This is a genomic window from Formosa undariae (assembly GCF_042427615.1).
Taxonomy (GTDB): domain Bacteria; phylum Bacteroidota; class Bacteroidia; order Flavobacteriales; family Flavobacteriaceae; genus Formosa; species Formosa undariae.
On record NZ_JBHMEZ010000003.1, the window covers coordinates 865,074 to 980,416 of the forward strand.

Consider the following 115,343-nt stretch of genomic DNA (forward strand, 5'->3'; position numbering starts at 1 on the left):
AGGTGAGAATAATGGAGAAGCATTCTCTTATGTGTTAACCTACAGCGGTCGTTTTAAAGAAAAGCAACAATATGGAGATATTGTAATTAAAGCTTTAGGAAATGGAGAATTTCTAAGATTAGACGATGTTGCTACCATCGAATTAGATGCACAATCTTATTCTTCGAACGCAATGAGTTTAGGAAAACCTGCCGTATTTATGGGGATTTTCCAAACTAAAGGATCGAATGCACAAGAAATTATTGAAAACATTAAAACCACTTTAGGGACAGTTGAAGCAGACTTACCAGACGGTTTAAAAATATTCGTGCCTTACGATACGAGTTTATTCTTAAACGCATCGATAGAAAAAGTAGTACACACCTTATTAGAAGCCTTTATATTGGTATTCTTAGTTGTATTCCTCTTTTTACAAGATTTCCGTTCTACTTTAATTCCAGCGATAGCGGTTCCGGTGTCTATTATTGGAACGTTCTTTTTCTTGAATGTTTTCGGATATTCTATAAACTTATTAACGCTATTTGCCCTAGTCCTCGCCATTGGTATTGTGGTAGATGATGCCATTGTGGTTGTGGAAGCCGTTCACGCCAAAATGGATGAAGGTGAAAAGAATCCGAAAAAAGCGACTTTAGTTGCCATGAATGAAATTTCTGGAGCGATTGTTTCAATTACTTTGGTAATGGCAGCGGTATTTATTCCCGTAACTTTTGTAACAGGACCAACAGGTGTATTCTACGAACAATTTGGTGTAACTCTAATTATTGCCATTTTAATTTCGGCAGTAAACGCTTTAACATTGAGTCCTGCATTATGTGCTTTATTATTGAAGACACACCATGAAGATGAAGAGTTAAAAAACAAAAGTAAATTACAACGTTTTTACACCTTATTTAACCGTGGATTTAATGCCACTGTCGAAAAATACGGACAGTCACTTGCCTTTTTATATAGAAAAAAATGGATTCCTGTTTTACTTTTAGTATTAGCAGTAGCTGGTATTTTCTGGGCAGCAAAAACAACACCAACAGGATTTGTACCTAATGAAGATAGAGGTATTATTTTCGCCAATATTGAATTACCTGCTGGTTCTTCATTAGACAGAACTAACGGTGTCGCTATAAGTCTTTATGAAAAAATTAAAGATGTAGAAGGTATTGCTGGTGTAAACATGATTAAAGGTAGAAGTATAATTAATGGTGCGGGATCAAATTATGGTTTTGGTATTATTAAACTTAACGACTGGAGTGAGCGTGAAGGAGAAACATTATCTTCAAATGCTATTACAGGTAAATTATTTGCAATTGCTGCCTCTATTCCTGAAGCTAATATTATTTTCTTCTCACCACCAAGTATTCGTGGATTTGGAAACTCAGCTGGTTTCGAAGTTAACTTATTAGATAAATTTGGAGGAGAGTTTGCTGATTTAGATAAGATGAATCAAGAGTTCTCTATGGCTTTAATGAAGCATCCAGAAATTAAATATGCGCAATCTTCATTTAATACACAGTATCCACAATACGAAATGGAAGTTAATGTGCCTTTAGCTAAAGAAAAAGGAGTTCCTATTAATAGTATCTTCTCTACATTACAAGGTTATATTGGAGGTGTTTATGCTTCAAACTTCTCTCGTTTTGGTAAGCAATATAGAGTATACATTCAGGCACTTCCAGAGGACAGAGCTTCAGAAAGTGATTTAAACAGCATGTTTGTTAGAACGGATTCTGGAGAAATGGCACCTATTACGCAGTTTGTAAATTTAAAACGTGTATATGGTCCACAATCAGTTACGAGGTTTAACCTATTTAATTCGACAACAATTACGGGAGCTACCAATGATGGGTTTAGTACTGGTGATGCCATTAGAATTATTGAAGAAGAAGCTGCAAAACTACCAAGTAACTATTCAATCGCATATTCAGGTTTAACACTTGAAGAAGTAAATGCAGGTAACCAAACCACATTTATTTTTATATTAAGTATACTATTTGTTTACTTCTTATTAAGTGCGCAATACGAAAGTTATTTATTACCATTCTCAGTTGTACTATCTATTCCTTTTGGAGTATTTGGAGCTTACATAAGCACAAAATCTTTAGGATTAGAAAACAATATTTATTTCCAAATTGCTTTAATCATGCTTATTGGATTACTAGCGAAAAACGCCATACTTATTGTGGAGTTTGCACTCCAACGACGGAAACGAGGTGAAAGTATTGTCGACTCGGCAATTCACGGAGCCAAAGCACGTTTACGTCCAATTTTAATGACATCTTTCGCATTTATCCTTGGATTAATGCCGTTAGTATTAGCTAAAGGAGTTGGTGCAGAAGGAAACAAAGCAATTGGAACAGGTGCTGCCGGAGGTATGCTTATTGGTACATTATTAGGTGTATTTATTATACCTATATTATTTATTTTATTCCAATGGTTACAAGAAAAAGTCTCTAGTAAACCTGCAGTAGTCGAACAAAACATAGAACATTAATCGTATGATATCAATTTTAAAACATAAAGTACTTAGTAAAATTGCGGTATTGCTTTTTGCCATGGTAACATTACAAAGTTGTTTTGTTGCTAAAGATTATGAGCAACCTCAATTTGAAGAAACTAAAGATTTATACAGAACAGATAATCTGCCAACAGATAGTATTTCTATGGCAGATGTGTCTTGGAGAGATTTATTTACAGACTCGTATTTAAATCAATATATCGAAGAAGGTTTAATAAACAATATCGATATTAGAATGGCCATTCAACAAATGGCTGCCGCTGAAGCTTATGCGAAACAAGGTAAAGCAGGATATCTGCCAACTATTGGAATTGGAGCGACAGCAACACACCAAGAATTAGCAAAGAACAGTCAGTTTGGAGCACTATTTGACGGCGCGATAGATCAGTATGAGTTAGCAGCAAACTTATCTTGGGAAGCAGACATTTGGGGAAAAATCAGAAGTGGGAAACGTGCATCAGATGCCAATTACCTACAGTCTGTAGCCGCACATAAAGCTGTAAAAACCATGTTAGTTTCTGGAATTGCATCTACGTACTACCAATTATTAGCTTTAGATGCACAACTTAAAGTGACTAACGAATCTATTGCGACTCGTAAAAAAAGTGTAGAAACCATCACGGTTTTAAAAGAAGCAGGACAAGTTAACCAAGTTGCGGTAGACCAAAGTATTGCACAATTCAATAATGCAAGTGCTTTAAAAATAGACATTGAAACGGCTATTTTTAGAACGGAGAACACATTGAATTTACTTTTAGGTAAAAGTGCAAATACCATTGCGAGAACAGAATTAGACAGTCAGACCCTAGACACAGATATGAAAGTTGGTGTACCATCTATCTTATTAAGAAACAGACCGGATGTAATGGCTGCCGAATTTGGATTAAGAAATGCATTCGAATTAACAAATGTGGCTAAAAGTCAGTTTTACCCATCTTTAACCCTAACAGCCTCTGGAGGTTTCCAGAGTTTAGATTTAAAAGATTGGATTAGTGCCAATTCTATTTTCGCGAATGTTATAGGCGGTTTAGCACAACCTATATTTAATAAACGAAGCATTAGAACGCAGCACGAGGTTGCTATTGCACAACAAGAACAAGCACTTTTAAATTTCGAAAAAACCTTGTTAACAGCAGGAAACGAAGTATCTAACAGTTTGTATCAATACGATGCAGAAAACAGAAAAATTGTTTTTAGAGAGAATGAAGTCAAGGCGCTTAGAAAAGCAGAGTCTAATTCTGAAGTCCTTTTAAATAACGGTTACGGAACATTTCTAGATTTATTAACAGCTAGAGCTACTGCTTTAAGTGCAGAACTTAATGTTGTAGATAGTAAATTACAACAATTATTAAGTGTCGTAGATTTATACGAAGCCTTAGGTGGTGGTTGGAAATAATCACAACATCTTATAATTTTATCATTAAAAGCCCTTTTCAGTTGCAAAAGGGCTTTTCTGCTTTTAAACTTCAACATAATTTTAGAAATAGTTTAAAAAACGTTGTATTTTCGACTTTATATTAAAAACCATCTCGTCAACATATAATACATGAGAAAAACAATTATTTTAACGGCCTTAGTTTTAGCTGTAATCGCGGCCATCATGGCAACACGTAGCACCTATTATTACGCTTACATTCCGGGATTATTAGCAATAGCCTTAGGTTTTTATGGTATGCAATTATCTAAAGACCATATACAACATAAAAAGACAGCTCAACTTGCCATTTTATTAGGAGGTCTTGCAATATGTCTTTCTTCTTACAACTTAATATTTTCATCTAACCCAGAAAGTATACCCTCTCAAGCAACCGAAAAGATAGAAGAATCAATTCCTGAAGAGGAAGAAGAGATGGAAGAAGATTTTAGTGACGAAGAACTAGATGCCGTAGAAAACGAAATTATGCCATCGATAAAAAAGATTGATTCGGTACCTCCTCCTGCAAATATTATTAAAAAATAAGATTTTTTATGACAATCAGACTTTACTATAAGAAAAACAAAGCAGTAGTTGCGACGGCATTATTCATGCTTATTTTTACGATTGTAGGGTGTTCTAACAACACTAAAAACCAAAACAGTTCTGAAGACACAGCACTATTAGATAGTACTTTAATTAGGGAATATGCAAATACCATTACTGCAGAAGACTTAAAACAGCATTTAGAAATCTATGCTTCAGACGAATTTGAAGGACGCGGAACAGGGACAAGCGGACAGAAAAAAGCAGCGGATTATTTGAAGCAGTTTTATATTAAAGAAAGCATTATATCTCCAATAGACGACACTATATATTTTCAAGATGTACCGGCCTCCTATTTACCAGAAAATACAGGAGAGTCAGAAAATGTGTTAGCCTTTATAAAAGGTTCGGAAAAACCAGAAGAGATAATTATTATTTCAGCCCATTTAGACCATGTCGGTATTATTAATGGTGAAATTTATAATGGAGCAGACGACGATGGTTCTGGAACGGTTGCATTGTTAGAAATTGCACAAGCCTTTAAACAAGCTGCATTAAAAGGCCACGGCCCTAAACGTAGTATTTTATTATTACATGTTACAGGTGAGGAATTAGGTTTATATGGTTCGCGCTACTATTCTGAAAACCCTATATTTCCTTTAGAAAATACAATCGCAAATTTAAATATTGATATGATTGGTCGCGTAGACGACACACATATAGATAATCCAGAGTATGTGTATTTAATAGGATCGGATCGTTTAAGCGACGACCTTCATAATACCTCAGAATACATTAACAACACCTTTTTTAATTTAGAATTAGACTATACGTTTAACGAACTAGACGATAAAAACAGGTATTACTACAGATCAGACCATTATAACTTTGCAAAGCATAATATTCCTGTAATTTTCTATTTTAATGGTACCCATGCAGATTATCATAAAGCCACAGATACGGTAGACAAAATAAACTTTCCTATGCTTCAAAAACGAACACAACTTGTGTTTGCGACCGCTTGGCAATTGGCAAACCAGTCTAACCGTCCAGCTTTAAATGAAGACATTGAAGACTAATACTTTAAAACAACACAATAGAGACTAAAACACATCGACTTAAGAAGTGCTTTAGTCTATTTTATAAAATGAGACCTTTAATTAATTAAATCAATATTTATGAAAAAACAATACCTAATAGCTAGTGCTGCATTAGTAATGTTAAGCTGTGGTAGTTCAGAAAAAACGACATCCACGTCTACTTCTACAACTGAAGCAGCATCAAAACAGACAAACGATGTCAATTTTTATGCAAAAACCATTACTGAAGCTGAATTAAAAACAGATTTGATGATTTATGCATCAGATGAATTTGAAGGACGTCTTACAGGACAACCTGGTCAAAAAAAGGCAGTAGAATTTTTAAAGCAACGTTATGTCGATTTAAATATTCCAGCAGCTAAAACAGATGGTGATTATTTTCAAGATGTTCCTTTAGAAATAGTAAAAACTCCTGAAGCGACATTAACAATACAAGATTCTAAATTCGAATTAGGGAATGATTATATTTCTGTTTTATCGAGTGATTCTGGCACTATAAACACCAATGAAGTGATCTTTGCGGGCTTCGGTATTGAAACCGACGCTTATTCCGATTATAAGTCTATTGATATCAAAGGAAAGGTCGTATTATTTAAATCTGGAGAACCTAAAAAGGCCGATGGTACTTATATTATTTCAGGAACTTCGGAAGCTAGTGAGTGGTCAAATTTCAGGAAAGAAATGACTTTAAAAAGAGATCTAGCTAGAGAAAAAGGAGCGAAAGCTGTTTTATTTTATACTCCAGAAGAATATAACAATGCAGCTAAACGTTTTGGAAATTCTAAAGGAAGAATAACACTACAAGATAAAAAAGAGACTTTATTTTTCTTTATTGTTGATACTAAACTGGCTAAAGCCTTACTACCAAATATTGAAAAAGCAGAAAAACAGGAAACTATAAAAACCACTTTCAAGTTAGATTACAAAAAAGTTAATGAAGAAATTCACTCTGAAAATGTTGCTGCATTTATAAAAGGAACAGACAAAGCAGATGAAGTTATTGTAGTTTCAGCACATTTAGATCATGAAGGTATTAAAAACGGAGAGATTTATAATGGCGCAGATGATGATGGTTCTGGAACAGTAGCACTCTTAGAAATCGCTGAAGCTTTTAAAATGGCTAAAAATAACGACCAAGGACCGAGACGTTCAATCTTGTTTTTACATGTTACAGGTGAAGAAAAAGGATTATTAGGTTCAAGATATTATTCTGACTACGACCCAATTATTCCTTTAGAAGAAACTATGGTCGATTTAAACATTGATATGATTGGTAGAACTGATCCGAAACGTAAAAGCGACAATAGAAACTATATCTATTTAATAGGAAGTGATAAACTTAGTACAGATTTACATAATATTTCTGAGGAGGTTAATAAAGCATGTTGTAACGTTGAACTTGACTACACCTTTAATGACGAAAATGACCCGAACCGTTTTTACTACAGATCAGATCATTACAACTTCGCAAAAAACAATATTCCTGTAATTTTTTATTTTAATGGAATCCACGCCGATTACCATAAACCAACAGATACACCTGACAAAATTGAATACGATTTGTTAGAGAACAGAACCCGTTTGGTTTTTTATACGGCTTGGGAATTAGCAAATCGCGAGGCTAAAATTGTAGCAGATAAAGTTGCAGAATAAAGCAAGAGATTATGCATTAAAAAATCCTTCAGTATCTATTGACGCTGAAGGATTTTTTAGGTTTTAGAAGTTTGGTGTTAAATCATATTGCTTAAATACAATCCTATGACACTCATCTCTGTTCTCGACAAACTTTGCTTGCTACTTTCGTCAGAATCTTACTATTCGTTCTCACTAATGCTCGAAGACCTTAGAAAAACATGGTGTTTTTCTTATTTCACATCAAAAACCAAATCAATTTCGGTTGGAGGCAAACATCTTGTATCATCGCACACCATAAATTCCACGGTTCCATTGACCTTAAATGGTACGGTCCCTTTAACTCGTATACGTTGCTTAAATTCTGATGTCCCATCAAAATACTTTATTTTCATTTCAAAAATAGGATCATCTATAACATGTCCAGCTCCTTCTTGAGTATTTCCTTTTTTCAGAAAATCTTTACTCCCCTTAAAAGCAAAAGTTGTTGGAATAGGTCCGCCATCAGGCACTGTTTGAGAGTATAAATGCCATCCTTGATCAATGCTAGCAGTTGCAACTAACTCATATTCGGTATCCGATATTTTATTTACAGATGTCGACCATTTTACAGGCTCCAGTATTTGTCCGTTTACAGATCCCATAATCATCAAGACAAGAAGTAATACTATTTTATTCATAATAAGCTGTTTTATTCGTTGTTATGTTTCTCCCAAATATATACGAATATCACGTTGAGTTATAAAACTAGAATTAAAGTTATACTTCTTTTAACATTTTCACAAAAAACTCTAGACTCTAAAAAGCATAAAAAAACCGTCTATAATAAAATAGACGGTTTTTAAAAATTATTTGATTTAACGTAAAACTAGTTTTTTAGTAAGTCGTATTCCTCTGCGTTCAATAGTTAATACATACACACCTTTAGGATAACGAGATACATCTAAAGTATTATACATGATGCTTGCATTCGATTGGATAACTTGATTGTACAATAATTTTCCTGACATATCAAAAATACGAATTGGAGTATCGGCTTCTAATCCTGAAATTTTCACGTTTAACACATCAGTCGCCGGGTTTGGATAAATACTGAATTCAAAATCTAAAGTTTCCTCTTCTATATCTAATGTATGAGCCTCGACAATGACTAATACCTCATCTTCGCTAGAACAACCTCGGGCATTAAATACCTCAACCGTATAAATTGTAGTGGCATCGGGATTAACGGAGATACTTCTTGTGGTCTCGCCTGAATTCCATAAATAACGCGCCCCTTCAGCTGCTGTTAACCTAATAGATTCACCTTGATAAATGGTCTCGTCTGAACCTGCATTCGCCGTTGGTAAAGGGTTTACAGTGACAGTGACTTCTGCACTTGCCGTAACATTTTCCTCTGAAACATCTACTGAATAAGTTGTCGTTGAATTCGGATTAACAACAATACTCGCTGTGGTTTCTCCGGTATTCCAAATAAAGCTTGAACCTCCCGTTGCGGTTAACGTAACAGTCTCACCTTCACAAATCGTTTGATTATTTCCAGCATTGGCAATGACCTCCACTTTGGTTGCATTCACAGTTACTTTTACCTCATCACTAGCTGAACAATTATTATCATTTAAGACCTCTACGGAATAGATTGTCGTCTGATTTGGACTGACTGAAATATCTTTAGTCGTTGCTCCAGTACTCCATTTATAACGTGTTCCGCCAGTTGCCGAAAGTGTAATGCTCTCACCCTGCTCGATGGTTTGGTCTGAGCCCGCATTCGCCTGAGGTAATGGATTGACAGTCAAAGTGACTTCAGCACTCGCTGTAACATTTTCCTCTGAAACATCTACTGTATAAGTCGTTGTTGAATTAGGATTTACACTAATACTTGCCGTCGTTTCTCCGGTATTCCAAATATAGCTTGAACCTCCTGTTGCGGTAAGTGTAATGCTCTCGCCTTCACATATCGTTTGATTGTTTCCGGCATTGGCAATAACCTCCACTTTAGTTGCATTCACAATCACTTTTACATCGTCACTAGCTGAACAATCACCAACGTTGAATACCTCTACGGAATAGATTGTCGTCTGATTCGGACTTACTACAATAGCTTTAGTCGTTGCTCCAGTACTCCATTTATAACGTGTTCCGCCAGTTGCCGAAAGTGTGATGCTTTCGCCCTGCTCTATCGTTTGGTCTGAACCTGCATTCGCCGTTGGTAACGGGTTTACAGTCACAGTGACTTCAGCACTCGCTGTAATATTTTCCTCTGAAACATCTACTGAATAAGTCGTCGTCGAATTCGGATTGACACTAACACTTGCTGTGGTTTCTCCGGTATTCCAAACATAGCTTGAACCTCCTGTTGCCGTTAACGTAACGCTCTCGCCTTCACAAATCGTTTCATTGTTTCCGGCATTGGCAATAACCTCCACTTTAGTTGCATTCACAGTCACTTTTACCTCATCACTAGCTGAACAATCGCCAACGTTAAAGACCTCTACGGAATAGATCGTCGTCTGATTCGGACTTACTAAAATAGCTTTAGTCGTTTCTCCATTACTCCATCTATAACGTGTTCCACTGGATGCCGAAAGTGTGATGCTTTCACCCTGCTCTACCGTTTGGTCTGAACCTGCATTCGCCGTTGGTAACGGGTTTACAGTCACAGTGACTTCAGCACTTGCCGTAACATTTTCCTTTGAAACCGTTACTGTATAAGTCGTTGTTGAATTAGGATTTACACTAATACTTGCCGTCGTTTCTCCGGTATTCCAAATATAGCTTGAACCTCCTGTTGCCGTTAACGTAACGCTCTCTCCTTCACAAATCGTTTGATTGTTTCCGGCATTGGCAATAACCTCCACTTTAGTTGCATTCACAGTCACTTTTACCTCATCACTTGCTGAACAATCGCCGTCGTTAAAGACCTCTACGGAATAGATTGTCGTCTGATTCGGACTTACTGAAATAGCTTTAGTCGTTGCTCCAGTACTCCATTTATAACGTGTTCCGCCAGTTGCCGAAAGTGTGATGCTTTCTCCCTGCTCTATCGTTTTATCTGAACCTGCATTCGCCTGAGGCATCGGATTTACAGTCACGGTGACTTCAGCACTCGCTGTAACATTTTCCTCTGAAACATCTACTGAATAAGTTGTCGTTGAATTCGGATTGACACTAATACTTGCCGTCGTTTCTCCGGTATTCCAAATATAGCTTGAACCTCCTGTTGCGGTTAACGTAACACTTTCGCCTTCACAAATTGTTTGATTATCTCCAGCATTGGCAATAACTTCTATTTGTGGACTGTTGACAGTCACTTTTACATCGTCTTGGGAGTCACAACCATTTAAAGTCACTGTTACTGAATATATAGTAGTTTGGTCTGGTGACACGGTAATTGTAGACGTAGTTTCCCCTGTACTCCATAAAAAGGATCCTTCTCCGGTTACTGACAACTTTGTGCTTTCTCCTTTATCTATGTTAACATCACTGCCGGCGTTTATCGTTTGCCTGGGAGACACGGTTACTGTGACTTCATCGGAATTAGAACATATTCCGTTTGTCGTAGTAACCGTGTACGTTGTTGTTTTATTTGGTGAAACTGTAATTGTATTTGTTTTTTCTCCGGTGCTCCATTCAAAATCACCTGAACCTATTGCTTTTAGTGTCACCGATTCTTCTTCGCATATGGTGACATCTTCACCGGCATCTATAGTGGGTAAATCTTGAACTATAATTTTAACTTCGTCTGTATCTGTATGTCCTGAACTGTCTGTTCCTGTAACCGTATACGTCGTTGTCTGATCAGGACTCACCGTAATACTTTGCGTTTTCTCTCCCGTACTCCATTCGTAGGTAGAAGCTCCAGAAGCTTTCAAAATAACTTCTTCGTCTTCACAAATGGTGTCATCTTCTCCGGCACTGACCTCAATACTTTCATCAGGCACTTGTCCGTCTCTATAATCTACAACATAGGCCTGTATAGGATAACTACCGGAATCCCAATCTGAAGCAAAAATGACTCTACTACCACTTGGAGATGGACAAGGCTGTGATTCGTTATCGTAGGTAACCAGGCCTTTACGTAAGTTACAAATTCGTTCTACCCGTGTTCCATCTAATTTCACGGCTAATAATTCTCCTAAATAGGGCGTCCAATTTGTAGACTCCGAAGTATCTGCAAACACCCATCCTTTTCTTTTTAAGGCTCTAGCGGACACATGCCCGGCATAACTCCCAGAAGTTAAAACGGTTACCTTTCCATCGGATAATCTTCTCTTTATCACGCGACCACCATCAGGCTTAGATTTTGAAACGCCAACAAGAACTTCATCTCCATTTTCATCAACAGCCACATCGCCATGGCTTGGTCTACCATATTCACTCCAAAAAGCACCTACTTGTTTTCCATTTAAATCGAAGATTTTGGTTCTATCATTTCCTTGTCCAAAATCTCCATTAACCACCATATAGTTTCCTAAAGAAGACACCATGATATAATCCACCTTTAAACTACTAAGATCTATATCGTTATGCTTAATACCGCGTTCTAAATCTAACACAAATCCAACCTCCTTATTATCAGAGTTTCTAGTCGCTAGTACTGCTACTTTTGAACCATCGTCAGTAAAATTACCGGTATACCCTCCAATGGTAGACTTTGTATAGCCACTATAAGATATTAACGTTTTTATTTGATTCGTTTTGTAATTCCATGTTTGAATCCCATCGTTCTGTAATAAAAACATTAAATCCGGATCTGTAGGGTGCCAACGCACCTCTTTACTAGATGGCACATTTGCCTCTCCTAATACCTCATAGGTCTGTCCATCTAAAAACAAGCTCGATCCCCAACCTCCGCTAGAAGATTTATGTTTACTTAAATATAAAATGGACTCATCTGCATTCCAAGGCTGCCTAACACTATAACCATGTCGAGCAATATTTCTCCAATTCTCATTCGTATTAGAAATTTTGGTACCTACATCTCCTGTTATACGTGTTATTTTAGTTTTAAAAACAGGATCGACTACAGACTTAAGATAATCTGGTTTATCTAATTTTGGTAAAGTGGAATACACTTCGGTTGAAGTATCTAGGTCGAAATTTTGACAAAAAGTTTGAAACGGAACAAAACATAGTACTACCAATAAAATTTTGGCTAAAATTTTTACAATCATTTTTTTAAAGATTTGGGCTTTATTTAATTTAAGTGATCTATTAAAAAAGCCGAGCAAAAAACACATTTAATCCGCTAAAGAACACAAACATAGCATTTTTCTTACAATTAATTGAATTGTGAAAAACATCACGAAAAACTAATTTATATACGCGGGGAATTATTGTTTGGATTTTACACATCCGAATTTTTATTTCTGTATATTTAATAACCAATCTTATAATATTATTTTTTTGCTACTCAAAAGATACTATTCCATAATAGAAAATTTCTTGTCATTATCGCTCTTTAAGGCCATAGATGCTATAATACCATTACTAATAATTCCTTATTTAATTAAGGTTGTAGGAGAAGAAAATTATGGAATTTATGCCTTTGCATATGCCTTGATTTTTTATTTTATGAATATTGTACAGTACGGTTTTACGCTGTCTGGTGTAAGAATAATCGCCTTAAACAGAGCGGATAATCTAAAATTAAATGAGTCTTATAACAATATTTTCACAACCCAATTGTACTTAACACTGTTTGTTTTAACTGTACTTACTGTTTTAATACTTACCATCGACACCTTTAGAGTGCATTATCAGATCTATTTATTCTTCCTTATTTTAATTATTGGAGAATTTTTAACACCGTTTTGGTTTTTCCTCGGTATAGAAAAAATGAGATTTATAACCATAATAAACCTACTCTCGAAATCCTCTTTTGCTGTCCTCACTTTTTTTCTAGTTAATAGTAAAAGTGATTATGTTTTTATTTCGTTATATCAATCTATTGGTTTCTTGGTATCTGGTCTATTTGCCCAATTTATAATTATATACAGCTTTAAAATTAAATTTAAAATTGCACCAATAAAGAATGTCATCGAGACATTAAAAGAAGGTTTTAGTTCGTTTCTTACACTTATTACACCAACCATTTATTCCAATACCTCTATTTTCCTTATCGGTATTTTTGGTGCTCCACAATACGTGAGTTATATGCAAATAGGGACAAAAGTTTCCGGAGCCTTTAGCGTTTTAAACACCATACTAACGAGTGTATTTTATCCCATTATAAATAGAAAAAAGTATTTATTTAAAAGAATAAGGTATATTTTTTTAAGTATCGGTCTTGCTTTAAGCTTTATAATGTATTTCTTTTCCGATATTCTTTTAAGACTATGGTTACCTGGTAACCCTGTAGAAATCATACAAACCGTTAAGCTTTTAAGCCCCACTCCGTTTTTAGCCTCTGTAATCTCGTGCTATGGCGTAAATTATCTTATGGTATTAAACAAGGACCAATTGTATATGAGAATTGTGCTCATTGGTTCGGTTACGGGTCTAATACTGGGATTGATTTTAATTCCAAAATATTATTATGTAGGTGGTGCCATTTGTATTGTGAGCGCAAGGGGAATTAAGGCACTTTTATCATTTTATTACAGCTATAAATTATCTAAAAGCAATAAGAATGAAATTTAGTTTTTACATTTGGATTTTTTATTTAATCATCCTGCCATTTTATGTAATGCCTTCAGGAACTCCCCAAATGGCAGACATTTTGGGTGTATTATTAATTGCCATACACATTAAAGAAATTGTAATATCGGCGACTAAGAATGACTTTTTTAGATATTTAATATACTTCACCTTTTACACCTTGTTTGTCGGTGTTTTTTGGTTCGCATACCTTGGAGATCCTGAACTTATTCAAAGCCCAATAAATTATCTGTATTGCTTTTTCTTTATGTCTTCGATATTTTCATATTTCAAAGATCCACAATTTATTAAACTCACCATTTATGGCGTTTTAATAAGTATAGCATTACAAATTGCATTGTGGCCATTTATACCGTATCAAGGTGCAAGAGTTCAGTTATTTTTTAATAACCCTAATCAATTAGCACTTTGGGCCCTGTGTCTTTTAATTTTTAGTAGTGCACTTAGTTTAATTCACAATAAAAAGTCAGTCATATTTCCAGTAATATATGTGCTGTCTTCTTTTGCTATTTTCCTTTCAGCTTCTAGATCGGCACTTGTAGGTTGTTTTGTGTTTTGGATTGTATTCTTTTTTAAATCTAAGAGAAACTTTATTTCTATCACTCTCATTTTTATTCTCTTAATAATGATCGTAGTTACTACCGAGGCCATTAATTTTGAAGACTCACCATTAATAAACTATGCCATTAATAGATTGTCTGGCGAAAACATATCATCAGACTCTAGCCTGGGTGGTAGAGGCTATGATAGAATACTTAATTTCCCACAATACTTAGTGCTAGGCGCTGGAGAAGGTGGTGTAGAATATCGTTTTGACTCTCCTATAGAATTACACAACACCTTTTTAACCATGCTGTTTAGTTATGGTTTGCTTGGATTCTTTTTCTTTCTAAAAAGTTTCTACGAAATAGCAAGAGGGGCCACAAAATACATTTTAATACTCTTACTTATTCTTTCTATGCATTTAAATGCGCATATGTCGTTTAGAGTTCCGCTTTTATGGATGACATTGGCATCGCTTTTTTATGCTAAAGAATATTTAAACTCGGATAAAACAGCTTAAATCAATCCGCTAAAAATCAAACTATTAATCCTTTAAAATCAGACTAAGAAGCAATTCCAATATTTCCTATTATCAGTATTTTTCAGAATAAACTAACGAACCAAAACCATGCAAAAAACTAACATTCTTATCGTCGCCTCCTTTTCGCCCTCTCTAATTCATTTTAGAGGCGATTTTATAAAAAGCCTAATCGCTTCTAATTTTCAGGTATTTACGGCAGCACCCGATTATCCAATACAGACCAGAGATCAATTAAATAATATGGGTGCTATTCCCTTATCATTTAAATTAGAACGCACTGGTGTAAATCCGCTGAATGATTTTAACTCAATATTAGAATTAAAATCATTAATGAAACAAAACGCAATAGATATTATTTTCCCCTATACCGTAAAGCCGGTTATATATAGTTCTATAGCTGCAAATCAACTTAATATACCTGTGATATCTTTAATAACGGGATTGGGTTTCACTTTTACGGGTCTAAGCACAAAAGCTATAATTCTGCAAAGAATTAATGAGTTCTTGTACAAAAACTCCATTAGAAAAAACAAACTGATCATCTTTCAAAACAAAGATGATTACAAGCTTTTTTTAGAGAGAAAAATTTTAAAACCTGAAAATAAAGTCGATTTTGTTAATGGTTCAGGTGTTAATCTTGATAAATATAAATTTAGAGAGAATACAAAATCTACAGCTGCTATAAAATTTTTATTTGTTGCCAGACTAATAAAAGAAAAAGGAGTCCATTTATTTATTGAAGCAGCAAAAGTTTTAAAAGCAAAATTTCCTAATTCTCAATTTCATATTATTGGAGAACCGGATCAATCGCCTTCTGCGATTAACATTTCAGAATTAAATAGCCTGCATAACGATGGAACAATAATTTATCATGGCAAACAAAATAATGTAGAAGAACACTTATATAACTCAGATGTTTTTGTATTACCAACGTATTATAGAGAAGGTATTCCTAGATCTATTTTGGAAGCATTATCGGTTGGATTGCCTATAATTACAACTGATTCTCCGGGATGTCGCGAAACTGTTGAATTAAATTATAACGGCATATTGGTAAAAACTCAAGATCAAGATTCTTTAACACACGCTATGCTCTATTTTTTAGAGCACCCTGAAAAAGTAGCGTCTTATGGAATACACAGTAGAGCGTATGCAAAATCTAAATTTGATGTAAATCTTGTAAACAACAAATTGATTACATTAATTAAGACTGTAATTAACAGTAAATAACCTCTAGTATTTACAAACCGAGGATTATTTACTGTATTGTAGCTAAAAGAAGAAGAAAATTATTTAATCACTGACGTATCTATAACTTTTTATTGTTAAAGTGCCACCATTTTTTTGATGCATTAGGATTCTTTCCGTAGCCATAACCGTAACCATATCCATAACTACGTTTTTGATCTACACTATTCAATAATATTGTCATATTTGGCAACCTTTTATCGTCATACAAAGATTGTGCTATCTCTAAATTTCGTTTATCTAAATAATTTGCTCTTACCACATATATAAATAAATCTGCAAACTTGCTAATTAACAACGTATCTGTAACCAATCCTACAGCGGCTGTATCGACAATAATATAGTCGTATTTATTATTTACAGAATCGAATAATTTATGTACCCTCTCGTTTAATAAAAGTTCTGCTGGATTAGGAGGAATGGTGCCTGAAGGTATTATACTTAGATTCGGATCGTCTTTAGACGTTACAACAACATCCTTTAATTCCAGATTAGTATTGCTTATAAAATCTGTTAATCCTTGACTATTATTAACATCTAAATACTTAGACGCTCTAGGCACCCTAATATCTGTTTCTACAAATAATACGTTTTTACCAGAATAAGCTAAGGATAGTGCTAAATTTATGGAAGTATGCGACTTACCCTCTTTACTTGTTGTAGAGGTTACAAAGATGATTTTAGATTTATGATTGAGATTTTGTAACATGAAATCTATATTAGTCCGTAAAATCCTAAAAGATTCTGCTTTGGGAGAATAATCTACTTTCTTAATAGTAATCTCTTTCCCTTTAGATTTTGGAATCTCGCCAATGACAGGAATAGACAAATATTCTGAAATATCGCTTTTACTATGAACCTTATTATCTAATAAATTTTTACCATAAATAGATGTAATTGGAATAATAAGGCCTAAAATTAAAGATGCGAGGTAAACAATAATTTTCTTAGGTTTAACAGGCTGTTTAGAACTATGTGCCCTGTCAATAATTTTCGCGTTTGGAGAAGACATACCCAGTGTAATTGCTGTTTCTTCACGTTTTTCAAGTAAATACAAATACAAAGACTCTTTAATCCCTTGCTGTCTTGTGATATCTCTAAATTTACGTTCTTTTGTTGGTGTTGAATAAATTTGAGCATCAATTCTAGAGTCCGTTTTTCTTAACGAACTCAGAGTAATCTCATTAGATGATTTTAGATTTAATAAACTCTGATCTAAATTTGTCTTGAGTGATTTAATTTGATTATCTAAGTTAACAACGGTTGGATTTTTTTCACTTGAATTTTTCAAAATCCGGTTTCTTTGAAGTACCAAATCGTTATGACTCTTAGTCACTTGAGCAATTCCAGGATCGTCAATCCCCACATTAGAAGGGAGTAAATCGCCATTACCATTATTAGCATTAAGATGTTCTTCCATGTAATCAATCAGTTGAAGCTGATTAGAAGTTGAAATCAATCTATTTTCATTGTCTCTTTCAGATTGTAAAAATATAGTAGACTGAGAAGCCAAATCAGACAATCTATTATCTTTTTTTAGGGTTTCTGCGGTTAAATCGACCTGCTGTAGCTCTTCACTAATAACATCCAAACGGTTATTAATAAAGTTAGAAGTCACCTTAATAATTTCTTCTTTATCATTTACCACATCCTCATTATATTTTTCCACCAATTTATTTAAGAAATTTTCAGACTTTTCTTTAATAGCGCCATCTAATTGCAACTTAATAATATTGGTGCCCTCTATATTTTCTACGGTTAATTTATCCTGAAAATCTTCAATAACGTCCTCCAACGGCTTAATTTCAACCATGATACAAGAGCCCTCATTAAAACCATATGTACCGAAATTAGGCGTTAAAATAACACCTCCAAAATTAGAACTTAATTTATCTCCAAAATTATGAGTTGTCGCGCTTGAAGATTCACCTATGGCCGTTATGGTTTTAGAATCATCTTTAGATATTGTAAATTTTGAATTCGAGAGTACGGTAACATAGAAGGTGGTGTCTACGGTGTTTATAACCGAATCGCTTGTAAAAAAAGTGAGATTAAGAGGAGGTTCTAGATAGCTCTCCTTGTCTTTAATTCTTCCTTGTACGGAATACTTGAAATTAAGTTTTAAATCTTTTACGACTTGCTCTATTAGCATCGTAGATTTAAGTATTTCCATTTCATCCCTAACCTTTTCCACATTAGCCGTAAGCATTCCCATATTTTGCATATTAGAAAGCTCAGGCAGTTTATTGGTTTGCTGATCGTTATTTATCTTGATTAAGGTTGAACTCTCATATTCATTTGTCGAGTACCTTAAATAGACAAAAGCAAACATTATGCACATCAAAATTGAGATTAGAAAAAACTTCCAATTCGATCTATATTTACTAAAGATATTTATAAACTCTTCCTTTGGAGTGTAGGTTTTATTTCTCATAATTAATTACTATTATTAATAATTAATGCTGTTATGGTTGCTAATGTTGCAATCGCTGAAATTAACACTACATTGTTCTGGTTGTATCTAGAAGATCTTACTTTAGATTTATTTGGCTCGACATAAATCACATCGTTTTGAGTCAGGTAGAAATACGCGGAATTCATAACATTTATAGATGTTAAATCGAATTTATGATATCTATTTTCACCATCTACTTCTCGTATCAAGAATACATTATCGCGTTTACCGTAGATCGTCAAATCCCCTGCCAATCCTAGAGCCTCTGTTAACGAAATTTTTTCGTCTTGCACCGTATATGTCCCGGGGTTTTTAACTTCCCCAATAACCGTTACCGTAAAATTCGCCAATCGAATATTTACGATAGGATCTTTTAGATATTCACTCAGTTTTTCTTTCAAAAACCGATTAGCATCACTTCTAGATAAACCTCCTAATTTTAAAGTCCCTAAAACAGGAAATTCAATTTGCCCATCTTTATCAATAAGATACGTTTGCATTTTTAAATTTCCCTGAGCACTAATTACCGAAGTCGCATTATAAGATACTGCTGGCAAATTAAAGGGTTTAGCCGCTTCCGGATCTAGTCCAGAAACATCAATAGTTAAAAGATCGTCTGGCTTAAACTTAAGTTCGAAATCGGCAATTTTTGAACTTCCATTAGCCATTTCATCTTGAAAATAGACTATACTCTCTCGAGAGCCACCGCAAGACGCTAGAGCTAATGAACAAATTAAAATTAAAAATTTAAGTCGGTTTTGGTTAAAATATCTCATAGTAGTTAGTGTTTAGCATCTAAAACTTCAAACTGGGAATTGTTTGAAATATACTCTGGTACGATGCTTTTTATTATCGAAACGGTTTCTAAGGTTTTACAATTGGCATTATTCTCTTTTAAAATTAAAATTTGATTTAAAATGGTATCGACATCAATTTTCCTAGCTTTAGCTATCATTATTTTTTCATGATAGGTTGGCTTGGTGTTTTCTCCATTGGCTAATAATTCTTCGTAAATTTTTTCTCCGGGTCGCAGTCCTGTTATTTTTATATCGATATCCTTTGGATAGCTTAGCCCAGACAGCGTAATCATGTTTAACGCTAAATCGAATATTTTAACAGAAGTCCCCATATCGAAAACATAAATCTCACCGCCACTTCCCATAGCCGCTGCTTCCAGAACCAAAGAACAAGCTTCGGGAATCGTCATAAAAAATCGCGTAATATCTTTGTGGGTTACCGTTAACGGCCCTCCTTTTTCAATTTGTTTTTTAAACAATGGAATCACAGATCCATTAGATCCCAATACATTACCAAACCTTGTGGTTATAAATTTTGTAACACCTTTTTTATGCAAACAACTAATATATAATTCGGCAATACGCTTAGTCGCTCCCATAACATTAGTTGGGTTAACCGCTTTATCTGTAGAAATCATGACGAACTTAGTAACGCCATATTTAACAGATAAATTAGAAATATTCATAGTCCCACCAACATTCACACTCACTGCTTCGTAGGGGTTGTTTTCCATAAGAGGCACATGCTTATAGGCTGCCGCATGAAACACGAAATCCGGTTTATATTTTGCGAATAATTGATCCATTCTAATCACCGTCCGCACGTCTGCGATAATGACTTCAAAATTATCAACTTCATTTTGAATAAACTCTTGTTGGAGCTCGTATAACGGGGACTCTGCAATATCTACTAAGACTAATTTCTTATAGTTAAAATGCGATAATTTCCTGGCAATTTCACTTCCTATAGATCCCGCAGCACCAGACACTAGAATCACTTTATCCTTGTACTCGTCTATCAAAATGGGATTCACAATATTAATAGGGGCTCTTCCTAATAAATCTACGATGTTTACATCTTTAATTTGACTTACCTGTAAATCCCCATCAATCCATTGTTGCACCGGTGGTACTATTTTAACCTTTATAGATTTTGAAAGAAAATCTTTAGTAATTTCTAAAAGACGTTCAGAACTTATACTTTGAATTGAGATAATAATCTCATCTAAATTATGTTCCTTAATAAATTCGGTGGTAATATTCTGCAGACTGTAAACCTCTAATCGGTTTATTTTCTTTCCGATTTTTTCAGGATTATCGTCTATGTACCCAACGACTTCAATATTACTTTTCGAATCGTTAGTTATCGCATCATGCGCTACAATTCCAGAAATACCAGCACCATACAACAAAATCTTATGCTTTCGTTTTCTATATATTAATTGTTCCGATTTTATACTTTGATATATGGAACGAATCAAAAACTTTACTCCTATAAGAAAAAATATATTCAGTAATAAGTGGATATATATAATCGATCCCGGTATATTAAAGACAGTATCAAACTCGTAGTTTCTACTTAAATACGTAGAAATTATTAAAATTGTGGCTAGAATATTTATACCAACAACAATATTAATCACGTCTCTTACTCCCGTGAATCTCACAACGCCTCTGTGCGAATTAACCACGATAAAACTAAACGTTGCAGCAAGTAGAACAAAAGGCACTTGCTTTAAAAACGTGACGATATCAAAAGATATTTCAAAATTATATCTAATCACATACGCCAGAAAAAAGGTAACCGTAATCAAACATAAATCGAAAGATAATACAAGCCATTTTGAGGCATATCTATCCGCGAGTTTGTTTAGTAAATTATTTATTTTATCCAAAATAATTGATAATTAATGAAACGATTCTATTTAGGTCTTCTTCAGTTAAATTAGATCCACTTGGCAAACACAAACCGCGATCAAATAAATCATCAGAAACACCATTTAAATACTTAGGAGCATCTTTAAACACGGGTTGCTGATGCATGGGTTTCCATAAAGGCCGCGATTCTATATTATCTTCTTCCAAGTGCATTCTTAAACCTTCTTGAGTTGTATTATCTTTTAACAACATACAAGTAAGCCAACGATTAGAGTAAAAACCTTCAGGTTCTTCTAAAAATTGTATGCCATCAATATGTTGTAATTGGTCCTTATAAAACTGAAAATTTGCACGTCTTTTCTGAACATGATCTTCTAAAATCATCATTTGTCCACGTCCAATTCCAGCAACAATATTCGACATTCTGTAGTTGTATCCGATCTGGGAATGTACATATGCTACGGCGTTATCTTTAGCTTGAGTCGCTAGAAACACAGCTTTATCCCTATTTTCTTTTGATGCGCAGACCAGAGCACCTCCACCCGATGTTGTAATAATTTTATTACCGTTAAATGAAAGTATAGCATAATCGCCAAACGTTCCACATTTCTGATTGTTATAAGTGCTTCCCAAAGATTCTGCACTATCTTCTACTATAGGAATATTGTATGTTTTTGAAATCGCTTGAATTTCTGCTACTTTATACGGCATACCGTATAAATGAACAGCAATGATGGCTTTTGGTTTTTTTCCTTTACTCATCCGGTCTTTAATGGCCGTTTCTAGAAGAATAGGACACATATTCCAAGTGTCTCGTTCACTATCTACAAAAACGGGTGTTGCACCTTGATAAACAATTGGATTTGCTGAAGCAGAAAATGTTTTAGACTGACAGATCACCTCATCTCCAGCTCCTATTTTTAATAAAATTAAAGCTAAATGCAAAGCCGCTGTACCCGCACTTACGGCTGCGACTTCTTTATTTTGATTTAGATAGCTTTTTAAGTCATCTTCAAAACCAACAACATTAGGACCTAAAGGAGCGATCCAATTGGTAGAAAAGGCTTCATTAATAAAACCAATTTCGTGTCCACTCATATGTGGTGATGATAACCATATTTTTGAATTCATAAGTAAAATTGTTACAAAAAAATAAAAACAAATTTTATGTCTATGTTGAAGATTGTCACATAAAAACAAAACCTAAAGCAAATTATTTATTATTACCTTGTAATATTAATATGTTATTTAAATATCAGTAAATTTATTAAGAATAATTCAATAAAAACGATGAATAGCAGATATTTACGTTAATTACTGAATTAAAGTTATAGGATTAATTATTTCTAAAAATGTTTAGAATATCATAACTTTTAACCTTAAAATTATAAAGTAAATATAATTTTTAAACGATAGTAAGGAATAGTATAATTGGTTGCTTTTTCAGACATTCGTGTCAAATTAATTTTCCATGTATTTAAGACTATTAGTCAGCACTATAAATAAAAAAAATCGAATTGTTCCGTCTTTAAAATAGCCTGAATTGACGAAATCGTGGGTCAGTATAGTTTTCGTCAGTTTCATATTGGCATACCAATATGAAACTAATACTTAAAATAAGATAAATTTAAGATCTTTAAACCAAATGTATCTGCAAACCACAATTAACTGATATACACACATTTATTTATTTTTTTATTATAGTGCATTCAAACATAAATATGTAAAAATTATTAAATTTGAATGTTCCCGAACGTTTCAGTTTAATAGTCAGTTATTACGCGAAAAGAATGTTTGTTTTAACCTTATTTATTATCATCTTACTCAAAATTTAAAAATCTTTATAAAACAAAGCATCATTTACAACTAGACGTTTTTTGTTAAAAATGCTAAACTAATATTATATATGTACAACACAGTATTTAAAAGGATTATCGATTTTACAGCTGCTTTAATAGGTTTTATACTCTTATTTCCAATATTTTTATTGGTCACTTTAATTTTACTGGTAACCAATGGTCAGCCTTTCTTTTTTCAAAGAAGACCGGGAAAAAACGAAAAAGTTTTTAAAATTATGAAGTTTAAATCCATGTCCGATAAAAAGGATGCGCACGGTAAACTTTTACCAGATTCCGAACGCGTAACGGCTTTAGGTACATTTATTAGAAAAACCTCTTTAGACGAAATTCCACAATTATTAAATGTAATTAAAGGAGATATGAGCTTAATTGGGCCACGACCTTTACTCGTAAGATATTTACCATATTACACAAATGAAGAGAAGTTAAGACATACGGTTCGTCCTGGAATCACAGGACTGGCACAGGTTTCAGGAAGAAACTCTATAAGCTGGGACGACAAATTAGCTATAGATGTAGAATACGTAAAAAATATAAGTTTCCTATTAGATATAAAAATCTTATTAAAAACTGTTGGAAAAGTGATTAGCGTGTCTGATATAGAATTAAGTCCTGATGTATTAGATTTAGGTGCAGATAGGGAGGAAAAACGCAATAAAAAATTAACGAATCAGGACAAATTACAGTCATAGTATAATAGTATACATTTAGCCTTTACACTTTTGGAATAGCCATAACCTTTTCTTTAAATCTATAGAAAATAGTCGTATCATCTTGTATACTTCTATCGACAATCATTCCAGCCTGAATCACATTATTATTACCAATTTCTACACCAGGTAATACCATAGAGCGTAAGGCAAAATAATTATAATTTCCAACTTTCGCCGCACCTGCAATACCTGCTACAGATAAAAAGTTGCAGTCCCCAACAACACAATCATGACTAATAAAACTATAAGCCATTAAAAGATTATAGCTCCCCAGTTTGCTGTATTTTTCTAAAATACAAAATGGAAATACAATATTACCTTCGCCTATATCTAAGTCTTTTGGCATAACAACACTGTGATGGATCAGACTCCCAATATTAGCCTTTTTAGCCTTTAGTGCTTCAATCATTTGGGCTTTAAACTTCAAGCTCATTACAGCAATTAAAACCTCCTCGTCTGCTTTAGGAATATAGTCGTCTATATCACACAATACAGGTGCCTCGAAGGTGTATTTATTATAATTATCTTCTAAATGGTCTGCATAATCAATATAGCCTCGAATATTAATTTGTTCTTCTTTTTCTAATTGAGAATTAATGTCTTCTATTAAAAAAGTCACCTCCGAAGCACATCCCCCTGTACCTAAAATAATTACATTTCTCATAGCTTATTTTTATTATATTTTAAATCGATAGTTGTAGTCAAGTCTTCTGTACGGTTTCAAAATCTACATTCTACTTTGAATAAGATCTTTTAATCCCTGCACGGTATCTGCGCCTTCAATTTCATCTGACGAAAATTGTACATCAAAATCGGAATCGCAATATGCGATAATAGACAAAATGGTTAAAGAGTCCCAAACGTCAAAAGACTCTAAACTATCTGTAAGCTCTACTGATTCTACTTCTAAAAGGTCTGCGATTGATTCTAAATAGTTTTCCATAAGTTTAATTTTTATAATCTATTATTTTACAAAAGTTTAAATTCCCAACATCCATTAAAAGTGAAGACCAACTTAGCCCAGCTCCAAAACCACCTAAACATAATTTAAAAGATTCCGTTTCTAATGTTTTCCCCAAATTGTACGTAATATTGGTCGGAATGGTAACACTGTTAGCATTTCCAAAATTTTCTACAATGTTGTTCGGTAATTTCTCATAGGAAACGTTCATTTTATCAGCTAGTTTTTTCAGCATAAATTTATTCGGCTGGTGAAACATAAAATAGTCTACGTCATCTTTAGAAATTTTTGCTTTGTCTAATAAATTATCAACCATTACAGGCACTTCGGTCTGAACGAAATTGAACACATCGTCACCTTTCATAACCAAATGATCCAGCGCTCTAGAATTCCCACTACTATCTTCTTCTAATTTTGCAGTTTCAGGATTAGAGGGTAATTTAAAACCTCCTGCAGGTATATATAAGGATTCAACACCCTTTCCTTCTGTTTTTATCGATCCGTAAATAGTTGATGTATTCGAATCTTTCTCTACTATAGTTATCGCGGCACCATCGCCTTGTATCGGTCGGCTTCCCCGATCGTGTTTAGACACTTTCTTACTAAATGTATCAGCATTAAGAACAACAACTTTATTAATCTCCTCTTGCTCTAACAACATAAAAGCTTGCATTAAACCAATAGGATATCCTGAACATGCTAGACTAGTATCTAAGCAAACAACATCTTGTTTTAAGTCTAATTTACCATGAATAACATGACTTGTAGAAGGAATAATATAGTCGTGCGATTGAGAGACAAGTACGATGCCATCTATATCTTTTTTATCTAAAAGGTTGTTTTCAAACAAATAATTTAAGCCAAAAACACATAAGTCAGAGATCGTAGTCCCTTCAGAAACTATGCGCCTTTTATTATATCCCATGATTAACTTAAGTTTCATGGACTGCCCTTTTGAAAATGCATAATTATCTATTTCATCTTCAAATTTTACTTCATTTTCAGGCAACACAGTAAGTATTCCTGTAATCTTTTTATTATGATATTTTAAATTCATGCGGTGGTTAGTTTGTTTGTTAGTATCGTACTATCTAATGTGCATATTAATATAAAATATTTTACGTAATAAGCTGATTTTTATAGTTTAAAGTAATTAAAAATTGGTTGAATTGTTATTCCGGATTTAAATTCATGACCTTCAATATAGAAAATCAAATCAGTGGTCCTCCAAAGGTGCTCCATCGTACCATTCTATCCATTAAAAATATGCCATCCCAAGGCGATTCAAAATTTAACATTCTACCCAATTCAGGACAACGCATTACACCTTTTCCAACAGCTTTTTCGGCGAAATGCAATGCTTTTTCGCCGCTAGCGGCTAATCCAATAGTTTGTATCGTATCGTCTATATGTTCTAAAGTATCTTCGATATGCGCTACAGGATGCACCATAATTACTCTAGAATAAATCGGAGCGTTTAAATTCTTGTCTTCAGAAAAAACAACCGTCCATGTCGTGTCTTCGCTACTCCACACTTGGCCTTTAAAATCGTACAATCCCCTTACAGAATGTATAGCCGATATTTGCTCTACAGAGACTTCTCCTTTTGGAATTTGCAGACTTGTTTTCTTAAAGCCATCTGCTAGTAAGGCACAAAATTCTTCAGGAGAAACGCTGCCACCGGTTTCTATATATAGATTATGTGGAGAAGCACAACCTGTTTGATCGAATACACTCGAATCTACAGCCACTTTCCGTGCTAATTTTCGTGCTTTTCTTTCCGTTAGTAAAACGTCTCTAGATATTGCCGAAAAAGAAATTTTTGGTCCGAATATAATATCTTCTGTTTCAAACAGAGAAGGATATTTCGCTACTGTTTCTACAGCTTCTTTTCCGCCCCATGCAATTCTCACGTGTGCCGATTTAGACATGAACTCACCCATGTTTTTGTCTGTATGAGAAAAATACACAACTGCAATGGTCTGTAGCAAATCATCTCCAGTAATGGTATAATTCCCTCTAGTAGTAAAACTTAAACCTTCAAAACACTTTAATAAATGAGCAAAAACACCTTCATCTTTCGAAGAAATTTTTAAAAGATTTACATTTTTAGTCAGTATCGATTGTAATAGCGCAAACATGCCTAAAACTTGAACATTTCCTGCCAACCAATGGCACACTAAACCGCGCTGATTCGCTTTTAAGAATTGTTTTCTAGACGAATTTAAGGGCAAAAATCCATCAATATATTGTCGATTACCTCTAAGGCCAATGGTTGCTATTCGGTTAAGATGTATGGGTTTAGCCCAATTAGCCAAAAAGCCTAAACCCTTCTCTTTTAGGGATAATAAATCGCCCTCACCTTGCATCCATAGTTTTGAAGCTTCACCAATTAATCCTATTAAAGCATCAATTGGCTGCATGCTAAGCCATTCCTTTTTACTGTTTAATTCGGAAATAATTTCTTTTAGTTGAAGTTCCGATGACTGAGAACGATCAATTTGTTTTCCGTTCCAGTAATGAATTTCTAATTTAGATTTTTCTACTGAATGCGTAGCTTCATCGGCAACAGAAAACTTTAATTTGCTGCCAAGAATATCTCCACATCCTCTAATTTCAGCCTTCTTTAAACGTCCTAAAATTTTAAATCTAGTGCCGTGTCTACCTTGCGGACAAGGTTCTGGGTTTATAACGCCTACATCGTCTGTTAAAACAACATTTCCAGGATAAGAATGTGGTATAGGCGATAAAAACTCTAAAACACCTTCTTCGCCATCCGGCATCCGTTCTCGCGTTACCGGATCCCGAACAATAAGGTTAGAATATAGTGGCGTATGTTTCCAACCACATTCACAATCAGGGTAGTTTAATCCCATTTGTTCCGTAAATCCATAAATATCTATAACATGCTCTGCCTTTACGGAAAACAATGTGGCCATAGATTGATTAAACTGAATCTTACTTATCTTTTCGTGTTCTAACTTTTTCCATCCTCCAATATGAATAATTTTAGATCCTTTGGGCAGACTAAAAGCAATCCCTTTGTCTAATAACGGTTTTACAACTTGGGCGTATAGCATATACGTGAACCCAAAGACTACAATCGGGATATCAGGATCTAATTGCCCTATAAATGCGTTTGTTTTCTCAATGTCTATGGCTACGCTTTCGTCGGCTTGCATCTCTAGAGCATAATGCACTTGGTTCGCAAAATTTAAATAGCCTCCAATAGCGGCATATCGTGCACCCAAAAATTTTATATTTTCAGGCTTCGGAATCACATCAACAACAATAAAAGATGTACGCTCGGCCCCTATAAAGTCCTTAATAACCTTAATCATAACCTTAGATTGTCGTTTTGCAGTAATCTTATCTAAAACTACAGTACTGGGAACTCCTGAAGTTGCCGAAGATTGCAATGCGAGTTTAACATCGCTATCTGGTATGGATTTTAAATGCGCACCTAAATCTTTAAAAACACTGACTGAAATAGGTGGGATTTCACTTAACTCACCTTGAAACCCGTAGGGATTAAAGCCTTTATTCAGACAAAAATTCTTGTATTGCGCGTTATTATCGAAATGAAATTTTAATTCTTCTAATAAGGCTTCAAAAAATAACGGATCCTTTTCATCTGCATCTAATGTGTACGGGTTTAAACTAATTAGTTCATCTGTTTTTGTTATCGTAGCTTTTCTCATGCTGTAGCGGTTTTAAAGATATCTACTAAAAAATCCTTGTTCATACGTACAGGATTACCTTGTCCTCCTTTATCACTTAATGCATTCTCAAAAAAAGCATCGTTAGAAAGTATGTGATCTTTATTTTCTTTTAAAATAAGACGCTCTTTAGAGAGGTCGAAGGTTTCTATAAAATGCTCTACAAACGTTAATAACTCCTCCCCGTTTTGATACCCAGAATGCTGTGCCAATTGGTTAAACCGTGCTTCTACTTTAGAATCTTGAATGTTTTTCTTTATCACAGCGGGTAAAAAAATAGCTATGGCGCTAGAATGGGACAATCCATACGCCGACATCTGATGTGCCAATGCGTGGGTAGCACCAACAATACAATGGTTCTGTACTAAACCTGCAAATAGCGATGCCAATTGCAGTTTATTTAATTGGTCTTGCTGAATGCCCACCGCCACAACTTGGAAGTATTTGGATATCATTTGAATGGCTTTTTCTGCATAACAGTCCACCAACATATTATCAATTAAAGACAAATAACCTTCAATGGCATGAGATAAAGCATCGACCATCGAGGATAGTAATATTTTTTTTGGAGCATCCTTTATTAAGGAAGCTTCTAAAACAATTATTTCAGGAATAAACTGGTGACTTACAACAAATTCTTTGGTTTTAAGTGTTTCGTTATACATAACCGAGGCAGACGATATTTCTGCACCACTACCAATGGTAGTAGGCACAGCAACAAAAGTTGTTTTCCAATTTAACATCGAAAAACTGGTTTCATTCACATCAAAAAAAGGGAATTCGAAATACGTTCTTACCATTTTGGCACCGTCTATAACACTACCTCCTCCAATAGCAACTATTAAATCGGGGCTAAAAGCTTCCACTTTCGCCACAGTGGGATTTAAAGTCTCTAAAGTAGGTTCCCCGTCCCACGTTTTAAGAATAAATGTAATGGCAAAAGCAGAAAATGCTTGAGTTACTTTTTGTTTGTAGGCGTCGCTTAAACTAGATCCATGTATAACAACAACTCTAGAGCACGCATAGGTTTTTAATCCCATAATTGCATTAGGACCAAATAAAATAGTTGGCTGTCTTAATAAAAACTTGGAATACATTCCTTGTGGTTCCCACATAATTATTTTAATTTTTGTCGTTGAATTTTACCAGATTTAGTCTTCGGAATTTCTGCTATCCACTCATATATTACAGGCACTTTATACGCATCTAGTTTTGTTTTTAAGTACATATTAATGTCATTAAAATCATTTCTAGAATTATTTTTTACGATACACACTTTTACAATTTCCCCCAAAATGCCTTCAGGATCGGCAACTCCGATGCAAGCAGATTCTAATAAAGGATCGAATTCTTCTATTTTAGATTCGACTTCTACAGGCGACAGTTTTTTACCGCCTACATTTATAATTTCTTTAAAACGCCCTTTTAAAGTAATATAACCTTGCTGATCGCGGTGTCCAATATCTCCTGTTCTAAAATAATCATTAAAGAAAAACGCTGCTTTCGGTTGATTGATATAGCCTATAGTAACGTGATCACCCTTAATACAAATTTCTCCTTCAACCCCATCTGCTTGTGTATGGCCAAACTCATCTGCTATTATAATGTCCACATTCGGACTTGCAATGCCTATGGTTTCTAAGTACGTCGCATCCGAATGAAACTCTATAAAGGTCGATCTGGAAGCTTCCGTTAATCCATAATGCATACAAATTCTGGTGGTCGGAAAAAGTTTCATTAGCTCCAACTTATCGCTTAAGGACATAGGCGCACTTCCTAATTCTATATAATGTAATTGTTTCGCGAAATCGGCTAACCGAGTGCCACTCATTTTTTTTAGGTATTGCCAACTGGCAGGCACCATTCCAAACCCTGAAATCTTATGGTCTTCAAATGTTCTAAACAGCCGTTTTATATTCACCATACTCCCCAATAACACAAGCGTTCCTCCCGAAGACAGCGTACATTTAATACGGCCTAAGCCAAAAGAATGACTTATAGGTAAGGCTAATAGCTCCACATCCTGTTCATTATTTTTAATAAACGTATTTATGTGTTTTGCACTCGATGCAATATTACCATGAGATAGCATCACACCTTTAGGAATACCTGTTGTTCCCGTAGTAAATAGTATATCTGCAACAGCATCACGATCCGGAAAGTTTATAGCAGAATCCACATGCTCGACTGTTACATCATTAAATATTTCGAAACCATAACAGCGCGGTTCATGATCAAGCTCAAGCCCTAAAATGAGCTTAGGCGAGATGCGATCTGTAATAAATTTAAGGTGTTCCGTCTGTATTTGTTCATCTAGAGGAAGCACTTTGGCTCCTATAAGATGTATCGCAAAATAGGCGTAAATAAAATGCACATTTTTATTAGCCGCTAACAACACAGAATCGTTTTTCTTTAAAGCGAATTGTGCTTCTAAAAAAGATTTAGTATGACAGATATGTTCCCAAAGCAGATTATAAGAAACGGTATTTTTATTATGAATTAATGCCGTTTTATCGGGTGTTTTTAAGGCCCAATTATATATTTTTTCTTCAAGTGAAACAAATCGCGTCATAGTCAAAGAGATTAAAGATCTACACGTTCTTCAACAGCATCAATCATATCTCCAACATCTTCTAAATCCATAATAACTTCAGGATCAAATTTAATATCAAACTCCTTTTCTAATGCCGAAATTATAATAATCTGCCCCATAGAATCCCACTTAGGAAAATCGCCTATTGCCGTATCTTCTTCTATTTTCGAAACCTCTATTTCAATGGCGTCGGCTATAATTTCTTTAACCTTATCTGCTGTATTCATATTTAAAATATTGATTTAATTTATTTAGTTTGCGTCTCGATCTGGATTGTATTTGTCTCAAACTAAGTTAATTCAATTTAAATCTCAAAATGTCATATTACTAATATTTTTGTTAAAAAGCTTAAAACATCGATAATAAACTACCGATAAATAAAGAATTGCTAAAAATAAAAACCTTACTATGTTTTAAGGTGTTATTTTGGCACATCCATCTGCCTTTAAATTCTAATTATTCGAAATAATGGGTAATAAGGCTTTCGAAATCTGTAAGGCCGCCCGTTCATGTCCGTAACAGGTCCAATGATTATCATTTTTAAAAGACCAACGCTCATCATTATCCGAGTTTAGAACGATAGTATGAAAACCGATCGCTTTACATTTTTCAATAATATTGGTATTGGAGTTTGGGTGAAATACAAGCGTGATTTTACTTACGTTATAATTTAATTTTACACGATCTAACAGATCAGATACTAAAGCGATGTTTTCAGCGTCATCTCCACCCCTTTCCTCAAGAACAGTTGCCTTTTCTGTTTTAAATAGAGTAGTAACTATATATTTTTTATTATATAAATAGTACATAAATTTCCAGTTATATAATAATTTCTTTAGACCTGGAGATTTCATTTTCCCAAATACCAGAGCATCATTTTTCAGGCTGTATTGTGTAATATCATCTTCCGGTGCAACCTCAACCAAACTCTCATAGAAGTCATTATCTTTTACATATATTAAATGAGTTATCGGCTTGTATTTAATCAATTGCTTAGAGATCTCCATAGATTCAATAAAAGACACCCCGGATCTGCCTGCTTCTAAAAAATTAAAGCGCTCTAAGTTTTGTTTTAAATATTCCGATTGGTGACAGTTTTCAGGATTCATAAAATTTTCAATAAAAGAATCTCCTATTATCGTAATTAGGTTATTAAAATCTTTAGGTAAAACGCCAGGCCATCCCAGCTCATTTACATGCCAGGCATGTGTTCCGCCTCTCCAAAACCCCTTCTGGTTAGGAATGTATTTCTGAATGCCATACTGATCTATTTGCCGTTGCGGGATATCGTTAACAGCTTGTTTTAATCGCACTAATACTTCACCAATTATTAAAAATATAACCAAAAAAGTAAGTATGTTTTTAATGTGTTTCATGGTTTTAAAATTGGAAATAGATAAAAGATTGATTTACAGAATCGTCGTAATACAGCAACATGGTCACAATTACAACAGCGTATATGGTGTATCTAACATATTTAGATTTAAAATTAAACGGGTCTCTTTCCGTTTTACGGATACAGTATTCATAAAGCACAAATAGGATAACAAGCACGTAGAAATCCATCATTCTATAACCTAAGGGATGCACATACGGCTGATAGCTAAAATTTGAAAAAATACGCCCTATAAAATGAAAGGAGTCTGTTATGGTTTCAGATCTAAAGAAAATACGTGAGAACGTTACTATAGCAAAGGTTAATACCATTTGTCCGATCTCGGTGAATGTTGGTAGCATCGTATTTTGAGCTACGACATTATCTTTATATATCGCATTTCTCCCCATAAGATAAACGGGTATAAATGCAAGGGCATGAAAGGCACCCCAAAACACAAAAGTCCAGTTTGCACCATGCCAAAGTCCGCTTACTAAAAAGATGATAGTAATATTCCGTACCGACCTCAGTTTACCTCCTCTCGAACCTCCTAAAGGAATGTATAAATAATGCCTAAACCACGTAGACAGGGAAATGTGCCAACGTTGCCAATACTCGGCCACATTCCTCGCAAATTGCGGAAATTTGAAATTAGACATCAATTCAATTCCAAATAATTTCGCAGTTCCAATCGCAATATCAGAATACCCACTAAAATCACCATACACTTGAAAGCTGAATAATGTGACTCCCAGAATCAGCGTAGAAGCAGGGTAATTAGAATAATTAACAAAAATATCGTCTACTATCGGACTCAGAGAATCGGCAATGGCAATTTTCTTGAATAAGCCCCATAGAATAAGTTTTAAACCAGCAACCATTTGGTTTTTATTAAAAACCCGAGGTTCTAATATTTGTGAAAGTAAATTAGAGGCTCTTTCAATAGGACCAGCCACCAATTGCGGAAAAAAACTAACAAAAGCAGCAAAGGACAAATAATCTCTGGTAGGTTTCAACTTTTTATAATACACATCAAATGAATACGACATGGTTTGAAACGTATAGAACGAAATACCTACTGGCAGAATAACTCTTAACGTCCAGGAGTTTTTCATTTCATAGCCAAACATAGTAAACATATCTATCCAGGAGTCTGTAAAGAAATTATAGTATTTAAAGAAGCCTAAAAGGCTTAAATTAAACCCGACACTTAACCACAACCATAATTTCCTTTTCTTTACATCGGATGAAGAATCTATGTGTAAAGCAATAAAATAATCGACAGTTGTACTTAATAAAATTAACGAAAGAAACCGCCAATCCCACCAACCATAAAACGTATAACTGGCAATTAATAAAAGTATATTTTGAGCTTTTGTGTGTCTTTTAAACACAAACCAATACAGCGTGAATACGATACCCAAAAAAACGAAATACGTCAAAGAATTAAAGATCAAAATGGTTCGGTTTTAATAGTTAGTTGGTGGTGGTTGTTTGTCGGCACACGCTTATGTATTTTTAAGGATGCCTATATAAATATGTCTTAACTTATCGTAGAATTCAAATATTTTCTTTGAATTGTAATTAAACTCTTTAATCTGCAGGTATTTTTTAGATTCGCAACGTAAATCATATCAATTAGTTGCATAATATGCGACCCTAATTCATAAATACGCTTATTAAAGCCATGCGAAGGAAGGTTGCCCATGTTACCTTGAAACACTGCCCGCAAATAGGTTGCATTTAAGGTGTATTCTAAGTCAGAATGTGGTTTAGCTTTCCCATAACGGAGAAACAGAAAAGAAGGCCTTTTAAAGAACCCTGAGATTAATGTAAATCGATAAGGGTAGGACTATGCCTGAAGACCGCTAAATAAAAACGTTCTTTCAGGATGTTCGAGCATTAGTGAGAAAGAATAGTAGGATTCTGACGAAGCTAGCAAACGAAGTTTGTCGAGAACTAAACGTTCTTTCATGGTGTTCGAGCATTAGTGAGAAAGAATAGTAAGATTCTGACGAAGCTAGCAAACGAAGTTTGTCGAGAACTAAACGTTCTTTCATGGTGTTCGAGCGGAGTCGAGAACTAAAACATATTTTGACTACCCCAATCACACCTCAATAAAACATCAACCACAACTATTAAACTTTAGAATTCCAATAGAATAAGTATGCTTCTCGACTTCGCTCGAAGACCGGTAAATGAAAACGTTCTTTCAGGATGTTCGAGCATTAGTGAGAAAGAATAGTAGGATTCTGACGAAACTAGCAAACGAAGTTTGTCGAGAACTAAACGTTCTTTCATGGTGTTCGAGCGTTAGTGAGAAAGAATAGTAAGATTCTGACGAAGCTAGCAAACGAAGTTTGTCGAGAACTAAAACATATTTTGACTACCCCAATCACACCTCAATAAAACATCAACCACAACTATTAAACTTTAGAATTCCAATAGAATAAGTATGCTTCTCGACTCCGCTCGAAGACCGCTAAATAAAAACATACTTCTCAAGGTGTTCGAGCATTAGTGAGAAAGAATAGTAAGATTCTAACGAAGCTAGCAAACGAAGTTTGTCGAGAACTAAAACATATTTTGACTACACCAATCACACCTCAATAAAACATCAACCACAACTATTAAACTTTAGAATTTCAATAGAATAAGTATGCTTCTCGACTCCGCTCGAAGACCGATAAATGAAAACGTTCTTTCAGGATGTTCGAGCATTAGTGAGAAAGAATAGTAAGATTCTGACGAAGCTAGCAAACGAAGTTTGTCGAGAACTAAAACATATTTTGAATACCCCAATCACACCTCAATAAAACATAAACCACAACTATTAAACTTTAGAATTTCAATAGAATAAGTATGCTTCTCGACTCCGCTCGAAGACCGATAAATAAATACTTTCCTTCCAGAGCATTCAAGCAAAGTCGAGCACTAAAACATAAATCATACTTAAGAGCAAACTACTGCCCTCTGAAGAATATAACGGTACTAATAGTTTTTACGATCACATTTAAATCGAGAAAGAAACTACGGCGTTTAATATAAAACAGGTCGTATTGCAGTTTCATGAGGCTATCTTCAACCGAATCGCCATAACGCACTTTTACCTGTGCCCATCCCGTAATGCCGGGTTTAATCATATGTCGCGCTTCATAAAAGGGAATCACGGCCGCCAATTCTTTCACAAACTTAGGTCGTTCTGGCCTTGGGCCAATAAGACTCATATCGCCTTTCAAAATATTTAAACACTGTGGTATTTCATCCAAACGCGAACGCCTTAAAAATCTTCCAAACGTCGTGACTCTAGCATCATTTTTAGAGGCCCAAACTGCACCATGCTTTTCAGCATCGACAACCATCGTTCTAAATTTTATAATAGAAAACAATTTACCATGTTCGCCCACACGTTGCTGACTATAGAATAACGGACCACGATTACCTATAAGATTGCCTAAAAGCACAAATGGCAAAACCAAAACACCTGTAAAACACCCTATAAACGCAAAAACCATATCTAAAATCCAACGCTGAAACAAGTACAACTTATTCTGGTTATTTCTGTTAAACGGAAAATACCTATAAAAATCTTTCCCCAAATAATGCACAGGAATACGATAGGTCATCTCTTCGAAAGCCTGAGCATATTCCTTTATCGCAAATCCTTGATGCAGGAGATCCATTAAATCTTGGTATAAATCGGTCGTAATCAGCTCAGAGTTATAGGTTGCGACTATAACTTCTGTCACATTATTTTCTTCTATAATGTTTTTTAAATCCGCAGCTTTGTAAGCCTTTACAAGTTTTGGCAACACGGTATTATCAGGTTCGCAGTTAATAAATCCTACTATTTTATAATTCGGATCTACATCTCTAAAAGACGACACAATTTCATCTATATGCGTAGGCTCCCCAATTAACAGTACATTTTTATAAAAACGCGGACTCGAAATTAAGGTAATGTATATGGCACGCCAAACCAATAATCCTCCAAGAATACCTAAAAAGAAGAAGAATATTTGTATCCTTTTATCAGGAAGAAATGGTGTAAATAAAGGCGTTAACAAATAAAAAGCAACCACAACCATAGCCGTCATAAAAACATTGGGCAAGGTGGACTGAAACGTACTCGATTTTTGCAAATCGTAAATCTCGAAAACGGTGCCAAAAAGACTAATGTATAAAACTAAGACAACAACCCAAGACCAGTTTTCATTAGAAATTGTAAAGTAATCAAAATGAAAATAGGTACTTAAAGCAAATAAAACGGCTAAAACAAAACCGATATCAACAACGCGCAATAAGATCTTCCGTTCAGAAATATTGAATGAGATTTGGTTTTTGGACATGGTTGTTTAGGGATTTCGGTGTAAATATATAGCAATACCACTTAAAACCCCCACTTAAGCCATCATCAATCGATATAATGTTGAAAGTTTAGGCCAAATGTTAATAAGTATGGATGTAGTTATGATCTCTATTAAGAATACAAAACATAGAATTTAAATGCCGCATGAACCTCATAGGTTCTATACAAAAAAACATACGCTCTAGCTTATGTTAGAGCGTATGTTATAGATTAATCCATATTAAAATAGCGCTATAAGGCCACTTTGTATTTAAAGAAGATAGGCACGGCATAAGTTACTTTTACAGGTTTACCGCGTTGCATGCCTGGTTTCATTCTAGGCAATAGACCAATAATACGCTCTGCTTCTCCTTCTAATATTTTATCCGGACCTCTAGAACGTATGCCTACAATGTACCCGTTTTCATCAATAATAAACAAGACAGATACACGTCCTTCTATTTCTAAATTTAAAGCTTCTTCTGGATATCGAAAGTGTGTTTTAATATGTGCATTCATTTTCGTCTGAAAACAAGCTAAAGAAGCGGCTTTAGATAAGCCTTCACAACCTGGAAATACAGGTATATTTTCTATAACGGCAAATGGTACTTCTGCAACTTCTTCAACCTCTTCTACTAAAACATCTTCAACCGCAATAACAGCCTCTGCAGGTGCAATACGATCTTCTTGAGAAGACTCTGTACTTTCTATAACAGTCTCTTCAATCTCTTCAAAAGATTCCACAACTTGTATCGATTCAGAAACCACAACAGGTGGCGGCGGTGGCAAAGGAATATTAATTGTAGTTATAGGAATGTCTTCTTGAAAATCAGGAGCCAAATCAAGAAGTTCTATGTCATTCGATGCTGTTTCAAAGCTTCTAAATTCTAGGGCCTTCCAAGAAAAGAATAACATAATGTTTAACCCAATAGCAAAATATATACTGCTATTTCTCCCAATGTCTAGTTTTGGATTTTTTTTAGCTTTCATGACGATATATTTTATAGTTAACCTTTAATTTAACTCCTATTAAGGTAAAAAATATACTCAAAAAAAACTATGACAACAGTCATATTTCAAACCACAAAAACAAACTTAAAACACTAATAATCAAGAATTAAAAACAACACCATTTCAACGCCAAAACAATTAAGACAGTATGTCCATCCACTGCAATTTCACAACCTCCCAATCGAATTTTTCAACTTTTTTTCGTGCATTAGAAACCATCAACTTGGTACCTTCAGTATCCTGGGCAACTTTCAAAATAGCCTCTACAAAGGCCTCACAATCATTGGGAGATACGAGAACACCATCTACACCATTATCTATTAAAAAAGGCATCCCTCCTACGTTTGTAGACACGATAGGTAACCCCAAAGCCATGGCTTCAATAACGCTAACAGGCATATTATCGAAATTGGTCGTATTTATAAATACATTATAATCTTTGGCAAGATGCGTCCATTCGGGTTTAGTCAGCTTTCCGGTTAAGGTTATTGGCACACCAAGCGTCTTGGCATAGGCTTTCACTACGTCCATAGACCCATCGGTATCAGGGCCTACCATGCACAGTTCAGCGTGTTGCCCAGCGTCCAAAAGTTGTTTTAAAATATCAACCGCAAGTTTGGGATTATAAATGGTAGAAAAAGAACGCACCCAAAGTAATTTAATGGTATCAATGGGTCTCTCTTTAAACGAATATTGCGCTATTTGAAGACTATTAGGAATATAGACCACATGGGTATAACCATACGTTTTAAAAACCGATTCTAAATACTGCGATGGGGAGACCAATACTTTAGCCGATTTAAATAAGGCGGTACTCAGTTTAGGAGATGCCTCTAAGCGCCTTGGCAAATTCCCTCCATGTAAAATGGGGACATAAGGTAAGTGCATCAAGCGACAAACTTGACTCACCACGACCGCATAATAAAAGTTCTGAGTGCTATAGGTGTCTATTAAAGCATAATCCATACGGGATCCAAAGCGTATCGTAGCCTGAATCATATCAAAAAGACGACGCACTTTATGTAAATAGGCAGACTTACACAGTACCTTAAAACCTGTACGTTCCAAAGCAGCCGATAAGCCCTTCATATAAGACACATTGGTTTTACTACTGCTTAAGTTGTTTCCTAAGTATAGGACGTTTTTTTTCATGTACGATGTTTAATAATGATAAACCATAAATAAAACCTGGTGCTGCAATACGCATCGCCGAGTGGTTAATGGTAGCAAACCAAAAAATCAAAAAAGAATAAAACAAGAGATTGCCTTTGTGTGTTGTTCGGTACACTAAGGGTTTAAAAATTAAAATACATAAAATAAGAACTCCAAAAATACCATGTTCAGAAAACAAACGACTCACCTCATTATGCGAGGCTATAATTTTCCCCTCTTCTTCCAAACGCACTTGTTTCATCCCATTGGCACCGACCCCTAAAAACGGATGATCTAAAAAGCCTTGAAATTCCCGAACAAATAAACTGACACGTCCAGTCGAGATATCTTCTTTTTTTTCACCTCCAGCATTTTTATTGGTATAACGATTTTCTATCATGCCTTCCGTCTGAGTTGCAGCTATAGACCACGTAATCATGACCCCAACAAACAATAAAGCTAAAGCTCCAATAATTTGTTGCCGTTGTTTAAATCGTGAATGCGCATAAAACACCACTAGAAATCCCATCAACATTATAATAGCTGTTATCACACCACCTCGACTAAAAGTCACTAAAGCTCTAAAGGAAACTAAAGCGAGTAATATTAAATTAAATACTTTTAAAAAGAAGGACGGCGATTTTAAAAAGAAACGTACGGTAAGCGCGACCATCCCTAACCCTAATAAAGAAGCCACCTGATTAGGGCCATAGCCACCAGAGGCTGCAAAATTAGACCCCGTACCTTTTAGAACATCCTTAATACTAGGATTGTATAAAAACAAATACAACATCATCGCTATTATAGGAAAGCTCATGCAGGCTAAGACTTGGAGTAATTGCTCTTGGGTTAAACGTTTATCATAACAAAATAAAGCAGATGCCCCCAAGCACACAGGGCCACTAAGCACAAAGGCTATAGAGGTTCTAAAATTTAAATCGTACCCCAAAGTCATGGATGCAACTAATACCGAAGGCAATAATAATATAAGATAAAAAAAGTAAGGATAGCCTTTACCAGAGACGCCATTAAAAAACATTCCCATAAGTACGAGTAAAATAATATAGTACTTAGAAAACTCGTAAAACAAACCACCTCCTGTCATTCTAAAAAAGGATTCGGCTGCTGCTATATACGCACAGCCAAACAGCACCCACATGGTTTTAGCAGAGTTAGGTACAAAAATCACTTTCCCTATAAAAAACAGGGCCGTTATTGTAAAATATAGATTCGAAAACTTAGGAATAAAGTACACCCCTGCACCAATAAAAAGATGCATAACCACAAGGGCAACATACAAATCATTGGTAAATCGATAGCGTTTTTCTCTTGTTAATTTCAATGTATTAGGTCGTTCTAACTAGCTGTTTATATATTATTAAGATTTGATTTAAGGCATTTCTTTTTGAAAAATATTGATTTACATGATTCTTAAGATTTTCTCCTGAAACGTCTCTTTCCTTTTTATTTATTATAAAATATTTTAATGCATCACTTAGGGCCTGTCGATCTCCTGAAGGGATTAATACACCCATACTTTTATTTATTATCACTTTAGGACAATCTCCCACATCTGTCGATATAACCGCTAAACTTGCCAAACCATATTCTAATAAAGCCAAAGGCAAACCTTCGTACTCTGAAGCTAGAACACCTATATCTACATGCTCTAATATTTGAGTAATATCGGGCCTAGCCCCATATAAAAACACTTTTTCGTTTATATTATTTGCAATTAAATATTCGATTATATCTTTACTATATCTATCATTATAAATATTACCGACAAAATGTAAAGTCCATTCTGGATATTCAAACGCTATCATTTTGAATGCTTCCAATAATAAAGAATGATTTTTAGGATACCTTAGATTAGCTAAACATATTATTCTTTTTCCCTCCACTCCTTTTAATACTGTTATTTCAGAACTGTTAGTCTTATTAGGGAAATTTGGAATAACATTTATTTGTTTAGTTACTATATTATTATCCAACCAATTTTCTATTTCAGTATTAACACATAACACGCTAGAAAATAAAATCGAACATAATTTTAAAACTACAGTATTAATTCCTCTTATATTTTTTCTGTTTCCATTATGGTCATGCCAAATTAACTTAACCTTAGGACACTTCATTTTCACTAAAGTCGCAATAAAAAAAGAAGACGCATGGGCATGAATTATAGTAATCTCTTCCCGTTTCACAAACGAAACCAACCGCTTTACAGCAGACAAATCGAAAGTTTTAGTCCGTTTTAAAAACAGATAGCCCACATCGGGATCTATACTTGCTTTTAAGAGTCCTTCCCCACGTGTCGCACATAAATAAGAGCGCTCAACTTCAAGCACCAAGGCGTTGGCCAAGGTCACAGCCATACGCTCTGCACCTCCAGCCTCTAATGTATCTATAAGTTGTAAAACCTTCAAATATGTGTGTTTTTTAACAGAGACCGAAATTACTAAAATATTTGGATATATGAAGACGAAACAAAACGTCATTACGAGGAGACACGACAAAGCAATCCACACGTCATTACGAAGGAGGCACGACGAAGTAATCCATACGTCATTACGAGGAGGCACGACGAAGTAATCTGTTACATAGGAACTCCTATTCATGAGATTGCTTCACTGCGTTCGCAATGACGAGGTAACAACGCAATGACGAGGTAAACAACAAAACAACGAAGTAAACAACGCAATGACCTTCAAAAAAATTCATTATATTCAAGTATGAAAACGTCATACGTCTATTTTATGACCAATAAAAACAACACCGTAATTTACGTAGGGGTAACATCTGATTTAAAAAGACGTGTGTTCCAACATAAATCAAAGACCTATAAAGGCTTTACTAGTAAATACAATTGTGATAAATTAGTCTATTATGAAACTTTTCAGGATATCAAATTGGCTATCTCAAGAGAAAAACAAATTAAAGCGGGGAACAGAAAGCGAAAAATCACTTTAATTACGACATTAAATCCAGACTGGACAGATTTATCAGAAGGGTGGCTTTTTGATGTATGAGGATTCAAAACGTCATTACGAGAAGGAACGACGAAGTAATCCACACGTCATTACGAAGGAGGCACGACGAAGTAATCTGTTGAATTGGAACTTCTGTTCATGAGATTGCTTCACTGCGTTCGCAATGACGTACAAAATACGCAATGACGAAGTAAACAACGCAACGACGAATCAAAACGTCATTACGAGGAGGCACGACGAAGTAACCTGTTGAATTGGAACTCCAATCATGAGATTGCTTCACTGCGTTCGCAATGACGAGGTAAACAACGCAACGACGAATCAAAACGTCATTACGAGAAGGCACGACGAAGTAATCTGTTGAATTAGAACTTGAATTATGAGATTGCCACACTTCATTGCATTTCGTTCGCAATGACGTTTAAAAATATGCAATAACGACCCCACACGTCATTACGAGAAGGCACGACGAAGTAACCTGTTGAATTGGAACTCCAATCATGAGATTGCTTCACTTCATTGCATTTCGCTCGCAATGACGTTTAAAAATATGCAATAACGACCCCACACGTCATTACGAGAAGGCACGACGAAGTAATCTGTTACATCGGAACTCCTATCATGAGATTGCTTCACTGCGTTCGCAATGACGAGGTAAACAACGCAACGACGATTCCAAACGTCATTACGAAGGAGGCACGACTGAAGTAACCTGTTGAATTGAAACTCCTATTCATGAGATTGCTTCACTGCGTTCGCAATGACGAGGTAAACAACGAAACCATTACACGACTACCCCACTATTCCACCAAACCACTACCCCAAAACCCCAGCAATATCCAATTCCAACCGATCAAAAGTATACTGTTGTGACCAATCCAAGGCCTTATGAGCCATAACATCCAGGTCTGAAGAGTTAAATACGCTTATAAAATGAGACACCGCGGCTTCAAGTTCAGGTTCCACAATAATACCACGGTTACCTTCACCAACCATCCATGCCACGCAGGATACAGAAGTAGTCACAGGAATACACCCGTAAAACATTCCTTCAGCAACGGCTTTTGGCCAACCTTCACTTTTAGATAATAAAATATTAAAATGAGCTATTAACAAAGCCAATCGAACCACAGATTTATCTTGATTCCCATGCAACGTGATACAATACTCCAATTGTTGTGCTGTAATATAAGCTTCTAATTCTCCTCTTAAAGGCCCATCTCCAAACAATTCCAAGCGCGCAGGAATACCACGTACATTTAATTGTTCGATAAACTGTATGGTTAATAACGGTCGTTTTCCTGGAACTAACATCCCGGCAAATACAAATACCAACGGTGCCGTGTAATCTTTCGGACTAAAAGGCACTTTTTCGGCATCAGTATAAGTTGCGGAAATAAACGGATGTATATTTTTAGTTTCACCCGGCCATTCGCCATACACCAACACTTTCATATTACGGGTTAAAAATGTATTCCTAAGAATAGCTTGTTGCAAGCGATATCCAATAGGCTGATTACTATTAGGATCCCAATTTCCGGCATATTTAGTTGATTTTTGTTTTGAAGGAAAAAACACCTGAACAAAACAGGCAACTAAACTCACATTCGCAGGACAGCGTAAATGGATATGATCTGCCCAAAACATGGCCCGAAACATTTGAAAAAGAACGAGTGGCATTTTAAAGACACTTAATATTATATTAGAAAGTGTATTAAATGCAAAAAACGGAATATAATAACGCTCTATATTAGATGTTGAAAATGCTTTTAATAGTACATCTGACGGGTAAGAAAAGGGAGCGATAATACGTTGTTCTTCCGTATACTTAAACCATAAATCCATTTCATTTACATAAGGCGCATACGAATAAAACTTACCTTCTTTTAAGATTGTTGGTGCTAGAGATACTATTAATAATTTTTTAGTTTTATTTTTCATATATACAAATCAGAGGAATTTTTACTAATTTCAATTGCCGGAACACCAGAAACTGTGGTATGAGATTCTACATTTTTGGTCACCAAAGAATTTGCTCCTATTACAGAATTGTTACCTACAAAAATATGACCAGCAACAACAGCATTAGCACCAATATAAACATGATCACCTATAATGGGTACGCCCCGGTATTCTAACACACCACTAACGCCTATAGTGACGCCCTGAGAAATATTACAATTATCACCAATAATGGCGTTCGCATTAATAATAATACCACCAAAATGACCTATGTAAAAGCTTTTCCCAATTTGTGCAGAATATGGAATAGATATCCCAGTTATTATTTCAATGAATTTTTGAGCAATCACACAAAACAATAATAACAATCGTTTAATAAGCTTTGGGATTTTACTAGAGTATATCGCATGCGAAATTCTATACACAAACAAGGCCCAAAGTCCTTGTTGCGTTAAACATAATACAAGTGCATTTTTACCACTATATGTTTTATATTTTTTTAAATCTGTTTTAAAATTATTTAACATGACACACTAATTTGAATGACACAACGTCGTATAAAATTCAATATTCTCGTTAACAATCACATCTACATTAAAACGTTTTAAAACATCTTCTCGTGCTACTTTCCCTAACGTTTTAGCTTCTGCCTCATGATTAAATACCCAGGCTATTTTTTCAGCAATATCTTTTGGATTAAAAGGGTTCGCAAGCAAACCTGTTTCCATATGTCTTACAGCTTCAGGGCCTGGCCCTGTAGTACTGCCTACAAATATTTTTCCCGAAGCTAATACTTCTAGCCACGCCAAAGGCATAGCTTCCATGTGACTCGGATAACAACAAACAGCAGCCTCCGATATATATTTGGGCATTTCATTGTTTGGCAATACTCCTAAAAATGTAATGTATTTACTAAGCTTATCTGTAATTGCTGCTTCCAAAATTGGACGATATGGAGTTCTAGTTCCAGGAACCATTGCATCACGTCCAGCGATATACAAATGCACTTTAGGGAAGTGTGGTATCAAGAATTCTAATGCCTGTACCAATTGACGAACACCTTTTTTTTCCACCAAACTACCTGCAAAAAATATAGAATATGGATTTACGTCAAACTCATAATTATGTTCGAACTTAAAAACATCTATTGGATTGTATATTACAGTTATGGGTATATCTCCCAAATTAACAAGTGTTCTTGTAGTATCTTTTACATAATTTGACACTGCTAAAACAGCATCTGCTTTTCCAAATGAGCGTTTTTCTTCAAATACATGCTTCCATTGCTTAGAACGCTCTTCTGCTTTTGCAAAAAAATGATGCCCACCATGCATTCTTATGATGTATTTTACACCTTTTATTTTAGACAAAAAAGCCAATCCTAACTCTGGGGTTTCCACAATATCAATAGGCTGCTGTTTATGCCTAAGTGCTATGGCATTACTTATAGCTTTCGAATTAAAATACCATTGCAATCCTTTTACTGATTTTGGAACTAAACGCCAAACATATATACCATCTATTAAACCTCTCTCTTCTTTTGACTCTTGGTTTTTTCCAATTACACTTACCTGTACACCACGCGTTACCAAAGCTTTACCTAAGGTGGCGACAAACGTACCAACTCCTCCATGAGAAAAGCCTGGTTTTGGAAATTCATTGGTTATAAAACAAATATGCATTATACTATCGCTTTTGCTATTAATACTGAATTTTCTTTCACAGGGTGTAAGACAATTTTTTCAACCCAAGCTTTACGTTGACCACCTATTTCATTTGGATGCGCTATCGCTTTTAAAACCTGATCTCCAATACTCTCTTTATTTAAAATCCATCCTACAGCATCTAAATCTGCCATACTTCTAAAGTGTTGATATTGATAAATACGTTCCACATTCCAGTTAACATCACTTACTGGATTATAATTTAAGTATAAACACGGTTTACCACACATAGTAAAATCGTGAGCCATCGTAGATCCTAAATTTATAACCACATCACAATGCGATGCTAAATTAACTTGCATGGCCACATCTTCATATTTCGACACATAACCTGTCCACCCGCCTTCAGGGATATGCCATAACGGATCTATAGCAAACACAAAATCAGTATTGATGTCTAAAACACTATCATAGCGACTAGAAAAATCAACTGGACATCTCCTAAATATTAATTGAATAGTTTCTTTATAAGGCTGTAATGCCTCTACAACATCTTTAAAATACAGGGCATCATAAGGCGATGTTTTAACATCATCACCACTAAAACACACCCAACGCTTATTTATATCTAAACCATGTTGTTTGGCAAACGCAGCTCTATCCTGTCTTCGAGTGTTATCTAAATAAAATTCAAATTGTGGTGTCCCTACTAACTTTACCTGTGCTGCCGGTATTTCCGGGTAATAGTCGGCCATTTCTGTTTTCATCCAATCACCCCAAACCAAATAAGTGTCTGCACTCACGCACAATCGTGCCTTAGGCAAATTATCCCACGAAAATATAGCAGTCACTACTTTTATACGTAGTGCTTTTGCAGCTAAGCAGATAGGCATTAAACTCGCCACACGCTGATGTGTTATAAATATAGAAAGGGGTTGTAAAATCTCTAAATCAGCCTTATAACGTTCTATTAGTGCTTTAGACCAATGTTGTTTACTTTTTTCCTCATAGCTTAACAGACGATCATAATCTTTAGCTAAGAAACGTCCCAATTGCACGGCAGCTAGGTACAATACTTTTAGTTTTATGTTTTTTTGGGGAAGACTCCAATTGCTTAATATAGATGGATTATTCTTTAATTTACTATTTCTAAGGAGACGCGCGTAGGTTGTAGCTTCTCTATAAAGTCGAGTTAAAGGCGGTTCGGCAATCAAAGGCATATACTTATATTCCAAAGTAATGCCATGTAAATCTGACACTTCTTTAAACATCGCTTCTGGCAATGGCGACCATATAACAATACGTGCATTCCCCTCCTTTAAGTATCTAATAACATTTGAGTAGAGATAGTTTTTAATACCTACACCATCGGGAACTAAAAATAGAATTGTTCTTTTCGTATTCATATATCTCGAAATTGCTTTTGATGGTTTAAATGCCACAATTCCGTTTGATTTAAAGTTTTCAAAAACAAGTCCGCACTTTGGCCTGTCCCAAAACTAGGTGTACTATTCTTACAGGTTTTCGTTGCTATGGTTAGCAAAGCCTCACTAATAGTCACGGTTTCGTAGTTTACATTTACAATATCGGTATGGGACACCCTATTATTTTGTCGAGAGCCAATATTTATAACAGGAACGCCATAATAAGGGGCTTCTCGCACACCAGCACTACTGTTTCCTATAATAAAATCGGCATGTTTTAATAAGGTTAAAAAATATTCGAAACGCAAAGAAGGAAAGACTCTAAACCTCGAGTTTCCTTTTAATCGCTCATAGGCTTGTAAAATAGCCTTGCTTCCTAAATCATTATTAGGAAAAATCACGACGTAATTATGAGTGTCTTTGAGTAAGGCATCTACAAATGCATGCGCGTAGCGTTCCATATCTTCAAACTCTGTTGTTACAGGATGAAACATAACAATAGCGTACTGATTAAAAGGAATTTCATAATAGGACTTTACCGTTTCTAAGTCAGGTAAGTTTTTAGAAAACATAACATCTACATCGGGGGAACCGATTTCAAAAATAGCATCCTCTAATTCACCCATTTGCATCAAGCGTCTTTTAGCTTCCGCATTAGATACAAAATGCACATGACTCATTTTACTGGTGGCATGACGAATCAATTCATCTATAGTTCCAGACACTTCACCACCTTCAATATGAGCCACCAAAATATTATTTAAACTTCCCACTATAGCCCCTGCTAAGGCTTCTACACGATCGCCATGGATAACAATTAAATCAGGGTTACATATTTTAACGTATTCAGACAAACCGGTTATAGTCTTCGCTAAGGTGAGATCCATAGTCGTTTCATCTGTGTGATTTTCAAAGGTGTAAACATTAGAAAATCCACAACGTTCAATCTCCACTAAAGTATACCCATAAGTATGTTGCAGATGCATACCAGTTACAAACACATAAGGCGTGAATGCAGCGGCTTGTTCTACGACTTCTATAAGGGATTTAATTTTTCCGAAATCGGCGCGCGTGCCTGTTAGAAACAGGATATTTTTCATATTTGGATGGACTCTAGATGGATAATGACATATGATTCGTAAATCAAGGGGTCAAGATACTAATTTTAATGTATTTCTCTAGGTCTAAATAAGTTTACATAATTGTTTTTTATCTAAAAACATAAGTCTGACTTTTTGTTGCTTTTGGAGTAGAACACACCCCTAGCCACTCTCGAGAGGGGAATACTCAAGCCCAAGCTTCCCAGAAAATTTGAACTTTTAATTTATAATACTACATTTTGTAATTCACTCCTAATCACTTATAAAACCGCAATCAAAACTCCCCTACTGAGAAGGGAATACTCAGTCCCAAAATTCTCAATAAGTTTACACTTTTAATTACAACACTTAATTATGAAATTCACTCCTAATTAATTAAAATATCGCAATGCACTCCCCTCTTGAGAGGGGCAAGGGGTGTGTCATGCTACGTACAATATTCAACTAAAAAGCCCCTTGAAATATTTATTACAATTACACATCTAAACTCTCATCAAAACCACAATGCAACTCCCCTCTTGAGAGGGGAATACTCAAGCCCAAGCTTCCCGGAAAATTTGAACTTTTAATTTATAATACTACATTTTGTAATTCACTCCTAATCACTTATAAAACCGCAATCAAAACTCCCCTACTGAGAAGGGAATATTCAGTCCCAAAATTCTCAATAAGTTTACACTTTTAATTACAACACTTAATTATGAAATTCACTCCTAATTAATTAAAATATCGCAATGCAACTCCCCTCTTGAGAGGGGAATACTCAAGCCCAAGCTTCCCAGAAAATTTAAACTTTTAATTTATAATACTACATTTTGTAATTCACTCCGAATCACTTAAAATATCGCAATGCACTCCCCTCTCGAGAGGGGCCAGGGGTGTGTTACGCTTCACTCAATCTCAGCTACACCCTTTTTCATAATCTTCAATATAATCAGCAATAGCACAAAGCACACTCTCCATTTGTGTCTTAACTTCTGCATCTGAAAATCTTAATACTTGAATACCCAATTGATTCAGTCGCCTTTCTTTGATTTCATCTTTACTTAAGACCTCTGGCAATTCATGGGTGTAGCCATCAACCTCAATCCCTAGCATCAATTCGTAACAAAAAAAGTCCAGTATAAATTGATCTATTGGCTTTTGTCTATGAAAATCGTAACCATGCATTTGTTTACCTTTGAGTTTTAACCACAAGTATATTTCTGCTTTGGTGGAGTTATTTCTTAGCTCTCTAGCATAGGCTTTTAACTTTGGGTCGTAAGGGATTATCTTTCGCTTTTTCATAGCGCATTTAGGTTTAACCTAAATTTACAATTTTATAAGGACATACTTAGGGTTACCTACTCTTATAAACTACACACCCCTAGCCCCTCTCTAGAGGGGAATACTCAAGCCCTAAATTTATAGGTCTATTTAATAAACTGAAAAAATTATATTGAAGAATACACTAAAAACACCAATCACAATCACCCCAATAAACATCAATATAAAACGCAATGCAACTCCCCTCTTGAGAGGGGTCGGGGTGTGTCATTCGAAATCTCATTCCATATAGCATTGTGATACAAATCTATATTTACAGTTTATTAGAACATGTTTTAGGGGTTACTTACTCTTATAAATAACACACCCCTAGCCACTCTCAAGAGGGGAATACTCAAGCCCTAAATTTATAGGTCTATTTAATAAACTGAAAAAAATTATATTGAAGAATACACTAAAAACACCAATCACAATCACCCCAATAAACATTAATATAAACCGCAATGCAACTCCCCTCTTGAGAGGGGAATACTCAATCCTAAACTTCTCGGGAAATTTAAACTTTTAATTTATAATACAACATTTTGTAATTCACTCCTAATTAATTATAAAAACGCAATGCAACTCCCCTCTAGAGAGGGGTCAGGGGTGTGTCCCTCTACATATGTGCCCCACTACGGGTATGCCACACTAAACACCAATCTACTCTACATCTTCCAACCTCAACTGCACATCATCAGGCAAATCTACATTAGCGCTTTTCCCCAACAGATCATTAAAATGTTCTGCTAAAATCTCCCCCGTTCCAGGGCGTTTTACCCAAATATTGTCTTTAGTAAACACCTCTCCTTTTTTAATCGGAGCTATAGTACAAACAGTTGCAAAAGCGAAATCTATAGTCACTTGCTCTTCCTTAGCCGGTGCTTTCGTTCCACCTCGCATAAGTGCCATTTCAGCACTGTTCACAATAAGATCTTTACACGCCTGTTCATCCATACTACACACGATATCCGGGCCAGTACGTTGCATATGATCTGTAAAATGACGTTCTAAAATACTTGCTCCTAAAGCTACCGCTCCCAAACAAGCATTGTTATTTAAAGTATGATCACTTAATCCAAAGACTTTATTAGGAAAAGCATCGTGTAATTCTTGCATCGCTCCAAAACGCACCAAATGTATTGGCGTTGGGTATAAGTTAGTGGTATGCAATAAAGCAACAGGTACTTTATATTTATCAAAAATAGCGACTGCTTTTTTCACACTCTCTATCGTATTCATACCTGTACTTAAAATAACAGGCTTACCAAACTGCGCAATATGTTCGAGTAAGGGATAGTTATTGCATTCTCCAGATCCAATTTTATAGGCAGGAATATCAAAGTTTTTTAAACGTTCTGCTGCCGCTCTTGAAAATGGGGTAGAAATAAAGATCATACCCTTATTTTCAACATAGGTTTTTAAAGCCAATTCATCTGCTTCATTTAAAGCACATCGCTCCATTATATGATATATCGATATATCTGCATTCCCTGGTATGACTTTTTTAGCGGCACCACTCATTTCGTCTGCAACAATATGCGTTTGGTGTTTAATCATTTCTGCACCAGCACGTGCCGCTGCATCGACCATCTCTTTAGCAACTACCAAAGAACCCTCGTGGTTAATACCAATTTCTGCAATAACTAGTGGCGGATAATCTAACCCTATTTTACGGCCAGAAATTTCTATGTATGGAGATTTAATTTTCATCTTAAGTAATTATATTTATTTATTTCATCTTCTGTGACAAATCCTAGATCTATCAAAATCTGATTATTATATTTAAAATCGTCGTAGACATTCTGAATATTACCAACTTTATCAATAGAAAAAAAGTCTATATTACATTTTAAATAAAATCGTTTTACAAATGCAAATTTAAGTTTATTCTCCAATGATCTAAGTCCTTTGAAATATCCATACCCTGAATTTTTTGCTTTGGTAAATGAATACTTATTTATACAAGCTAGAGTATATAATTGATCTGCATTATATCCCATGACATTTCTAGCTTCACTATCAATATTTCTAGAATGAAGAGGTATTCCTATAATAGCATAAATTTTTTCATAAAAAAGTATAGGATTAATCTTTAATTCTTCAAAAAATAAAAAATGGATTTGTTCTTTTGGAAAATAAGCCAATAAAGTCTTCGCTATGTTACTATACATGCACAGGCTAATATAGTCCATACCTAAATTAGAATTATATAACCAATTTTGAAAAGATTCTACACCTTCATAATTGTTTTTAATATGATATTTAAACATAGAATTAAGTGCACTGCGTTGCTCTCTAATGGTAACAACAACCTGAGCATTCTTATTTGTTCTATATAATCGTTCTACAACCTGAATAAATTTAACTTTATTAAAACCACCACTAATAATTGTTTCGTTACTTTCGATAACAATTTTATCTGTAGAAGTGTTTAATGCACTGCCTTTAAACCACCAATCTTTTGTTGTAAATACGCTAGACCTAGACACAAATAGCCTATCATCATTATTTAAGATATTTTGCAGAGTAGTCGTCCCTGATTTTGGAATACCGATATGAAATACTTGTGGTTTAGTCATGGAGTTTCAAATAATAGTCTGCTAAATCAAAATCTTCTTGGGTATCAATATCCACTTTAGCAAAAGGATGTTCTACAATAAAAGGCAAGGCATCTTCTGTCATAATAACTCCTTTAAGTAAAGCATCAGCAGAGCTAATATATAACAAGCCATTCTCGTAATATAAAGGTTCAAGATCTTGACTGCGTTGACCAGGCGTATAATTAAAAGGCACGAATTTACCATTTGCAATCTTACCTAATTTATCATAATTACGACTCACTGTAAATATACTAGCACTATTCTTAGATTTAAATTGAGCAAACACATCTTTAAATAGTGTTTTGGGGCGTAATGGATTTGTAGGTTGCAGTAAAACCACAGTTTTAATTGCATCATCATTTAATTCCTTTAGTGCATGTTGTAAGCTACTTATAGTAGGCTCTAAATCACCAGATAAAGCTTTAGGTCTATCAATCACTAAAGCACCATATTCTAAAGCGATTTGTTTTATGTTTTCATCATCTGTACTTACATACACTGCGTCTATTTGAGACTGTAACAATGCATATTGTATACTATGCGCTAACAATGGCATACCTCCTAAAGGTAAAATATTTTTAAAAGGTAAACGTTTAGATCCTCCTCGGGCAGGTATAATGGCTATAGTTTTAGACTCTTTTTTTATCATTTATACACTTTGAAATTAAAATAAACCCACTTGTCTTATACAACTATAAGATAGACTCTTTTGCTTCTGTTATAAAACTATTGATTTTATTAGACCAATCATTTATATCGTAAAGATTATTTAAAATGTTATTGTCGTTTTTTAATTCTAAAAGAAGTGTTTTATCATTAATTACATGTTCTATTGCTTGTAGCCACTCTTCTTCAAAGTTTGGGTTTTCAATCAATTTTCCTAATTTACCAAATTGTAAAACCTCAGGGATTCCTCCTTGCTTAGAAGCAATCACATAACACCCGCACTTTATGGCTTCTGCTAATACTATTCCAAAGCCTTCCTTCCATAACGATGGAAACAGGTAGACATCAGACATTTGATAATACTTAGGCAATTCATGATTTGGCACTCTACCTACATTTATAACGCCTTCTAATTCAATTTCACGATTAACCCCTACAACAAACAATACTATTTTATCTGAATATTTAGAATATAGTTTTTTCCAAACATCTAATATAAAATCTAATCCTTTTTTAGGTCTATCCTGAGAACACCAAATAAAAACCATTTTTCCATGTATTTTAAATTGAGTTCTTAAATCTACTTTTATTGTATTATCTACTATTTTAAATTTATCACTATCAGTACCATTATAAAGAACTCTAGCTTTTGGAGTAAAATCGCTATAATAACCTAAGAACGCTTTATAAGACAACCCTGTTAAAAAAAATATCTCATTTAAAGCATATATAAAGTTTTGACCTTTAACAGAACTGTAGATTGGATTAAATCCTTGGTAATAATATTGTATATAGAAATTTTTTCTTTCAAAATTATCACTTAAAAAAGAATGAATAGGTAACACTACACCTGAATTATCAACAATATGAATAATGTATTTTTTATCTTTATTTATTACCGCTTTCAAGGCTTCTATATAATTAGAATATAAACTACGATTATCTACCTTATTTTTTATTCTATCTATTAAGCTGATGTCTCTTAAGTACACATAATCTGAATTCGCTTTTTTATTCGGTTTAGGACAAATTATATAATCGAAGGGATTGTGTTTCTTTAATAAGTAATTATACATAGTAGTCCAACTTGCAATTTTATCGAAAGGCATTGGAAATTGACATATAAATATGGTTTGAACTTGATTAGTCATTTTTTCTATAATTGAATTGTGGAAAATGAAAAAACTTATATCCTTTATTAAAAAACAACATTATTCCACTTCCGAAACATATTTTTGCAAAATACTCTAATCCTAACTTAGAACCTTTTAAATACTTTATTAAAGCTGGGAAATATTTAAAATAAAAATACAACTGTTTGTTTAATGAAACATTATTCATAGTGAACATAGTATAAAAATGCACACTTTGCCTATAAAAAATATATCGTAAAAGTTTTATTTTGTCACACTTTATATCAGATTCATAAATTAAATTAAACGCATTATTGAAATACATAAAATTCGACAATTGTAAATCGAAGCTTTTTGAAAAATTTTTTGAAATACTGTTATCTTCACCTTCTCTACTTAAAAATAAATGCTTTTTAACTACAAATGAAAAATTAGGATTTGCAAATAAAATTCTAAAATGAAAATCTCGTTCTTGAGAGCGCAATAAAACCTCATCAAACTTAAGATTATTCTTTATTAAAAAAGACTTTCTCCATAAGGGACCTGCTGTATCAAAAAACAAACCATTAAACATATAATCTTCTATGTAATTTACAGAATTTGTTATTAACGGTTTTGCCTCGTTAATAATATTATTCGGAGAATTTTTAAATATTTGTGAATAACATGCACTAAAATCTAAAGAATCATTTTCTATAAGTAAATTTAATTTCGAACTTAAAAAATCTGGCAACATTAAATCATCACTATCAAACCAATTCACATATTCACCCTTACTTAACTCAAATCCATAATTGCGTGCGGCATTACCACCCGGCAAACGATCTTGAGGCCTATGGAGGTATTTAAAACGAGAATCTTTAGCTATGTATTCGGACATGAGCTGGTCAGTGCCATCTGTACTGCCATCATCTATCACTATACATTCCCAATATGTATAAGTTTGTGCCTGTACAGAATCTAAAGTTTCACCTATTAAACTCGCTCGATTAAAAGTGGGAATAATAATTGATATTAGATTTTGGTTTTCCATATCTATCAAAAAACTTAATATTTAATTATTGTATAACGTAACACTATGTCCTTCCGCTTGAAGATAAAACTTTTCCATCCCTTCTGTTAAAATTTTATTAGTTATTGCACTCTCACTTAAATAATCTTTATAATAATTTATAACATTATTTTGCATATTTTCAATGTCATTAATAGTCATTTGATCAATTTGTTTCGATATATTACTAAGCTCCTCAAAGTCTTTAAAAATAAGACAATTAACCCCATCTTTAAGTGATATAGGAAACATATGAGCATAAACATCTTGTAGTATTGGTATAGCTCTGCAATACATGGCTTCAATAATATTATGACATAACGGCATAAGTGTTCCAGGTAGTGCTAAAAAAAAAGAATTATTAGTTAACTCTATAAATAACTCTTCTTGAGTAAAATTAAAATTATGCCTTTCATAAATCATATAATATGATTTTTCTTTATCTAAATCTAATCTTTCAAATTGATTCTTAGATTTTACATTAATGCTATTTTTAAATGTTTTTATATAATCTAAAACTTCAAATCTAGAAATAATCCCTTCAAAAACCTGTCTTTTATTATACACTCCTCCTATAGTTGTACCTGCAAAAAATATATTTTTGTTATTTTGAATTATATTTTTTATTGTTATTCCTTTTGAATATATTGAAGGATGCATAGGCATAGGGATGATACTATCTCTAAGACTATCATTATTTAAAGCATTAAAATAATCTGGACTTAAATTTATAGTTTTAACTATATTCATATTTTTTACTGTCACGAACAGAAGACCTCTATCAAAAATCATTTTTTGATACTTATCATAAGATAAATGTGCTAACTGAGAGAAATTTAAAAGTAAAATAGGTTTATAGCCATTTGAGCTAATCATATGAACAAATGGAAACAGATATCTATTAAACTTATTTTCTTCAATATTTATTAGTATAACTTTATCAGAAGATGATACCCTCACACCATATTTAAGTTTTAGATATATACCTTTAATACTTTTTTTTATGTTTATCATATATATAATTTAAGATACATAACTTACTATATGTGGGAATAATAATTGATATTAATTGGTTTGCTTTCATTAAACGTTTTAATTTTTATATATTATAATAAGCATCAACCATTTTTGATACATCAAAATTATTATTTGCCCATGCATTTGCTTCTAAACTCATTCTACTATACCGCTCCGGGTTTTGAACACATTCAATAATTGCAGAAGATAATTCTTTAATATTCTTTTCCTCTACAAGTATACTAGTTTTAGCACTAACAGCGTAAGGAACACCTCCACTTTTAAAACCTACAATAGGTAATCCCATAGCCTGAGCTTCTGCAGTAACTAAGCCTTGCGCTTCCGCTCTACCTTCACTATCTGTTATAGATAACATTAGAAAAACATGACTCAATTCCAATTCTTTTATTATAAATTCCTGAGAACAAGCTCCTAATAATTCAACATGATTATGTAATTCTAATTCATTAACTAAACCCCGTAAATATTCAAATAAATTTCCAGTCCCTATAATGCTATAATGTATATTAACTCCTTTATCTATTAATATTTTAACCGCTCTTAAACCATATTCGTGTCCTTTTAATTCTATTAATCTACCTATACTAACTAATCGAATAGATGTTTTATCAGGTAAAATTTTAGGTAAAATTTTCGGAGCGTATAATTTTAAATTTATACCCACAGGAACAATCTTAATTTTATTAGATGAGCACCCTAAACCGATTACTTTTTCTTTTAAATATGGTGTATTTACTGTTATTAAATTTACAGTTTCAAAAATAACATCGTACCGCTTCTTAATATTAGAATATTTTTTTTCTTCTCTTAAAAAAGCATCAATACCATGGAACGTTACAATTATTTTGGATTTTATAAAACCTATTTTTTTTAAAAGAGGAACTAAATCTCCTGAAAAGGCAAAATGAATATGAAATAGATTTGCCTTTCGATAGGGCTTGTAATAGTTTAATTTAAAAATAAATTCTAAACTAATTCTTTGTAAAGCTATACAACATTTAATAAAATAGAAAAAAATTAAAGGATTTAGAAGGAGAATTATAGCTTTAAAGTATCTCTGAAAAGATTTTTTGGGCTCTCGAAATTCTAATACTTTTTCGTCTAAATTATAGCGCTTATACAATTCAGATTGAGACGAATTTTTGCTACTCTTTTTCTTTTGAACTAATATTATAACTTTTTTACCTTGATCTAAAACCTGTAAAATATTTGAAACAACAAATGTTTCCGAAACATTCGGAAAAACTGTTACCATATAAATTATTGTATCATTCAATGCCTCTATTCTTGCTATTTACCTAAATTTAATAATAACACTCTAAATTTATTTAACTTTTTAAGTGCTTTATTTTTTATTAGACTTTGATATATTTTAAAATGTCTAGATTTTGCAAGTTTATCATAATCAACTAAACGCGATGCGTCTTCTATAAACAACGGAAAATGTTCTTGTAAACTTTGTGCTCTTTCCTTTAATAGACTATCTCTAAATTCAGGATTAGCTGAAATACCTGTTGTATCATATGCAGTTATCGTACAATTAATATGCTTATAAGATGCATTATACTTGCATATGGCCTTAACAAAAAAATCCCAGTCCGATACAATTTTAAAATCTTCACGGTAGGAACCTAAAGATTTAAATAATTCCCTTTTTATAAATGAGGCTGGGTGTGGCAAATGCCCTTTATAATAAAAATGATTAAAGGTCAAATTATTAGGATATTCTTTAATTACGGATCTATTATTGTAAACCATTAATAAATTGCCATAAACTATGTCTTTATTTAAACCAAGATTAACAACCTCATTAATACTATATTTTTCTATTAAGGTATCTCCACTATTTAAAAACAACACATAGTCTCCTTTTACTTGAGCAATCCCTTTATTCATGGCATTGTATATTCCTGCATCTTTTTCACTAATCCAGTATGATAGTTTAGGGCCATGTTGTTCTATATAAGTAGCACTTCCGTCGGTAGATCCACCATCAATAACTACATATTCTATCCCATTATAGGTTTGCTTAAGAACACTCTGCATAGTATTTTTTAAACCTGCTAGATTATTGTAATTAATGGTAATTATTGATAATGTTTTCATTAATTTTCTATAATATTTTTTATTTTTCTAAACTATCAATAAACCCCTGAATATCATCAAAATATTTATTTATTAAAACTAAATCACTATCATTCCAATCCCACCATTTAATTTTTAAAAGAGACTCAATTGTTTTATCATTAAATCTATAATCAATAATTTTTATAGGAACCCCCACAGCAATAGCATATGCAGGAATATCTTTAGACACTACTGCTCCTGCACCAATTACTGCACCGTCACCAATATTGACGCCATCAAGAACAGAAACGTTTGCTCCTATAAAAACATCATTACCTATTACGATATTTTCATGTTCATTAAACAAGTTATGAGAGGCAATTGAATATCCATTTTGTTTTTTTGTACTATAAAAATAAGGACTAGTAGTTAATCTATTTGTGGGATGCTTTCCCCAACCAGAAATAAAATTTGGACCAATGGAACAAAATTTACCGATAGAAGAGTAAAATATATTTGAATTTGAAGCAATGTAGGTTCCCTTACCTATATTAGAATTCACAATATTATACGGGCCATAAAATTTAGTCTTATCTTCTTTTATTGATCTTTTGAATTTATTTTCTATCCAATCAAATGCAATAGTTTTTTTTGTTAATCTCTTAATCTTCAAAAACAAACGAAACACTAATTTGTCTAAATATGCCTTCATACACTCTATACTTGATAAATTTATTATTTATTTATGGCAGCATTACAAAAAGAATTAACCAACAATTATTAAATGTGTTAAATTTAGTATTTAAACTTTCATGATAGAGTTTAACTAACATCTACTGAGTTTGCTTTAATTAAAATAAATCTAAAATCAGTAATAGATTGCTAAAATTTAATTTTTAATTTAAAACATCATTAATAATAAACTGATTGAAAATTTATAAGTTTATTAAATAGGTTGCTTTTGAAATACATCAAAGTCCGAGAACGGATCATAATTAATAATTTCAATATTTAATTTTTCTGCCTCTTTCTTTAGCACCTCATATTGTTGATACAATTCATACTCTCTATATAAACGTTCTTTAGGAAACGGTTGTTTTTGTTTTTCATAACTAATTTCTATACCAGATTTATGAAGATAATATTCTAAAGACGGTTTGTCATGATCATAAAAATGAGTATAAGGTTTTATACATTGCCAATCGTGATTTACTCCTAAAAAACCTATTGTGTCGATTCTACAATATATTGCTAATTGTAATGATACTATGGTAACACTCCAAGGAGACATAATGCGCTTTGTAAAATCTACAGGTAAATTACCATTGTAAGCATAATGATATAATTTACGATTTTTAAAAATCTCTTGTGCTATAAATAAATCTCGACGTTCTACCATAACAGCTGTTTTTTTTGGTAAAATATCATCACAACGCTGCCACCAATTTCGCAATACTTTTTCTGTAATTGGAAGATGTGACGCTGCAAATATATGGATATTAGGAGCAATAGTTTCTATATCTGGATGCTCATAAAAATTCCCCATAGTTATAACAAAATCATCTTGAAACGTAGTAAGATCTAATTTTTTTATAGATGGCCCTGACCCTAGAATTACAGCTCGTTTATAATGGCCATAAGATTGTCTTAATTTAATATTTTCAGGATTTCGGTAATCCTTTTTAAACAATCTTTTGATACGTTGTTTTACTTTATATAGAAAAAACTTAATATTCATATTCTTATTCTACAAATGTTGCCTCTAAAATGGCTACGTTATTGGATCTATTTACTTTACCACTTCCCCATAGATCAACAGGAAATACGGTAAAAACGAAGACGTGATGTAATAGATCTATTTGGCTTGCTCCCATTTTCCCATTTTGAACCACTATATCTAGACTATATTCCCCTCCACGCAATAATAGCCTAGGAAAATCAAGGTCAACATATCCTTGCTGTAATATAGTTAAAAACTGTATTTGCATCTCATCGGAATAAAAGTCAGCAACATGAACCTCTGTTAAACTTCTAATAACTACACCAAAAACTAAATTTTCTTGTCCGATTTCGGTGATTAAATCAAAAAACAAGCGGAACTTTGCTTTTGCTCCTGATAAAACTTCTGATACAGATATCCCTCTGCTATCTAACAATTCTACTTTTGAGAATTTAATTTCGCCTGTCCCTTTTCTATCTTTACGTTCTAATAAATTACTTTGCAAACCTTCTTTCTGATTAGAAAGATAAAAATCTACAGCCTCATCCGTAGCCCCTTCAAAAACAGACGTTCCATTTTCAAGTACAATAGCACGTGTACACAAATTCTTTACAGCGGCCATATTATGGCTTACAAACAACACCGTACGACCATCCCCTTTACTAATATCTTGCATTTTACCAATGGCTTTCTTCTGAAATTCGGCATCGCCTACAGCCAACACCTCATCGATCACTAAAATATCAGGCTCTAAAAAAGCCGCTACAGCAAAGGCTAAACGCACACGCATCCCACTACTGTAACGTTTTACAGGAGTATCCACATAGCGTTCACACCCGCTAAATTCTATAATCTCAGATTCTTTGGCTTTAATTTCGGCCTTGGTCATTCCTAGAATAGCACCATTTAAATAGATATTTTCACGCCCTGTTAATTCGGGATGAAACCCTGTTCCAACTTCTAATAAACTAGCAATACGACCTCGGGTTTTAATTTCACCTGTGGTCGGACTAGTTACACGAGATAATATTTTTAAGAGTGTAGATTTCCCTGCTCCGTTCTTTCCTATTATACCAAGGACTTCACCTTGTTGCACGTCGAAATTAATATCTTTTAAAGCCCAAGCATAATCGCTTTTCCCTTTAGTACTGCGGTTATTTTCTTCCCCTATTTTTAAATACGGATCTTCTTTACCGCGTACATTATGCCACCAACGGTTTAAGTCGTGACTAATAGTCCCCGTACCTATGACCCCTAAACGGTATTGTTTACTTATATTTTCGGCTTTTAGAATTATCATTAGTTGGTAATCTTTAGTTGGTATTTTTTAGTACCGTCATTACGAACGGATGTGAAGCAATCTGCTGTTGGTTCGTTTTTAATCTTTAGTATTGGGTCAAATATAATAATTTATAATACCCATTAACTAGTTTATTAATCACTAATCCACTACCCCAACATACCCGTTTTAATTTTTATTTTAATAGATACACTATCATATCTAATTGTTTTTATTAATTCTTTATTATTAAATAGTTCAATTTCTCCTCCATAACTCCACTACTAACCCACGACACCACCAAACCACTATTCCACTTCACTACTAAACTACTACACTACTATCCCACTAAACCACTACACCACTACCCCACTACCCAACTAAACCACTATTCCACTAAACTACTACCCCATCAAACCACTAAACCATCATCGCCAACCCTTCTTCCAAAGTAATTAATTCTCGTGCTAACACTTTTTTCATTTTAGTAATATCTGGACAACGGCGTTTCATATCGCCTTCCAATAAAGCGGGGAGATGAATAATTTCGGATTCGGAATTTGCAAAGGCACGAATGCGTTGCGCCAATTCGAGTATGGTAATTTCTTTATCGTTACCCACATTCAGCACATCATTAACATACAAATCATGTTTGTATGCATTGACGCAGGTATCTATATTATCTTGTATATAACAGAACGAACGGGTCTGCAACCCATCGCCATATAGCGTTATAGGTTTATTATGTTTTGCAGCGTGTAAAAACTGAGGCACCACAAAATCATCACTTTGGTGCGGACCATACGTATTGAAAAACCTGAATACAGTATAGTCTAATCCATATTGTTGCTGATACGCCTTAAAAAAGGATTCCCCCACATTTTTAACAATAGCATAAGGCAATCTAGAATTTAAAGGCGTGGTATTTTCATTTTGAGGCACTTCAAAAGGTTCTCCATACACCTCGGACGAACTGGAATAAAACACCCGCTTAACCCCGGAGTTTTTAGACAAGCATAAAATATGTTTAATCCCCTCTATATCATGAAGCACCGCTATCGGATTTTCAAGAGTTCGTTTTACACCGACTACAGCTGCCAAATGAAACACATAATTAATATCGAATCGCCCAAATACAGGTAACATATCCTTGTAATTGTTGACATCTGCATTTATAAAATGAATATTTGCCAATTGAGGTATATGCTCTATTTTCCCTGTCAGCAAATTATCGACGATTACAATCTGAGTATCGGGCTCTTGAGCTAAAGTATACGCCAAGCTACTACCGATATTCCCTGCACCTCCTGTAATTAATATTGTTATCATTTTCTTGTTACTTTATTCGTTGCAAGCTTTAAATATGGAATGGTATTCCACGACACTACTCCTCCCAATTCCATGATCCCACTAAACCATTAATCCACTAAACCACTAAACCACTACACTACTATTCCACCAAACTACTAAACCACTATTCCACTAAACCATTAATCCACTATCCTAAGAAACCACTACACTACTAACCTACTAAACCACTACACCAAGAAACCACTATTCCACTACCCTAAGAAGCCACTAACCTACTATTCCAACCTACGCTTCACATAATTCTTATATCCCACCAATAATTTTTTAACACTTTCAATTTGAAGCTCTAATAATTCAGCCGCTTCTTTTTCTATAAATTCTAATTGTATAGCGATTAGCACCTGTGTTTCTAATTCACTAGCCGATCCCATAGCAATTCCTATAAACCGATGTAACTCTTTGAATCCATTTCTGCCGCTCCCCTCTGCGATATTAGACGGAATAGAAACGGCACACCGTCGCATTTGAGAGGTCAAACCATATACTTCAGACTTAGGAAAATGGTTCGTAACCTGGTAAATCTGTGTAACCAGCACCATAGATTCTTTCCAAACATCTAAGTCTTTATGATTCATATTTTAATTATTAAAAATTAACAACACCACTAACCTACTACACTACTAAACCACTATTCCACTCCTCCTAGAAACCACTACTCCAAAAAACCACTACACCACTAACCGACTACACTACTATAAAAAAACCACTTCACCACCAAACCACTAACCTACTATTCCACTATCCTAAGAAACCACCACACTACTAAACCACTATTCCACTCCTCCAAAAAACCACTAAACTACTATTCCACTATCCTAAGAAACCACTAAACCACCACACTACTAAACCACTACACCAAGAAACCAAGAAACCACTCCTCCACTCCTCCAAAAAACCAAAATCAAACCGTATCAATAAACTTCTTCTCGGTACTATTAAATACAATCAGACCGAATAAAAATACCAATACGCTGACTGCACCGATATAAATGATTTGCATGGTTGAAATCGTTCCAACACCTAACATAATATGTCTGAAGGCTTCGATAACAATAGTCATCGGATTATAAGCAACAAGCCAAGATATACTAGGCAGTTTTTCTTCGAAATAGGACAACGGATACATTACCGCCGAACCATACATTAATAATTGCACACCAAAACCGACTAAAAAGGTTAAATCACGATATTTTGTGGTCATGGATGAAATAATCATTCCAAATCCTAATCCCAATAGTCCCATAATAAGAACGAGAACGGGTAATAGCACCAAACTCATCTCTGGTCTAGTTGCATAAGCCTTATCGGTAAAACCAATAAAGTATACATAGAAACCAATAAACACTAACATTTGGATACCGAATTTCACCAAATTAGACAGCACGATCGACATTGGGATAATCACTCTAGGAAAATACACTTTCCCGAAAATGGCCTGGTTTTTAGTAAAGGTATCACTGGTACCGGTTAGACAAGCTGAAAAATAATTCCAAGCAGTAATTCCGGCTAAGTTGAATAAAAATGCAGGCACACCAGCCTTTACAGGAATGGCTGCCAAATTATTAAAGATGACTGTAAATATTATAGACGTAAATAACGGTTGAATAAAATACCATAACGGTCCTAAAATAGTTTGCTTATAAACCGTAACGATATCACGTTTGACAAACAAAAATAATAAGTCCTTATACCTCCAAATTTCCTTAAAATTAAGATCTATTAGTTTTCGCTTAGGAGATATGGTATATAACCAAGGTAATTCGGGTTGGTTTGAAGAATTCAATAGCACTTGTTTTAGACGTGCTAATATAGCAAAATTGTTTTTAGTTCATAGTTGGTGACTCGTAGTTTTTAGTGGATGTTAAAGTTCGATTACTTTATAACATCATGATGAAGTCATATAATATTAAAATGACACGGATATTCATTTAAAAATAGAACAACGAAGTCTATAATCAAAAACAACTACTCGACTATCCTACTACCCCATCACAACACTACTAAATTACTATCCCACTACACTACTAAACCACTAATCCACTAAACTACCAAACCATCACTCCCCACGTCATTCCGAGGCACGAAGGAATCTCACAATTTAAGTTACAATCAAAAAACACCACGGCATTCCATAGAACAACTAACCCAATATACCACTACCAAACAACCAAACCACTACACTACTATTCCACTATCCCACCAAACAACTACACTACTACCCCACTACTCTACCACCCACTAAACCCCAAGAATACCGAAAATAACATCCACTTAACACCTTAACACCAATTAATGCTGTATTTTTGGACCTTCAAAAAAAGAAACTATATGGAATTATCTCAAGTAAAACTCGTAGTAACTGATATGGATGGCACCCTACTAAACTCTAAAGGAGAGGTGAGTGCTAATTTCTATGATTTATTTCGTGAACTACAAGCTAATAATATTCACTTTATTGCCGCTAGTGGCCGCCAGTATTTTAGTATGGTTGAAAAACTTGAACCCATTAAAGATGAGATAACCATTATTGCAGAAAACGGCGGACTCACAAAACGAGGGAATAAAGAGTTAGCAAAAACGATATTGTCTAAAGATAAAATCGACGCTATACTGCCACTACTAAGAACCATCGAGAAGACATTTATTGTGCTTTGTGGCAAAAACAAGGCCTATATAGAAACTGATGACATTCATTTCCCGAAATTGTTAAGTGAATACTACAGCGAGTTTAATACCGTAACCGATCTTACTGAAGTGACCGATGATGAGTTTTTAAAACTAGCCATTTATCACACAGAAGATTCTGAAGCTTTTATCTATCCCAAAGTGAAACACTTAGAAGATGAATTTAAAATAAAGGTCTCTGGTCAGAATTGGTTAGATATTTCTCATCACGATGCCAACAAAGGATTCGCTTTAAAACAAGTGCAAGAGGAATTTGGAATTACCGAAGATGAAACTATGGTTTTTGGAGACTATAACAATGACTTGGAAATGCTTGACTGTGCCTATTTTAGTTACGCGATGAAAAATGCACACCCTAATGTAAAAGCTGTAGCCCGTTTTGAAACTAAAAGTAATGATGAACTGGGTGTTGAAACCGTACTACAAGAATTAATTGCCGCGAAGAAACAGCGCTAAGAAGCATTCTACAACACCACAACTACCTGCCAAGTTCCAATGTCATTCCGAGGCACGAAGGAATCTCAATCGAATAACAAACGCACTCGAATGCGATACCGAATCAAGTTCGGCATGACGTACTCTAAAAAAGGAACTCAAAAGATGACGAGAAATTAGTCTATTACACCTTAGAACAAAATACCAACGACCGCCGTCATTCTGAACTAGTTTCAGAATCCCACAGCTAATTCACATCTCACTATTATGCACTACAAAAACTAATTGTAATATCATTCCGAACGCAAGAGGAATCTCTCTTTATTTATAACAACCAATCTCATTAAGCTCCAAAAGCCGTAACCACCAACTGCCTTGCTCCTCCATAATCGCGATGTTCACAGAGGTAAATCCCCTGCCAAGTCCCTAAATTTAACCGGCCGTTGGTAATTGGAATTTGAACACTCGATCCCATTAAAGACGACTTAATATGAGCAGGCATATCGTCGGCACCTTCATAAGTATGTATATAATACGGCTGGTTTTCAGGAACCATGGTATTTATATGACTCTCAAAATCGACACGCACTGAAGGATCTGCATTTTCATTTATGGTTAAACTGGCAGAAGTGTGTTTTATAAATACTTGTAGCATCCCCACTTTTATATGGTTTAGTTCCGGAAACTCTTTTATAATGGTTTCCGTAATAATATGAAAGCCGCGCTTATACGGTTTTAAACTGATTTCCTTTTGATACACCATCCACAAAACTTTTAATTAAAAAATCAATGTATTTAAGCCTCATTTATACCACTTGCTTTTTAAAAAACAAATACTCTCTATAGACCATATATTGAAATATAATGTAAAACAATGAATTGAAAATCCATATGTCTATAAAAGGATCTTCATATAAAACCATATCTAGTTGTCCTGATAAAAAGATTGAGATACTACAACATAAATATAGAATTAACCCAATGGAAAAGTTGAAATACTTATGCTCAACCTCCAAGTTTTTAAAAATATAAAGCAACGCATAACACACTAAAATAAACGAAGTCGATACAATTTCATAAATATTAAAACCCCAAAACAATTGTGGATTCGCATAATACCCCCATGCTAAAACAAGTACTTCTATACAAAACACAATAACAATAAGGCATTTAATCCGCTGTTCTTTAAATAGTTTATAATACAAACAACTCATAAACACAAACTGAAATACAAAATAAAAATGGGATATAAATAAATTTGAATACGGATACAAAATCCCTATAACATGGCAGCTAATTTCTATAATGCATAGTGCCACTAAATAGGTTAAAAATGTATTAGTTACTCTTGCACGTACAGCACTATCCTTTAAAAATAAAACAGTGTTTAGCACCAAAAAGGATAATCCCAAAAAGCTAACTGCGTAGACTAATACTAAATTCATACACTAAAAAATTAAGTTTTTTGTTTCTTCTTTTTTGCTGCAGGGAACAACACATTATTTAAAATAAGTCGATAGCCCGGAGACGTTGGATGAAGTTCCAATTCTGTTTTAGGATCACCAACTTTATGCGTATAATCCTCAGGATCATGGCCGCCATAGAATGTAAAAAAGCCCTTTCCTTTTATCCCATGAATATATTTCGCTTCCCCATTACTTGTGTTTTCACCAAGTACCAATACATTCGATTTAATTTCATCTCGCGTAAACGATGTGGTTTGCCCCATAAATCCTTTAACCAATGCCGTATGATTCTGACATAACATAGTCGGTACAGGATCCCATTTTGCTGAGAAATCCATCAGACTAAAATAATCGGCATCTTTAACAATACGGCGTTTTGGCGTCATATCTATAGATGAAAACTCATACACCCTAGGGTTTCGTTCTAACGTATAATTGGTAAATGCAAAGGTTTTAGAGAAATCTATCTGACTCTGATAATCCGGATCACTACCATCTCCATCGAACATGGCTTCACAAATATCTACCCCTTCCGCAGATAAAGCAATATCGAAAGAATCTGTTGCGCTACACATGGCAAACATAAAACCGCCACCCACAACATAATCTCTTATTTTTAAAGCGACAGCCAATTTCTCTTCAGACACTTTAGTATACCCCAAACGCGAAGCTAAATCCTCTGCTTCTTTTTTATCTTCAATGTACCACGATGCCGTTTTAAAGCTGTTATAAAACTTCCCAAACTGCCCAGTAAAATCTTCGTGATGTAAATGCAACCAATCGTATAAAATGAGGTTATCGTTTAAAACATCTTCATCGTAAATGGTAGTATACGGAATCTCGGCATAGGTAAGTACCATAGTTACTGCATCGTCCCAAGGCAATTTTCCTTTTGGCGTATACACGGCTATTTTAGGTGCTTTTTCTAAAACGACAGCTTCCATATTCTGACTCGGACTATCGATTAGTTCTAAAATTTGTTCAGCTTTTTCATTCGATACAACGTCGAAAGACACGCCTCGAATCTGACATTCCTTTTGAATGGCCTCGGTATCTGGTAATAAAAAAGAACCTCCACGATAGTTTAAAAGCCACTTTACTTTTAATTGCCTATCTAACGACCAATAGGTCATTCCATACGCTTTTAAATGATTTTTTTGTCCGTCGACATCCATAGGAATTAAGATATACGAGGCAAACATCTGCGCTGAAAAGAGTATAAATAAAAAGAAAAATAGAATGCGTTTCAAAATAGTTGCGAGGTAAATAGTGAAGTTGAAAGATACTTAATTTTTAATATGGTTTAAAGCAGTTTAGTAAAAGATTCTTCGCTCCGTTGCTCTTCGCTCTGAATGACAGAAATAAAAAACTGTAAAAATGCCATGTCTTTCCATGGTGTTCGAGCGGAGTCGAGAACAGATAAATATAAGGTCCTCCGGTATTAAAGCTTTTAATAACACCATAGCCAATACAATAAAATTATAGATCAATCCAATGACATGAAGAATCTTTTAAAACTTAAATGTTATTTATAGATTCTTCCCTTCGCACCTTCACTCTGAATGACAAAACAAAAAACCCTAAAAATCACTTTAAAAGTAACTTTTAGGGTTATAAAATATGTATTTCAAATCGTTTAGAACGGTACGTCGTTATCGTCGTCTTCATTCATAGCACTTCCAAAAGCATCGGTTGGCGTTGGGAAACTATTCCCAGAAGCAAAACCTGATTCCTCTCCTGGATTAGTGTTCATTTTACTATGGAATTCGTAAGGCGAATCAAAATCGTCTAAGTTATCGAACTTACCTAAGTTACCGATAAACTTCAGACGGATATTTTCTAAACCACCATTCCTGTGTTTCGCGATAATAAACTCGGCTTGTCCTTCGGTTGGAGAACGCTCATCATCATCCCATTCTTCAATCTTATAATATTCCGGACGATAGATAAACGATACAATATCGGCATCCTGCTCGATCGCTCCAGATTCACGAAGATCGGATAATAACGGACGTTTAGAACCTCCACGCGTTTCAACGGCACGCGATAACTGAGATAGTGCAATTACAGGCACCATTAATTCTTTGGCTAATGCTTTCAAGTTTCGAGAAATCATCGAGATCTCTTGTTCACGGTTTCCACCATGACTTGGTCCCCCTGTCATTAACTGCAAGTAGTCAATCATGATTAATTTAATCCCGTGTTGTGACGATAAACGTCTGGCTTTTGCACGTAAATCGAAAATAGAAAGCGAGGGTGTATCATCGATAAAAAGTGGTGCTTTTTCAAGTCCTTTTACTTTTACGTTTAATTGTTCCCACTCGTGTTTTTCTAATTTTCCTGTTCTTAATTTTTCTGAAGACAATCCGGTTTCAGAAGAAATTAAACGCATAATTAACTGTACAGATGCCATCTCTAAAGAGAAAAAGGCCACTGGTATATTTTGGTCTACAGCAATGTTACGTGCCATAGATAAAGTTAATGCCGTTTTCCCCATCCCTGGACGAGCCGCTACAATAATTAAATCGGAAGGTTGCCATCCCGAGGTTAATTTATCTAGCTTATCGAATCCAGTAGGAATACCACTTAACCCTTCTTTATTTGATATTTCTTCAATTTTTTTCTTGGCTTGAATTACCAAATCTTGAGCGGTTTCACTCGATTTTTTGATGTTCCCTTGGGTAACCTCGTATAATTTGGTTTCGGCAGCATCTAATAAATCGAAAACATCTTTTGTTTCATCATAAGCATCTTCAATGATTTCAGAAGAAATTTTGATTAAACTACGCTGAATAAACTTCTGTAAAATAATACGGGCATGAAACTCGATATGTGCCGAAGATGATACTTTTTGAGTCAATGAAATCAGGTAAAAATCACCTCCTGCCGCATCCAGCTTCGCATTTTTCTTTAATTGCGTAGAAACGGTTAATAAGTCAATCGGTTCACTATTTTCAAACAGCTGAAATATAGCGTCAAAAATGTGTCTATGTGAATCTTTATAGAAAGCATCGGAGCTCAGGATATCGATAACCTCATCCACACCTTTCTTATCAATCATCATCGCACCCAACACAACTTCTTCTAAATCAGTAGCTTGTGGCGGAATTTTACCCCGTTCTAAATTGATTAAAGTGCTTTTGTCGACCTTATAGCCTTGTAATTGATTCGGTTGTTTCATAACTGCGAAAGTAACTAAAATGATGCTATTATAATATGATTTTTGACTGTTGATGTTAACCTTTCTTCAACATTCTAATTGTTAACAACTTACAAAAATTGTTAATAACCATAAAAAAACCTGAAGTTTTTCAACTTCAGGTTTTTTAATTGAGGGTATCAAAGGTTTAGTCTTTAAACACACCCATATTTTCATATTTAGCCATACGTTTCTTCACTAAATCTTTTGGTGATAAGTTTTTAAGTTCATCATAAGATTTCTCGATAACGTCTTTTACAATAGCAAATGTTTCTTTACGATCTGTATGTGCACCTCCTAAAGGTTCTTTTACGATTTGATCTACCAACTTCTGTTTTTTCATATCGGAAGCGGTTAATTTTAAAGCTGCGGCAGCTTGTTCTTTATATTCCCAGCTGCGCCATAAAATAGATGAACAAGATTCTGGAGAAATCACAGAATACCAAGTGTTTTCCAACATCAATACACGATCTCCTACACCAATACCTAAAGCACCACCTGAAGCACCTTCACCAATAATAACTGTAATGATTGGCACTTTTAAACGTGTCATTTCAAAGATATTTCTAGCAATGGCTTCTCCTTGTCCGCGCTCTTCCGCTTCTAAACCAGGATAAGCTCCCGGAGTGTCGATTAAAGTTACGACAGGAATTCCAAATTTCTCGGCAGATTTCATTAAACGCAACGCTTTACGATATCCTTCGGGATTAGACATTCCGAAGTTTCTCAACTGTCTCGTTTTGGTGTTATACCCTTTTTGTTGACCAATAAACATATAACTCTGATCGCCAATTTTACCCAAACCACCAATCATGGCTTTATCGTCTTTTACATTTCTATCGCCATGAAGCTCTAAAAAAGTATCCCCGCAAAGTGCATGAATATAGTCTAAGGTATACGGTCTATTTGGGTGTCTAGACAACATAACACGTTGCCATGGACTTAAATTTTTATATATATCGATCTTAGTCTCTATAAGCTTCTTCTCGATTTGCTTGCAAGTCTCAGTTACATCAACATCACTTTCCTTGCCTATAATTTGGCATTTATCTAATTGCTCTTCAAGCTCTTTTATAGGAAGTTCGAATTCTAAATACTCCATACCAATTAAGGATTTCTAATTTTGTTAGCTTACAAATATAAAAACTTTAGCGTTCAAAATAGGTTAAGACTGTTTTCTTTTTAAAGCATTCCAATTTTTTATGATACCATTAAGCAATACAGCTCCTAAAATTATAGCAGCACCATAGTAAAAATTGGTTGACATTTTTTCTGTTTCTGGGAACAATATTATAGCCAAAATAATACCGTAAACCGGTTCTAAATTAAAGGTTAGCATAACGGTATATGGACTTATATATTCCATAACTTTTACTGAAGCGATAAATGCGTAAGCTGTACATACTGAAGCTAAAATAAACAGATACCACCAGTCTGAAACCTTTAAAATAAAAAATTCCTGATCAAAACCGGAGCCAAAAAGAAGTATAAATAGTGTGATGAATATGACCCCGCTAATAAATTCGTAAATAGAAATTACCGAGGGTCTAAATTCCTTGACATACTTGCCATTTAGAACAGCAAATAAAGCCGCTAAAAAAGCTGAAAGTATTCCCAATAAAATGCCTTCAATATATTTAAGTTCACTTTGAGTGATTAAAATCACACCAAAAACGACCAGAGAACCAAAAATCATTTCATATTTAATAATTTTTCGTTTATGGATAATGGGTTCTAAAATAGAAGCAAAAAATGCTCCTGAAGACACCATAGACAATAAAATAGAGATATTAGATACTTTTATAGCCGCAAAGAAAGTAATCCAGTGCAAAGCAATTATAATTCCAGCAACCGATAAGCGCGCAATGGCCTTTGGAGGTATTTTAATAGATATACCTTTAAAATATATGTAGCCATACATCAATACCGTAGCCATAAGCATACGAAACCATACCAATGCAATGGCATCTATGGTAATTAATTCTCCTAATATAGCTGTAAATCCCGCAATAAACACCAACAGGTGCACATGCAGATAATTGAGTAGTTTAGCGTCTCGCATTATATAAAAGATAGGCGGCTAGCACCCCAAAAATAATATTAGGAAACCATACGGCGATTAGTGGTGAGAAATCGGACTGCTCGGCCATAACCCCAAATATTTTATCGAAAAAGACGAAGACCATAGCAATACTAACACCAAAAGCAAGATTTACTCCCATACCTCCACGGCGCTTTTGCGATGATACAGCAACGGCTATAATCGTTAAAATATATACGGAAACAGGCAAACTCCATTTTCTAAATTTCACCAATTCGTAACGTCCAATACTTGAAGACCCACGCTTTTTTTCCTTTTTAATAAATTCGTTTAAATCGCTATACGTTAATGTTTCTGCGATATACTCTAAAGGAGTAAGATCGACCAAATCAAAACTAAAAATGGTGTCTTTTCTTCGAGACGATTCAAAAACATCATCATCTTCACCCACAATACGCTTCACATAATTTACCATGCGATACACGGAGTCTTTTTCGATCCAACGAATGTTTTTAGCACTCAATTTATAGACCATTTTATTATCGACTATATGCTCTAAAGAGAAGTTTTGTCCCATTTTATTCTTGGCATCAAAACTACTTACATAAATAAAATCGTGATCGTTAATCTGTCTATACACACTTCCTGTTTCGACAGCTTTCTTATTGTTTTTAAAGTACTTATAATCGAAATCATTAAAGCCTTTACTGGCTTGAGGTGCTAAATACATCCCCAAAATCAAGGCCAAAATAGCGACTACTGTAGCACCAATCATATACGGTCTTAGAAACCTAGAGAATGATACTCCAGAACTTAGAAAGGCAATAACTTCGGTATTATTAGCTAATTTAGATGTAAACCAAATCACCGAAAGGAATAAAAATAACGGGAATAAAAGGTGCGCAAAATAGATGGTGAAATCTAAATAGAATAAAGCGACCTCACCAAAAGGCACTTCTCTTTCTAAAATTTTACCAATTTTTTCTGCTAAATTCACGGTAATCCCTATAGGAATAAAGAGCAACAACATCATTAAAAATGTGAGCAAATACCGCTTTAATATGTACCAGTCTAATATCTTCAAGCCTATAGCCTATTATCCATTTGTTTAACCATCATATCTTTCCAAACTCTAAAGTCTCCGGCTAAGATATGTTTTCTCGCTTCACGAACCAACCATAAATAGAATCCTAAGTTATGAATGGTCGCAATTTGCTTTCCTAATAATTCATTTACCGAAAATAAATGTTTTAAATAGGCTTTAGAGTATTCTGTATCTACAAAAGTGATAGCCATCTCGTCTATTGGAGAAAAATCGTCTTCCCACTTTTTGTTTTTAATATTGATAGAGCCGTAAGCGGTAAACAACATTCCGTTTCTTGCATTTCGTGTTGGCATCACGCAATCGAACATATCTACACCTAATGCTATATTTTCTAGAATATTAATAGGTGTACCTACACCCATTAAATAACGTGGCTTATCCCATGGCAATATATCGGTTACCACTTCTGTCATCGCATACATTTCTTCTGCGGGTTCTCCTACCGATAATCCACCAATAGCATTTCCTTCTGCGCCTACACCTGCAATATATTCTGCCGATTGCTTACGTAAATCCTTATATGTACTTCCTTGTACAATAGGAAAAAACGTTTGTGCGTAATCGTAAGTTAACGGTGTTTTATCTAAATGTGTTAAACAACGTTCCAACCAACGGTGCGTCATATGCATAGAACGTTTTGCATAGTTATAGTCGCACGGATATGGTGTACATTCGTCGAATGCCATAATAATATCTGCACCTATAGTACGTTGAATTTCCATCACATTTTCTGGAGTAAACACATGGTAACTTCCATCGATATGCGATTTAAACTTCACACCTTCTTCTTTAATCTTTCTATTTGAAGACAAAGAATACACTTGGTATCCTCCAGAATCGGTTAAAATATTACGATCCCAATTAATAAATTTATGCAAACCACCTGCTTTTTCAAGGATTTTAGTTTTCGGGCGTAAGTATAAATGATAGGTATTCCCAAGTATAATATCGGGATTTATATCGTTTTTAAGTTCGCGCTGATGCACCCCTTTTACAGAACCTACGGTCCCTACGGGCATAAAAATTGGCGTTTCTATTTTACCATGATCTGTAGTTATTACTCCAGCTCTGGCGTTGCTTTGTGTGTCTTTGGCTTTTAAATCGAATATCATGTACAAAAATTCATCAGGGCGCAAAGATAATTAACTCATCGTGATATATTGGTATTAAAAAAAATATAAAAAGACAAGAACGTAAACCTTTACGTAAATTACTAAAACATTAATTTGTTAAACAGACATAAAGGGTTATTTTTGAGCCTTTAAAAATTAAGTTATAAAAAATGGCTAACACAAAAGAATTACAAGATTTAACCACTCAGGTTCGTAGAGATATTCTACGCATGGTACACAAAGTAAACTCTGGACACCCAGGAGGTTCTTTAGGATGCGCAGAATTTTTAGTAGCCCTATACAATGAAATCATGGACCGTAAAGACGGTTTTGACATGGACGGTCTTAACGAAGACTTATTTTTCTTATCAAACGGACATATTTCACCTGTATTCTACAGTGTACTTGCTCACGCAGGTTATTTCCCTGTAGAAGAATTAAACACGTTTAGACTAATTGATTCTAGATTACAAGGGCACCCAACGACTCACGAAGGTTTACCTGGTGTGCGTATTGCTTCTGGTTCTTTAGGTCAAGGGATGTCTGTTGCTCTTGGTGCAGCTCAAGCCAAAAAATTAAACGGAGACAAGTCTTTAGTTTATACATTACATGGTGATGGTGAATTACAAGAAGGTCAAAACTGGGAAGCTATTATGTATGCTTCTGCTAAGAAAGTAGATAATTTAATTTGTACAATCGATTTAAACGGACAACAAATTGACGGTTCTACAGATACGGTTTTACCAATGGGAAGCATCGAAGCAAAATTCGTAGCTTTTGATTGGGAGGTGATCACTATTGAAAAAGGAAACGATATAGACGCGATATTAAAAGGTATGGCTGAAGCTAAAGCATTAACAGGAAAAGGAAAACCTGTTTGTGTTTTATTAAAAACAGTTATGGGTAACGGTGTAGATTTTATGATGTACACGCACGCTTGGCATGGTAAAGCACCTAGCGACGAGCAATTAGAAAATGCATTAGCTCAAAACCCAGCTACTTTAGGCGACTATTAACTTTCACAATTAAAAAGACAATGAAAACATACACATACACAGAAAAAAAAGATACAAGAAGCGGATTTGGAGCAGGTTTAGCCGAACTTGGTAGAACAAACCCTAATGTTGTAGCTTTATGTGCAGATTTAATTGGTTCATTAAAAATGGACGAATTCATTAAAGAAAATCCAGAACGTTTTTTTCAAATTGGAATTGCTGAAGCAAACATGATGGGAATTGCTGCGGGTTTAACTATTGGTGGTAAAATTCCATTTACAGGAACATTTGCTAACTTTTCTACAGGTCGTGTTTACGATCAGATTCGTCAATCTATTGCGTATTCAGATAAGAATGTAAAAATTTGTGCATCTCACGCCGGCTTAACTTTAGGAGAAGATGGTGCAACTCACCAAATTCTTGAAGATATTGGGTTAATGAAAATGTTACCTGGTATGACGGTTATTAATACTTGTGATTATAACCAAACAAAAGCAGCAACTATTGCGATCGCAGAATATGAAGGTCCTGTTTACTTACGTTTCGGACGTCCTTCTGTGCCAATATTTACACCTGCAGATCAGAAATTCGAAATCGGAAAAGCTGTTCAATTAACCGAAGGTGCAGATGTAACTATTGTTGCTACTGGACATTTAGTTTGGGAGGCTTTAGAAGCTTCTAAAGCATTATACGAAAAAGGTATTACTGCCGAAGTTATAAACATTCACACGATTAAACCTTTAGATGCAAAAGCCATTATAGATTCTGTTACTAAAACGGGATGTATTGTAACTGCAGAAGAGCACAATATTCTTGGCGGACTAGGAGAAAGCGTTGCACGTGTATTAGCGACTAATAAACCAGCACCTCAAGAATTTGTAGGTACAAAAGATACTTTTGGAGAATCAGGAACACCTGCTCAACTAATGGACAAATATGGTTTAAATGCAGAAGCTATTATTAAGGCTTGCGAAACCGTGATAAAAAGAAAATAATTTTAGTAGTTTCGCGTTTAATGTAATCATTATTAAAAACGAAATTATGAAAAAATTGATCTTAATACTTTTTGTGCTTGTGGGTACGATTCAATTCACTACGGCACAATCAGGTTCAGGTTACGGTATTAAAGGAGGGCTAAACTACGGCTCGAATGGAGACCTGATTTCTAACACAGGAGATATTATAGCACACCCAGATAAAAACCTTGGTTTTAATCTGGGTGTTTTTGCGAAATTTGGTAGCTGGATTTATTTTAAACCTGAACTTCTATATACCAATACAAGCAGCGAATACAGTAATGTAAACAGCGGTGATTCTAAATTTAAAATTCAAAAAATAGATTTACCAGCAAATGTAGGTATCCGCCTAATCGGTCCCTTAAGTATATTTGCGGGCCCGTCTTTTCAATATACCTTGTCGTCTAAATTAAATGGACAAAAAGCAGATGATATTTACGACGATATTACTACGGGTTATAATATAGGTTTAGCATTTAGTCTTAGGCGTTTTGCAATTGATCTTAGATACGAAGGTGCTTTTAGCGCTAACCAGAACAATTTCCTTAATAATAACGGTGTAATACTTGTTGTAGACTCCAGACCGGAACAATTGATTCTAAATTTATCTATTAGAATATAATTTAGCACACTAATTTTATGTGTATTTGTAGCAATTACATAGTTTAACACGTCTTATATTGTTAAATTATCAATTAACTACGAGTTAACGATTAAGCTGTAATAAGGGATAATAATTTTATTAGTTTCGTGTTTCTATTTAAAACGAATTCTATGAAAAAATTAATGGCAATACTTTGTGTTGTCTTTGCAACTATTCAGTTTACTTCTGCACAGACAGGTTCAGGTTTTGGTGTAAAAGGTGGTTTAAATTATAGTTCAAGTGGGAATTATACGTCTTCTATAGGCGAAAATATAGAACACTCAGATAAAAACGTAGGTTTCAACATAGGTGTTTTTGGTAAATTTGGTACTAAAATTTATCTTAAACATGAAGTCGTTTATTCTCAGACAAACCAATCTTATAATCAAGACGATTTTAAAATTAAAAAAGTAGATTCTCCTGTTTTATTAGGTGTTAAATTAATTGGACCATTAAGCATATTCGCAGGCCCCTCTTTTCATTATATACTAAATGCAAAGCTAAATGATATAGAAGCGGATGGACGTAATAGTAGAGATATCACAGTAGGTCTTAATGTTGGTTTTGCTTTTAACATTAATAGAATTGGTATCGATTTAAGATATTCTCAAGGTTTAGATCCTTATGAATTGGAATTTAGAACAAGCAATGGTTCGAATATTGTTACTATAGATTCTAAACCAGAACAACTTATTCTAAATATCTCTTACAAGCTTTAATCGCAACTTATAAGTCATAAAAAAATCCGCTTTACGATAATCGTAGAGCGGATTTTTTATTACTATTATGCTTTAAAAACTAGTCCTGATTAGAAGTCGTTTCTGTTATATCTAGATAATTAGGTATTCCATTAGCACCGATATCATTTGTTGGATCTCCATCGCCATCTAAATCTTCCCAAATAGTAGGTACGCCATCGCCATCATCATCTATATCTATAACATCAGGAATCTCATCCCCATCGGTATCATCATCAGAAATATCTCCATTATTATTTATATCCTCTAAATAAGAATATACACCATCGTTATCATGATCTAAATAAATAACCCCTGGCGTTCTCAGTGTAAAAACAAGACAAGAATATGCAGGAATTTTTGAAAGTGTTACACTATAATATCCCAATCCAGAAGGCATAATAATAGCGCCTATTCCGTGTTTGTGGTAAGTTATAGTTCCATCCGTGTTTTCAGAATTATCAATAGACGTTTTAAATTCTATTACACCTTCTTTAAAACCATCTACCACACCTAATTCAGATCCAATTGTAGACATGTTTAGACCTACAGGAGTCACTGTACTATCGAATGTGGTACCGTCTAATAACTTACCCGTATATTGTACAAAAGCTTTATCTGTGTAATGAATAACATCACCTTCACCTTCACGAACCATTAAATAATACATCGTATATATTAAATCTTCTTCTACCGCGTCTGCAACTTCTTTAGCTATTAATTCCGGTCTCTGACTTAAAGGAATTTTATCGCTATTTACACCAGCAATAGTATCAATAACTACCTGGAAACTATCATTAGCTTCACTATACGGGTTATCGAAATCAAATTCATCATAATTATAGAAGTGCGTATCTAAGTAAGCATCTAGCGCCGCTTTATTTTCTTCATACACTTCTGTTCTATCTCTAGCTGGTACAACAACGACTTCATCATCATCGTCATCATTTTTACATGTGAAAACCAATGCTGCTAATAAAATAGTTAAAGTGACTGTTCTTAATTTCATTATTGCTTATTTTTGGGGCGCAAGATACGATTTTAAATAGAATTTTGCACAATTAGTTAAATGATGATTTTCACAAGAAAAGTATGCGAATAGATAAATATTTATGGTGCGTAAGGTATTACAAAACAAGGAATATCGCGACAACAGCATGTAAAAAAGGACATATAAAAGTTAATGGAGCTGTAGTAAAACCAAGTCGAGACGTATATCCTCAAGATAAAATTGAAGTCCGTAAGGACCAAGTAAATTACAGTCTGAAGGTTAACGACTTGCCTCCAAATCGAGTTGGTGCGAAGTTAGTCGACTTATATCGCGTAGACACCACGCCAAAAGAAGCATTTGAAGCACAGGAGCTTTTAAAATACGCTAAAGATTATTATCGAAAAAAAGGGACTGGACGTCCTACTAAAAAAGACCGTAGAGATATAGACGATTATCAGGACGATCAAGATGTAGAACCTAAAGAAGAAAATTAATTCGGCTTTACATTTAACTCCTATTTTTAATTCTTAAAATGATAACGGGATAAAAAAACTCTCTTTATCTTTGATTAAATTTCAAACCACACATGGAAACGACTAAAAACATTATTTTAACTCACGATGAAATCAATCATAAAATTAAGCGTATCGCTTATCAGATTTATGAAAGCAACGTCTATGAAGAGGAAGTGATTTTAGCAGGTATTGATAGTAACGGTTATATATTAGCTAAAAAACTGAAAGCGGTTTTAAGTAAAATATCTCCTATAAAACCAGTACTTTGTAAAGTAAGCATCGACAAGAAAAACCCTAGAAACGACATTAAAACATCTCTAGCAGTAGAAGACTACAAAGATAAATCTATTGTATTAATCGATGATGTTTTAAACTCGGGTACCGCTTTAATTTATGGTGTGCGTTTCTTTTTAGATGTGCCATTAAAGCAATTTAAAACGGCTGTTTTAGTAAATAGAAACCATAAAAAATACCCTGTAAAAGCCGATTTTAAAGGTATCTCTTTATCTACATCTTTAAATAACCATGTAACGGTAGATTTTGATAGCAAACAGTACGAAGCGTATTTAGACTAGACTAAATGCGTCATTACCTCATCTAAAATAACGAATTGAGTTTTCTTATCTACACTAATAGAAATATCGGCTTGATTATAATAAAAAGCGCGTTCAAATAAGTGTTTCCCTATAAATTCAACTAATTCTTCGTCTGTATTAAAACGATCTAATAAAGGACGTTTAGCACGTTCGTGTTTTAAACGTCCAACTAATTCATTAATTCCTGCTTTAAAGTAAATGGAAGTTGCGGTTTGATCTTCTTTTATTAACTCCATATTATTTGCATAACAGGGTGTACCTCCGCCTAAGGCTAAAACAACATCCTTCTGTTGTTCCAAAATGTCTTTTAAATATTCGTGTTCTTTTTTTCGGAAATAGATTTCGCCTTTAATTTTAAAAAGTTCAGAAATAGATAATTCTTCTTTTTCTTCAATATAATTGTCTAAATCTATAAATGGGTAATTCAATGTTCTGGCCAACTTTTTACCTAAAGTTGATTTACCAGAGCCCATATATCCTATTAAAATTAAATTCATTTGAGGTGCTTTTTATTGATACTTAAAAACATACGTAATCGAACAACAAAAAAACGAAAAAAAAATTAGAAACAGGCTTGGTTTTCTAAATAAAGGTGATATATTTGCACCCGCAATACGCAAACAAAAACAATGACCTGGTAGCTCAGTTGGTAGAGCATCTCCCTTTTAAGGAGAGGGTCCTGGGTTCGAGCCCCAGCCCGGTCACAACAAAAAAGGTTAAACATATTCGTTTAACCTTTTTTCATTTTTAGACCTCATCTTATAATGCGCACGTGGCGGAATTGGTAGACGCGTTGGCTTGAGGGGCCAGTGTCCGTTAAGGACGTGGAAGTTCGAATCTTCTCGTGCGCACTTTTAAATTCTACGATCTTTATTTTATTTTCAAAATTATTTTATTTTTTTTCACAAAAAAAATACACCTTATAACTTATTCATTTTCAGAAGATTTGACCTAAAATTAGCACCATTTTTCATTGTTATAAGATTAAAATTGACATTAATTTTAGTATTTTATTTAAAATAAGTTGGTGTTTTAATAAAAGATAGTATCTTTGCACCCGCAATACGCAAACAAAAACAATGACCTGGTAGCTCAGTTGGTAGAGCATCTCCCTTTTAAGGAGAGGGTCCTGGGTTCGAGCCCCAGCCCGGTCACAACAAAAAAGGTTAAACATTACGTTTAACCTTTTTTTATGCGCTATAATTAAATAACTTCTATTTTATTGAGTCAAGTCCTAAAGTTGTGAGATTTCAGAATTATGTAAATTTGTAGTTAATGTAAAAAGAAAGGATTCTACATCTTTCTATTCTCGACTCCGCTCGAACACCCTAGAAAACATATGTTGTTTTTAAGAAACCTACTCCAACAACAACTTATCGATAGTTTCTCTTACCGTATCACTATTCCAATTAGACGCTCCGGTTTTATCGATCACTATACTTCCATCTTTACCTATTAATAAAGTTCTAGGTATTGAAGATGTATTTAACGCTTCTGGTACTGCTGAAACGGGCTGATGAACAGGAAGGTTAAACCCTCGCTTTTTTAAAAAGGCCGCTATAACAGCTTTGTCTTCATTCGAGACAAACAAAAATTGAATCTTGCCTTTATAATCGTCGTGCAATTTCACTAAACTTGGCATTTCTGCAATACATGGCGGACACCACGTGGCCCAAAAGTTAATGAGTACAACTTTCCCTTCGGCTGACTTAAAATCGTACGATACGCCATTTAAATCGGTTAAGTTCCATTGATAAGTATCTAACCGTTCTTGATCCGATTTATCTTCTACAGCAGGGCTAAACAACGCTAATCCTTTTTGAAGGAAGACTTGTATAGGCTGTCTGGTCTGAGGAATTAATAACAACAAGATAAATACAGCAAAAAGGACATTCGAAATTTTATTATTTTTTGATTTTGACATGCTATCTGATAAATTGATTAAAAAAAGAAACGCATCATCTGATAGAGATGATGCGTTTCAAATTTAATAACAAAATTCTAGATATGTTAAGAATTTAGGTTACTATTATATGTACTAGTTAGCTGTGATTGTAACTTTAAGAACTGAATTTACCGCAGGGTACGCGTAACCATCGTTCACATTACTTAAAAGCATAACATCGTTAGTTTCATCTATTCCAGTATCACCATCTAATTGATTTGTTACTGTATTTGGTCCAATCGCAGGCTCTTCGTTTACCTCTGTTCCAGCATCCCATAAATAGATGTTACTAGTTATATCTCCACTAACAGCAACTCCATTTGAATTAAAAAGCGCAATACCTGCATCGGATGTACCAAAAAACACATCGTTAGTTGCTGCTAACATATTTACAAAAGATAAGTGATCGCCTACTTGAGCATCGAAAGTAAACGAATAAGAGCTTCCTGGTAAAATCGGACCTGGACTACTACTTCCTACCGGTGTATTAAAAATTGCACCTTGCGAAACACCTTCTAAACTTAAAACACTAGCACCTAATGCAGCTGTATTTCCATCTTCAGCAATACCTTCAACACCATTACCATAATCTACAGCGCCTTCCGTAAACAAAGGATTAGTACCGTTATCATGTACTGCCCAAACTCCTGGAGAAGCCGGATAAGTCACGCCTGTGTTTTCGGCTGTATACGCTAGTAAGTTTGTTACATCACCATCTTCAGAAATATTTTCAATCCCTTGTCCGAAATCTGATTCTCCTTCAGTAAATAAAGGATTCGTTCCGCCGTGAACCACATAAACACCTGGAGAAAGCGGTGCAACTCTATCTCCTAAACTAGTAGATAATGTTGCATCTGCTAAGTCTTCAATAGTAATTAAAAACTGCGTTCCCGTCATGTAAGTAACAGATACATTAATAATTTCGTTAACTTCTGGAAAATCGAAAGCCTCTCCGTTTGTAACATTACTCATTAATAGTACGTTTCCATTTTCATCAACTCCCGTATTTGGACCTGACTGATTTGTAACTGTGTTTGGTCCTACAGCAGGCTCTTCATTTACTTCTGTTCCAGCATCCCAAAGAAACACTTGGTCTGTAACATCTCCTGAAATAGGATTTCCATTATCCTCGTACAATGCAATACCGTCATTTCCTGGTCCAAAAAAAGCATCGTTAGTTGCTGCTAGCATGGTTACAAAAGATAATTTTTGACTTCTACCAGCATCTACTAGAAACTCATATTTTTTTCCTGGTGTTGCAGGTCCTGGGCTAGAATCTCCTGTTGGAGTATTGAAAACTCCGGATTTTAAAAACGCCTGAACTGGCACAATATTTTCGATAGTTACTGTAAATGTACTATCCGGTGTAATGTTTTCATTTGAATTGTCGTCATCACTCGAACATGACATTCCTACTAAACCTAAAAAGGCTACTCCTAATACTAATCGCTTCATAATTTATATTTTAATAACTGTTATTAATAATTTATGAAGCAAATTTATAGGATAAGCAGAACTTGTTTTGTTAGCTATCTAACACAAACGAAAAAAAATTAAAAATTTATGCGACATTATTTAGAATCCGAATCTCTTTCCGATAGAAATCTAAATAATTCTCTTCTTTTAATTCATTTAAAATAATATTTAAAGTGGGCCGAGAAGTCCCAATTAATGAAGCAATTTCACTTTGAGTGTAGTAATGATTAATAATGGTATCTCCTGTAAATGGGCACTTGGCTCCTGAATCTTCACATAATTCGGACAAAAACTCTTTTAACCGTGTTTTCGAATCTTTAAATAATAAAAGCTGTAAACGTCTTTCTAGTTTTTTAAATTTTAAACCAATAAACTTATACACTTTGAAACTGAAGGATTGATTATTCCGCATTAAATCATACATGGTATCTACGCCAATGGGGCAAATAGATGTTGAATTATCTAAAGATTGTGCAAATTCGTCCCGTTTTGTTTCACCTAAAATAGCCTTTTCACCAAAAAGCTCTCCCCTAGATAGAATGGCTTTTACCACTTCTACCCCATCCTCATTATAGTACCCGATTTTGACTTTCCCTTTTTCGATTAAAAATATTTTATTAGAAGAATCGTCTTCAAAATAGATGTAATCTTTCTTTTTATACCCAGAGAATATATGTTCTTTCTTATACGCTTTAAACTTATGCGGACATAACATTCTAAATAAATTTACGTCTTCAAAAAACCAAAGTGAGCTCATAGTGTCGGGAATAAAATGGATATAAGAACTAGTCGTTATCGCCTAAATATCCTTACTTACAAACACCAAAACAAAAAAACTCCTAAGTTACCTTAGGAGTTTTTATACATTTAAACTTAACTTAATTAAGCAGAAGCATTTTCTTTTTTAATTAAATTTAAAGCCGATCCTTCCTTGTACCATGCAATCTGTGCCGCATTATAAGTATGATCTGTTTTAATAACATCTTTCGTTCCGTCTTTATGAACAAACTCGATAGCTAATTGCTTATCTGGAGCAAATTCGTTTAAATCTAAGAAATTGATTACATCGTCTTCTTGAATTAAATCATAATCTGCTTCATTAGCAAATGTCAGTCCTAACATCCCCTGTTTTTTAAGATTTGTTTCGTGAATACGAGCAAAAGACTTAACTAAAACCGCAGCGACACCTAAGTGGCGAGGTTCCATAGCAGCATGTTCACGAGACGATCCTTCACCATAGTTATGATCTCCTACTACAATAGATTTAATACCTGCCGCCTTATAGGCACGAGCCGTATCTGGAACACCTTCGTAATCCCCTGATAATTGATTTTTAACAAAGTTTGTTTTCTTATTGTATGCGTTAACAGCACCAATTAAACAGTTGTTAGAAATATTATCTAAATGTCCGCGGTAACGCAACCAAGGTCCCGCCATAGAGATATGATCTGTTGTACATTTTCCAAAGGCTTTTATTAATAATTTAGCATCGGTTATTGCATCTCCTATTGGTGTAAAAGGTTCTAATAATTGTAAACGTTCTGAGTCTGGAGATACAGATACAACCACACCGCTACCATCTTCATCTGGTGCTAAATATCCATTATCCAAAACTTCGAAACCTTTCGGTGGTAATTCCCATCCTGTTGGCTCGTCGAACATTACTTCTTCTCCGTCTTCGCTAATTAATTTATCTGTTAACGGATTAAAATCTAATCGCCCTGCAATGGCAATCGCAGCAACCATTTCTGGAGATGCTACAAACGCATGTGTATTTGGATTACCGTCTGCACGTTTTGCAAAGTTTCTATTAAACGAATGGATAATACTATTTTTAGGTGCGTTTTTAGGGTCACTATATCTTGCCCACTGACCGATACATGGCCCACAAGCATTCGTGAATATTTTTGCGCCTAATTTCTCGAAAATTTCAAGAATACCATCACGCTCTGTAGTATATCTCACTTTTTCTGAACCTGGATTAATTCCAAATTCTGCTTTTGTTTTTAGGTTTTTATCTAACGCTTGTTGCGCAATAGACGATGCACGAGATAAATCTTCGTAAGAGGAATTTGTACACGATCCGATTAGTCCCCATTCTACTTTTAAAGGCCAATCGTTAGCTTTTGCTTTTTTAGTCATTTCGGTACCTACAGTAGTAGATAAATCTGGTGTAAATGGTCCGTTTAATAATGGGCCTAATTCTGATAAGTTAATTTCTATAACTTCATCGAAATATTGCTCAGGATTTGCGTAAACTTCAGGGTCGGCAGTTAGATATTCTTTAACATCATTAGCCGCATCTGCAACATCCTCACGCTCTGTTGCACGTAAATAACGTTCCATAGATTCGTCGTAACCAAAGGTTGATGTTGTGGCACCTATTTCGGCACCCATATTACAAATTGTACCTTTCCCAGTACATGACATAGACGTTGCTCCTTCACCAAAATATTCAACAATAGCACCTGTTCCTCCTTTTACAGTAAGAATTTCTGCTACTTTTAAAATCACATCTTTAGGCGCTGTCCAACCAGAAAGTTTTCCGGTTAACTTAACACCAATTAATTTAGGAAATTTTAATTCCCATGCCATACCTGCCATAACATCTACAGCATCGGCACCACCTACTCCGATGGCTACCATTCCTAATCCACCCGCATTTACGGTGTGAGAATCGGTACCAATCATCATTCCACCTGGGAATGCATAATTTTCTAAAACAACTTGATGAATAATACCTGCTCCTGGTTTCCAGAATCCGATACCATATTTATTAGACACAGATTCTAAAAATTTAAATACCTCGCTACTTACATCGTTAGCATGTTTTAAATCTGTTGAAGCGCCTTCTTTAGCTTGAATTAAGTGATCGCAATGTACCGTTGTTGGCACTGCTACATTATCTTTTCCTGCTTGCATAAATTGCAATAGCGCCATTTGTGCAGTTGCATCTTGACAAGCGATACGATCTGGTGCGAAATCTACGTAATCTTTCCCCCTAACAAATGCTTTATTAGAAACCCCGTCCCATAGGTGAGAATACAAAATCTTTTCAGAAAGTGTTAATGGTGTTCCTACTATCTCTCTTGCTTTATCTACACGTTCAGAAATCTGACTGTAAACGCTCTTAATCATATCAATATCGAATGCCATATTTTTTTATTGTTTTATTAGACTATATTAATTTCTAAGATACAAAATGTAAAATGACTATAAAAAAGTTTCCTTTATATAGAATGATTATAGGAAACATTTAATCCATTAGAGCTAAAAACCGGTCTGTTTTGTCTTGTTGAATGAAAAACTAATATCATTCAACAATTGAATCACTATCAGGACAGTGTTTTTTAAATTGAAAATCCCCTTTGAGTTGCGCACAAAAAAAAGCCTGAATCTAAGATTCAGGCTTTTTATATATGTTAGCTTTATGCTATAAATTATACAGACAATAACTTACTTGAAGGCTTAAACTTCGTTAAGTTAATACCTTCTACAGCTTGTTGATATTCTTCTAAACTAGGTGTTCTACCTAATATCGTAGATAATACTACAACTGGAGTTGAAGATAATAAAGATTCTCCTTTTTTCTCTCCAGAATCCTTAACAACACGACCTTGGAATAAACGTGTAGATGTTGCCATTACCGTATCTCCTGGTTCTGCCTTTTCTTGGTTACCCATACAAAGGTTACACCCTGGACGCTCTAAATATAACATGTTTTCGTATCCTGTACGTGCAACTGCTTTTGGATCGTTATCGTCAAATTCGAAACCTGAATATTTTTGTAATACTTCCCAGTCTCCTTCTGCTTTTAACTCATCAACAATATTGTAAGTTGGAGGCGCAACTACAAGAGGTGCTTTAAACTCTACTTTTCCTTGTTGTCTCTCAATGTTTTTTAACATTTGAGCTAATATTTTCATATCACCTTTATGTACCATACAAGATCCTACGAAGCCTAAATCTACTTTTTTAGTTCCGCCGTAGAAAGATAATGGTCTAATTACATCATGCGTATAACGTTTAGAAACATCATCATTATTTACATCTGGATCTGCAATCATTGGTTCAACGATTAGATCTAAATCTATAACAACTTCTGCTTCATACTTCGCATTAGCATCTGGTCTTAACGCTGGTTTAATTCCTGTTTTAAGCTCTGTAATTCTAGTTTCAGCTTTATCAACAAGACCTTTAAGTACTTGTTTCGTGTTGTCCATTCCCTTATCAATCATGATTTGGATACGACCTTTTGCTATTTCTAAAGATTCAATTAATGTATCATCTTCAGAAATACAGATAGACGCCTTAGCTTTCATCTCTGCAGTCCAATCTGTAAATGTAAAGGCTTGATCGGCAGTTAATGTCCCAATATGAACCTCGATGATTCTACCTTGGAATACGTTTTCTCCACCAAATTGCTTTAACATTTGTTGTTGTGTTGCATGAACCACATCACGGAAATCCATATACGATTTCATTTCACCTTTAAAGGTTACTTTTACAGACTGTGGAATTGGCATTGAAGCCTCACCTGTAGCCAATGCTAATGCAACGGTACCTGAATCTGCTCCGAAAGCCACACCTTTAGACATACGTGTGTGAGAATCTCCACCAATAATGATGTCCCAATCTCCTACTGTAATATCGTTAAGTACTTTATGAATAACATCCGTCATTGGGAAATATTTCCCTTTAGGATCACGACCTGTAATTAAACCAAAGTCGTTCATAAAGCTCATTAATCTAGGAATGTTAGCTTTAGATTTATTATCCCAAACAGATGCTGTATGACACCCTGATTGGTATGCTCCATCTACAATTGGAGAAATCACTGTTGCAGCCATCATCTCTAATTCTTGAGACGTCATTAAACCTGTAGTATCTTGAGATCCTACAATGTTAACTTCTACACGCACATCTGAACCTGCATGTAATACTTTACCAGGAGTAGATCCTACTGCGTTTTTGTTGAATATTTTTTCAACAGCTGTAAGCCCTTGCCCTTCGATAGAAATTTCTTTTGATGGTGCGTAAACAGGTACAACATCTACACCTAATACTTTAGAAGCAAACGTTTGTAATTTTTTACCGAAAACAACAGCATAAGAACCACCTGCTTTCATAAACTCCATTTTTTGTGGTGTAAATGCTGCAGAAATATCTTTTAACTCTGTATCTCCGTTATATAATTTTTTCTCTTTTGTATTAATTGTAAGGACTGTTCCAGTTGCAACAGAATACTCTTCTTTTAAAACAGGATCTCCTTCTGCATCACGAATTGTGTTTCCTTCAGCATCTTTTTGTTGTACCCAATTTTTAAGGTCTAAACCAATACCTCCAGTTACACCAACTGTAGTTAAGAAAATTGGTGAAATTCCGTTTGTTCCAGCAATTACCGGCGCAATATTAATAAATGGTACGTAAGGGCTAGATTTAATCCCAGTCCATAACGCCACATTATTTACACCTGACATTCTAGAAGAACCGACACCCATTGTTCCTTTTTCTGCAATTAACATCACTCTTTTATCAGGATGTTGTGCTTGTACTGCTTTTAATTCGTTTTGTTGTGCAATATTATGTTCGAATAAACACTGACCGTGTAATTCTCTATCTGAACGTGAGTGTGCATCACCACCTGGAGATAGTAAATCTGTAGAGATATCACCAACTCCTGCGATAAATGTAACTACATCTATTTTTTCATCTATTTCTGGAAGCTTAGTAAAAAACTCTGCCTTAGCGTAGCTTTCTATTAATTCTTTTGCAATAGCATTCTCCGCCTTGAAAGCTTTTTCTAAACGTGCAGTGTCTGCTTCGTAAAGGAATACTTGTGTTTTTAAAACCTCAGCAGCTTGATTTGCCAAAGCAACATCAGAACCTAAAGCTAAATCCAATAATACCTCTACTGAAGGTCCTCCTTTCATGTGAGATAATTGTTCGAAAGCAGAAGCAACAGTAATTTCTTTAACTACAGAATCACCAAGGATAATTTCTTTTAAAAACTTAGCTTTTACACTAGCAGCAGCGGTAGTTCCAGGTAACACATTATAGATAAAAAAGTTTAGAGAGTCTTCTCTATATTCGTTATCTAAATCTTTAATTTGTGTAATGATTTCGCTTAATAATTCAGCACCATCAATTGGCTTTGGATGAAGCCCCTGACCTTTACGATCTTCGATCTCCTTAATGTAATCTTTATAAGTAGTCATAAACAATATTTTTTTTGTCAATAATTTAGATTAGTGTACGTTTATTCTATGGTTATTTGTTGAAAAAGGTGTTCTAAGTGCTGTTATTAAAACGACTTAAAAACAGGCGCAGCGCAATCGATATAATAATTTCATTCTAAAAGCGCTTTTACCACGCCTAAAATCAATATATATCAGACGTTAGTCCGCTTCTTTTTAAAACTTTGCAAACATAAAAAATTTAATGCAAAGTTTTAAAAAGAAAGCCTGTAATACAATAAAGTATGATATTAATTTGTTATAGTATCATCAAATTTTAACATAATCACTTTTATATTCAATAATAATTACAAAATTTGATTTTTCGTTAAAGGTTTGCAAAGAAAACAATATTTAATTACGAATATCTTATTTTATAACGACTCTAAATAAGAATACATATAAACTAAGTTATCTAAAAGAATATTCTAAATATAGTAGGTGTTTAGAACAGACTCTTAATTATATTTTCTTCTGAAATACCTTCAGCTTCTGCCTTGTAGTTTCTAATTATACGGTGTCTAAGAATACCGAAAGCTACAGCTTGAACATCTTCTATATCTGGCGAGAATTTCCCACGAACAATAGCATGTGTTTTTGCGGCTAATATTAGGTTTTGTGATGCTCTTGGTCCTGCCCCCCAATCGAGATAGCTTTTAACTAAATCAGGAGCTGCCTTTGAGTTAGGCCGAGTTTTACCAACCATAGTCACAGCATACTCTATAACATTATCTGCTACAGGCACACGTCTGATTAGTTTTTGAAAATCGACAATTTCGTTGGCGTTAAATAATGGGTTTACTGTAATAGATCTATCTGAAGTGGTTGCTTTTACCACATCTACCTCTTCTTGAAAAGTCGGGTAGTCTAAATAAATAGCAAACATAAAACGGTCTAATTGTGCTTCTGGCAAGGGATACGTTCCCTCCTGTTCTATTGGGTTTTGTGTAGCTAAAACAAAATATGGAAGACTCAATTTATAATGTTGTCCAGAAACAGTCACCGAACGCTCTTGCATAGCCTCTAACAATGCAGCTTGTGTTTTTGGAGGTGTTCTGTTTATTTCGTCTGCTAAAATAATATTCGAAAATATTGGACCTTTAATAAATTTAAAGTTTCTGCTTTCGTCTAAAATTTCACTTCCTAAAATATCACTAGGCATTAAATCTGGCGTAAACTGTATGCGTTTAAAATCTAAACCTAATGCTTGAGAAATAGTATTAACCATTAAGGTTTTAGCCAATCCAGGAACACCAATTAATAAGGCATGACCACCCGAGAAAATAGAAATTAATATTTGCTCGACAACCTGATCTTGACCAATTATAATCTTAGATATTTCGGTTTTTAAAGCACTAAACTTCTTTACAAACTGTTCTACAGAAGCAACGTCCGACATTTCTTATTTTTTTAACCAGTTACTCGCAAATTCGCAATCTCTATACGCGCCACTTATTTTAATATAGGTTTCAGAAATCGTTTCTTTTTGCCATTTTTCAATCGCTCTTAAACGTTTTTCATCTAAAGCTATTCCTTTAATTTTAAGGTAATCCTGAGCATAGTTTGCAACGTGCTCATCTACACGACCTGAAACCATAAGTAATTTAAAAGAAATCTTACCTGTACGATCTTGATCTTTTAAGACTAAACTGATTTCGTCATCCTTTAAATTTTGAATTTGTGTATATAATTCTGTTGGCATACCTGTTAACTCAAAATTATAATCTTGTGTTTCTGGATTAATTAATTGTCCTCCGTCATACTTCGTTTCTTTTTCGTCACTGTATTTTTTAGCAGCTTCTGCAAATGTAATTTCCTCGTTGATAAGTTCTTCTCTAACTTTATCTATTTTCTCCTTAGCCTCTTTTATTTGGCTATCAGTAACCTGTGGCATTAATAATACGTGACGCACATCGTATTCTTGTCCTCTAATTTTTTCTAAATAAATAATATGATAACCATATTCTGTAGGGAAAGGGTCTGAAATTTCACCTTCTTTTAATGAAAAAGCAACTTGTCTAAACTCTTTTACCATTTTAGGTTGCTTACGGTTTAAAGTATATAAACCACCATTTGCGACAGAGGATTTATCGTCTGTATACAACACTACTTTAGATCTAAAACTAGCGCCATTCTCGATCACATCGGCTTTCATTTCTTTTAAACGATCTATTACTTTTTGCTTTTCTGCTTCGGTAACTTCTGGCTCTACAACAATTTGAGCAACGCGTAATTCTGTACCAAATGTAGGACGTTCGTCTTCTGAAATACCATTAAAAAAATCACGAACTTCTTCTGGTGTAATTTCTATATCTTCAACAATCTTTGCTTGCATTTCTTGAGCAAGTTTCTGATTCTTGTTTATTTCGAACATTTCGTCTCTAAAACTCTTTTCATCTTCCTTATTATATAAGTTTAATAAGGCATCCATAGAGCCATTTGTTTGTTGTAAAAATTGCTGAATTTGTTGATCAACAAACGAGTAAATTTCCATATCATTCACGATAATACTATCCTGAACGGCTTGGTGAGAATATAATTTATCTTCAAGAAGTTTTCCAAACAATTCGCATTCGGTAAAATCGTCTGTATTTACACCTTGCGCTTTTAATTGTAAAACGGTATTATCGACATCAGATTCAAGAACAATATAATCTCCAATTACAGCAGCAACACCGTCAATTTTCCGCGCTCCAGGAGATACTACAGAATCCATAACTTTTATTGGCTCCTCGACTACTTCAGTTTCAACTACTTCAATTTCGGCAACTTCGTCTGGAATAATTTCTTGTGCAAACATTCCATTTACACAAAGGATAAAGCTTAAAAAGAAAGCTTGTTTAAGGTTAATTATAAATTTCAAATTGTTTGTTCTTAATTGCATCTTTTGTAATATCTTTTTCTAAATCTCTAATGAGTTCTAATTTTCTTTTGTTAATCACGATTTGATCGATAGTAGGCTTTACATACTCCAATGGTGCTGTGCTACCTCTCAATAAAACGTCATTAACATGCATCAAATATACTCCTAATGAATCTTTGAGTTGTATAAAATTAGATTTTTTTAACAGTTGTTCTCTGTTTTCGGCAGAAACCACTGGAATCTTACTTAAAACCTGCCTTACTTTTATCCAAATGGTGTCATTTAAAGCGTACGATTTAAACTGAATTGATATCGAATCTAACTCCTTTTTATCCTTGGAATTGAATCGCTTAAATTTGGATTGAATTTCCTTAAAATCTAACCTGTTTTCGTTCAAATTAATATATCGAAATTTGACTAAATCTTCGTTTAATTTAAACGCTTCAATATTCGCTTTATAATAGCTTTCGGCTTCGCTAATTGAAACAGAAGTATCAATACTACGTTGTACTAGAGCCTCTAAATACGCTTTAGAATACAGGTCTTTTTGATACTGATTTACTAAACGTTTAAAGTTATCTAGTTTTGTTTCGTTTAAGTTTCGCTTAGCACCATCTACCAACAATTCTTGAGTTGCCCAACGTGTTATAAAATTTTGAATAAAAACGGTACTATCCTCCTCTGAAGCCCCTTCAAAAACCAATCCTTCTATATCTTCGTGATACAAATAAGATTCGTTAACACGGGCCACTGGAGTACGCGTATCTTCAGTTTTAAAAAGCTGACAGGAAGTCAAACTTAGCAATACGAATACTATTATAATTTTTATCTTCAATTATTGATTGTTAATTTCGTTTCTTACTTGGGTTAATACACTTTCGCTAATTGTAACCGTGTATTTTGCGTGTAAATCTTGCATCCAAAGATCTTCTTTTTCAGTTTGAAAATCGTTTATAACGCTTCCTTTGGCTTCTTCGAAAGATTTTAAAGTTTTAGGAAACACTTGGTTAACTTTTGCAACAATATAACCATCGTTAAATTCGTAAATACTAGAAACTCCTTTTTTAAATTCAAAATTCTTTGGAAGACTTTGGTGATTTTCTTCTAAGATTCCTGACGTAAAAATAACATGGATTTCATCGTTTACATTAAATCTCGCCTTTATATCATCTAAAGGTACATTCTTTTTCAATAGTCTAGCTGTTTTTCTAATAACCTTTCTATCTACAGAAGACGCTACAACTGCGTCGACACGCTTGTTCCAACTATAGTTATCCCTATGCGCTTGGTAGTACTTTTGAACAGCAATAGTATCTGTGTTTCCGGCATTCCAGATTTCGGTTTCCATTAACTCAAACAATAATAAACCATCTCTATACTCGCCAACAATATCGGCAAATTCTGAATTTTCATTTTCTAAATTAGCTTCTTGATAGCTCTTTAATTCAGTCTCTAAAAATGTATTATAATTTAAATCTACTATTTTATCGAATGGTATTTTATCTGAAAACAATGTTTGACGCTTTATCATATATGCACCAAAATCATTATAGGTATATACCTTTTCTCCTAAGGTGAATAATTCGGTATCTCCCTTAAATTTTGAAGGCAATTCCCAAGTATTGGTATAATAGGTTTTATTTAAAATCTTAACAAAATAAGGTATTGCAGGCTGCTCTTCGGCTATTTTATATGCTTTTTTTAATTTTTGAATACGACTTTCGTCAATGCGCTCCGATCTGGTATCCTGTTTAACCTTATCTTCTAACTCTTCTTTAATATCTCCAAAATCCGGCACTGGTTTTCGTTCTAACAACTTAACTATATGCCATCCAAAATCTGTTTTAAATGGTTCTGAATATTGATCTACTATAACCAGGTTAAAGGATGCTGTTTCAAATTCGCTAGACGACAATTGCCCCATAGAAAATGGCGCTAACTCCCCACCTTTACCAGCAGAATTATTGTCATCGGAAAACTGTTTCGCTAAACTTTCGAAGCTTTCCCCTTGGATTAATTTTTTATAAATTTCGTTAATTCGAACCTCAGGGTCAGAAATAGTATCCCCTTTAGCATTATTAGCTATCATAATATGAGCAACCTTTACAGTACCACGTGACGGACGTTTATCTAAAACTTGTACAACATGATATCCAAAACGTGATCTAAACGGTTGAGAAACATCTCCTACTTCTGTTTTATAAGCTGCATTCTCGAAACTATAAACCATTTTAAACGCTGAGAAATATCCTAAATCTTCGGCAAAAATCTCTTTCCCATCGTGGACATCTTTCTTAACGGTATCGAACCCCTCTGCGATTAAACGATTTCTTAATTTTACAATTCCCATATAAGCTGCTAATGTATCTTTAGGAGACGCATTGGGATCAAGTTTTACAAGGATATGTCTTGCTTTTATATCTATATTTAATCGTGTATATGCTTCTTCCACCAATTCTTCGGTCACCGCATTATCGATTAAGTAATTTTGAGCAAGTTGATTTCTATAAGATAATAATTCTTTTTTGTAAGCCGGTTTTTCATTTAACTTTAATGACTTTGCTTCTGCTAATTTCAGCTTATAATTAATAAATAATTGCAGATAAGCATCTACATCTTTCTGAGATTCGTCTTTAACCAAGTCTAAGTTTTTATTATAAACTCTTAAAAATTCTGATGCATACACTGGAGTTTCGTCCACTGAAAAAAGTACATCATCTGAAGCTATTTGTGCTGTACTTACAACTGAGATAGTAAGGAATAGCAACATCAAAACGGATTTCAATTTCATTATTTAAAATTTAATGTGAGCAAAAGTACTAATATAAAGCCATAATACAAGTTGCTTTAACAAACGTAGTTAAGATAACTTTAGTATTTCTAAAAGTCAGCAACATTTTAAAGAATGTAAAACAGATTTTTCTACACATTATTGCTTTACTAAATATCTTTACACCTTATATCTATACGATCTGAAAATTAAAAAATAAAACAGTTTACAATTATAGTCCGTGTCACTTGAATCTGAAAATGGAATGTGTACTTTTGGTAAAATTTTAACACATGCGACAATTAAAACTTATTTGGGATTTTCGTGGACCTCACGCCTTAAAAACAGCCGAACATCACGAGGTTCATTTAAAGGAATATATTAAAAGTGAAAACTTAAATATTTCCATTACAGGTTTTTCTACAATTACCGATATGCATGCCATTGCCTATTTAGTTTTAAACGAATTAGAAATGAAACCTGTACGCGATGCTTTAAAACCACATCGTGGCCAAGTTTACGTATCGGAATCATAAAAAATCGGGTTTAAATTTATGACATTTTCATACATAAACATTACGGTTTATAATTACATTTGCTAATCGATATTTTAAGTGCCCTTATACTATGTTAAACGATAGACGAACAACAAATTTCCTACTACTTATTATAGTAATTCCTTTAGTATTTTATTTACTAAATATATTATCATTCATTTTTGTACCCCTTGTTTTCTCCATGTTTATCGCGCTTCTTTTTTTGCCGATAATGAGGTGGTTAACAAAGCGAAATTTACCAAGGGCTGTGAGTATAATTGTTATTGTGCTTATAATTCTCGTTTTTTTTAAATTACTCGGATATCTAGTCCAGTTATCGAGTAGAGAAATTTTATCTACCAGTGATGCTTTTCTCTTAAAAGCAGAAGAAAAAATAAAACTATTAATATCTAGTTTAGAGGCCTTCTTCGGTACCGATTTACTAAAAGATAACATTAGTATTTCTAAACAATTGCTAAACAAAGAAACGCTTGTAAACAATTTTGGTCCGACCTTAAATTTCTTACGCTCGACGATAACTATGATGTTAATGACTGCTTTTTTCGTGGTATTATGGCTAGCAGAATCGATTAATGTTCATAACATATTAAATCGTACTATTTTAAAACAAAAGCACACCTCGGTTAAAACCTTCTTAAAAATTGAAAACGATTTAATACAGTTTATTAAAGTTAAAGTATTTGTAAGTCTAATGACTGGAATTTTCACAGGTTTGGCCTGTTATGCTTTCGATGTGAGTTTTCCAATTTTCTGGGGATTATTTGCTTTCATCATCAATTTTATTCAAATGGTAGGGTCTTTTATTACCGTAATATTCTTATCCATATTTGCTTTTGTAGAAATAGAAGTTACAAGTACTTTGGTATTCTTTATTGCGTGTATTACCGGAGCTCAAGTTTTGTTTGGGACGATATTAGAACCCGTATTTATGGGAAAATCTTTCTCTATAAATATAATAACCGTTTTAGTTATGTTAATGCTTTGGGGCTTTATTTGGGGTATTCCTGGATTAATTATGGCCATCCCAATCACGGTATTTGTAAAAATAATTTTAGAACAGTTTCCCAGTACTAAGCTTATTGCCGGTATACTATCTAAAGGCTAGTGTAAAAATATTAGAAGATCGTTCTCTTTAAATAACATGATATTTTTAATGATATCCCGCTAGATACGCTTACCAAAAAGATCCCCCACAGGATTGCTTTAAAACATAAATTACACCTCTATACCATAAGATAGTATTATGATTGAAATAGTACTGAACATATATTAATATTCAGCTTCAGATTCAACTTAAGTCCTAGCTTAGACGCGGAAAGGCTTGAATCAATTACCCGACACCTTTCTATCTTGGTTATAGACATTTTACTACCGACTAGAGTTTCAGAAATTCAAATAAATCATGCATAAAAAAACTCCAATTAAAACTAAAACTGTTTCAATTGGAGTTTAAAATATAAGGTAAGAATCACTTCTTACATGATCTATCTTGAGTAATTTGGAGATTCTTTTGTAATGGTTACATCATGTGGATGACTTTCGTTAATTCCACTCGCTGTAATTTTCACAAAACGTCCTGTTTCTTTTAATGTTTCTATGTCTTTAGAACCACAGTATCCCATACCAGCGCGTAAACCACCAACAAACTGATGAATACTTTCATACAATTCACCTTTATAATCTACACGACCAACAATTCCTTCTGGTACTAATTTTTTAATATCGTCTTCTACATCTTGGAAGTAACGGTCTTTACTACCTTCTTTCATGGCTTCTACAGACCCCATTCCGCGGTAAGATTTAAACTTTCTTCCTTCAAAAATAATGGTTTCTCCAGGAGATTCTTTAGTTCCCGCTAATAAAGACCCTAACATTACTGTATCTGCTCCTGCTGCAATAGCTTTAGGAATATCTCCAGTATAACGAATACCTCCATCTGCAATTACAGGAACACCCGAGCCTTTAATCGCTGCAGCAACTTCTAATACTGCAGAGAACTGAGGGAATCCAACTCCTGCAACAACACGAGTTGTACAAATAGAACCAGGTCCTATTCCTACTTTTACCGCATCTGCACCTGCTTCTACTAAATATTTAGCAGCTTCGGCAGTAGCAATATTTCCAACAACAACATCTAGGTCTGGAAATTTTGCTTTTACAGCTTTTAACACATTTACCACACCTTTAGTATGTCCGTGAGCTGTATCTATAATAATAGCATCGATACCTGCTTTGTATAAAGCTTCGGCACGCTCTACAGCATCGCCTGTTACTCCAATTGCTGCTGCAACACGTAAACGACCATAAGTATCTTTGTTTGCATGTGGTTTCTGCGTAAGCTTTGTAATATCTCTAAATGTAATTAATCCGATTAACTTATAATCAGCATCAACTACAGGTAATTTTTCAATTTTCTTTTCTTGTAAAATAACCTCAGCATCTTTTAAGGACGTCCCTTCTGCTGCTGTTACAAGGTTTTTAGAAGTCATAATTTCAACAATCGGGCGATCGTTTTTATGTTCGAAACGTAAATCTCTATTGGTTACAATACCTTTTAATTTACCGTCTTTATCTACTATTGGAATACCTCCAATACCATGTTCTTTCATGCTATTTTTAGCATCGATAACTTTAGCGGTTAGAGGCAAAGTCACCGGATCGATAATCATTCCGCTTTCTGCACGCTTAACTTTACGTACTTCTTGAGCTTGCTGCGTTATCGACATGTTTTTATGCAACACACCAATACCACCTTCTCTAGCCATAGCAATAGCCATCGCGCTTTCTGTAACAGTATCCATTGCTGCAGAAATGATAGGTACATTAATTGTAATGTTTCGTGTAAATTTTGTTTGAATATTTACCTCTCTTGGTAAAATTTCGGAAAATGCTGGAACTAATAAGACGTCGTCGTAGGTTAGTCCTTCTCCTAGAATTTTGTTTTCGTGTGCTGTCATGTTGCAATTAAGATGTAATTGCGTGCAAATATACGTTTTTTAATAGTAAGAATTGAATTGAAATCGCCTATTTTTAATCTAAAGATTTACAATAGGGCAAAAGCACATTTACAGCATAGAGATATCTGTCTTCTGCATTTTTTAAATCGCCTGTAAATTCCAGTTCATTTGGCACAAACACCCCATAAATCCCGTTTCCTTTAGAAATTTCAGAAATCTGTTCTAAACTTTTCTCATCCATATTGCTGTAAACAGATTCTACCCATTCATACTGCTCGCGATGAAGCATTTCTAAATCCCAAGTTTCTGCTGCTTCACCTTTAAGAATCTCATCGGCTCCCAAAACATTTTTTAAATATGGCAATGCATTTTTAAAAACAACTTCACTCCCAATATTGGTATAATAAATGGTAGATTTTTTCACGAAATACTTATAAGGAAAAACGCTTATTCGGCTTAATTTATCTGAAATGAATCCGGCCATTACTATCCAATGTATTTCATTCCCTTTTTGTTTAAGTTCTTGCTCAATCCATCGATAAAATCCCAATCGTTGCCCAACACTTGTATATGCTTCAGAATTTAAATGAGATAAATTATAAGTATTTGCTTTTTGCCAAGTAACCGAATTCTGTTTTCTATCCTTCGTTAACCAATCTCCTAATATCAAGCTATCTCGTTTTGTTTCCTTTTGATAGGCTTTTAAATTTTTCCATTCTTTAGCAGAAAGAACCTGACAACTTAAACATAGTAAGACTAAGAAAAATGATTTCATATTTTCAAATTTTCAGGAAAAGATAAAGTTAAGAATTTGGCTTTACAAACCTCTTATTTTATCTTGAAAGGGTAAGATCCATTTTTTGTGCTTAAAAGATTCTTTTTGCTGATATAAATCGACACTAGAGTCTATAAATGGCGCTGGTTTTCTACCATTTAAAGATACTAAGCTTTCAGCATACACATGCACTTGATTAAATCCCTCAGCTTTATAATGATTTCCCAAATAATGAGCATATTCTAGTATTAAATCTGGCTGAAAACTCATTTGTTGCTCTTGTCGTGATGTTAAAAACTCTGAATTATCGACAATACACTCCGCTCCTGTTTCCGAATCCACCACTCTAAAGGAAGTGACTCCCGATTTTTCTATAAGCGAAGTACGCCAAGAGAACAAGTATCCTTCTCCCGTCCAAAACAACTCCCCTTCATATAACATATAGCGTAAAGGAAATAGCAGTTGAAATACAAAAAATACGCCTACAATAAATATGGGTAAAGGCGTCAAGTACTGAAAATCTTTCGTCATTTTTAAAGCCGAAGACAAATGTAAACCGTTCCGAATTGGAGACAAAAATGTTCTTAAGGTTAATAGCCCTTTTTGATGCCATTTCGAAGAGAAAAATATAGGAGCACAAAAAACAAGTATTAAAGGAAACATGCCGAGCGGAAATAAAGCTTGCGAAAATAATTGATTTCCCACTAACAATAGAAAAGAGATTAAGCGTGTACGCTTATAGAGTAACAGAAAAGGAATAGCCAATTCAAAAATCATAAAACTCCAACTAACGGCATAATGAAACCATGTCGCTTGCAATATCGATTTACCGATAAATGGAATATTAGTACTGTTAGACAACCACAATTCTAACGGCATGGCATGGTATAGCCAATCGGAATTAAGCTTTGCCAAACCGGAATAAAAAAAGACGATAAAAAACAGAAATTTCACACTATCCACGCACCATTTTGGAATGGTACGATAAGAGCGTCGGGTAAAAAGTGAATCTACAGAGAATGCTGCACTTGCAGGCAAAAAAACCATCAAAAAACTTAATATCATAATAAAATAAGACGCCGATTGATACATTGTCTTATCCATAAACTGAATATAAGTATAGCTTAAAAAAAAGATAATTATGGATATTCTGTACTTGAATCCAAAAGCCACAAAGACAGAAGATATGGCACAAACTGCAAATAACGCATACGTATAAAAGCCAAACGGTTTTACCCATTCGAAACCATAAAATTTAAAATGAAATTTAGGTTCTAGATACAAAGATTCTATCCAGCCTTTTTGCCAAAAGATAATTAAACTAATACACATTAAAAGTCCAAAACACACTCTAAACACCACTAAAGGCGCCGGGCTTGTTGTTTTGAGAAAATATGTATTTAAATTCATCTTAATAGATTAGATGTGCTTTTGTTCATTTTTTTAATATCGAATTATAATATAAATAGATAAGCTATCTATATTAGGCATTCTTTCAAATTTCTAAATATTTTTTAGGATAGGTAAGCAAAACATCAAATATTTCTGATTTTTATATTGACAACTAACGCAAGAACACTTTATCGCACTCACTAAAAGACATTTACAATAAAAAAAAGCTAACTTATTTTTCAAACATAAATACCTATAATTCATCGATAATCCTGTTTAGACTTACTTTCAATAGGTTTAGGGAATTTCGTGCAAGTGTGTATAACTCATTAAAAGAAGGTGTAACGCATATGATTTACACCTTTTAATAAGGGATATCTGGCTCTTTTATTATAAAAAACACCAATTTCTACTCGTTTATTAAACTTTTCGAAATTGGTGTTTCTTTAATAGTATTAAGATTTATCGTCTTCCGCCACCACCACGAGAACTACCTCCTCGTTGTTGACGACTGCCACTAACATTCATTTTCTGTCCTGCAAAACTTCCAAATTTATAGGTAAAGTTTAACATAAAATATTGCTCTAAAATATTACTTTCAACATCTTGAATGTAGGTTTCTGTAACCGAGCGTCTATACCCGTTATTTTTGCCAAGCATATCGTAACCTACAAGGGTTAGAGTTGCTTTATTGTCCCATAATTCGATACCCAATCCTGCGTTCCAAAAAATAGCATCACCATCAAATTCATCACCTACACGACTATTATAGCGGTAAGATACTTTATTAGATAAGAATACATTTTTAAGAAAAAATATAGACGATTCAAAATCTACATTTTGAACAAAGTATTCATTATCGCTAAATTGATCGGTATCATAAACAATATCTGTTGATGAATAACTATAAGATGCACTAAGATCTAACTTATCGTCGTACGAATATTTAAACGATAGAGATGGTCTTATGTTTGTAGTTTTACCAGAAAACTCAATCCCATTTTGTATCGATAAGGAATTCTTATAAGAACCATTCAAACGCGCATTTATATTCATGTTGGTCTTTTTATTATAAAAAGATTTTGATACAGCGACGTTTCCTGTATAAGAATAATCTCCATCAATATTATCGTAAGTCGTGTACTTAATTAAATCCTCGTCTGTAATTGTAGAGCTAATAATTTTATCTTGAACAAAATTTGCTCTAAGATTTCCTGAGATATTAATATTATTATAAGCTAGGTTATTTTGGTATTGAAAATTTATATTATGATTTACCTCCGGCTCTAAAAACGGGTTACCAATAAGAATATGAGTGATATTACTTTCGTCTAAAACGGGTTGTAACTGACTAACAGATGGCAAATTCACACTCTGATTATAATCTAGGTTAATGTTTTTATAGCCATTTTCATCACGGTATCGAATTCTTCCTGAATACGTTGCATACTCAAAATCTGCTTTAAAATCGCGAGCTTCAACCAATTTATCAGTATAGTTTCTATATGTATTTGTGTAACCTCCTTCTAGTTCGAAACGGAAATCACGATACTCGTAACGCAATCTTAAAGCAGGTCTAATCGTTGTGGTAGAGTATTTACTATCGGAACTTAGAATGTCGTTAAAATCGCTATAATCGTCTTCAACTTCATCAAAGTCATAAATAAGTTTTTCGTTTTCTTGAGAATTTATACTCGCTGTATATCTAGGCATAATCCTAAAATTAGTAAACAATTCCTTACTCCAAAACACGCGTAACCCTATATTACTGCTGTAAGTATCTGTAGTATTTATTTGATCTTGAACAATTGTAGTGTTTTGTCTTTCGATATAATTTTCAGAATAATTTTCACTATCCGAATTCCCTTTTGCAAAATCGGTACCGATTGCCATATTTAAATAATCTCTTTTACCTGTAACTGTAGTTACGCTAAATTCGTTATTTATGTTATAATCATCTGATTGTGATTGATTTTCAGAATAATAATCACTCACTAAATCGCCATTGGTGTACTCCGATTTTTTATTTGTTAACGACCCAGATTCTGAACTACTTGTAACTACATTGATCTCGTTAGATATTTGGACTTTATTATTAGAAAGCTTGTTTTTTGGAGGTATAATAAACTTTAAATCCCCTCCTGCTTTATGACTGTCTGAATCGCTAATACTTTTGCTTTCAGAATCTGTGGTATAATTAAGGTCGGGTAAAAAATTCTCGGTATGGCTTATTTGTTCTCTATTATTACTTTGAGCACTATATCTGTAATTACCATTTATACGTGTCTCATTCCACTTTCCTTTGCTAAAATTAGCTCCGATAAAATCCGATTCTATATAACCACTACTAGTGTCCGTGTCTGGTAGGGCATTAAAACCTTTTGTCATGTTAATGTTGTTGGTTCCACCAATAAGTCCTAATTGTTTACCTTCAATAAGCTTAAAGATATTCGCATTAGCTTGGTATTTCTCATCGGTTCCATATCCTACTTTCACATCTCCAAAAGTGGCTCTGTTTTTTCCTTTTTTAATAGTAAGGTTTATTTCTTTAGTTCCAGAATCTGATTCTTCACCTGTAAATTTCTGATTATTAGTTTTATAATCTGTAACCTGAACTTTACTAATCACATTACTAGGTAGATTTTTTAATGCGATATCTCCATTTTTTTCACCAAAAAAAGCCATCCCATCTACGTTAATAGCCTCGACTTCAATACCATTCATGGTTATATTTCCATCTGTATCAATTTCGATACCTGGTAACTTTTTTAGTAGATCTTCTGCTTTATCGTTTGGTAAGGTTTTAAAACTATCGGCATTATACTCAACAGTATCTTTCTTAATTAATACCGGTGGCGCTTGCGCTATTATAGACACCACGTTTAATTCTTCGATCTGTTCTTCGATGGTGACAACACCCACATTTAATTCCTTTCCGGTAGGCACATTAATATCCATCATAAAAGGTTTATATCCCATATATGCAACATTAAGAATCGCTTTAGAATCGTCTTCGGTGTTTACCTGAAATGAGAATTCACCATTTTTATTAGTAATACCGTAGGATATGGGAATACTGTCTTGTATACTTTGCAAATAAACAGTTGCACCTTCCAAGCCGGTTAAATCTTTATCTTTTACAACACCCTCTAAAGTGAACTTTTGTGCAAATAATGATCCTGAAAAGGATAATAAAATTAAGACTAGTAGTAGTTTTTTCAAAATATCTAATATGGTTAGGTTTAACGGTTAGACCTAACCAACTTCAAAATGTTTAACCTCTAAATGTTAAATAAAACTTAAAGAAACAGTTAATGATAGATTTTGAAAATTTTAGTGGCTTCATTATATGCACTTTCAAAACTCAATGCATTTAACGGATTTTGTTTTTTCACTGTAAAATAAGATAGGAGTTTTTCGGTTGGCATATTTCCAGTAAGTTCGTCTTTTGCCATTGGGCAACCTCCAAATCCTTGAATCGCTCCATCGAACCGTTTGCAGCCTGCTTTATAAGCGGCATCTACTTTCTCGAACCACAAATTTGGTGTTGTGTGTAAATGTGCACCAAATTCGATATTTGTATATTTTGGAATTAAATTTGAAAATAAATAGTCAATTGTTTCTGGTGTCGAAGATCCTACAGTATCACTTAACGATAATATTTTCACACCCATAGCACTTAATCGTTCTGTCCAATTAGCAACAACATCTACATTCCAAGGGTCTCCATATGGGTTTCCAAATCCCATGGAAATATATACGACCACTTCTTTATTGCGCTGATCTGCGATATTTAAAATCTCATGTAATGTTTCGACCGATTCTGCAATGGTTTTATGGGTATTACGCATTTGAAAGTTTTCTGAGATAGAAAATGGATAACCTAAGTAATCAATATTCTTATGGCTAGAAGCCTCTTCTGCACCACGCGTATTAGCCACAATAGCGAGCAGTTTACTCGTTGTTTTAGATAGATCTAACCGCGAAAGTACTTCGGCTGTATCACACATTTGTGGTATGGCTTTAGGCGATACAAAACTACCAAAATCTATAGTATCGTACCCCACTCGCAAAAGCGATTGAATGTATTGTACTTTACGCTCGGTTGGAATAAAGGCTTTTATACCTTGCATCGCATCGCGCGGACACTCTATTACTTTTACACCGTTTGCCATTAATTATTAGCGTTTAGACTATAAAAATACTATTATTTTTCTGAAATTAAGATGAATATTGCAATACCCGTAAATACAACGACTTGCATCCATTTTAAGAATGGTCCGACGCCTTTATGTTGCTTTATATATTCTGATATTGAACCCGCTAAAATTGCTAAAATTGAAAAAATCACGAATGAAACCCCCATAAAAATAAAGCCCAAAATATAAAATTGTTTCACCGTACTCAATGTACTACTAAATAAAAACCCAGGGAAAAATGCAAGAAAGAAAATAGACACTTTCGGATTTAAAACATTCATGATAAAGCCCTGCTTAAACAACTGAGGCCACGTTTTATCTTGAACATTTTGAGTACTTAGTAACACTTCTGCATCACTTTTATAAACCTTATAAGCGAGATATAGTAAATAAGATGCCCCTAATAATTTTATAAAAAAGAAAATAGATTCCGATGATTTTATAATGGCAGAAACTCCAAAAGCAACCAGTGTAGTATGCACTAAACACCCAGAAATTAATCCAAAAACAGTAGCCATTCCAAACGATTTCCCATTGGTTATACTTTGCATTAACACATAAATATTATCTGGACCAGGGGCAATAGCCAAAATAGATGTTGCGATAGCAAATGATATTAATATATCTATATTCAAAAGCTTAGTTACGTTTTAAAATAGCCTTGTTAATGGTTTTAATAAGCGCTGGCCCTTCGTAAATAAATCCAGTATAAATCTGAACTAAAGTCGCACCAGCATCTAATTTCTCCAAGGCATCTTCGGCAGAATGAATCCCTCCCACTCCAATAATCGGAAATGCTTTGTTACTTTTTTCACTTAAGTACTTAATTACTTTTGTGCTTTTTTCTTTAACAGGCTGTCCACTTAATCCACCATTTCCAATAGCCTCAAGCTGAGATTTTCTTGCTTTTAAATCACTACGATCTACAGAAGTATTCGAGGCTATAACGCCATCAAGTTGTGTTTCGTTAACTATATCGATAATTTCATCGAGTTGAACATCGTTTAAATCTGGAGCAATTTTAAGAAGAATTGGTTTTTCTTTACCAAAGGTTTTATTCGCTGTCTTAACAGTGCTAATTAATTCCAACAGATAATCTTTATCGTTTAGTTTAGCATGGCTTCCTACGTTTGGACAACTCACGTTAAGTACAAAATAATCGACATATGGATGTAATAAATTAAAACAGGTTACATAATCTGCCGTATAATTTTCTGGTGTGGTTTGTGTGTTTTTACCAATATTTCCTCCAATAAGGATTTTACCTTTATTTTTTTTAAGTTGCGTAATCGCGGTTTCAACACCTTCATTATTAAAGCCCATTCGGTTAATTAATCCTTGGTCTTCAATCAATCTAAAAATACGTTTTTTAGGATTTCCTTCTTGAGGAATTGGAGTTACCGTCCCAATTTCTATAAAACCAAACCCAAAATTTGCCAGCTCGTTATACAAGACAGCATTCTTATCGAAACCTGCCGCTAATCCCACTGGGTTTTTAAATTTTAATCCAAATACTTCGCGCTCTAATTTCTGATCTTCAACAACAAATAATGCTCTAAATAAACTTGGTACTAATGGGATTTTAGAAAGAAATCGTACCATAGAAAATGTAAAGTGATGTACTTTTTCGGGGTCAAAAGAAAAGAATAAAGGGCGAATTAATAATTTATACATGGATGATTTATTTATGCAAAAATACTTTTAATTAAAAAATCCTACAATTCAAAAAGCATAAATAATTAATAATAGTATTTTTGTTCAAAATCTAAGTCCTCATGATAAATAAACAGCACCTAATAGACCGTTTTGTAAGTTATATAACTGTAGATACAGAGTCGGATCCAGAAAGTAATGCAACCCCGAGTACAGAAAAACAGTGGGATCTTGCTAATGCACTTGCCGAAGAATTAAAAACCATTGGATTAGAGGATGTTTCCATAGATGAAAACGCTTATATTATGGCTACACTACCTAGTAATGTAGATCACGATGTACCAACTATAGGATTTATTTCTCATTTCGATACCTCTCCAGATTTTTCTGGAGCTAACGTAAAACCTCAATTTGTAGAAAATTACGACGGAAAAGATATCATTCTTAATAAAGAATTAGACATTATTTTATCGCCCGATTATTTCGAAGATTTACTTTTATATAAAGGACAAACATTAATTACCACCGATGGGACCACGCTTTTAGGCGCAGACGACAAAGCTGGAATTACTGAAATTGTTACGGCAATGGAATATTTAGTGCAACATCCTGAAATTAAACATGGAAAAATTCGTGTAGGTTTTACACCAGATGAAGAAATTGGTCGTGGCGCTCATAAATTTGATGTAGACAAATTTGGAGCAGCATGGGCTTACACTATGGATGGAAGTGAGATTGGAGAACTAGAATACGAAAATTTTAATGCTGCAGGAGCAGTTGTAACTGTAGAAGGTAAAATTGTTCATCCAGGATATGCGAAAGGAAAAATGGTGAATTCTATGTATATCGCTACGGAATTTATAAACTCTTTACCGCGATTAGAAACACCTGAACATACTGAAGGTTACCAAGGATTCTTCCATTTAACCGATATTAATGGTGAAGTAGATAGTACTGTTTTAAAATATATTATTCGCGATCACGATAAAGAACATTTTGAAGCACGTAAAGACATGATGCAAAAATTAACCGATGAGTTGAATACGCAATATGGTCGTAAAGTCGTTTCTGTCGAAATTAAAGATCAATATTTTAATATGAAAGAAAAGGTAGAGCCTGTAATGCATATTGTTGATCTTGCTGAAGAAGCCATGAAACAAGTTGGGATTACACCAAATATAAAAGCCATTCGTGGTGGTACAGATGGTTCTCAGTTAAGCTACATGGGATTACCTTGTCCTAACATTTTCGCTGGCGGACATAATTTTCATGGTCGTTATGAATACGTACCTGTAGAAAGCATGATTAAAGCCACCGAAGTAATTTGTAAGATTGCCGAACTTACTGCGAAACAATAATTTGCGTTAGCGATAGCAGTGGCATCCTTTTTTAGCTTTTATAAATGGCTAAAAAAGATATAACGAAAAGCGCGACCTTTAGGTAACGCCCAAATATAACGTCTGATGATTTTTAACTACTCATCAGGCGTTTTTTATTAAACAATCTTCGACTTAACAGATTAAGGGATTTACATTCCGAAAAAAATAGTGGTATATTTACAATACGATTTTGCGCTAAGTATATTTAGAAAAAGGTACACCAATATAAAAAGCATAATAAGCATGACCTTATGCATCTTGGCAAGTATTTTGCAGTCAAAAATCGCAACACTTTAAACAACAAAATGACCGATAATATATTCGTATACCGATTTAATAAAATGACTAATGATGAGCTTGAAGCTATTAGTTTTAATGAAGATGTATATACCAACGAAGCGCGATTAACCGCTTTAGATATTTTAAAAAGTAGAGGTGTAAATACGGAAGCTATTAATGCCGCTCACACCACTTTAATGGCTGATAACGTGGCTAAGGAAAAAATTATTTTAAACATACCAACTCCTACCACAACGTTTACGGCAGATGCTAAATCTAGCGCCAAATCGTTACCCGATTTATACTCTAAAAGATTCATTTTTGTTATTTCAATTTTATTCTCTACCCTTTTTGGAAGTGTATTATTAATGGCGAACTTTAAGAAAACAGGGCATTCCAAAGCACGAAAGCTTGTATTGTTATTTAGCGTATGCTACCTTTTTGTTCCTGTTATTTTAATAACATCATTTAATTTAGATCCTAATATTGCACTGATAGCTAATGTACTTGGAGGTTATATTTTAACCGAATATTTCTGGAACAAATATCTTGGTAAAACTATTGAATATAATAGATTAGACTGGGCTAAGCCGGTTTTAATCATGTTAGCAATAACAATCCCGCTTGCATATATTGTTCTTAAAAGCGGAGGCGCTATATAGGCTTAAAATTAAGCACGATTTAAAGCATAAAAAAATCCTTCCAATATATATTGGAAGGATTTTTTTTATATCTAAACGTATTTATTATTTATTTAAATACATTCTTCTTCGCGAGTAAATATTGTAAAACTCGTCGTCTCTTAAGTTATCTATAAACAAGATACTTTCTCCTGTACTTTTCATCTCAGGTCCTAGTTTCTTATTTACTTTATGGAATTTATTAAAAGAGAATACAGGTTGCTTAATCGCATATCCTTTTAATTCTGGCTTAAAGTCAAAATCGGTTACCTTTTTCTCTCCTAACATCACCTTTGTTGCATAGTTTACATATGGTTCTCCGTAAGCTTTCGCTATAAATGGAACCGTACGAGATGCTCTAGGATTCGCTTCGATAATATATACTAAGTCGTCTTTTACGGCGAACTGAATATTTATTAAACCAACAGTATTTAGAGCTAATGCAATTTTCTTAGTATGGTCTTTAATTTGTTCCATTACCAAGTCACCTAATGTAAAAGGTGGTAGCAACGCGTTACTATCTCCCGAGTGGATTCCACAAGGTTCGATATGCTCCATAATTCCGATAATGTATACATTTTCACCATCGCAAATCGCATCGGCTTCAGCTTCTATCGCTCCATCTAAATAGTGATCCAGAAGTAATTGATTTCCTGGCATTGTGCTTAATAAATCTACAACGTGTTTTTCAAGTTCTTCTTTATTAATTACAATTTTCATCCCTTGACCTCCAAGAACGTACGATGGACGTACTAATATAGGAAAGTCTAGTTTATCTGCTATTGCAGAAGCTTCATCTGCTGTAGTTGCAATATCAAACTCTGGATAAGGAATATTATTTTCTTTTAACATATTAGAGAACAATCCGCGATCTTCAGCTAAATCTAAAGCTTCGAAACTAGTTCCTAATATCTTAACACCGTACTTGGTTAATTTTTCAGCAAGTTTTAAGGCCGTTTGACCACCTAACTGAACAATAACACCTTCTGGCTTTTCATGCTTAATTATGTCGTAAATATGTTCCCAGAATACAGGCTCGAAGTATAATTTATCGGCTGTATCGAAATCTGTAGATACGGTTTCAGGGTTACAGTTAATCATGATGGTTTCGTAACCACATTCTGCAGCTGCCAGTACACCGTGAACACAACAGTAATCGAACTCGATTCCTTGTCCGATACGGTTTGGTCCTGAACCTAAAACAATAACTTTCTTTTTATCTGTAACAACACTTTCGTTATCTGCGTAACGATTACCATCGGCAGTTTCTACATCACTTTCGAAAGTAGAATAGTAATATGGTGTTTTCGCTTGGAATTCTGCTGCACACGTATCTACTAATTTGTAAACACGATTTACACCTAATTCTTCACGCTTATTATAAACTTGACTTTCTAAACAGCCCAACATGTGTGCTATTTGTCTGTCTCCGTATCCTTTTTGTTTTGCTTCTAAAAGCAAATCTTTTTGAATGTTGTCGATTTTAAACGTAGAGATTTCATTTTTAAGCATATGTAATTCTTCATATTGCTTTAAGAACCACATGTCTATTTTTGTGATTTCATGAATTCTACTTAATGGGATTCCCATTTCGATTGCATCGTAAATAATAAAGACACGATCCCAAGAAGCATGTGTTAGCTTCTCGATAATCTGATTGTAATCTTTATTTTCTTTACCATCGGCACCTAAACCGTTACGTTTAATCTCTAGAGATTGCGTTGCTTTGTGAAGTGCTTCTTGGAACGAACGTCCAATTCCCATAACTTCTCCAACAGATTTCATTTGAAGTCCTAAAGTTCTGTCTGAACCTTCGAATTTATCAAAATTCCAACGCGGTATTTTCACGATTACATAATCTAAAGTCGGTTCGAATAAAGCCGAAGTAGATTTTGTGATTTGATTATTTAATTCATCTAAATGATATCCAATAGCTAGTTTAGCAGCTATTTTAGCAATAGGATAACCCGTTGCTTTTGATGCTAAAGCAGAAGAACGCGATACACGAGGGTTAATCTCGATAGCGATAATATCTTCCTTTTCGTCTGGAGAAACGGCAAATTGCACGTTACAACCTCCTGCAAAATCTCCGATATTACGCATCATATGGATAGCCATATCACGCATTTTTTGATATGTTTTATCACTAAGCGTCATTGCTGGAGCTACTGTAATAGAATCTCCAGTATGAATTCCGATAGGATCCATATTTTCAATAGAACAAATAATAACAACATTATCATTTGCGTCTCTAAGTAACTCTAACTCGTACTCTTTCCAGCCTATTAAAGCTTTATCAATCATAACCTCATGAATAGGAGAAATCTCTAATCCGCGGGTTAATAATTCGTCGAAGTCTTCTTCTTTATATACAAAAGATGCACCTGCACCACCTAAGGTGTAAGATGCTCTAATAATTAAAGGGAAACCAAATTCTTGTGCAATTTCTTTACCTTTTAGGTAAGATGTAGCTGTTGCTTGTGGTGCCATTGGAATACCAATTTTAAGCATCAACTCTCTAAATTGCTCTCTATCTTCTGTAATATTGATAGCATCAATATTAACACCTATAATATCTACACCAAAATCTTTCCAAATTCCTTTTTCATCGGCCTCAATACATAAATTAAGTGCTGTTTGCCCACCCATAGTAGGTAAAACAGCATCAATATGAGGATGCTCTTCAAGGATTTTTACAATCGATTTTGTAGTTAACGGCAACAAATATACGTGATCGGCCATAGAAGGGTCGGTCATAATAGTTGCTGGATTCGAATTGATTAACACGGTTTCTATTCCGTCCTCGCGAAGCGATCTTAAGGCTTGAGTTCCTGAATAATCGAATTCACAGGCTTGCCCAATTACAATTGGTCCAGACCCTATGATAAGAATAGATTTTAGCTTTGGATTTTTTGGCATTGTATTATATTAAGAGATTGCTAAAGTAATTATAAACTAGATATAAAAAAAGGCGCTACGTATAGTAACACCTTTATATATCAACACATTGATATCATTATTTTTTATGTCTTGACTCAGAAGATACAGACAGTTTCTTTCTTCCTTTAGCACGTCTACGTGCTAGGACTTTTCTACCATTGGCAGAAGCCATTCTTTCTCTAAAACCGTGCTTGTTTCTTCTCTTTCTTTTTGATGGTTGAAACGTTCTTTTACTCATTGTCTTGTATCTTTAAAATCTTCAATATTCTATCTAAACGAAGTCTTGATGGTTTCTTCAAAACTGCGGGCAAATATACAAAGACTTTTTTATTACACAAACCTTATTTTAAAAATATTTTTTAGTAAAATTTTTAGTTTCTTTGTAGAGTCAAATATAGAGTACAAATGATTCGATTTTTTCTTAAGATATTAGTGGTAACCTTTATAGGTTCTTTTACTACATCTGCCCAATCCGTATTGCAATATCGCCTAAATATAGGAGACAGCATAACGATTCTTCAGAAAGCGACTCAAAACATAGTTAGACACGAGCAAGGTAGCGCACATAAAATAATAAATAATCTCGAAGAGAACTACACCTTTAAAGTTTCAGATAAAACAGACAGCACCTATACCTTTACGTTTCATTTTAATCAGTTTAAACTTAAAACAACCTCTAATAAATTCGGAGTTATGGTAGATGTAGATACCGACAAGCCCGTAAATGAGGCAGATACTGAAGGAAAAATATTTGGAGGCTTAACCAATTCTGAATTAGAAATAGTAATGTCTAATTCAGGTAAAATTATCCGTGTTAGTGGGGCAGAAAAAATGATTAGTAACATGATTAATCTGTCTGGAGTACAAGACGAATTTACGAAACAACTCATGATCGAATCGATGAAATCTGAATTTGGCAACGAGTCTTTATCGAAAAGTTTTGAGCAACTCACACATATTTATCCAAAACAAAAGGTAAGTATCGGAGACACTTGGACTAATGAATATACAGGAGAAATAAATGCTATAAACACATGGAAACTTGAAAAAATAACAGATACCATTGTTTTAAATGCCCAATCTACTTTAAGCATGATAATTGAAGACGAGTTTTCTAATCTGCTCTTAAAGGGGAAACAAAACATCGTGGTTATAGCAGATAAAAAGACAGGTTTTATTAATGAAATGACTGTAAATGCTGAAGCCAGCAATGCATCCGATTTAAATGAATCGCAGAATAATCCAACAAAAATAACATCTACAACAACTTATAAAATTAAATAAATAATTATGTACAACAAGAACTTAAAATTAGTAATCGCCGGTTTAATTATTGCATACGCTGTCTTTCAGTTTATCGAAGGAAACATTGGAAACGGTATCATGCTAATCTTACTTTCAACCATTTTCATCTTTTTATATTTTAAAAATGAATTTATTTTACTAGCTTTTATGAAGCTTCGTAAGCAAGATTTTGAAGGTTCGACGAAATGGCTAAACAAAATTAAAAATCCAGAAACGGCTTTAGTTGCAAAGCAACAAGGATATTACAACTATCTTCATGGGATTATGATTTCTCAAACGAATATGAATGAATCTGAAAAATATTTAAAGAAAGCTGTTGAATTAGGCTTAAATATGGATCACGATTTAGCTATGGCAAAATTAAGTTTAGCAGGAATAGCATTATCTAAACGTAGAAAGCAAGAAGCAACAAAATTATTGTCTGAAGCTCAGAAATTAGACAAGCAAGGCATGTTAACCGATCAAATAAAGATGATGAAGGAAAACATGAAGCGCGCACAAGCCCCTAATCAGCATTTTGGAGGGCACAAACAACCTCGAGGAGGAAGACGATAGATTTCCTTTAAAAACATAAAAAAACGGCGTTGAATTTCTAATTCAACGCCGTTTTCTTTTACTGTACTGTTCTACTTTTTGTAAAATCCTTTGTTAGGAATTTCGATCTTATATAATTTTCTTGAACTATTATTTAAAAACGGTTCTCTTAACCATGGATTATGGATCTTTAAAATCTTGTAATTAATATCGAAACCTTTCGCAAAACTTGCAAAATCTGCTACTGCAGTATCCACATCGACCGTATAAGATGGCACTAAATTATACAAATCCTTGTCTCTAAAATTAAAGCCATACTTTAACGGATTATTCATAATCTCTTTTAAAGCTACAATTCTAAATACATAACGCCCAGTTTCTTCTCCAAGTAATAAATCGTAATATTCATCGACATCTTGCTTTTCTAATCGCGAAGTTATTCCTCTATTCCCTGCATTATATGCAGCTGCTGCCTCTGTCCAAGTTCCTAATTGTGCTTTAGATTTTTTTAAATACTCACAAGCCACCTCTGTGGCTTTAATAAGATTATAACGCTCATCGACATTATCGTTTATTTCCAATCCGAAATCTCTTCCTGTACCTTTCATAATTTGCCAAAAGCCACGAGCGCCAGCTGGAGAAACAGCATTTGTTAAACCACTTTCTATGACGGCTAAATATTTAAAATCGTCTGGAATACCATGTTTCTTTAAAATAGGCTCTATAACAGGGAAATATTTGTTAGCACGTTTAAATAATAATAAAGCATTAGACTGCCAATAGGTATTAACTAATAATTCACGATCCATACGTTCGTAAACATCCGGATCGTTTAAAGGTAAAGCTTCACCAGCAAAATCCAATTTTTCTGGCATTGGCAAGGCATATATATTATAATCGTTTAATTGTTTTTTTTCAAAATTCTCATCGGTTCCTGGGTCTTGAACTGCATTTATCGATAATGCAACCACACTCAATACACCGGCAAATAGTAATCCTTTTTGGATACGCTTCATATATAATTAGTTTTGTTTAAAAGTAATAATTCACATCAAATTCTAAGCCACGTTATCGCCTAAAATTAATTTGGGAAGGTTTTCATTAAACCATTTAAATTTGTTTAAAATCATAATGTGTGTACCACCTTCTATAGCGATACAATCTGTAATGTATTGAATTGGGAAAACGGCATCTTTTTTACCATGAATATGAATGGTATTTGGAAGTGGTTCCTTTTGTTCCCAACACACTACTTGCTCTATTGCCCAGTCCAAATAATTTTTATCACGAACAGACAAATATTTTTTATATAGTTTAACGCGCTTTGTTGCCTTATCTCCAAAAGTGTATTTAGCATAAGCTTCAAAATCTTGCACCAAATGCGTTGGCAAAAATTTATACATTTTAGTGGCTTTAGCCAATTTCATACGTTTAGGC

At 34.2% G+C, this 115,343-nt stretch carries 93 protein-coding genes and 3 tRNA genes (2 of these 96 cut by a window edge); 26 read left to right on the forward strand and 70 right to left on the reverse strand.

Annotated features, from left to right (window positions below; all coding sequences use genetic code 11):
- The 5 genes from ACFFVB_RS06930 to ACFFVB_RS06950 form a co-directional block, all read left to right on the forward strand.
- Positions 1–2,485 carry the 3' portion of an efflux RND transporter permease subunit gene (locus ACFFVB_RS06930; RefSeq protein ID WP_382381988.1) on the forward strand. Its footprint begins 659 nt before the window's first position, so only the last 2,485 of its 3,144 coding nucleotides appear in the window; its start codon lies off the left edge, out of view; its stop codon occupies positions 2,483–2,485.
- A 4-nt stretch (positions 2,486–2,489) separates the two neighbouring features.
- Positions 2,490–3,905, forward strand: coding sequence for an efflux transporter outer membrane subunit (locus tag ACFFVB_RS06935; RefSeq protein WP_382381989.1), 1,416 nt, complete (start codon positions 2,490–2,492; stop codon positions 3,903–3,905).
- Between the two features lie 150 nt (positions 3,906–4,055).
- Positions 4,056–4,469 carry a hypothetical protein gene (locus tag ACFFVB_RS06940; RefSeq protein ID WP_382381990.1) on the forward strand — a complete coding sequence of 138 codons (414 nt, stop codon included), beginning with the start codon at positions 4,056–4,058 and terminating at the stop codon, positions 4,467–4,469.
- 8 nt (positions 4,470–4,477) lie between these two features.
- Positions 4,478–5,548 carry a M28 family metallopeptidase gene (locus ACFFVB_RS06945; protein ID WP_382381991.1) on the forward strand — a complete coding sequence of 357 codons (1,071 nt, stop codon included), beginning with the start codon at positions 4,478–4,480 and terminating at the stop codon, positions 5,546–5,548.
- Positions 5,549–5,647: 99 nt separating this feature from the next.
- Positions 5,648–7,222, forward strand: coding sequence for a M28 family peptidase (locus ACFFVB_RS06950; protein WP_382381992.1), 1,575 nt, complete (start codon positions 5,648–5,650; stop codon positions 7,220–7,222).
- Between the two features lie 212 nt (positions 7,223–7,434).
- Here ACFFVB_RS06950 and ACFFVB_RS06955 read toward each other — a convergent pair whose 3' ends face one another.
- Both ACFFVB_RS06955 and ACFFVB_RS06960 read right to left on the reverse strand, forming a co-directional pair.
- A complete protein-coding gene (locus ACFFVB_RS06955) occupies positions 7,435–7,881 on the reverse strand; it encodes a protein-disulfide reductase DsbD domain-containing protein (RefSeq protein WP_382381993.1) in 447 nt (148 codons plus the stop codon).
- 177 nt (positions 7,882–8,058) lie between these two features.
- A complete protein-coding gene (locus tag ACFFVB_RS06960) occupies positions 8,059–12,375 on the reverse strand; it encodes a T9SS type A sorting domain-containing protein (protein WP_382381994.1) in 4,317 nt (1,438 codons plus the stop codon).
- Between the two features lie 271 nt (positions 12,376–12,646).
- Here ACFFVB_RS06960 and ACFFVB_RS06965 point away from each other — a divergent pair, with 271 nt between their 5' ends.
- The 3 genes from ACFFVB_RS06965 to ACFFVB_RS06975 all read left to right on the forward strand — a co-directional run bounded on the left by ACFFVB_RS06965 (position 12,647) and on the right by ACFFVB_RS06975 (position 16,175).
- The gene (locus ACFFVB_RS06965) at positions 12,647–13,843 is read left to right on the forward strand and encodes an oligosaccharide flippase family protein (protein ID WP_382381995.1); all 1,197 of its coding nucleotides are present in this window, start codon (positions 12,647–12,649) and stop codon (positions 13,841–13,843) included.
- The gene (locus ACFFVB_RS06970; RefSeq protein ID WP_382381996.1) at positions 13,833–14,924 is read left to right on the forward strand and encodes an O-antigen ligase family protein; all 1,092 of its coding nucleotides are present in this window, start codon (positions 13,833–13,835) and stop codon (positions 14,922–14,924) included. The genes ACFFVB_RS06965 and ACFFVB_RS06970 overlap by 11 nt, the downstream gene beginning before the upstream one ends.
- 108 nt (positions 14,925–15,032) lie before the next feature.
- The gene (locus ACFFVB_RS06975; protein WP_382381997.1) at positions 15,033–16,175 is read left to right on the forward strand and encodes a glycosyltransferase family 4 protein; all 1,143 of its coding nucleotides are present in this window, start codon (positions 15,033–15,035) and stop codon (positions 16,173–16,175) included.
- A 79-nt stretch (positions 16,176–16,254) separates the two neighbouring features.
- On the opposite strand, the gene ACFFVB_RS06980 is transcribed toward ACFFVB_RS06975, so the two are convergent.
- Genes ACFFVB_RS06980 through ACFFVB_RS06995 form a run of 4 tightly spaced genes read right to left on the reverse strand, consistent with a single transcriptional unit; the run spans position 16,255 to position 22,454 of the window.
- Positions 16,255–18,627, reverse strand: a complete 2,373-nt coding sequence (locus ACFFVB_RS06980; RefSeq protein WP_382381998.1) for a GumC family protein — start codon at positions 18,625–18,627, stop codon at positions 16,255–16,257.
- Between the two features lie 2 nt (positions 18,628–18,629).
- Complete coding sequence (locus ACFFVB_RS06985) at positions 18,630–19,424, reverse strand: polysaccharide biosynthesis/export family protein (protein WP_382381999.1); 795 nt, start codon at positions 19,422–19,424, stop codon at positions 18,630–18,632.
- Between the two features lie 5 nt (positions 19,425–19,429).
- Positions 19,430–21,340 carry a polysaccharide biosynthesis protein gene (locus ACFFVB_RS06990; RefSeq protein ID WP_382382000.1) on the reverse strand — a complete coding sequence of 637 codons (1,911 nt, stop codon included), beginning with the start codon at positions 21,338–21,340 and terminating at the stop codon, positions 19,430–19,432.
- Entirely contained in the window at positions 21,333–22,454 is a 1,122-nt protein-coding gene (locus ACFFVB_RS06995; RefSeq protein WP_382382001.1) for a DegT/DnrJ/EryC1/StrS family aminotransferase, read from the reverse strand. The genes ACFFVB_RS06990 and ACFFVB_RS06995 overlap by 8 nt, the downstream gene beginning before the upstream one ends.
- A gap of 775 nt (positions 22,455–23,229) precedes the next feature.
- Between ACFFVB_RS06995 and ACFFVB_RS07000 the strand changes: the two genes are divergently transcribed.
- Positions 23,230–23,874 (forward strand): sugar transferase, encoded by a 645-nt coding sequence (locus tag ACFFVB_RS07000; protein WP_382382002.1) that lies wholly within the window; start codon positions 23,230–23,232, stop codon positions 23,872–23,874.
- 22 nt (positions 23,875–23,896) lie between these two features.
- Here the strand turns inward: ACFFVB_RS07000 and ACFFVB_RS07005 are convergent, their stop codons facing one another.
- From ACFFVB_RS07005 to ACFFVB_RS07070, 14 genes are all read right to left on the reverse strand, one after another.
- Positions 23,897–24,559, reverse strand: a complete 663-nt coding sequence (locus ACFFVB_RS07005) for an LbetaH domain-containing protein (protein ID WP_382382003.1) — start codon at positions 24,557–24,559, stop codon at positions 23,897–23,899.
- Between the two features lie 63 nt (positions 24,560–24,622).
- The gene (locus ACFFVB_RS07010) at positions 24,623–24,838 is read right to left on the reverse strand and encodes a phosphopantetheine-binding protein (protein WP_382382004.1); all 216 of its coding nucleotides are present in this window, start codon (positions 24,836–24,838) and stop codon (positions 24,623–24,625) included.
- Between the two features lie 4 nt (positions 24,839–24,842).
- Complete coding sequence (locus ACFFVB_RS07015) at positions 24,843–25,913, reverse strand: 3-oxoacyl-ACP synthase III family protein (RefSeq protein WP_382382005.1); 1,071 nt, start codon at positions 25,911–25,913, stop codon at positions 24,843–24,845.
- A 154-nt stretch (positions 25,914–26,067) separates the two neighbouring features.
- Positions 26,068–28,557, reverse strand: coding sequence for a LuxE/PaaK family acyltransferase (locus tag ACFFVB_RS07020; protein WP_382382006.1), 2,490 nt, complete (start codon positions 28,555–28,557; stop codon positions 26,068–26,070).
- Positions 28,554–29,690 carry an iron-containing alcohol dehydrogenase gene (locus ACFFVB_RS07025; RefSeq protein ID WP_382382007.1) on the reverse strand — a complete coding sequence of 379 codons (1,137 nt, stop codon included), beginning with the start codon at positions 29,688–29,690 and terminating at the stop codon, positions 28,554–28,556. The genes ACFFVB_RS07020 and ACFFVB_RS07025 overlap by 4 nt, the downstream gene beginning before the upstream one ends.
- 2 nt (positions 29,691–29,692) lie before the next feature.
- Complete coding sequence (locus ACFFVB_RS07030) at positions 29,693–31,147, reverse strand: class I adenylate-forming enzyme family protein (RefSeq protein ID WP_382382008.1); 1,455 nt, start codon at positions 31,145–31,147, stop codon at positions 29,693–29,695.
- A gap of 11 nt (positions 31,148–31,158) precedes the next feature.
- The gene (locus ACFFVB_RS07035) at positions 31,159–31,395 is read right to left on the reverse strand and encodes an acyl carrier protein (RefSeq protein ID WP_382382009.1); all 237 of its coding nucleotides are present in this window, start codon (positions 31,393–31,395) and stop codon (positions 31,159–31,161) included.
- A 225-nt stretch (positions 31,396–31,620) separates the two neighbouring features.
- Positions 31,621–32,544 carry a hypothetical protein gene (locus tag ACFFVB_RS07040; protein WP_382382010.1) on the reverse strand — a complete coding sequence of 308 codons (924 nt, stop codon included), beginning with the start codon at positions 32,542–32,544 and terminating at the stop codon, positions 31,621–31,623.
- Positions 32,545–32,548: 4 nt separating this feature from the next.
- The gene (locus ACFFVB_RS07045) at positions 32,549–34,000 is read right to left on the reverse strand and encodes an MBOAT family O-acyltransferase (protein ID WP_382382011.1); all 1,452 of its coding nucleotides are present in this window, start codon (positions 33,998–34,000) and stop codon (positions 32,549–32,551) included.
- A 1,506-nt stretch (positions 34,001–35,506) separates the two neighbouring features.
- Positions 35,507–36,892 (reverse strand): sugar transferase, encoded by a 1,386-nt coding sequence (locus ACFFVB_RS07050; RefSeq protein WP_382382012.1) that lies wholly within the window; start codon positions 36,890–36,892, stop codon positions 35,507–35,509.
- A 251-nt stretch (positions 36,893–37,143) separates the two neighbouring features.
- The gene (locus tag ACFFVB_RS07055; protein ID WP_382382013.1) at positions 37,144–37,881 is read right to left on the reverse strand and encodes an energy transducer TonB; all 738 of its coding nucleotides are present in this window, start codon (positions 37,879–37,881) and stop codon (positions 37,144–37,146) included.
- Between the two features lie 159 nt (positions 37,882–38,040).
- Entirely contained in the window at positions 38,041–39,054 is a 1,014-nt protein-coding gene (locus ACFFVB_RS07060; protein ID WP_382382014.1) for a glycosyltransferase family 4 protein, read from the reverse strand.
- Entirely contained in the window at positions 39,011–40,396 is a 1,386-nt protein-coding gene (locus tag ACFFVB_RS07065) for an O-antigen ligase family protein (protein ID WP_382382015.1), read from the reverse strand. Before ACFFVB_RS07065 ends, ACFFVB_RS07060 begins: the two co-directional genes overlap by 44 nt.
- A 4-nt stretch (positions 40,397–40,400) precedes the next feature.
- Positions 40,401–41,483, reverse strand: a complete 1,083-nt coding sequence (locus ACFFVB_RS07070) for a glycosyltransferase (protein WP_382382016.1) — start codon at positions 41,481–41,483, stop codon at positions 40,401–40,403.
- Positions 41,484–41,789: 306 nt separating this feature from the next.
- Here ACFFVB_RS07070 and ACFFVB_RS07075 point away from each other — a divergent pair, with 306 nt between their 5' ends.
- Complete coding sequence (locus ACFFVB_RS07075; RefSeq protein WP_382382017.1) at positions 41,790–42,086, forward strand: GIY-YIG nuclease family protein; 297 nt, start codon at positions 41,790–41,792, stop codon at positions 42,084–42,086.
- A 777-nt stretch (positions 42,087–42,863) separates the two neighbouring features.
- Here the strand turns inward: ACFFVB_RS07075 and ACFFVB_RS07080 are convergent.
- The 20 genes from ACFFVB_RS07080 to ACFFVB_RS07175 form a co-directional block, all read right to left on the reverse strand.
- The gene (locus ACFFVB_RS07080; RefSeq protein ID WP_382382018.1) at positions 42,864–43,988 is read right to left on the reverse strand and encodes a glycosyltransferase; all 1,125 of its coding nucleotides are present in this window, start codon (positions 43,986–43,988) and stop codon (positions 42,864–42,866) included.
- Positions 43,985–44,536, reverse strand: a complete 552-nt coding sequence (locus ACFFVB_RS07085; RefSeq protein WP_382382019.1) for a serine O-acetyltransferase — start codon at positions 44,534–44,536, stop codon at positions 43,985–43,987. Before ACFFVB_RS07085 ends, ACFFVB_RS07080 begins: the two co-directional genes overlap by 4 nt.
- 6 nt (positions 44,537–44,542) lie before the next feature.
- Complete coding sequence (locus tag ACFFVB_RS07090) at positions 44,543–45,691, reverse strand: glycosyltransferase family 4 protein (RefSeq protein WP_382382020.1); 1,149 nt, start codon at positions 45,689–45,691, stop codon at positions 44,543–44,545.
- Positions 45,691–47,079, reverse strand: a complete 1,389-nt coding sequence (locus ACFFVB_RS07095; protein ID WP_382382021.1) for a hypothetical protein — start codon at positions 47,077–47,079, stop codon at positions 45,691–45,693. Before ACFFVB_RS07095 ends, ACFFVB_RS07090 begins: the two co-directional genes overlap by 1 nt.
- A complete protein-coding gene (gene neuC / locus ACFFVB_RS07100) occupies positions 47,076–48,197 on the reverse strand; it encodes a UDP-N-acetylglucosamine 2-epimerase (protein WP_382382022.1) in 1,122 nt (373 codons plus the stop codon). The genes ACFFVB_RS07095 and neuC overlap by 4 nt, the downstream gene beginning before the upstream one ends.
- Positions 48,198–49,097: 900 nt before the next feature.
- Positions 49,098–49,484: an endonuclease domain-containing protein gene (locus tag ACFFVB_RS07105; protein WP_382382023.1), complete on the reverse strand. Its 387-nt coding sequence runs from the start codon at positions 49,482–49,484 to the stop codon at positions 49,098–49,100.
- Between the two features lie 681 nt (positions 49,485–50,165).
- On the reverse strand, positions 50,166–51,215 hold the full coding sequence (locus ACFFVB_RS07110) for an N-acetylneuraminate synthase family protein (protein ID WP_382382024.1): 1,050 nt from the start codon (positions 51,213–51,215) through the stop codon (positions 50,166–50,168).
- Positions 51,212–52,084 (reverse strand): sulfotransferase domain-containing protein, encoded by an 873-nt coding sequence (locus tag ACFFVB_RS07115; RefSeq protein WP_382382025.1) that lies wholly within the window; start codon positions 52,082–52,084, stop codon positions 51,212–51,214. Before ACFFVB_RS07115 ends, ACFFVB_RS07110 begins: the two co-directional genes overlap by 4 nt.
- Positions 52,077–52,754, reverse strand: coding sequence for an acylneuraminate cytidylyltransferase family protein (locus ACFFVB_RS07120; RefSeq protein ID WP_382382026.1), 678 nt, complete (start codon positions 52,752–52,754; stop codon positions 52,077–52,079). The genes ACFFVB_RS07115 and ACFFVB_RS07120 overlap by 8 nt, the downstream gene beginning before the upstream one ends.
- A gap of 43 nt (positions 52,755–52,797) precedes the next feature.
- Complete coding sequence (locus tag ACFFVB_RS07125; RefSeq protein ID WP_382382027.1) at positions 52,798–53,922, reverse strand: glycosyltransferase family 4 protein; 1,125 nt, start codon at positions 53,920–53,922, stop codon at positions 52,798–52,800.
- Complete coding sequence (locus tag ACFFVB_RS07130) at positions 53,915–54,937, reverse strand: glycosyltransferase family 2 protein (RefSeq protein ID WP_382382028.1); 1,023 nt, start codon at positions 54,935–54,937, stop codon at positions 53,915–53,917. The genes ACFFVB_RS07125 and ACFFVB_RS07130 overlap by 8 nt, the downstream gene beginning before the upstream one ends.
- A gap of 21 nt (positions 54,938–54,958) precedes the next feature.
- Positions 54,959–55,969: a hypothetical protein gene (locus ACFFVB_RS07135; protein ID WP_382382029.1), complete on the reverse strand. Its 1,011-nt coding sequence runs from the start codon at positions 55,967–55,969 to the stop codon at positions 54,959–54,961.
- Positions 55,970–56,054: 85 nt separating this feature from the next.
- Positions 56,055–57,248, reverse strand: a complete 1,194-nt coding sequence (locus tag ACFFVB_RS07140) for a glycosyltransferase (protein ID WP_382382030.1) — start codon at positions 57,246–57,248, stop codon at positions 56,055–56,057.
- Between the two features lie 35 nt (positions 57,249–57,283).
- A complete protein-coding gene (locus tag ACFFVB_RS07145) occupies positions 57,284–58,099 on the reverse strand; it encodes a glycosyltransferase family 2 protein (protein ID WP_382382031.1) in 816 nt (271 codons plus the stop codon).
- 19 nt (positions 58,100–58,118) lie between these two features.
- A complete protein-coding gene (locus tag ACFFVB_RS07150; RefSeq protein WP_382382032.1) occupies positions 58,119–58,772 on the reverse strand; it encodes a CatB-related O-acetyltransferase in 654 nt (217 codons plus the stop codon).
- Positions 58,773–59,006: 234 nt separating this feature from the next.
- Positions 59,007–59,798, reverse strand: a complete 792-nt coding sequence (locus tag ACFFVB_RS07155; RefSeq protein WP_382382033.1) for a hypothetical protein — start codon at positions 59,796–59,798, stop codon at positions 59,007–59,009.
- A gap of 4 nt (positions 59,799–59,802) precedes the next feature.
- On the reverse strand, positions 59,803–61,080 hold the full coding sequence (locus ACFFVB_RS07160; protein ID WP_382382034.1) for an ABC transporter ATP-binding protein: 1,278 nt from the start codon (positions 61,078–61,080) through the stop codon (positions 59,803–59,805).
- A 399-nt stretch (positions 61,081–61,479) separates the two neighbouring features.
- Positions 61,480–62,388 carry an NAD-dependent epimerase/dehydratase family protein gene (locus ACFFVB_RS07165; RefSeq protein WP_382382035.1) on the reverse strand — a complete coding sequence of 303 codons (909 nt, stop codon included), beginning with the start codon at positions 62,386–62,388 and terminating at the stop codon, positions 61,480–61,482.
- Positions 62,389–62,645: 257 nt separating this feature from the next.
- Positions 62,646–63,005: a four helix bundle protein gene (locus ACFFVB_RS07170; protein WP_382382036.1), complete on the reverse strand. Its 360-nt coding sequence runs from the start codon at positions 63,003–63,005 to the stop codon at positions 62,646–62,648.
- A 326-nt stretch (positions 63,006–63,331) separates the two neighbouring features.
- Complete coding sequence (locus ACFFVB_RS07175; protein WP_382382037.1) at positions 63,332–64,213, reverse strand: ABC transporter permease; 882 nt, start codon at positions 64,211–64,213, stop codon at positions 63,332–63,334.
- A gap of 545 nt (positions 64,214–64,758) precedes the next feature.
- Between ACFFVB_RS07175 and ACFFVB_RS07180 the strand changes: the two genes are divergently transcribed.
- The gene (locus ACFFVB_RS07180; RefSeq protein ID WP_382382038.1) at positions 64,759–65,571 is read left to right on the forward strand and encodes an HAD family hydrolase; all 813 of its coding nucleotides are present in this window, start codon (positions 64,759–64,761) and stop codon (positions 65,569–65,571) included.
- A gap of 322 nt (positions 65,572–65,893) precedes the next feature.
- Here the strand turns inward: ACFFVB_RS07180 and ACFFVB_RS07185 are convergent, their stop codons facing one another.
- The 8 genes from ACFFVB_RS07185 to tgt form a co-directional block, all read right to left on the reverse strand.
- Complete coding sequence (locus tag ACFFVB_RS07185; protein ID WP_382382039.1) at positions 65,894–66,313, reverse strand: secondary thiamine-phosphate synthase enzyme YjbQ; 420 nt, start codon at positions 66,311–66,313, stop codon at positions 65,894–65,896.
- Between the two features lie 43 nt (positions 66,314–66,356).
- Positions 66,357–66,995, reverse strand: a complete 639-nt coding sequence (locus tag ACFFVB_RS07190; RefSeq protein WP_382382040.1) for a hypothetical protein — start codon at positions 66,993–66,995, stop codon at positions 66,357–66,359.
- 11 nt (positions 66,996–67,006) lie between these two features.
- Entirely contained in the window at positions 67,007–68,218 is a 1,212-nt protein-coding gene (locus ACFFVB_RS07195) for an asparagine synthetase B (RefSeq protein ID WP_382382041.1), read from the reverse strand.
- A gap of 434 nt (positions 68,219–68,652) precedes the next feature.
- Positions 68,653–70,197, reverse strand: a complete 1,545-nt coding sequence (dnaB, locus tag ACFFVB_RS07200) for a replicative DNA helicase (protein ID WP_382382042.1) — start codon at positions 70,195–70,197, stop codon at positions 68,653–68,655.
- Between the two features lie 166 nt (positions 70,198–70,363).
- Positions 70,364–71,317, reverse strand: a complete 954-nt coding sequence (locus ACFFVB_RS07205) for an acetyl-CoA carboxylase carboxyltransferase subunit alpha (RefSeq protein WP_382382043.1) — start codon at positions 71,315–71,317, stop codon at positions 70,364–70,366.
- 63 nt (positions 71,318–71,380) lie between these two features.
- The gene (locus tag ACFFVB_RS07210) at positions 71,381–72,277 is read right to left on the reverse strand and encodes a DMT family transporter (protein ID WP_382382044.1); all 897 of its coding nucleotides are present in this window, start codon (positions 72,275–72,277) and stop codon (positions 71,381–71,383) included.
- Positions 72,264–73,340: an LptF/LptG family permease gene (locus tag ACFFVB_RS07215; protein ID WP_382382045.1), complete on the reverse strand. Its 1,077-nt coding sequence runs from the start codon at positions 73,338–73,340 to the stop codon at positions 72,264–72,266. Before ACFFVB_RS07215 ends, ACFFVB_RS07210 begins: the two co-directional genes overlap by 14 nt.
- 2 nt (positions 73,341–73,342) lie before the next feature.
- Positions 73,343–74,473, reverse strand: a complete 1,131-nt coding sequence (gene tgt, locus ACFFVB_RS07220) for a tRNA guanosine(34) transglycosylase Tgt (RefSeq protein WP_318501991.1) — start codon at positions 74,471–74,473, stop codon at positions 73,343–73,345.
- 170 nt (positions 74,474–74,643) lie between these two features.
- Between tgt and ACFFVB_RS07225 the strand changes: the two genes are divergently transcribed.
- The 4 genes from ACFFVB_RS07225 to ACFFVB_RS07240 all read left to right on the forward strand — a co-directional run bounded on the left by ACFFVB_RS07225 (position 74,644) and on the right by ACFFVB_RS07240 (position 77,846).
- On the forward strand, positions 74,644–75,489 hold the full coding sequence (locus tag ACFFVB_RS07225; protein ID WP_382382046.1) for a transketolase: 846 nt from the start codon (positions 74,644–74,646) through the stop codon (positions 75,487–75,489).
- Positions 75,490–75,509: 20 nt separating this feature from the next.
- Complete coding sequence (locus ACFFVB_RS07230; protein WP_382382047.1) at positions 75,510–76,463, forward strand: transketolase family protein; 954 nt, start codon at positions 75,510–75,512, stop codon at positions 76,461–76,463.
- A gap of 46 nt (positions 76,464–76,509) precedes the next feature.
- Positions 76,510–77,106, forward strand: a complete 597-nt coding sequence (locus ACFFVB_RS07235; RefSeq protein ID WP_382382048.1) for an outer membrane beta-barrel protein — start codon at positions 76,510–76,512, stop codon at positions 77,104–77,106.
- A gap of 152 nt (positions 77,107–77,258) precedes the next feature.
- Complete coding sequence (locus tag ACFFVB_RS07240) at positions 77,259–77,846, forward strand: outer membrane beta-barrel protein (RefSeq protein ID WP_382382049.1); 588 nt, start codon at positions 77,259–77,261, stop codon at positions 77,844–77,846.
- A gap of 79 nt (positions 77,847–77,925) precedes the next feature.
- On the opposite strand, the gene ACFFVB_RS07245 is transcribed toward ACFFVB_RS07240, so the two are convergent.
- Positions 77,926–78,873 (reverse strand): FKBP-type peptidyl-prolyl cis-trans isomerase, encoded by a 948-nt coding sequence (locus ACFFVB_RS07245; RefSeq protein WP_382382050.1) that lies wholly within the window; start codon positions 78,871–78,873, stop codon positions 77,926–77,928.
- A gap of 83 nt (positions 78,874–78,956) precedes the next feature.
- Here ACFFVB_RS07245 and ACFFVB_RS07250 point away from each other — a divergent pair, with 83 nt between their 5' ends.
- Positions 78,957–79,349 (forward strand): Hsp15 family ribosome-associated heat shock protein, encoded by a 393-nt coding sequence (locus ACFFVB_RS07250; protein ID WP_382382051.1) that lies wholly within the window; start codon positions 78,957–78,959, stop codon positions 79,347–79,349.
- 92 nt (positions 79,350–79,441) lie between these two features.
- Positions 79,442–79,945 carry a phosphoribosyltransferase family protein gene (locus tag ACFFVB_RS07255; protein WP_382382052.1) on the forward strand — a complete coding sequence of 168 codons (504 nt, stop codon included), beginning with the start codon at positions 79,442–79,444 and terminating at the stop codon, positions 79,943–79,945.
- Here ACFFVB_RS07255 and ACFFVB_RS07260 read toward each other — a convergent pair.
- Positions 79,942–80,463: a shikimate kinase gene (locus ACFFVB_RS07260; protein WP_382382053.1), complete on the reverse strand. Its 522-nt coding sequence runs from the start codon at positions 80,461–80,463 to the stop codon at positions 79,942–79,944. The two genes, ACFFVB_RS07255 and ACFFVB_RS07260, sit on opposite strands and share 4 nt — an antisense overlap.
- A 134-nt stretch (positions 80,464–80,597) precedes the next feature.
- Here ACFFVB_RS07260 and ACFFVB_RS07265 point away from each other — a divergent pair.
- The 3 genes from ACFFVB_RS07265 (at position 80,598) to ACFFVB_RS07275 (ending at position 81,120) form a co-directional block, all read left to right on the forward strand.
- Positions 80,598–80,670, forward strand: a tRNA-Lys gene (locus tag ACFFVB_RS07265).
- 62 nt (positions 80,671–80,732) lie between these two features.
- Positions 80,733–80,817: transfer RNA gene (locus tag ACFFVB_RS07270), tRNA-Leu, on the forward strand.
- A gap of 230 nt (positions 80,818–81,047) precedes the next feature.
- A tRNA-Lys gene (locus tag ACFFVB_RS07275) sits at positions 81,048–81,120 on the forward strand.
- Between the two features lie 203 nt (positions 81,121–81,323).
- Here ACFFVB_RS07275 and ACFFVB_RS07280 read toward each other — a convergent pair.
- From ACFFVB_RS07280 to ACFFVB_RS07320, 9 genes are all read right to left on the reverse strand, one after another.
- Entirely contained in the window at positions 81,324–81,890 is a 567-nt protein-coding gene (locus ACFFVB_RS07280; RefSeq protein WP_382382054.1) for a TlpA family protein disulfide reductase, read from the reverse strand.
- Positions 81,891–82,004: 114 nt separating this feature from the next.
- The gene (locus ACFFVB_RS07285; protein ID WP_382382055.1) at positions 82,005–83,366 is read right to left on the reverse strand and encodes a spondin domain-containing protein; all 1,362 of its coding nucleotides are present in this window, start codon (positions 83,364–83,366) and stop codon (positions 82,005–82,007) included.
- 106 nt (positions 83,367–83,472) lie between these two features.
- Positions 83,473–84,144: a Crp/Fnr family transcriptional regulator gene (locus ACFFVB_RS07290; RefSeq protein ID WP_382382056.1), complete on the reverse strand. Its 672-nt coding sequence runs from the start codon at positions 84,142–84,144 to the stop codon at positions 83,473–83,475.
- 125 nt (positions 84,145–84,269) lie between these two features.
- Positions 84,270–86,543, reverse strand: coding sequence for an aconitate hydratase (locus ACFFVB_RS07295; RefSeq protein ID WP_382382057.1), 2,274 nt, complete (start codon positions 86,541–86,543; stop codon positions 84,270–84,272).
- A gap of 284 nt (positions 86,544–86,827) precedes the next feature.
- Positions 86,828–89,605: a bifunctional aconitate hydratase 2/2-methylisocitrate dehydratase gene (locus ACFFVB_RS07300; RefSeq protein WP_382382058.1), complete on the reverse strand. Its 2,778-nt coding sequence runs from the start codon at positions 89,603–89,605 to the stop codon at positions 86,828–86,830.
- Between the two features lie 463 nt (positions 89,606–90,068).
- Entirely contained in the window at positions 90,069–91,022 is a 954-nt protein-coding gene (locus ACFFVB_RS07305) for an AAA family ATPase (RefSeq protein WP_382382059.1), read from the reverse strand.
- Positions 91,023–91,025: 3 nt separating this feature from the next.
- Positions 91,026–92,486: a peptidylprolyl isomerase gene (locus ACFFVB_RS07310; protein ID WP_382382060.1), complete on the reverse strand. Its 1,461-nt coding sequence runs from the start codon at positions 92,484–92,486 to the stop codon at positions 91,026–91,028.
- On the reverse strand, positions 92,470–93,321 hold the full coding sequence (locus tag ACFFVB_RS07315) for a peptidyl-prolyl cis-trans isomerase (protein WP_382382061.1): 852 nt from the start codon (positions 93,319–93,321) through the stop codon (positions 92,470–92,472). The genes ACFFVB_RS07310 and ACFFVB_RS07315 overlap by 17 nt, the downstream gene beginning before the upstream one ends.
- Positions 93,322–95,277, reverse strand: a complete 1,956-nt coding sequence (locus tag ACFFVB_RS07320) for a peptidylprolyl isomerase (RefSeq protein ID WP_382382062.1) — start codon at positions 95,275–95,277, stop codon at positions 93,322–93,324. It lies immediately after the preceding gene.
- Between the two features lie 272 nt (positions 95,278–95,549).
- Between ACFFVB_RS07320 and ACFFVB_RS07325 the strand changes: the two genes are divergently transcribed.
- Together ACFFVB_RS07325 and ACFFVB_RS07330 are read left to right on the forward strand one after the other, a co-directional pair.
- Complete coding sequence (locus ACFFVB_RS07325) at positions 95,550–95,792, forward strand: hypothetical protein (protein ID WP_382382063.1); 243 nt, start codon at positions 95,550–95,552, stop codon at positions 95,790–95,792.
- A 91-nt stretch (positions 95,793–95,883) separates the two neighbouring features.
- Positions 95,884–96,918, forward strand: a complete 1,035-nt coding sequence (locus ACFFVB_RS07330; protein WP_382382064.1) for an AI-2E family transporter — start codon at positions 95,884–95,886, stop codon at positions 96,916–96,918.
- Positions 96,919–97,297: 379 nt separating this feature from the next.
- Here the strand turns inward: ACFFVB_RS07330 and guaB are convergent, their stop codons facing one another.
- The 7 genes from guaB to ACFFVB_RS07365 all read right to left on the reverse strand — a co-directional run bounded on the left by guaB (position 97,298) and on the right by ACFFVB_RS07365 (position 106,810).
- Positions 97,298–98,770 carry an IMP dehydrogenase gene (gene guaB, locus ACFFVB_RS07335; RefSeq protein ID WP_382382065.1) on the reverse strand — a complete coding sequence of 491 codons (1,473 nt, stop codon included), beginning with the start codon at positions 98,768–98,770 and terminating at the stop codon, positions 97,298–97,300.
- A gap of 73 nt (positions 98,771–98,843) precedes the next feature.
- Positions 98,844–99,545 (reverse strand): Insecticidal toxin complex protein, encoded by a 702-nt coding sequence (locus ACFFVB_RS07340; protein ID WP_382382066.1) that lies wholly within the window; start codon positions 99,543–99,545, stop codon positions 98,844–98,846.
- 42 nt (positions 99,546–99,587) lie between these two features.
- Positions 99,588–100,955 carry an HTTM domain-containing protein gene (locus tag ACFFVB_RS07345; RefSeq protein ID WP_382382067.1) on the reverse strand — a complete coding sequence of 456 codons (1,368 nt, stop codon included), beginning with the start codon at positions 100,953–100,955 and terminating at the stop codon, positions 99,588–99,590.
- Between the two features lie 444 nt (positions 100,956–101,399).
- Positions 101,400–104,159, reverse strand: coding sequence for an outer membrane beta-barrel protein (locus ACFFVB_RS07350; protein ID WP_382382068.1), 2,760 nt, complete (start codon positions 104,157–104,159; stop codon positions 101,400–101,402).
- 89 nt (positions 104,160–104,248) lie between these two features.
- Positions 104,249–105,112, reverse strand: a complete 864-nt coding sequence (locus ACFFVB_RS07355) for a hydroxymethylglutaryl-CoA lyase (protein ID WP_382382069.1) — start codon at positions 105,110–105,112, stop codon at positions 104,249–104,251.
- Between the two features lie 32 nt (positions 105,113–105,144).
- Positions 105,145–105,771: a LysE family translocator gene (locus ACFFVB_RS07360; RefSeq protein WP_382382070.1), complete on the reverse strand. Its 627-nt coding sequence runs from the start codon at positions 105,769–105,771 to the stop codon at positions 105,145–105,147.
- A gap of 4 nt (positions 105,772–105,775) precedes the next feature.
- The gene (locus ACFFVB_RS07365; RefSeq protein WP_382382071.1) at positions 105,776–106,810 is read right to left on the reverse strand and encodes a quinone-dependent dihydroorotate dehydrogenase; all 1,035 of its coding nucleotides are present in this window, start codon (positions 106,808–106,810) and stop codon (positions 105,776–105,778) included.
- Positions 106,811–106,911: 101 nt separating this feature from the next.
- Here ACFFVB_RS07365 and pepT point away from each other — a divergent pair, with 101 nt between their 5' ends.
- Both pepT and ACFFVB_RS07375 read left to right on the forward strand, forming a co-directional pair.
- A complete protein-coding gene (gene pepT, locus ACFFVB_RS07370; RefSeq protein WP_382382072.1) occupies positions 106,912–108,147 on the forward strand; it encodes a peptidase T in 1,236 nt (411 codons plus the stop codon).
- A gap of 326 nt (positions 108,148–108,473) precedes the next feature.
- Entirely contained in the window at positions 108,474–109,109 is a 636-nt protein-coding gene (locus tag ACFFVB_RS07375; protein ID WP_382382073.1) for a hypothetical protein, read from the forward strand.
- Positions 109,110–109,193: 84 nt separating this feature from the next.
- On the opposite strand, the gene carB is transcribed toward ACFFVB_RS07375, so the two are convergent.
- Complete coding sequence (gene carB / locus ACFFVB_RS07380) at positions 109,194–112,046, reverse strand: carbamoyl-phosphate synthase large subunit (RefSeq protein WP_382382074.1); 2,853 nt, start codon at positions 112,044–112,046, stop codon at positions 109,194–109,196.
- Positions 112,047–112,143: 97 nt separating this feature from the next.
- A complete protein-coding gene (rpmH, locus tag ACFFVB_RS07385) occupies positions 112,144–112,305 on the reverse strand; it encodes a 50S ribosomal protein L34 (protein ID WP_038527912.1) in 162 nt (53 codons plus the stop codon).
- 167 nt (positions 112,306–112,472) lie between these two features.
- On the opposite strand from rpmH, the gene ACFFVB_RS07390 reads away from it, so the two are divergent.
- Both ACFFVB_RS07390 and ACFFVB_RS07395 read left to right on the forward strand, forming a co-directional pair.
- Positions 112,473–113,351 carry a DUF6263 family protein gene (locus ACFFVB_RS07390; RefSeq protein ID WP_382382075.1) on the forward strand — a complete coding sequence of 293 codons (879 nt, stop codon included), beginning with the start codon at positions 112,473–112,475 and terminating at the stop codon, positions 113,349–113,351.
- 6 nt (positions 113,352–113,357) lie between these two features.
- On the forward strand, positions 113,358–113,927 hold the full coding sequence (locus ACFFVB_RS07395) for a DUF2892 domain-containing protein (RefSeq protein WP_382382076.1): 570 nt from the start codon (positions 113,358–113,360) through the stop codon (positions 113,925–113,927).
- Positions 113,928–113,998: 71 nt separating this feature from the next.
- Here ACFFVB_RS07395 and ACFFVB_RS07400 read toward each other — a convergent pair whose 3' ends face one another.
- Entirely contained in the window at positions 113,999–114,922 is a 924-nt protein-coding gene (locus ACFFVB_RS07400; protein WP_382382077.1) for a lytic transglycosylase domain-containing protein, read from the reverse strand.
- A gap of 42 nt (positions 114,923–114,964) precedes the next feature.
- On the reverse strand, positions 114,965–115,343 hold the 3' portion of the coding sequence (locus tag ACFFVB_RS07405; RefSeq protein WP_382382078.1) for an alpha/beta hydrolase family protein. It continues 296 nt past the right edge of the window; 379 of the gene's 675 nt are visible here — the last part of the coding sequence; its start codon lies off the right edge, out of view; the stop codon is at positions 114,965–114,967.

Bases quoted from the DNA above. Each gene is read 5' to 3' on its own strand.
- ACFFVB_RS06935 (WP_382381989.1), top strand. From the start codon at position 2,490: ATGATATCAATTTTAAAACATAAAGTACTTAGTAAAATTGCGGTATTG.
- ACFFVB_RS06940 (WP_382381990.1), top strand. From the start codon at position 4,056: ATGAGAAAAACAATTATTTTAACGGCCTTAGTTTTAGCTGTAATCGCG.
- ACFFVB_RS06945 (WP_382381991.1), top strand. From the start codon at position 4,478: ATGACAATCAGACTTTACTATAAGAAAAACAAAGCAGTAGTTGCGACG.
- ACFFVB_RS06950 (WP_382381992.1), top strand. From the start codon at position 5,648: ATGAAAAAACAATACCTAATAGCTAGTGCTGCATTAGTAATGTTAAGC.
- ACFFVB_RS06955 (WP_382381993.1), bottom strand. From the start codon at position 7,881: ATGAATAAAATAGTATTACTTCTTGTCTTGATGATTATGGGATCTGTA.
- ACFFVB_RS06960 (WP_382381994.1), bottom strand. From the start codon at position 12,375: ATGATTGTAAAAATTTTAGCCAAAATTTTATTGGTAGTACTATGTTTT.
- ACFFVB_RS06970 (WP_382381996.1), top strand. From the start codon at position 13,833: ATGAAATTTAGTTTTTACATTTGGATTTTTTATTTAATCATCCTGCCA.
- ACFFVB_RS06975 (WP_382381997.1), top strand. From the start codon at position 15,033: ATGCAAAAAACTAACATTCTTATCGTCGCCTCCTTTTCGCCCTCTCTA.
- ACFFVB_RS06980 (WP_382381998.1), bottom strand. From the start codon at position 18,627: ATGAGAAATAAAACCTACACTCCAAAGGAAGAGTTTATAAATATCTTT.
- ACFFVB_RS06985 (WP_382381999.1), bottom strand. From the start codon at position 19,424: ATGAGATATTTTAACCAAAACCGACTTAAATTTTTAATTTTAATTTGT.
- ACFFVB_RS06995 (WP_382382001.1), bottom strand. From the start codon at position 22,454: ATGAATTCAAAAATATGGTTATCATCACCACATATGAGTGGACACGAA.
- ACFFVB_RS07000 (WP_382382002.1), top strand. From the start codon at position 23,230: ATGTACAACACAGTATTTAAAAGGATTATCGATTTTACAGCTGCTTTA.
- ACFFVB_RS07005 (WP_382382003.1), bottom strand. From the start codon at position 24,559: ATGAGAAATGTAATTATTTTAGGTACAGGGGGATGTGCTTCGGAGGTG.
- ACFFVB_RS07010 (WP_382382004.1), bottom strand. From the start codon at position 24,838: ATGGAAAACTATTTAGAATCAATCGCAGACCTTTTAGAAGTAGAATCA.
- ACFFVB_RS07015 (WP_382382005.1), bottom strand. From the start codon at position 25,913: ATGAATTTAAAATATCATAATAAAAAGATTACAGGAATACTTACTGTG.
- ACFFVB_RS07020 (WP_382382006.1), bottom strand. From the start codon at position 28,557: ATGAGAAAAGCTACGATAACAAAAACAGATGAACTAATTAGTTTAAAC.
- ACFFVB_RS07025 (WP_382382007.1), bottom strand. From the start codon at position 29,690: ATGTGGGAACCACAAGGAATGTATTCCAAGTTTTTATTAAGACAGCCA.
- ACFFVB_RS07030 (WP_382382008.1), bottom strand. From the start codon at position 31,147: ATGACGCGATTTGTTTCACTTGAAGAAAAAATATATAATTGGGCCTTA.
- ACFFVB_RS07035 (WP_382382009.1), bottom strand. From the start codon at position 31,395: ATGAATACAGCAGATAAGGTTAAAGAAATTATAGCCGACGCCATTGAA.
- ACFFVB_RS07040 (WP_382382010.1), bottom strand. From the start codon at position 32,544: ATGAAACACATTAAAAACATACTTACTTTTTTGGTTATATTTTTAATA.
- ACFFVB_RS07050 (WP_382382012.1), bottom strand. From the start codon at position 36,892: ATGTCCAAAAACCAAATCTCATTCAATATTTCTGAACGGAAGATCTTA.
- ACFFVB_RS07055 (WP_382382013.1), bottom strand. From the start codon at position 37,881: ATGAAAGCTAAAAAAAATCCAAAACTAGACATTGGGAGAAATAGCAGT.
- ACFFVB_RS07060 (WP_382382014.1), bottom strand. From the start codon at position 39,054: ATGAAAAAAAACGTCCTATACTTAGGAAACAACTTAAGCAGTAGTAAA.
- ACFFVB_RS07075 (WP_382382017.1), top strand. From the start codon at position 41,790: ATGAAAACGTCATACGTCTATTTTATGACCAATAAAAACAACACCGTA.
- ACFFVB_RS07080 (WP_382382018.1), bottom strand. From the start codon at position 43,988: ATGAAAAATAAAACTAAAAAATTATTAATAGTATCTCTAGCACCAACA.
- ACFFVB_RS07085 (WP_382382019.1), bottom strand. From the start codon at position 44,536: ATGTTAAATAATTTTAAAACAGATTTAAAAAAATATAAAACATATAGT.
- ACFFVB_RS07090 (WP_382382020.1), bottom strand. From the start codon at position 45,691: ATGCATATTTGTTTTATAACCAATGAATTTCCAAAACCAGGCTTTTCT.
- ACFFVB_RS07095 (WP_382382021.1), bottom strand. From the start codon at position 47,079: ATGAATACGAAAAGAACAATTCTATTTTTAGTTCCCGATGGTGTAGGT.
- neuC (WP_382382022.1), bottom strand. From the start codon at position 48,197: ATGAAAAATATCCTGTTTCTAACAGGCACGCGCGCCGATTTCGGAAAA.
- ACFFVB_RS07105 (WP_382382023.1), bottom strand. From the start codon at position 49,484: ATGAAAAAGCGAAAGATAATCCCTTACGACCCAAAGTTAAAAGCCTAT.
- ACFFVB_RS07110 (WP_382382024.1), bottom strand. From the start codon at position 51,215: ATGAAAATTAAATCTCCATACATAGAAATTTCTGGCCGTAAAATAGGG.
- ACFFVB_RS07115 (WP_382382025.1), bottom strand. From the start codon at position 52,084: ATGACTAAACCACAAGTATTTCATATCGGTATTCCAAAATCAGGGACG.
- ACFFVB_RS07120 (WP_382382026.1), bottom strand. From the start codon at position 52,754: ATGATAAAAAAAGAGTCTAAAACTATAGCCATTATACCTGCCCGAGGA.
- ACFFVB_RS07125 (WP_382382027.1), bottom strand. From the start codon at position 53,922: ATGACTAATCAAGTTCAAACCATATTTATATGTCAATTTCCAATGCCT.
- ACFFVB_RS07130 (WP_382382028.1), bottom strand. From the start codon at position 54,937: ATGGAAAACCAAAATCTAATATCAATTATTATTCCCACTTTTAATCGA.
- ACFFVB_RS07135 (WP_382382029.1), bottom strand. From the start codon at position 55,969: ATGATAAACATAAAAAAAAGTATTAAAGGTATATATCTAAAACTTAAA.
- ACFFVB_RS07140 (WP_382382030.1), bottom strand. From the start codon at position 57,248: ATGGTAACAGTTTTTCCGAATGTTTCGGAAACATTTGTTGTTTCAAAT.
- ACFFVB_RS07145 (WP_382382031.1), bottom strand. From the start codon at position 58,099: ATGAAAACATTATCAATAATTACCATTAATTACAATAATCTAGCAGGT.
- ACFFVB_RS07150 (WP_382382032.1), bottom strand. From the start codon at position 58,772: ATGAAGGCATATTTAGACAAATTAGTGTTTCGTTTGTTTTTGAAGATT.
- ACFFVB_RS07155 (WP_382382033.1), bottom strand. From the start codon at position 59,798: ATGAATATTAAGTTTTTTCTATATAAAGTAAAACAACGTATCAAAAGA.
- ACFFVB_RS07160 (WP_382382034.1), bottom strand. From the start codon at position 61,080: ATGATAATTCTAAAAGCCGAAAATATAAGTAAACAATACCGTTTAGGG.
- ACFFVB_RS07165 (WP_382382035.1), bottom strand. From the start codon at position 62,388: ATGATAACAATATTAATTACAGGAGGTGCAGGGAATATCGGTAGTAGC.
- ACFFVB_RS07170 (WP_382382036.1), bottom strand. From the start codon at position 63,005: ATGAATCATAAAGACTTAGATGTTTGGAAAGAATCTATGGTGCTGGTT.
- ACFFVB_RS07180 (WP_382382038.1), top strand. From the start codon at position 64,759: ATGGAATTATCTCAAGTAAAACTCGTAGTAACTGATATGGATGGCACC.
- ACFFVB_RS07185 (WP_382382039.1), bottom strand. From the start codon at position 66,313: ATGGTGTATCAAAAGGAAATCAGTTTAAAACCGTATAAGCGCGGCTTT.
- ACFFVB_RS07190 (WP_382382040.1), bottom strand. From the start codon at position 66,995: ATGAATTTAGTATTAGTCTACGCAGTTAGCTTTTTGGGATTATCCTTT.
- ACFFVB_RS07195 (WP_382382041.1), bottom strand. From the start codon at position 68,218: ATGTTTGCCTCGTATATCTTAATTCCTATGGATGTCGACGGACAAAAA.
- dnaB (WP_382382042.1), bottom strand. From the start codon at position 70,197: ATGAAACAACCGAATCAATTACAAGGCTATAAGGTCGACAAAAGCACT.
- ACFFVB_RS07205 (WP_382382043.1), bottom strand. From the start codon at position 71,317: ATGGAGTATTTAGAATTCGAACTTCCTATAAAAGAGCTTGAAGAGCAA.
- ACFFVB_RS07210 (WP_382382044.1), bottom strand. From the start codon at position 72,277: ATGCGAGACGCTAAACTACTCAATTATCTGCATGTGCACCTGTTGGTG.
- tgt (WP_318501991.1), bottom strand. From the start codon at position 74,473: ATGATATTCGATTTAAAAGCCAAAGACACACAAAGCAACGCCAGAGCT.
- ACFFVB_RS07225 (WP_382382046.1), top strand. From the start codon at position 74,644: ATGGCTAACACAAAAGAATTACAAGATTTAACCACTCAGGTTCGTAGA.
- ACFFVB_RS07230 (WP_382382047.1), top strand. From the start codon at position 75,510: ATGAAAACATACACATACACAGAAAAAAAAGATACAAGAAGCGGATTT.
- ACFFVB_RS07235 (WP_382382048.1), top strand. From the start codon at position 76,510: ATGAAAAAATTGATCTTAATACTTTTTGTGCTTGTGGGTACGATTCAA.
- ACFFVB_RS07240 (WP_382382049.1), top strand. From the start codon at position 77,259: ATGAAAAAATTAATGGCAATACTTTGTGTTGTCTTTGCAACTATTCAG.
- ACFFVB_RS07245 (WP_382382050.1), bottom strand. From the start codon at position 78,873: ATGAAATTAAGAACAGTCACTTTAACTATTTTATTAGCAGCATTGGTT.
- ACFFVB_RS07250 (WP_382382051.1), top strand. From the start codon at position 78,957: ATGCGAATAGATAAATATTTATGGTGCGTAAGGTATTACAAAACAAGG.
- ACFFVB_RS07255 (WP_382382052.1), top strand. From the start codon at position 79,442: ATGGAAACGACTAAAAACATTATTTTAACTCACGATGAAATCAATCAT.
- ACFFVB_RS07260 (WP_382382053.1), bottom strand. From the start codon at position 80,463: ATGAATTTAATTTTAATAGGATATATGGGCTCTGGTAAATCAACTTTA.
- ACFFVB_RS07280 (WP_382382054.1), bottom strand. From the start codon at position 81,890: ATGTCAAAATCAAAAAATAATAAAATTTCGAATGTCCTTTTTGCTGTA.
- ACFFVB_RS07285 (WP_382382055.1), bottom strand. From the start codon at position 83,366: ATGAAGCGATTAGTATTAGGAGTAGCCTTTTTAGGTTTAGTAGGAATG.
- ACFFVB_RS07290 (WP_382382056.1), bottom strand. From the start codon at position 84,144: ATGAGCTCACTTTGGTTTTTTGAAGACGTAAATTTATTTAGAATGTTA.
- ACFFVB_RS07295 (WP_382382057.1), bottom strand. From the start codon at position 86,543: ATGGCATTCGATATTGATATGATTAAGAGCGTTTACAGTCAGATTTCT.
- ACFFVB_RS07300 (WP_382382058.1), bottom strand. From the start codon at position 89,605: ATGACTACTTATAAAGATTACATTAAGGAGATCGAAGATCGTAAAGGT.
- ACFFVB_RS07305 (WP_382382059.1), bottom strand. From the start codon at position 91,022: ATGTCGGACGTTGCTTCTGTAGAACAGTTTGTAAAGAAGTTTAGTGCT.
- ACFFVB_RS07320 (WP_382382062.1), bottom strand. From the start codon at position 95,277: ATGAAATTGAAATCCGTTTTGATGTTGCTATTCCTTACTATCTCAGTT.
- ACFFVB_RS07325 (WP_382382063.1), top strand. From the start codon at position 95,550: ATGCGACAATTAAAACTTATTTGGGATTTTCGTGGACCTCACGCCTTA.
- ACFFVB_RS07330 (WP_382382064.1), top strand. From the start codon at position 95,884: ATGTTAAACGATAGACGAACAACAAATTTCCTACTACTTATTATAGTA.
- guaB (WP_382382065.1), bottom strand. From the start codon at position 98,770: ATGACAGCACACGAAAACAAAATTCTAGGAGAAGGACTAACCTACGAC.
- ACFFVB_RS07340 (WP_382382066.1), bottom strand. From the start codon at position 99,545: ATGAAATCATTTTTCTTAGTCTTACTATGTTTAAGTTGTCAGGTTCTT.
- ACFFVB_RS07345 (WP_382382067.1), bottom strand. From the start codon at position 100,955: ATGAATTTAAATACATATTTTCTCAAAACAACAAGCCCGGCGCCTTTA.
- ACFFVB_RS07355 (WP_382382069.1), bottom strand. From the start codon at position 105,112: ATGGCAAACGGTGTAAAAGTAATAGAGTGTCCGCGCGATGCGATGCAA.
- ACFFVB_RS07365 (WP_382382071.1), bottom strand. From the start codon at position 106,810: ATGTATAAATTATTAATTCGCCCTTTATTCTTTTCTTTTGACCCCGAA.
- pepT (WP_382382072.1), top strand. From the start codon at position 106,912: ATGATAAATAAACAGCACCTAATAGACCGTTTTGTAAGTTATATAACT.
- ACFFVB_RS07375 (WP_382382073.1), top strand. From the start codon at position 108,474: ATGACCGATAATATATTCGTATACCGATTTAATAAAATGACTAATGAT.
- carB (WP_382382074.1), bottom strand. From the start codon at position 112,046: ATGCCAAAAAATCCAAAGCTAAAATCTATTCTTATCATAGGGTCTGGA.
- rpmH (WP_038527912.1), bottom strand. From the start codon at position 112,305: ATGAGTAAAAGAACGTTTCAACCATCAAAAAGAAAGAGAAGAAACAAG.
- ACFFVB_RS07390 (WP_382382075.1), top strand. From the start codon at position 112,473: ATGATTCGATTTTTTCTTAAGATATTAGTGGTAACCTTTATAGGTTCT.
- ACFFVB_RS07395 (WP_382382076.1), top strand. From the start codon at position 113,358: ATGTACAACAAGAACTTAAAATTAGTAATCGCCGGTTTAATTATTGCA.
- ACFFVB_RS07400 (WP_382382077.1), bottom strand. From the start codon at position 114,922: ATGAAGCGTATCCAAAAAGGATTACTATTTGCCGGTGTATTGAGTGTG.